Annotated in this window: 114 protein-coding genes (2 of these 114 only partly in view); 67 read left to right on the top strand and 47 right to left on the bottom strand. The window is 70.6% G+C overall.

Annotated features, from left to right (window positions below; genetic code table 11):
* The 6 genes from GN153_RS06830 to GN153_RS06855 form a co-directional block, all read left to right on the top strand.
* Positions 1-279: the end of a DUF4129 domain-containing protein gene (locus GN153_RS06830; protein ID WP_159901092.1), read on the top strand. The gene continues 1,836 nt to the left of window position 1, outside the view; only the last 279 of its 2,115 coding nucleotides appear in the window; its start codon lies off the left edge, out of view; the stop codon is at positions 277-279.
* A complete protein-coding gene (locus GN153_RS17670) occupies positions 276-2,585 on the top strand; it encodes a DUF58 domain-containing protein (RefSeq protein ID WP_236544764.1) in 2,310 nt (769 codons plus the stop codon). Before GN153_RS06830 ends, GN153_RS17670 begins: the two co-directional genes overlap by 4 nt.
* On the top strand, positions 2,585-4,036 hold the full coding sequence (locus GN153_RS06840) for a DUF7519 family protein (RefSeq protein WP_159901094.1): 1,452 nt from the start codon (positions 2,585-2,587) through the stop codon (positions 4,034-4,036). Before GN153_RS17670 ends, GN153_RS06840 begins: the two co-directional genes overlap by 1 nt.
* 91 nt (positions 4,037-4,127) lie before the next feature.
* Positions 4,128-5,165, top strand: a complete 1,038-nt coding sequence (locus GN153_RS06845; protein ID WP_159901096.1) for an AAA family ATPase — start codon at positions 4,128-4,130, stop codon at positions 5,163-5,165.
* 53 nt (positions 5,166-5,218) lie between these two features.
* The gene (locus tag GN153_RS06850; protein WP_159901098.1) at positions 5,219-7,906 is read left to right on the top strand and encodes an AAA domain-containing protein; all 2,688 of its coding nucleotides are present in this window, start codon (positions 5,219-5,221) and stop codon (positions 7,904-7,906) included.
* Positions 7,907-8,104: 198 nt separating this feature from the next.
* Positions 8,105-9,325, top strand: coding sequence for a lactate racemase domain-containing protein (locus GN153_RS06855; RefSeq protein ID WP_159901100.1), 1,221 nt, complete (start codon positions 8,105-8,107; stop codon positions 9,323-9,325).
* A gap of 27 nt (positions 9,326-9,352) precedes the next feature.
* Here GN153_RS06855 and GN153_RS06860 read toward each other — a convergent pair whose 3' ends face one another.
* Complete coding sequence (locus GN153_RS06860; protein WP_159901102.1) at positions 9,353-9,979, bottom strand: beta-class carbonic anhydrase; 627 nt, start codon at positions 9,977-9,979, stop codon at positions 9,353-9,355.
* A gap of 81 nt (positions 9,980-10,060) precedes the next feature.
* Positions 10,061-12,802: an ATP-dependent helicase gene (locus GN153_RS06865; RefSeq protein ID WP_159901104.1), complete on the bottom strand. Its 2,742-nt coding sequence runs from the start codon at positions 12,800-12,802 to the stop codon at positions 10,061-10,063.
* Between the two features lie 122 nt (positions 12,803-12,924).
* Between GN153_RS06865 and GN153_RS06870 the strand changes: the two genes are divergently transcribed.
* The 3 genes from GN153_RS06870 to GN153_RS06880 are packed head-to-tail and all read left to right on the top strand — an operon-like array spanning position 12,925 to position 14,112.
* On the top strand, positions 12,925-13,473 hold the full coding sequence (locus tag GN153_RS06870) for a hypothetical protein (RefSeq protein WP_159901106.1): 549 nt from the start codon (positions 12,925-12,927) through the stop codon (positions 13,471-13,473).
* Positions 13,474-13,477: 4 nt separating this feature from the next.
* Positions 13,478-13,873 (top strand): DUF3225 domain-containing protein, encoded by a 396-nt coding sequence (locus tag GN153_RS06875; RefSeq protein WP_159901108.1) that lies wholly within the window; start codon positions 13,478-13,480, stop codon positions 13,871-13,873.
* Positions 13,873-14,112, top strand: a complete 240-nt coding sequence (locus tag GN153_RS06880; protein WP_159901110.1) for a hypothetical protein — start codon at positions 13,873-13,875, stop codon at positions 14,110-14,112. The genes GN153_RS06875 and GN153_RS06880 overlap by 1 nt, the downstream gene beginning before the upstream one ends.
* Positions 14,113-14,167: 55 nt before the next feature.
* On the opposite strand, the gene GN153_RS06885 is transcribed toward GN153_RS06880, so the two are convergent.
* Entirely contained in the window at positions 14,168-14,644 is a 477-nt protein-coding gene (locus tag GN153_RS06885) for a hypothetical protein (protein WP_159901112.1), read from the bottom strand.
* A gap of 283 nt (positions 14,645-14,927) precedes the next feature.
* Here GN153_RS06885 and GN153_RS06890 point away from each other — a divergent pair, with 283 nt between their 5' ends.
* Positions 14,928-16,850, top strand: coding sequence for a beta-CASP ribonuclease aCPSF1 (locus GN153_RS06890; protein WP_159901114.1), 1,923 nt, complete (start codon positions 14,928-14,930; stop codon positions 16,848-16,850).
* A gap of 167 nt (positions 16,851-17,017) precedes the next feature.
* On the opposite strand, the gene GN153_RS06895 is transcribed toward GN153_RS06890, so the two are convergent.
* On the bottom strand, positions 17,018-17,434 hold the full coding sequence (locus tag GN153_RS06895; RefSeq protein WP_159901116.1) for an ester cyclase: 417 nt from the start codon (positions 17,432-17,434) through the stop codon (positions 17,018-17,020).
* Between the two features lie 135 nt (positions 17,435-17,569).
* On the opposite strand from GN153_RS06895, the gene GN153_RS06900 reads away from it, so the two are divergent.
* Positions 17,570-18,457 (top strand): SDR family oxidoreductase, encoded by an 888-nt coding sequence (locus GN153_RS06900; protein WP_159901118.1) that lies wholly within the window; start codon positions 17,570-17,572, stop codon positions 18,455-18,457.
* Positions 18,454-18,876 carry a DUF6069 family protein gene (locus tag GN153_RS06905; RefSeq protein ID WP_201287818.1) on the top strand — a complete coding sequence of 141 codons (423 nt, stop codon included), beginning with the start codon at positions 18,454-18,456 and terminating at the stop codon, positions 18,874-18,876. Before GN153_RS06900 ends, GN153_RS06905 begins: the two co-directional genes overlap by 4 nt.
* A 1-nt stretch (position 18,877) precedes the next feature.
* On the opposite strand, the gene GN153_RS06910 is transcribed toward GN153_RS06905, so the two are convergent.
* Both GN153_RS06910 and GN153_RS06915 read right to left on the bottom strand, forming a co-directional pair.
* A complete protein-coding gene (locus GN153_RS06910; protein ID WP_159901120.1) occupies positions 18,878-19,978 on the bottom strand; it encodes a phosphotransferase family protein in 1,101 nt (366 codons plus the stop codon).
* Positions 19,975-20,865 (bottom strand): endonuclease III domain-containing protein, encoded by an 891-nt coding sequence (locus GN153_RS06915; RefSeq protein ID WP_236544765.1) that lies wholly within the window; start codon positions 20,863-20,865, stop codon positions 19,975-19,977. The genes GN153_RS06910 and GN153_RS06915 overlap by 4 nt, the downstream gene beginning before the upstream one ends.
* Before the next feature lie 166 nt (positions 20,866-21,031).
* Here GN153_RS06915 and GN153_RS06920 point away from each other — a divergent pair, with 166 nt between their 5' ends.
* Both GN153_RS06920 and GN153_RS06925 read left to right on the top strand, forming a co-directional pair.
* On the top strand, positions 21,032-22,000 hold the full coding sequence (locus tag GN153_RS06920) for a polymer-forming cytoskeletal protein (protein WP_394350915.1): 969 nt from the start codon (positions 21,032-21,034) through the stop codon (positions 21,998-22,000).
* Positions 22,001-22,105: 105 nt separating this feature from the next.
* Positions 22,106-23,284 carry a redox-regulated ATPase YchF gene (locus GN153_RS06925; protein WP_159901124.1) on the top strand — a complete coding sequence of 393 codons (1,179 nt, stop codon included), beginning with the start codon at positions 22,106-22,108 and terminating at the stop codon, positions 23,282-23,284.
* Between the two features lie 30 nt (positions 23,285-23,314).
* On the opposite strand, the gene GN153_RS06930 is transcribed toward GN153_RS06925, so the two are convergent.
* Positions 23,315-23,776: a DUF7313 family protein gene (locus GN153_RS06930; protein WP_159901126.1), complete on the bottom strand. Its 462-nt coding sequence runs from the start codon at positions 23,774-23,776 to the stop codon at positions 23,315-23,317.
* 186 nt (positions 23,777-23,962) lie between these two features.
* On the opposite strand from GN153_RS06930, the gene GN153_RS06935 reads away from it, so the two are divergent.
* From GN153_RS06935 to GN153_RS06945, 3 genes are read left to right on the top strand one after another with little or no spacing between them, the layout of a single operon-like run.
* Positions 23,963-25,027: a polyprenyl synthetase family protein gene (locus GN153_RS06935; RefSeq protein WP_159901128.1), complete on the top strand. Its 1,065-nt coding sequence runs from the start codon at positions 23,963-23,965 to the stop codon at positions 25,025-25,027.
* Between the two features lie 42 nt (positions 25,028-25,069).
* On the top strand, positions 25,070-25,741 hold the full coding sequence (locus GN153_RS06940) for a DUF7504 family protein (protein WP_159901130.1): 672 nt from the start codon (positions 25,070-25,072) through the stop codon (positions 25,739-25,741).
* On the top strand, positions 25,738-26,463 hold the full coding sequence (locus GN153_RS06945) for a hypothetical protein (RefSeq protein WP_159901132.1): 726 nt from the start codon (positions 25,738-25,740) through the stop codon (positions 26,461-26,463). Before GN153_RS06940 ends, GN153_RS06945 begins: the two co-directional genes overlap by 4 nt.
* A 78-nt stretch (positions 26,464-26,541) precedes the next feature.
* Here the strand turns inward: GN153_RS06945 and GN153_RS06950 are convergent, their stop codons facing one another.
* Positions 26,542-27,750 (bottom strand): RNA-guided endonuclease InsQ/TnpB family protein, encoded by a 1,209-nt coding sequence (locus tag GN153_RS06950; protein ID WP_159901134.1) that lies wholly within the window; start codon positions 27,748-27,750, stop codon positions 26,542-26,544.
* A gap of 384 nt (positions 27,751-28,134) precedes the next feature.
* Between GN153_RS06950 and GN153_RS06955 the strand changes: the two genes are divergently transcribed.
* The 3 genes from GN153_RS06955 to GN153_RS06965 are packed head-to-tail and all read left to right on the top strand — an operon-like array spanning position 28,135 to position 30,624.
* Entirely contained in the window at positions 28,135-28,746 is a 612-nt protein-coding gene (locus GN153_RS06955) for an NfeD family protein (protein ID WP_159901136.1), read from the top strand.
* 51 nt (positions 28,747-28,797) lie between these two features.
* The gene (locus GN153_RS06960) at positions 28,798-29,955 is read left to right on the top strand and encodes an SPFH domain-containing protein (RefSeq protein WP_159901138.1); all 1,158 of its coding nucleotides are present in this window, start codon (positions 28,798-28,800) and stop codon (positions 29,953-29,955) included.
* A gap of 48 nt (positions 29,956-30,003) precedes the next feature.
* Positions 30,004-30,624, top strand: a complete 621-nt coding sequence (locus tag GN153_RS06965; protein ID WP_159901140.1) for a winged helix-turn-helix transcriptional regulator — start codon at positions 30,004-30,006, stop codon at positions 30,622-30,624.
* Here GN153_RS06965 and GN153_RS06970 read toward each other — a convergent pair whose 3' ends face one another.
* From GN153_RS06970 to GN153_RS06980, 3 genes are all read right to left on the bottom strand, one after another.
* On the bottom strand, positions 30,625-30,873 hold the full coding sequence (locus tag GN153_RS06970; protein ID WP_159901142.1) for a DUF7123 family protein: 249 nt from the start codon (positions 30,871-30,873) through the stop codon (positions 30,625-30,627).
* A gap of 178 nt (positions 30,874-31,051) precedes the next feature.
* Positions 31,052-31,453, bottom strand: coding sequence for a TRAM domain-containing protein (locus GN153_RS06975; protein ID WP_159901144.1), 402 nt, complete (start codon positions 31,451-31,453; stop codon positions 31,052-31,054).
* A 63-nt stretch (positions 31,454-31,516) separates the two neighbouring features.
* Positions 31,517-32,266, bottom strand: a complete 750-nt coding sequence (locus tag GN153_RS06980; RefSeq protein ID WP_159901146.1) for a YkgJ family cysteine cluster protein — start codon at positions 32,264-32,266, stop codon at positions 31,517-31,519.
* Between the two features lie 138 nt (positions 32,267-32,404).
* Between GN153_RS06980 and leuS the strand changes: the two genes are divergently transcribed.
* A complete protein-coding gene (gene leuS / locus GN153_RS06985) occupies positions 32,405-35,014 on the top strand; it encodes a leucine--tRNA ligase (RefSeq protein ID WP_159901148.1) in 2,610 nt (869 codons plus the stop codon).
* Positions 35,015-35,048: 34 nt separating this feature from the next.
* On the opposite strand, the gene lysA is transcribed toward leuS, so the two are convergent.
* Genes lysA through dapA form a run of 4 tightly spaced genes read right to left on the bottom strand, consistent with a single transcriptional unit; the run spans position 35,049 to position 38,806 of the window.
* A complete protein-coding gene (gene lysA / locus GN153_RS06990; RefSeq protein WP_159901150.1) occupies positions 35,049-36,281 on the bottom strand; it encodes a diaminopimelate decarboxylase in 1,233 nt (410 codons plus the stop codon).
* A gap of 1 nt (position 36,282) precedes the next feature.
* Complete coding sequence (locus GN153_RS06995; RefSeq protein WP_159901152.1) at positions 36,283-37,113, bottom strand: 2,3,4,5-tetrahydropyridine-2,6-dicarboxylate N-succinyltransferase; 831 nt, start codon at positions 37,111-37,113, stop codon at positions 36,283-36,285.
* A complete protein-coding gene (gene dapB / locus GN153_RS07000) occupies positions 37,110-37,871 on the bottom strand; it encodes a 4-hydroxy-tetrahydrodipicolinate reductase (RefSeq protein ID WP_159901154.1) in 762 nt (253 codons plus the stop codon). Before dapB ends, GN153_RS06995 begins: the two co-directional genes overlap by 4 nt.
* Positions 37,868-38,806 carry a 4-hydroxy-tetrahydrodipicolinate synthase gene (gene dapA, locus GN153_RS07005; RefSeq protein WP_159901156.1) on the bottom strand — a complete coding sequence of 313 codons (939 nt, stop codon included), beginning with the start codon at positions 38,804-38,806 and terminating at the stop codon, positions 37,868-37,870. The genes dapB and dapA overlap by 4 nt, the downstream gene beginning before the upstream one ends.
* A gap of 306 nt (positions 38,807-39,112) precedes the next feature.
* On the opposite strand from dapA, the gene GN153_RS07010 reads away from it, so the two are divergent.
* Together GN153_RS07010 and GN153_RS07015 are read left to right on the top strand one after the other, a co-directional pair.
* On the top strand, positions 39,113-40,000 hold the full coding sequence (locus tag GN153_RS07010) for a M48 family metallopeptidase (RefSeq protein ID WP_159902216.1): 888 nt from the start codon (positions 39,113-39,115) through the stop codon (positions 39,998-40,000).
* 88 nt (positions 40,001-40,088) lie between these two features.
* Entirely contained in the window at positions 40,089-40,586 is a 498-nt protein-coding gene (locus tag GN153_RS07015; protein ID WP_159901158.1) for a LabA-like NYN domain-containing protein, read from the top strand.
* On the opposite strand, the gene GN153_RS07020 is transcribed toward GN153_RS07015, so the two are convergent.
* Positions 40,583-40,774: a hypothetical protein gene (locus tag GN153_RS07020; RefSeq protein WP_159901160.1), complete on the bottom strand. Its 192-nt coding sequence runs from the start codon at positions 40,772-40,774 to the stop codon at positions 40,583-40,585. The genes GN153_RS07015 and GN153_RS07020 overlap by 4 nt on opposite strands.
* A 138-nt stretch (positions 40,775-40,912) precedes the next feature.
* Between GN153_RS07020 and GN153_RS07025 the strand changes: the two genes are divergently transcribed.
* From GN153_RS07025 to GN153_RS07035, 3 genes are read left to right on the top strand one after another with little or no spacing between them, the layout of a single operon-like run.
* The gene (locus GN153_RS07025) at positions 40,913-41,392 is read left to right on the top strand and encodes a PUA domain-containing protein (protein ID WP_159901162.1); all 480 of its coding nucleotides are present in this window, start codon (positions 40,913-40,915) and stop codon (positions 41,390-41,392) included.
* A gap of 37 nt (positions 41,393-41,429) precedes the next feature.
* Positions 41,430-41,822 carry a nascent polypeptide-associated complex protein gene (locus tag GN153_RS07030; RefSeq protein WP_159901164.1) on the top strand — a complete coding sequence of 131 codons (393 nt, stop codon included), beginning with the start codon at positions 41,430-41,432 and terminating at the stop codon, positions 41,820-41,822.
* 1 nt (position 41,823) lies between these two features.
* Positions 41,824-42,546 carry a methyltransferase domain-containing protein gene (locus GN153_RS07035; RefSeq protein ID WP_159901166.1) on the top strand — a complete coding sequence of 241 codons (723 nt, stop codon included), beginning with the start codon at positions 41,824-41,826 and terminating at the stop codon, positions 42,544-42,546.
* Positions 42,547-42,570: 24 nt separating this feature from the next.
* Here the strand turns inward: GN153_RS07035 and GN153_RS07040 are convergent, their stop codons facing one another.
* The 3 genes from GN153_RS07040 to GN153_RS07050 are packed head-to-tail and all read right to left on the bottom strand — an operon-like array spanning position 42,571 to position 44,329.
* A complete protein-coding gene (locus GN153_RS07040; RefSeq protein WP_159901168.1) occupies positions 42,571-43,167 on the bottom strand; it encodes a hypothetical protein in 597 nt (198 codons plus the stop codon).
* Positions 43,168-43,491 carry a transcription factor S gene (locus tag GN153_RS07045; protein ID WP_159901170.1) on the bottom strand — a complete coding sequence of 108 codons (324 nt, stop codon included), beginning with the start codon at positions 43,489-43,491 and terminating at the stop codon, positions 43,168-43,170.
* Between the two features lie 31 nt (positions 43,492-43,522).
* Positions 43,523-44,329: a DUF7139 domain-containing protein gene (locus GN153_RS07050; protein ID WP_159901172.1), complete on the bottom strand. Its 807-nt coding sequence runs from the start codon at positions 44,327-44,329 to the stop codon at positions 43,523-43,525.
* A 107-nt stretch (positions 44,330-44,436) separates the two neighbouring features.
* On the opposite strand from GN153_RS07050, the gene GN153_RS07055 reads away from it, so the two are divergent.
* The gene (locus GN153_RS07055) at positions 44,437-44,730 is read left to right on the top strand and encodes a DUF5789 family protein (RefSeq protein WP_159901174.1); all 294 of its coding nucleotides are present in this window, start codon (positions 44,437-44,439) and stop codon (positions 44,728-44,730) included.
* An 8-nt stretch (positions 44,731-44,738) separates the two neighbouring features.
* On the opposite strand, the gene nreA is transcribed toward GN153_RS07055, so the two are convergent.
* Positions 44,739-45,992, bottom strand: coding sequence for a DNA repair protein NreA (gene nreA / locus GN153_RS07060; protein ID WP_159901176.1), 1,254 nt, complete (start codon positions 45,990-45,992; stop codon positions 44,739-44,741).
* Positions 45,993-46,194: 202 nt separating this feature from the next.
* Complete coding sequence (locus tag GN153_RS07065; RefSeq protein WP_159901178.1) at positions 46,195-47,160, bottom strand: transcription initiation factor IIB; 966 nt, start codon at positions 47,158-47,160, stop codon at positions 46,195-46,197.
* Between the two features lie 120 nt (positions 47,161-47,280).
* On the opposite strand from GN153_RS07065, the gene rnhA reads away from it, so the two are divergent.
* Positions 47,281-47,877 (top strand): ribonuclease HI, encoded by a 597-nt coding sequence (gene rnhA / locus GN153_RS07070; protein ID WP_159901180.1) that lies wholly within the window; start codon positions 47,281-47,283, stop codon positions 47,875-47,877.
* Positions 47,867-48,421 carry a DUF7108 family protein gene (locus GN153_RS07075; RefSeq protein WP_159901182.1) on the top strand — a complete coding sequence of 185 codons (555 nt, stop codon included), beginning with the start codon at positions 47,867-47,869 and terminating at the stop codon, positions 48,419-48,421. The genes rnhA and GN153_RS07075 overlap by 11 nt, the downstream gene beginning before the upstream one ends.
* Here GN153_RS07075 and GN153_RS07080 read toward each other — a convergent pair.
* Positions 48,402-48,761 (bottom strand): PadR family transcriptional regulator, encoded by a 360-nt coding sequence (locus GN153_RS07080; RefSeq protein WP_159901184.1) that lies wholly within the window; start codon positions 48,759-48,761, stop codon positions 48,402-48,404. The genes GN153_RS07075 and GN153_RS07080 overlap by 20 nt on opposite strands.
* Positions 48,762-48,944: 183 nt before the next feature.
* On the opposite strand from GN153_RS07080, the gene GN153_RS07085 reads away from it, so the two are divergent.
* On the top strand, positions 48,945-49,475 hold the full coding sequence (locus GN153_RS07085; RefSeq protein WP_159901186.1) for an inorganic diphosphatase: 531 nt from the start codon (positions 48,945-48,947) through the stop codon (positions 49,473-49,475).
* Positions 49,476-49,499: 24 nt separating this feature from the next.
* Here GN153_RS07085 and GN153_RS07090 read toward each other — a convergent pair whose 3' ends face one another.
* Positions 49,500-49,721, bottom strand: coding sequence for a YgaP-like transmembrane domain (locus tag GN153_RS07090; protein ID WP_159901188.1), 222 nt, complete (start codon positions 49,719-49,721; stop codon positions 49,500-49,502).
* Between the two features lie 200 nt (positions 49,722-49,921).
* Here GN153_RS07090 and GN153_RS17790 point away from each other — a divergent pair, with 200 nt between their 5' ends.
* Positions 49,922-50,044, top strand: a complete 123-nt coding sequence (locus tag GN153_RS17790) for a hypothetical protein (protein WP_268893120.1) — start codon at positions 49,922-49,924, stop codon at positions 50,042-50,044.
* A 79-nt stretch (positions 50,045-50,123) separates the two neighbouring features.
* Positions 50,124-51,467 carry an alkaline phosphatase family protein gene (locus tag GN153_RS07095; protein WP_159901189.1) on the top strand — a complete coding sequence of 448 codons (1,344 nt, stop codon included), beginning with the start codon at positions 50,124-50,126 and terminating at the stop codon, positions 51,465-51,467.
* 28 nt (positions 51,468-51,495) lie between these two features.
* On the opposite strand, the gene GN153_RS07100 is transcribed toward GN153_RS07095, so the two are convergent.
* A complete protein-coding gene (locus tag GN153_RS07100; protein ID WP_159901190.1) occupies positions 51,496-52,572 on the bottom strand; it encodes a tubulin/FtsZ family protein in 1,077 nt (358 codons plus the stop codon).
* Between the two features lie 73 nt (positions 52,573-52,645).
* On the opposite strand from GN153_RS07100, the gene GN153_RS07105 reads away from it, so the two are divergent.
* The 12 genes from GN153_RS07105 (at position 52,646) to GN153_RS07160 (ending at position 65,716) form a co-directional block, all read left to right on the top strand.
* The gene (locus GN153_RS07105; protein ID WP_201287819.1) at positions 52,646-53,284 is read left to right on the top strand and encodes a DUF7310 family coiled-coil domain-containing protein; all 639 of its coding nucleotides are present in this window, start codon (positions 52,646-52,648) and stop codon (positions 53,282-53,284) included.
* Positions 53,281-53,781 carry a DUF7311 family protein gene (locus GN153_RS07110; protein ID WP_159901191.1) on the top strand — a complete coding sequence of 167 codons (501 nt, stop codon included), beginning with the start codon at positions 53,281-53,283 and terminating at the stop codon, positions 53,779-53,781. The genes GN153_RS07105 and GN153_RS07110 overlap by 4 nt, the downstream gene beginning before the upstream one ends.
* Positions 53,747-55,573, top strand: coding sequence for a type II/IV secretion system ATPase subunit (locus tag GN153_RS07115; protein ID WP_159901192.1), 1,827 nt, complete (start codon positions 53,747-53,749; stop codon positions 55,571-55,573). The genes GN153_RS07110 and GN153_RS07115 overlap by 35 nt, the downstream gene beginning before the upstream one ends.
* A complete protein-coding gene (locus tag GN153_RS07120; RefSeq protein WP_159901193.1) occupies positions 55,564-57,258 on the top strand; it encodes a type II secretion system F family protein in 1,695 nt (564 codons plus the stop codon). Before GN153_RS07115 ends, GN153_RS07120 begins: the two co-directional genes overlap by 10 nt.
* Positions 57,259-57,290: 32 nt before the next feature.
* Positions 57,291-57,752 carry a DUF7283 family protein gene (locus GN153_RS07125; RefSeq protein ID WP_159901194.1) on the top strand — a complete coding sequence of 154 codons (462 nt, stop codon included), beginning with the start codon at positions 57,291-57,293 and terminating at the stop codon, positions 57,750-57,752.
* Positions 57,733-58,137 carry a DUF7285 family protein gene (locus tag GN153_RS07130; protein WP_159901195.1) on the top strand — a complete coding sequence of 135 codons (405 nt, stop codon included), beginning with the start codon at positions 57,733-57,735 and terminating at the stop codon, positions 58,135-58,137. The genes GN153_RS07125 and GN153_RS07130 overlap by 20 nt, the downstream gene beginning before the upstream one ends.
* Positions 58,134-58,931 carry a DUF7284 family protein gene (locus tag GN153_RS07135; protein WP_159901196.1) on the top strand — a complete coding sequence of 266 codons (798 nt, stop codon included), beginning with the start codon at positions 58,134-58,136 and terminating at the stop codon, positions 58,929-58,931. The genes GN153_RS07130 and GN153_RS07135 overlap by 4 nt, the downstream gene beginning before the upstream one ends.
* Positions 58,928-61,987 carry a DUF7286 family protein gene (locus tag GN153_RS07140; protein WP_159901198.1) on the top strand — a complete coding sequence of 1,020 codons (3,060 nt, stop codon included), beginning with the start codon at positions 58,928-58,930 and terminating at the stop codon, positions 61,985-61,987. The genes GN153_RS07135 and GN153_RS07140 overlap by 4 nt, the downstream gene beginning before the upstream one ends.
* 33 nt (positions 61,988-62,020) lie before the next feature.
* The gene (locus tag GN153_RS07145; RefSeq protein ID WP_159901200.1) at positions 62,021-62,449 is read left to right on the top strand and encodes a DUF5791 family protein; all 429 of its coding nucleotides are present in this window, start codon (positions 62,021-62,023) and stop codon (positions 62,447-62,449) included.
* Complete coding sequence (locus tag GN153_RS07150) at positions 62,446-63,330, top strand: NAD-dependent epimerase/dehydratase family protein (RefSeq protein ID WP_159901202.1); 885 nt, start codon at positions 62,446-62,448, stop codon at positions 63,328-63,330. Before GN153_RS07145 ends, GN153_RS07150 begins: the two co-directional genes overlap by 4 nt.
* A gap of 75 nt (positions 63,331-63,405) precedes the next feature.
* Complete coding sequence (locus GN153_RS07155; protein WP_394350907.1) at positions 63,406-64,584, top strand: DHH family phosphoesterase; 1,179 nt, start codon at positions 63,406-63,408, stop codon at positions 64,582-64,584.
* 46 nt (positions 64,585-64,630) lie between these two features.
* A complete protein-coding gene (locus GN153_RS07160; protein ID WP_159901204.1) occupies positions 64,631-65,716 on the top strand; it encodes an aldo/keto reductase in 1,086 nt (361 codons plus the stop codon).
* Here the strand turns inward: GN153_RS07160 and GN153_RS17465 are convergent, their stop codons facing one another.
* Positions 65,717-65,887, bottom strand: a complete 171-nt coding sequence (locus GN153_RS17465) for an HVO_0758 family zinc finger protein (RefSeq protein ID WP_201287820.1) — start codon at positions 65,885-65,887, stop codon at positions 65,717-65,719.
* A gap of 108 nt (positions 65,888-65,995) precedes the next feature.
* Between GN153_RS17465 and GN153_RS07165 the strand changes: the two genes are divergently transcribed.
* From GN153_RS07165 to GN153_RS07175, 3 genes are read left to right on the top strand one after another with little or no spacing between them, the layout of a single operon-like run.
* Positions 65,996-67,093: a glycosyl transferase family 2 gene (locus GN153_RS07165; RefSeq protein ID WP_159901206.1), complete on the top strand. Its 1,098-nt coding sequence runs from the start codon at positions 65,996-65,998 to the stop codon at positions 67,091-67,093.
* A gap of 39 nt (positions 67,094-67,132) precedes the next feature.
* On the top strand, positions 67,133-67,636 hold the full coding sequence (locus tag GN153_RS07170; RefSeq protein ID WP_159901208.1) for a DUF7109 family protein: 504 nt from the start codon (positions 67,133-67,135) through the stop codon (positions 67,634-67,636).
* A 25-nt stretch (positions 67,637-67,661) separates the two neighbouring features.
* The gene (locus tag GN153_RS07175) at positions 67,662-68,261 is read left to right on the top strand and encodes an NUDIX hydrolase (RefSeq protein WP_159901210.1); all 600 of its coding nucleotides are present in this window, start codon (positions 67,662-67,664) and stop codon (positions 68,259-68,261) included.
* Between the two features lie 80 nt (positions 68,262-68,341).
* On the opposite strand, the gene GN153_RS07180 is transcribed toward GN153_RS07175, so the two are convergent.
* Both GN153_RS07180 and GN153_RS17915 read right to left on the bottom strand, forming a co-directional pair.
* The gene (locus GN153_RS07180) at positions 68,342-68,824 is read right to left on the bottom strand and encodes an Hsp20/alpha crystallin family protein (RefSeq protein WP_159901212.1); all 483 of its coding nucleotides are present in this window, start codon (positions 68,822-68,824) and stop codon (positions 68,342-68,344) included.
* Positions 68,821-68,979: a DUF7559 family protein gene (locus tag GN153_RS17915; protein WP_449329031.1), complete on the bottom strand. Its 159-nt coding sequence runs from the start codon at positions 68,977-68,979 to the stop codon at positions 68,821-68,823. The genes GN153_RS07180 and GN153_RS17915 overlap by 4 nt, the downstream gene beginning before the upstream one ends.
* Positions 68,980-69,080: 101 nt before the next feature.
* On the opposite strand from GN153_RS17915, the gene GN153_RS07185 reads away from it, so the two are divergent.
* From GN153_RS07185 to GN153_RS07205, 5 genes are all read left to right on the top strand, one after another.
* Positions 69,081-70,799: a radical SAM protein gene (locus GN153_RS07185; RefSeq protein ID WP_159901214.1), complete on the top strand. Its 1,719-nt coding sequence runs from the start codon at positions 69,081-69,083 to the stop codon at positions 70,797-70,799.
* 94 nt (positions 70,800-70,893) lie between these two features.
* A complete protein-coding gene (locus GN153_RS07190; RefSeq protein WP_159901216.1) occupies positions 70,894-72,702 on the top strand; it encodes a flippase-like domain-containing protein in 1,809 nt (602 codons plus the stop codon).
* 168 nt (positions 72,703-72,870) lie between these two features.
* Positions 72,871-73,821, top strand: coding sequence for a transcription initiation factor IIB (locus GN153_RS07195; RefSeq protein ID WP_159901218.1), 951 nt, complete (start codon positions 72,871-72,873; stop codon positions 73,819-73,821).
* Between the two features lie 91 nt (positions 73,822-73,912).
* Positions 73,913-74,626: a type I 3-dehydroquinate dehydratase gene (locus tag GN153_RS07200; RefSeq protein ID WP_159901220.1), complete on the top strand. Its 714-nt coding sequence runs from the start codon at positions 73,913-73,915 to the stop codon at positions 74,624-74,626.
* A gap of 28 nt (positions 74,627-74,654) precedes the next feature.
* Entirely contained in the window at positions 74,655-75,080 is a 426-nt protein-coding gene (locus tag GN153_RS07205) for a zinc ribbon domain-containing protein (RefSeq protein ID WP_159901222.1), read from the top strand.
* Positions 75,081-75,110: 30 nt separating this feature from the next.
* Here GN153_RS07205 and GN153_RS07210 read toward each other — a convergent pair whose 3' ends face one another.
* Positions 75,111-76,271 (bottom strand): 3-dehydroquinate synthase II, encoded by a 1,161-nt coding sequence (locus tag GN153_RS07210; RefSeq protein WP_159901224.1) that lies wholly within the window; start codon positions 76,269-76,271, stop codon positions 75,111-75,113.
* 138 nt (positions 76,272-76,409) lie between these two features.
* Between GN153_RS07210 and GN153_RS07215 the strand changes: the two genes are divergently transcribed.
* From GN153_RS07215 to GN153_RS07225, 3 genes are all read left to right on the top strand, one after another.
* Positions 76,410-77,066, top strand: a complete 657-nt coding sequence (locus GN153_RS07215; RefSeq protein WP_159901226.1) for an ArsR/SmtB family transcription factor — start codon at positions 76,410-76,412, stop codon at positions 77,064-77,066.
* Positions 77,067-77,154: 88 nt separating this feature from the next.
* The gene (locus GN153_RS07220; protein WP_159901228.1) at positions 77,155-77,745 is read left to right on the top strand and encodes a hypothetical protein; all 591 of its coding nucleotides are present in this window, start codon (positions 77,155-77,157) and stop codon (positions 77,743-77,745) included.
* Positions 77,746-77,803: 58 nt separating this feature from the next.
* A complete protein-coding gene (locus GN153_RS07225) occupies positions 77,804-78,649 on the top strand; it encodes an aldo/keto reductase (protein ID WP_159901230.1) in 846 nt (281 codons plus the stop codon).
* Between the two features lie 42 nt (positions 78,650-78,691).
* On the opposite strand, the gene GN153_RS07230 is transcribed toward GN153_RS07225, so the two are convergent.
* The 5 genes from GN153_RS07230 to trpC form a co-directional block, all read right to left on the bottom strand.
* The gene (locus GN153_RS07230) at positions 78,692-79,498 is read right to left on the bottom strand and encodes a 2-amino-3,7-dideoxy-D-threo-hept-6-ulosonate synthase (protein ID WP_159901232.1); all 807 of its coding nucleotides are present in this window, start codon (positions 79,496-79,498) and stop codon (positions 78,692-78,694) included.
* Positions 79,499-79,665: 167 nt separating this feature from the next.
* Positions 79,666-79,944: a HalOD1 output domain-containing protein gene (locus GN153_RS07235; RefSeq protein WP_159901234.1), complete on the bottom strand. Its 279-nt coding sequence runs from the start codon at positions 79,942-79,944 to the stop codon at positions 79,666-79,668.
* Between the two features lie 59 nt (positions 79,945-80,003).
* The gene (gene trpA / locus GN153_RS07240; protein WP_159901236.1) at positions 80,004-80,828 is read right to left on the bottom strand and encodes a tryptophan synthase subunit alpha; all 825 of its coding nucleotides are present in this window, start codon (positions 80,826-80,828) and stop codon (positions 80,004-80,006) included.
* Positions 80,825-82,075 (bottom strand): tryptophan synthase subunit beta, encoded by a 1,251-nt coding sequence (trpB, locus tag GN153_RS07245; RefSeq protein ID WP_159901238.1) that lies wholly within the window; start codon positions 82,073-82,075, stop codon positions 80,825-80,827. Before trpB ends, trpA begins: the two co-directional genes overlap by 4 nt.
* Positions 82,076-82,142: 67 nt before the next feature.
* Entirely contained in the window at positions 82,143-82,901 is a 759-nt protein-coding gene (trpC, locus tag GN153_RS07250) for an indole-3-glycerol phosphate synthase (protein ID WP_159901240.1), read from the bottom strand.
* Positions 82,902-83,255: 354 nt separating this feature from the next.
* Here trpC and GN153_RS07255 point away from each other — a divergent pair, with 354 nt between their 5' ends.
* Positions 83,256-83,723 carry an MGMT family protein gene (locus tag GN153_RS07255; RefSeq protein WP_394350916.1) on the top strand — a complete coding sequence of 156 codons (468 nt, stop codon included), beginning with the start codon at positions 83,256-83,258 and terminating at the stop codon, positions 83,721-83,723.
* Between the two features lie 23 nt (positions 83,724-83,746).
* Here the strand turns inward: GN153_RS07255 and GN153_RS07260 are convergent, their stop codons facing one another.
* Entirely contained in the window at positions 83,747-84,643 is an 897-nt protein-coding gene (locus GN153_RS07260; protein ID WP_159901244.1) for a CPBP family intramembrane glutamic endopeptidase, read from the bottom strand.
* 1 nt (position 84,644) lies between these two features.
* Positions 84,645-86,714: an ATP-dependent protease LonB gene (lonB, locus tag GN153_RS07265; RefSeq protein ID WP_159901246.1), complete on the bottom strand. Its 2,070-nt coding sequence runs from the start codon at positions 86,712-86,714 to the stop codon at positions 84,645-84,647.
* Positions 86,715-86,881: 167 nt separating this feature from the next.
* Here lonB and GN153_RS07270 point away from each other — a divergent pair, with 167 nt between their 5' ends.
* Both GN153_RS07270 and GN153_RS07275 read left to right on the top strand, forming a co-directional pair.
* Positions 86,882-87,427, top strand: coding sequence for a nicotinamide-nucleotide adenylyltransferase (locus GN153_RS07270; protein WP_159901248.1), 546 nt, complete (start codon positions 86,882-86,884; stop codon positions 87,425-87,427).
* Between the two features lie 54 nt (positions 87,428-87,481).
* The gene (locus tag GN153_RS07275; protein WP_159901250.1) at positions 87,482-88,264 is read left to right on the top strand and encodes an SAM hydrolase/SAM-dependent halogenase family protein; all 783 of its coding nucleotides are present in this window, start codon (positions 87,482-87,484) and stop codon (positions 88,262-88,264) included.
* A 143-nt stretch (positions 88,265-88,407) separates the two neighbouring features.
* Here the strand turns inward: GN153_RS07275 and thsA are convergent, their stop codons facing one another.
* The gene (thsA, locus tag GN153_RS07280) at positions 88,408-89,964 is read right to left on the bottom strand and encodes a thermosome subunit alpha (protein ID WP_159901252.1); all 1,557 of its coding nucleotides are present in this window, start codon (positions 89,962-89,964) and stop codon (positions 88,408-88,410) included.
* A 133-nt stretch (positions 89,965-90,097) separates the two neighbouring features.
* Here thsA and GN153_RS07285 point away from each other — a divergent pair, with 133 nt between their 5' ends.
* The gene (locus tag GN153_RS07285; protein ID WP_159901254.1) at positions 90,098-90,904 is read left to right on the top strand and encodes an amidohydrolase family protein; all 807 of its coding nucleotides are present in this window, start codon (positions 90,098-90,100) and stop codon (positions 90,902-90,904) included.
* Positions 90,905-90,945: 41 nt separating this feature from the next.
* On the opposite strand, the gene GN153_RS07290 is transcribed toward GN153_RS07285, so the two are convergent.
* Together GN153_RS07290 and GN153_RS07295 are read right to left on the bottom strand one after the other, a co-directional pair.
* The gene (locus GN153_RS07290) at positions 90,946-91,845 is read right to left on the bottom strand and encodes a glycosyltransferase family 2 protein (RefSeq protein ID WP_159901256.1); all 900 of its coding nucleotides are present in this window, start codon (positions 91,843-91,845) and stop codon (positions 90,946-90,948) included.
* Between the two features lie 41 nt (positions 91,846-91,886).
* A complete protein-coding gene (locus GN153_RS07295) occupies positions 91,887-92,591 on the bottom strand; it encodes a class I SAM-dependent methyltransferase (RefSeq protein ID WP_159901258.1) in 705 nt (234 codons plus the stop codon).
* Positions 92,592-92,752: 161 nt separating this feature from the next.
* Between GN153_RS07295 and GN153_RS07300 the strand changes: the two genes are divergently transcribed.
* On the top strand, positions 92,753-93,019 hold the full coding sequence (locus tag GN153_RS07300; RefSeq protein ID WP_159901260.1) for an ArsR family transcriptional regulator: 267 nt from the start codon (positions 92,753-92,755) through the stop codon (positions 93,017-93,019).
* Positions 93,020-93,098: 79 nt separating this feature from the next.
* The gene (locus tag GN153_RS07305) at positions 93,099-93,884 is read left to right on the top strand and encodes an MBL fold metallo-hydrolase (RefSeq protein ID WP_159901262.1); all 786 of its coding nucleotides are present in this window, start codon (positions 93,099-93,101) and stop codon (positions 93,882-93,884) included.
* Between the two features lie 26 nt (positions 93,885-93,910).
* Here GN153_RS07305 and GN153_RS07310 read toward each other — a convergent pair whose 3' ends face one another.
* Positions 93,911-94,627, bottom strand: a complete 717-nt coding sequence (locus tag GN153_RS07310) for a class I SAM-dependent methyltransferase (protein ID WP_159901264.1) — start codon at positions 94,625-94,627, stop codon at positions 93,911-93,913.
* 95 nt (positions 94,628-94,722) lie between these two features.
* Between GN153_RS07310 and GN153_RS07315 the strand changes: the two genes are divergently transcribed.
* Positions 94,723-95,481 (top strand): MBL fold metallo-hydrolase, encoded by a 759-nt coding sequence (locus tag GN153_RS07315; RefSeq protein ID WP_159901266.1) that lies wholly within the window; start codon positions 94,723-94,725, stop codon positions 95,479-95,481.
* A gap of 25 nt (positions 95,482-95,506) precedes the next feature.
* Here the strand turns inward: GN153_RS07315 and GN153_RS07320 are convergent, their stop codons facing one another.
* Entirely contained in the window at positions 95,507-96,574 is a 1,068-nt protein-coding gene (locus GN153_RS07320; RefSeq protein WP_159901268.1) for an mRNA surveillance protein pelota, read from the bottom strand.
* A 258-nt stretch (positions 96,575-96,832) separates the two neighbouring features.
* Between GN153_RS07320 and GN153_RS07325 the strand changes: the two genes are divergently transcribed.
* Entirely contained in the window at positions 96,833-97,411 is a 579-nt protein-coding gene (locus GN153_RS07325; protein WP_159901270.1) for a DNA-3-methyladenine glycosylase family protein, read from the top strand.
* A gap of 97 nt (positions 97,412-97,508) precedes the next feature.
* Entirely contained in the window at positions 97,509-97,856 is a 348-nt protein-coding gene (locus GN153_RS07330) for a hypothetical protein (RefSeq protein WP_159901272.1), read from the top strand.
* Between the two features lie 36 nt (positions 97,857-97,892).
* Here GN153_RS07330 and GN153_RS07335 read toward each other — a convergent pair whose 3' ends face one another.
* Entirely contained in the window at positions 97,893-99,164 is a 1,272-nt protein-coding gene (locus GN153_RS07335) for a DNA polymerase Y family protein (protein ID WP_159901274.1), read from the bottom strand.
* Between the two features lie 30 nt (positions 99,165-99,194).
* Positions 99,195-99,368 (bottom strand): hypothetical protein, encoded by a 174-nt coding sequence (locus GN153_RS17470; RefSeq protein ID WP_201287821.1) that lies wholly within the window; start codon positions 99,366-99,368, stop codon positions 99,195-99,197.
* Positions 99,369-99,705: 337 nt separating this feature from the next.
* On the opposite strand from GN153_RS17470, the gene GN153_RS07340 reads away from it, so the two are divergent.
* Positions 99,706-100,593, top strand: coding sequence for a J domain-containing protein (locus tag GN153_RS07340; protein WP_159901276.1), 888 nt, complete (start codon positions 99,706-99,708; stop codon positions 100,591-100,593).
* Between the two features lie 24 nt (positions 100,594-100,617).
* On the opposite strand, the gene menD is transcribed toward GN153_RS07340, so the two are convergent.
* Both menD and GN153_RS07350 read right to left on the bottom strand, forming a co-directional pair.
* On the bottom strand, positions 100,618-102,369 hold the full coding sequence (gene menD, locus GN153_RS07345; protein ID WP_159901278.1) for a 2-succinyl-5-enolpyruvyl-6-hydroxy-3-cyclohexene-1-carboxylic-acid synthase: 1,752 nt from the start codon (positions 102,367-102,369) through the stop codon (positions 100,618-100,620).
* 3 nt (positions 102,370-102,372) lie between these two features.
* Complete coding sequence (locus GN153_RS07350) at positions 102,373-103,716, bottom strand: isochorismate synthase (protein WP_159901280.1); 1,344 nt, start codon at positions 103,714-103,716, stop codon at positions 102,373-102,375.
* Positions 103,717-103,987: 271 nt separating this feature from the next.
* Here GN153_RS07350 and GN153_RS07355 point away from each other — a divergent pair, with 271 nt between their 5' ends.
* The gene (locus tag GN153_RS07355; RefSeq protein WP_159901282.1) at positions 103,988-104,203 is read left to right on the top strand and encodes a ribbon-helix-helix domain-containing protein; all 216 of its coding nucleotides are present in this window, start codon (positions 103,988-103,990) and stop codon (positions 104,201-104,203) included.
* Positions 104,204-104,264: 61 nt separating this feature from the next.
* Complete coding sequence (locus GN153_RS07360) at positions 104,265-104,543, top strand: UPF0058 family protein (protein ID WP_159901284.1); 279 nt, start codon at positions 104,265-104,267, stop codon at positions 104,541-104,543.
* Here the strand turns inward: GN153_RS07360 and idsA3 are convergent, their stop codons facing one another.
* The 3 genes from idsA3 to GN153_RS07375 all read right to left on the bottom strand — a co-directional run.
* The gene (gene idsA3, locus GN153_RS07365) at positions 104,544-105,575 is read right to left on the bottom strand and encodes a geranylfarnesyl diphosphate synthase (RefSeq protein ID WP_159901286.1); all 1,032 of its coding nucleotides are present in this window, start codon (positions 105,573-105,575) and stop codon (positions 104,544-104,546) included. It abuts the gene before it with no gap.
* The gene (locus tag GN153_RS07370; RefSeq protein WP_159901288.1) at positions 105,576-106,925 is read right to left on the bottom strand and encodes a ribonuclease J; all 1,350 of its coding nucleotides are present in this window, start codon (positions 106,923-106,925) and stop codon (positions 105,576-105,578) included.
* A gap of 340 nt (positions 106,926-107,265) precedes the next feature.
* Positions 107,266-108,593: the 3' portion of a hypothetical protein gene (locus GN153_RS07375; protein WP_159901290.1), read on the bottom strand. The gene runs 1 nt beyond the window's last position; the window shows 1,328 of its 1,329 coding nt (coding positions 2-1,329); only part of the start codon is in view: it crosses the right edge, with 2 bases visible at positions 108,592-108,593; the stop codon is at positions 107,266-107,268.

Raw genomic sequence — 108,593 nt, forward strand, 5'->3', positions numbered from 1 at the left:
GCCGAGCAGGGGCCGGAGACGCTCCGCGAACTCTGGCGACAGGTCGCACGCCGCGTGGCTCCCCGACGGTGGCGATCCTCGACGCCCGCGGAGGTGGAACGGGCCGCGACCGACCGCGGGCTCCCGGCCGAGCCCGTCGAACGGATCGCGGAGGTGTTCCGCGAGGTGGAGTACGGCGACCGCCCGCTCTCGGACCGGCGGTGGCACCGCGCCCGCGCGGCCTACGACCGGCTCCGGGAGACCTGGGACGAGCGCGACCGGGGAGGGCGCGAAGAGTGAACCGGACTGCCGTCCGCGCCCTCGCGGGGCTGGGCGCGCTGGCCGTGCTCGCCGCGCTCGCGGTCGCGCTCGTCGGCGCCGACCTCCCGGCGGAGGACGTCGACCGCGCGGTCCGGCTCGCCGGCGTGCTGGCGTTTCTCGCCGGGCTCTATCACCTCTGGCGGCTGGCAACCGGCACCGAAGGGTACGCGCTCGCGCCGTGGTCGGTCGGTGGCAGCATCGTCTCCGGCCGGCCGGAGGAGACGCCCTCGGCGCACCCGCTGTCCGGCGAGCGCCTCGCAGGGACCCTGGAGGAGGCCGAACGGGCCGCCCACCGCGACCGGCGCGTCGAGGACGGGCTGGACGTCGTCCGGCCGGCCTTGCGCGAGAGCCTGCTCGCCGCGCTCGTCCAGGGCGGACGGGACCGCGAGGCCGCGGAGGAGGCGCTGGCGGCAGGCACCTGGACCGATGACCCGGTCGCGGCGGCGACCCTCGACCGCCGGGCCGGCAGCCCCGAGCGCTCGGTCCGGCGGCGGGTCCGGTCCTGGCTGTTCCCCGCTCGCGAGGTCCGGACCCGGGTCCGCCGTGCGGTCGGCGCCATCGCCGAGGCCGCCGGCGGGGCGCTCCCGGCGGTCGTCGGTCAGCGGGCACCGCGAACGAACCCCGTCGTCCAGCCGCGGCTGGAGCGGCTCCGTCGCGGCGTCGACGGCCGGCTCGACCCGGCTGCCAACCCCGACAGCCTGGCGCGCGGGCCCGAGCCCGCCGACCCGGGCGGTCCTGCTGACCCGGGCGACGGAGACGGCGGGCCCGCGGCCGACGGCCCGCCCGACCCGGCGTCGGCACTGGCCGACGACGGCCAGGAGGAGGGCCTCGGATCCGACGGCGACGGAGGTGACGGCACGGCACCCGGTGTGTCGGTCGAGAGCGCGCTCGACGCACTCGAGGGGGAAGACGCGGACGGTCCGTCCGCGGGCCGGAGCGTCGAAACGAGGGACAGTCAGCGGACGGCCCGCTGGCAGGGCGGGGTCGCGGCCGCCGTCGCGCTCGCGACGGCCGGGCTCGTCACCCGCCAGCCGGCGCTCGTGCTCGCCGCGGTCGTCCCGCTGGGCTACGTCGCCTACGGGTCCGCGGGGACCGCGGCGATGCCCGGTGGACTCGTAGCGGTCCGGGAGGTGGCGCCGACGCCAGCCCCACCAGGGCGGTCGGTCCGGGTCCGGCTGACCGTCGCGAACCGGGGCGACGAGACCGTCTCGGACCTGCGGGTCGTCGACGGGGTTCCGGAGCGGCTAGCGGTCGTCTCCGGCACCCCCAGGGCCGGCGCGACGCTGGCCCCGGGCGAGGAGCACACCGTCGAGTACGTCGTGGTCGCTCGCCGGGGCGAGCACGACTTCGACCGGCCGACGGTCAGGGTGCGCGACGCCAGCGCGGCGAGCATGGCCACCGGGGCGCTGGCGGCCGGCGGCGACGACCGGCTGGTCTGCCGGCTCGACGCCGATGTCCCGCCCCTCGAGGAGTACGGCACGGGCTACGCCGGACAGCTCTCCTCGGACGAGCCGGGGCAGGGCGTGGAGTTTCACTCCGTCCGGAAGCACCGGCCCGAGGACCCCGCCGACCGGATCGACTGGCGCCACTACGCCAAACGGGGAGAGCTGGCAACGGTCGACTACCGCCACACCACGTCGGCGACGGTCGTGCTCGTCCTCGACGCGCGGTCGGTGAACCGGGTCGTTTCGGGCCCCGGGAGGCCGACCGCCGTCGAGCTGTGTGGCTACGCGGCGACGCGGGCGCTGGCGGCACTACTCGGGAGCGGTCACGACGTGGCAGTCGCAGTAGTGGGACTCGACGGCCCCGGTCCGGCGGGGCTTCACTGGCTCGCGCCGGGCGGCGGCCGCGAGCAGCAGGCGGCCGCCCGGCAGCTGGTCGAGCGGGCCGTCGAGGGCGGGTCGGTCGCCCGGAGCGCCCGCACGCAGGTCCGCAAGCTCGTCGAGCTCGCCCCGCCCGGCGCGCAGTTCGCGTGGGTGTCGCCGCTTCTGGACCGCGAGGCCGCCGACGCCGTCGAGGCCTGGCACGCCCACGGTGTCCCGGTGACGGTGCTGTCGCCGGACGTGCTGCCCGGAAACACGGTCAGCGGCCAGCTCGAGGCGGTCCGCCGGCGGACCGCGCTGGCGCGGTGTCAGGCTACCGGCGCACAGACGGTCGACTGGCGCCGGGGGACGCCGCTGCCGCTGGCCCTCGAGTACGCCTTCGCCGCCGGCGAACGCCTCGGGGGCCGCGGCGGCCAGGCAGGGCGCGGAAGGGGCGGGGGACGCCCGGAGGTGAGCCGCTGATGGCGCTTGCCGGCCCGCGGCTGGACCGGCCGTCGGCTGTCGGCGACGAGGGGCGCCCCCGGGCGACGAGTCTCACCATCGCCGCCGCAGTGGTGGTCGGGCTGTTCCTGGCCGCCGCGGCGCGGCTGAGCGGGGACCTGGGGCCGCTCGTCGGCTCGGGCGGGCCCTTCCAGCCGGTCGTCCTCGTGAGCCAGGTCGCGCTGCCGGCCGGGCTCACGGTCACCGGCGTCGCCCTGCTCGGCCGCGAGCGGGTCGCCACCCGCGTGGTCGGCCACCTCGTCTTCCTGTTCGGCGGGAGCCTGTTGGTCGCGCTGACGGCCGCCGCCGTCGTGTTGCCCGCCGGCCCCCTGCTCGGCGGCTTCCTGCTCGCGTGTCTCGGGATCGGGCTGACCTGGACGGACACCGCACGCGCCGACGCCGTCTCGCGGGCGATGGTCCGGGGAGCCGCGTCCTACATCGCGATCCTGTTCGGGCTCACGGGACTGCTCCTCCTCGCCTCCTTCCTCGCGACCGGGGTCGCGTTCCTGGAGCGGGCCGCCGCCACCTCCGACCCCGGGACGGCGCTCGCCGGATTCGGCGGCGCGCTGGCTGCCCTCGGGCTCTCGGCACTCCTCGCCCTGCGCTGGCTCCCGCTGCTCCAGTGGGCCCCGCCGGCGACCCGCCAGAGCGTCTGGCGCGGCCGACGGTGGGCGCGGCGGTCGGCTGCCGCCGTCGCCGTCCTGGGGCTGGCGACGCTCGTCGCGAGCCCCATTCTGGCGGCGCCGCTGGACCGGGTCGCGGCGACGACGCCCTCGGTCGTCACCCTCCTCGAGGTGCTCTCCGCTCCCGTCGTGCTGCTGCCGCTGCTGGCGCTGGCGGGGCTCGCGCTCCTGGCTGCCGCGGGCGTCAGAGTGCTGGACGCGGTCGTCGACCGCTCCGGTGCGGCGCTCGACACCGCGCTCGCGGCCGGGACCGCCGGGGGACTCCTGGCGGTCGTCGTCGCGCCGGTCTTTCTCGGTGCCGGCGGGAGTATCGTCGCGCTGGTCGTCGTCGCTCCCCTGGGCCTGCTCGCCCTGGGGGCAGTCTTCGTCGGCGCGGTGCGACTCGGCCTGTTGCCGGACCGCGCGGCGGGGCCGGCGCTCGGCGCTGTCGGGCTGCTCGTGGCGGCCGCCGGCGCCGTCCAGGCCGGCCTGTCGGGGGTGCTCGTCTTCGGGCTCGCGACCGGAGCGCTCGTGGTCTGGGACGTCTCCGCGTTCGGCCTGGGACTGACCGCGGAACTCGGCCACCAGCCCGAAACCCGGCGTCTGGAACTCTACCACGGCGCCCTCTCGGTCGGGGTCGGGGTCGTCGCCGTGGGCGCCCTGACGGGGCTGGACTGGCTGGTCCGGACGGTCTCGACCGGGGGGGCCGTCGTCGCGGCGGCCGTCGCCGTCCTCGGGGTCGCCGTCCTGACGGTGCCGCTGGCGCGCTGAGCGAGGTCGCGCGCCCGTGACGGCCGACTGGCGAGGTCAGCCTGTCGGCCGCGAGGGGTGGATTCTTGTCGGTGGGGGCACACGCCCGCGTATGGACGGAACGCCGGACGGGCCCGGGGAGGCGCGGGCAGTCTGCGAGGAGGTCTTCGAGCGCATCGAGTCCGCCGCGGTCGTCGACCGGGAGGTACTGGAGGCGGTGCTCTCGGCCGTCATCGCGAAGGGCCACGTCCTGCTCGAGGACGTCCCCGGCACCGGGAAGACCGTCACGGCGCGGGTCCTCGCCGAGGCGCTCGGACTCTCCTTCACACGGGTCCAGTTCACCCCCGACCTGCTGCCCGCAGACGTCACGGGGTCGACGGTCTACGACGAGCACGAAGGGACCTTCGAGTTCTCCGAGGGGCCGATATTCGCGAACGTCGTCCTGGCCGACGAGATCAACCGCGCCCCGCCGAAGACCCAGGCCGCGCTGCTGGAGGCGATGGAGGAGAGGCAGGTCAGCGTCGACGGCACGACCCACCCGCTTCCCGAGCCCTTCGTGGTCGTCGCGACCCAGAACCCCATCGAGCAGGAGGGGACCTTCAGGCTGCCCGAGGCCCAGCGCGACCGCTTCAGCGTGAAGACGACGCTGGGCTACCCCGGCGTCGACGGCGAGATGGGGCTGCTGGAGCGGCGGGCGAGTCGCCGGACGCTGGCGCCGTCCGTCGAGCCGGTCGTCGGCCCCGGGACCGTGCTGGCGCTGCAGGAGCGCGCCGAGGAGGTACGCGTCGACGAGAAGGTCCGCCGCTACATCGTCGACATCGCGCGGGCCACCCGCGCCGACGCCCACGCCGAGGTGGGTATCTCGCCCCGGGCCGTCCAGCGGGTCTTCGAGGCCGCCCGCGCCCGGGCCGTGGTCGCGGGGCGGGACTACGTGACGCCCGACGACGTGAAACGGCTCGCCCGACCGACGATGGCCCACCGGGTGGTACTCACGACCGAGGCGACCGTCGAGGGCATCGACGCCGCCGAGGTGATCGCGGACGCGCTCGAGGCCGTCGACGTACCCGCGGTCTCGCCGGCCGCCGGCGATTCCGACGCCGGCCCCGCTCCCGAGCCCGAGGCGGAAGACGAGGCGCCGGCGGACGGGTAGCCGGCAGGGGCCGCCACCGACACCGTTTTGCGCGGCGCACCCCTGCGGCCTCCGTGAACATCCGCGGGGTCGTCACCGAGGTCGGCGAGGAGAGGGCAGTCGACACCCAGTACGGCGAGCGCGACCTGCTCGAGGTGGCGCTCCGGCCCGACCGGGGCCGCGGCGAGCCGACGACGGTGACGCTGTGGGGTGACTGGGCGGAGACCGGCGAGTACCTGGAGGCCGGGATGGAGCTTGCAGTCTACGACGCCCAGGAGCGCGAGTACCGCGGCGAGACGCAGTACACCACCGGCGGGGAGACGCGGGTGGTCGTCGAACCCGACTTCCTGGTGGACGTGACCGACATCCGCTCGTGGGTCCAGTGCCCGCGGATGTACTACCTGAACAAGCTCGGCGGGACGCCGCTGGCCGAGCCGGTCGTGACGGGGACGGTCGTCCACGAGGTCTTCGGCGACCTGCTGCGGGGGCGGGACCTCGAGGAGAGTGTCGACGCCCGGGTGGAGGAGGCGGGACTGGACCTCGGACTGCTGGGGGCGAGCCGGGAGGCGACCGCGGAGACGGTCCGCCAGCACGCCGGCGCCATCCAGGCCTGGCTCCAGCAGGGCCGGCTCGGGGGCGGCGACGAGTGGCGCTCCGAGCAGACGCTGGTCAGCGAGCGCTACGGACTCAAAGGGCGGGCCGACGCCGTCCGCAACGGCGCGCCCGTCGAACTCAAGACCGGGAAGAACACCCGTCGGGACCCCCGCTTCCAGGACAAGGTCCAGGCCGCGTGTTACGCGCTCGTGCTGGAGGAACGCCGCGGCGAGGCTCCCGACACCGGGACGCTCCTCTACACGAAGAACGCGGCGCTGGACGGCGAGGAGACCGACGGCGGCGACCTCTCGCCGGCCAAGGACTTCTCCATCGGGTCGGGGCTGCTGGACTTCGTCCTCCGGGAGCGCAACCACCTCGCCGCGATGGAGTACGACAGCTCGGTCCCGACGGGTTACGAGGCCGACGCCAAGTGCGAGTACTGCTTCGAACAGGACACCTGTATGGCGGTCTCCGGCCGGCTCGACCAGGAGTCCAAGGCCGGCCAGGTCGGCACCGCCATCCCCGCCGAGGAGCAGGCGTACTTCGAGGCCTTCTACCGGGCCATCGAGCGCGAGCGGGCGGCCGTCCACCGGGAGTACGCCAAGCTCTGGGAGCAGAAGCCCGGCGAGCGCGCCGACGACGACCGGGCGCTCGTCGGGCTGGAGCCGACAGGACGAAAACAGCTCGAGGGCGGCCGCTGGGAGTTGCGCGCCCGCGGGACCGGGGCCGTCTCGAAGATCCGGGAGGGGGACGTGGTGCTCGCGAGCGACGGCGACCCTATCGGCGGGACCGCGGAACTCGCCCGCGTCGAGCGGCTCGGTGGTCCGGACGGCGAGGTGGTCGTGACGGCCGACGAACCTGTCGAACTGCGGCGGCTCGACGTCTACCCCTCGGAGCTGAGTGCGGACCGGATGCTGACGGCGCTGCACGACGCCCTCCTGACACAGCCCGCCGAGCGGAAGGACGTCCTCTTCGACCGTCGTGAGCCCGCCTTCTCGGAGCCCGGCGAGACGTTCATCGACAACAACGACGCCCAGGACCGGGCGGTCCGGAGAGCCGTCGGCGCCGAGGATTTCGCATTAGTCCACGGGCCGCCGGGGACCGGCAAGACCTACACCCTGGCGCGGATGGTCCGGGCGATGGTCGAGCGCGGCGAGCGGGTGCTCCTGTCGGCTTTTACCAACCGCGCGGTCGACAACGCGGTCGAGGCCCTGGAGGAGCAGGGTTTTACAGACATCGTCCGCGTCGGCACCGAGAGCGGCGTCCGCGAGGACATGCAGTCCTACCGGCTGCAGACCGCGGGCGACCCCGACGAGTGCGCGAGCCGGCTGCAGGAGGCGGGTGTGGTGGCAGCCACCACCGCCTCGTGTGGCTCGCGAGTGATGCGCGAGCAGTCCTTCGACGCCGCCGTGGTCGACGAGGCCGGCCAGCTCACCGAGCCCGGGACGCTCGCCGCGACGACGCTGGCCGGGCGGTTCGTCCTCGTCGGCGACCACCACCAGCTCCCGCCGGTCGTCCAGGCCGAGGACGGGGGGACCGACGAGTACGCCCTCTCGGAGAGCCTGTTCGCGCGGCTGACCGACCTCCATCCGGAGGCGTCGGTCATGCTCGACCGCCAGTACCGGATGGCCCAGCGGATCCAGGCCTTCGCCTCCCGGGAGTTCTACGAGGGCAAACTCCGGCCGGCGACCGCCGAGGTCGCGGCCCAGCACGTCGGCGACCTCCCTGACGTGCGCGTCGACGACCTGCCGTCCCACCTCCAGGACCGCGTGGCCTTCGTCGACCCCGACGGGGAGAGCGACGGGAACACGAACCCGGCGGAGGCGGAGGCGGTCGCGGAAACCGTCGCTGCCTACCGCCAGGCCGGCGTCGACCCCGGCGACATCGGTGTCATCGCACCGTACCGGGCCCAGGTCGCGGAGGTCGGCAAGCGCGTCGGCGAGGCGGTGGCGGTCGACACCGTCGACCGGTTCCAGGGCTCCAGCAAGCAGGTGGTCGTCGTCTCCTTCGTCGCCACCGACGACCTGGAGAGTCCGATATTCGAGGACTACCGCCGGGTCAACGTCGCGCTCACCCGGGCGAAGAAGGCGCTGGTGCTGGTCGGCGACGCCGAGGCGCTGGGGACCGACGACACCTACGCCCGGATGGTCGAGTGGGCGCGCGGGTGACCGTCGAGGCGCGAAACCCCGGTGACTCCCCCGGCTCCTTTTGAAGACCCGAACATGCGGGGCAGGACGGCGATGCCGCTCCGGCCCCGATAGCTATTCGCGGCACGCCGCAATCCACTGGCATGGGCACGTCGACCCGTTCGGGTCGAGACTCCCCCCGATCCGAACACCTTTTCGCCGACGTGTCGAACACCGGGCATGGTCGAAGTCCCTCTCGGGGAGCGGACGGTGTCGGTGGAGCTGCCGGACTCGGCGGTGACGGTCGCCGAGCCGGCGGGCGGCGACCCCGTCGACGTGCCCGCAGCCGCCGAGCGCGCGGTCGCGGACCCGCACGGTCCGCGGCTGTCCGAGCGCGTCGCCCCCGGCGACGACGTCGCGGTGGTCGTGACGGACGTCACCCGAGCCACGCCCGACGACGTCCTGCTGGACGCGCTGCTCGCCGAACTGGAGCGCGGCGGTGTCGACCGCGAGACGGTTCGGGTCGTCCTCGGACTCGGCCTCCACCGCCCGATGACCGACGCCGAAATCCGGGAGGCGCTGGGCGAACACGCCGACATCGCGGAGAACCACGACCCCGAGCGGACGGTAGTGGTCGGCGAGATAGAGGGTTGCCCCATCGAGATATACGAACCGGTCGCCGCGGCCGACACGGTCGTCTCGACGGGGATGGTCGAGCCCCACCAGTACGCCGGTTTCTCCGGCGGAGCGAAGACGGCCGTCATCGGCGCCGGCGGCGAGTCGGGGATCGGGTACACCCACGGCCCGGAGATGCTCTCGCGGCCGGGCGTCCGCCTTGGACGGATCGACGACAACCCCTTCCGGGACTTTGTCGACCGGGCGGGCGACCTCGTCGGCGTCGACTTCTGTCTCAACGTCACCCACGGGCCGGCGGGGATGCTCGGCGCGAGCGCGGGCGACTCCCGGGCCGTGGTGGCGGATCTGGCCGGCATCGCACAGGACGCGCTGGCCGTCGAGGTCGAGGAGGGCTACGACGCCGTCCTCGCGGGCGTGGGTGCGCCCAAGGACGCCAACCTCTACCAGACGACCCGCGGGGCGACCTACGTCGTTCTCGGGGCACACAACCCGCTGCGGGAGGGCGGCCGGGTTATCACCCCGGCCCGGCTGACCGAGGGGGCCGGCGAGGGGACCGGCGAGCAGCGCTTCCACGAGTGGCTCTCGACGGCCGACTCCGCGGAGGCGCTCTACGAGGAGATGCGGCAGGGCTACGAACCGGGCTCACAGCGCGCGTTCGTCGTCGCGCAGGTGCTGCGCGACCACGAGCTGTGGGTCACGAACAGCCAGGCGCCCGGCGTGGTCGAGGACTGTCTGATGCACGCCGCCGACAGCGTCGAGGCTGCCGTCGACCCCGGCAGCGACGTGCTCGTCGTCCCGGACGCGCTGAACACGCTGCTGGTCTGACCGGCAAGTCGCCGGCCCGGACTCCCGCTACTCCTCCACGCGCGTGTTGACGGTCTCGGCGACCCGCTCGCCGGGCCGGCGGAGGTGGCCGCTCTCGACCTCGTAGACGTAGCCGTGGACCGCCGTCTCCTCGGGGATCAGGGGGTGCTCCTCCAGCAGTTCGACCTGCCGGGCGCAGGCCACGTCGATGTCGTCGGTCATCCGCACCCACTCCGCGAGGTCGGCGTCGCCGATGTTCAGCTCCGGGAGCGCGGGGTCGAGGTCGACATCCGAGAGGTCGCCCCCGGCGGCCTCGGTCAGGCCGTCGACGACCGCCTCGTCGGAGGCGCTCATCATCCCGCAGTCGGTGTGATTGACGACGACGATCTCGGTGGTGTCGAAAAACTGCGTCGTGAGCGCGGCCGACCGGACCACGTCGTCGGTCACCTTCCCGCCGGCGTTGCGGAAGACCTGTGCGTCGCCCAGCTCGATGCCCAGCGCCTCCTCGACGGGGATGCGCTCGTCCATGCAGGCGACGACCAGCAGTTGCTTGTCCGTCGGGATCCCCTCGCGTCGCCGCCGCGCCCAGTCGCTTCTGGCGTCGACGTTCTCGTCGACGCTACGGTGGACCTGACCCGCGTCCGGCTCCTCGTGGCTGTGACCGTGGTGTGGCATGAGTACATCGAGGGGTTCGAGGACAAGGGGGGTTCCCCTCGCGGCGAGATTCCCCCGTATCTCTGACGCGGCCGGAGCCGGTCACTCCGTCGCCAGGGCGCCCTCGTTTCCGTCCTCGATCTCCTCGAGAACCCGCCGGTGGAACTCCCGGAGGACCTCCGACTCGTCTTCCGCGAGGACGACGTCGGAAGCCATCAGCGTCGCCAGTCCGAACGCTCGTGGGGAGGGCGAGTCGACCCGTTCGGTGGTGACGGTCACGTCGCCGGCCTGGATAGCGGCGAGCACCCCCTGGATGCCCGCGAGGTTGAGTTTGTCCTCAAGTATCTCGCGGTAGGTCTCCTTGATGACGGCAAAGGACTCCAGTTCCTCGGCGAAGCCCAGCAGCATCTCGGCGTTGACCTGCTGCTGGCTCGCAGACTTCTCGTGGCCCTTGTACCGCTTGAGGATCATCAGCGCCCGCGTGGCGTTGATCCTGAAGTACCGCTCCAGCAGGTCCGTCCCCTCGAGGCTGGCACGCAGGTCACCGCGGGCGTCCCCGGGGTCGATGTCCTCGAGGACCCCGACCAGGTCGACCTTCCGGTTCAGGGGCATCGACAGCGTGAAGCCGTTGTCGGCGACCGCGACCTGGACGTTGGCGTTGGTCTCCTGGGCGACCCGGTAGGCCAGCAGCCGGGAGAAGCCGTCGTTGAACCGCCGGCCGTAGTTGGAGTGGACGTAGTAGCGCCGTTCGTAGGCCTCCCGGTCCAGTTCCTCCTCGACGACCAGTCGGCCGTCCGTGCTCACCCCCTCCGGGCCGAGATACCGGACCTGCTCGTCGAACATCCGCGTGAGCGCGCGGACGCTGTGCTCGTCGAGCGGGAACTCCCGGAGCCACACCCGTACCTCGGACTTGCCCCCGTGCTTGAGGCGGGCGAGCAGCTCGCGCTGGAAGCGCAGGATCTCGCGGCCGAGGTCGTAGGAGAGAGGTAACCGCTCGGAGAACCAGGAGGGGACCGTCGGGCGCGCGCTCGTCGGGTCGACGTACACCTTCGACCCGCGGCGGTACCGGTACTCGTAGCGGCTCCCGCCGAGCACGAACACGTCGCCCGATTCCAGCGTGTCGAGGTACGCCTCGTCCAGTTGCCCGACCCACTCGTCGCCCCCGCGGGTGAACACGTCGCAGGTGAACGAGTCGGGGATGGTGCCGATGTTGGTCATGTAGATGACCCGGGCCATCCGGCCGCGCTTGCCTATCAGCCGCTGTCCCACGTCGTACTCCGGGTAGTGGTGCTCGCCGCCCGGCGGGTCGTTTCTGTCCCGCCAGACTTTCGCGTAGACGTTTTTCTCCTCCATGCCCGGGTAGTCCGCGGTGAGATACCGCATCAGCTGCTCGTAGGCGGCGTCGTCGTACTCGCGGTAGGGGTAGGCACGCCGGAGAACCCCCCTGACCTCGGCCTCGGGCCGGGGGCCGTTGATCGCCATGCCGTAGACCTGCTGGGCGGCGACGTCCTGAGCGTTCTCCGGGATGAAGACGCGGTCGACGAAACCCTCCTCGGCCTTCTTGAGCATGACCGCACACTCCACGAGTTCGTCCCGGTCCAGTGCGACGACCCGGCCGGTGACCGTCTCGCCGAGCTGGTGGCCCGCCCGACCCACCCGCTGGAGCAAGGCGGCGACGGACTTTGGCGAGCCGACCTGGACAACCAGGTCGATGTGTGGCATGTCGATCCCCAGTTCGAGGGAGGTGGAGGTCGTCACCACGTCCAGGTCGCCCTCCTTGAGCTGCTGTTCGACCGCCTGTCGGCGGTCCTTCGAGAGGCTGCCGTGGTGGCAGGCGGAGTTGTCCTCGTCGTAGTCCGGATACCGCTCGCGGAGGTTGTGGAGGACTCGCTCGGCACCCGAGCGGGTGTTGGTGAAGACGAGCGTCTGGGTGTGCTCGGCGACCAGGTCGTCCAGGTGGTCGTAGAAGCGACCGTTGACAACCTCCCGGGGCGTGTCGATGAGGTCGTCGGTCGGACAGGTGAGCTCGATGTCGAACTCCCGGACGAACCGGGTGTCGACCACCTCGTACTCCCGTGGCGGCCCGCCGGGCTCCTCGCGCCCGACGAGAAACTCCGCCACGGTGTCCAGCGGTTCGACCGTCGCCGAGCACCCGACCCGGGTCGGCGACTCCTCACAGAGGTGTTCGAGTCGCTCCAGCGAGACCGCCAGGTGGGTGCCCCGCTTGTTCTCCGCGAGGCTGTGGATCTCGTCGACGATCACGTACTCGACGGTCTCGAGTTTCTGCTTGAACTTCGGGGAGTTCAGCAGGATAGCGAGCGTCTCTGGGGTGGTGTTGAGGATGTGGGGGGTCGTCTCCAGCATCGCCTGGCGGTCGCTGCTGCTGGTGTCGCCGTGGCGGATCGCGTGGCGGATCTCGACGTCCTCGCCGCGCTCGTCGAGCTTCCCGGTGATCCCCTTCAGAGGGACCTCCAGGTTCCGGTGGATGTCGTTCGCCAGCGACTTCAGCGGCGAGACGTACAGGCAGTAGACGCTGTTTTCAAGCCCATCCGCGCGGTCGCGGGCGAACAGTTCGTTGATGATCCCGGTGAAGGAGGCGAGCGTCTTCCCGCTGCCCGTCGGTGCACAGACCAGCGCGTTCTCTCCCTCGTGGATCAGCGGGATGGCCTCCTTCTGGGGCGGGGTGAAGAAGCCGCCGTTTCCGGGGACGTACGCGCCGAACTGCTCGACCCACCACTCCTGGACGACCGGGTCGAGCAGGTCGAGCACGTCGGCGTCGTCGACCGCGACGGACCCAGGGTCGAAGTCCACGTCCTGCTCGGCGAGCAGCGCGCGTCCTCGCATCTACTCTCCCCCTGGGGCTGGGCAGGCTTGTGCGTTTGGCCCCGGACGGGGCGAAGGGCGCGGAGCCCCGGAAGGTACGTGGAACCGGTGGCTATTTTCGCTCCCGCCACGTACCGCGGGGTATGCAGGTCCGGGACTGGCAGGACATCATGGAGGAGGTCGTCGACAGCGGCGCGGACCCCAAGGGGTGGCGCGCCGTCGGCGGCGACCGCTCGAGCGGGATCGGCGAAGACCTCTATATCGGGCATCCGGACACCGGCGTCTTCCAGGTGAAGACCTACGCGCGCAACCCCTTCGAGGTCCAGGGCGTCGGGGCCCGGGTCGCCCGCCAGGTCGACGACGAACTCGCGCCGCTGTTCCCCGAGCGCGGCGAGGCTCCCGGCCATTTCGGCGTCCAGGAGCCCGTCGACGAGGAGAAAGCCGAGGACGTGGCGACGAAGCTGGAGACGGTCGTCGAGACCCACGCGGAGGCACCCACCTCCCCGGAGGCGCTGTTCGACGACATCATGGACGCGATGGACAGCCCGGCCTACGGTCCGATGGAGTTCGAGAACCACGACCGCCCCGAGGCGATGGGCGACCTCACCGACACTTTCGAGGAGGCCGAGCAGTTGCTCGAGGCGGAGTTCGAGGACGTGGTCGACGACGAGGTCGACCGGGGGTTCTACTGACCGCATGCCATCCGCCACGCCCGTCGAGGAGCTCGTCCGCGAGTACTACGGCGCGCTCCGGGCCGGTGACCCCCTCTACCCCTACTTCCGGGAGTCGCCAGCTACAGTGAAGTACGGGCTCTCGGAGACCCTGCGCGGCTACGAGGCCGTCGCCGCGGGGTTGCGCGAGCAGACCCGGACCACGGCCGGCTGGACCGTCGACTCCCGGAACCTGACCGCGGGCACTCGCGACGGAACGGAGGGACAGTCCGCCCCGTGTGGCTGGTTCGCCGACGACGTCTTCATGTCCTGGACGGACACCGACCGGCAGGTCAGATACGAGTTCGAGACCCGCTGGAGCGGGACCGTCGTCGACGGCGAGTTCGCCGCCATGCACGTCAGCACGGCGGAGGCGCTGTGATGGTCGACCCGGTGGACAACACCGAGCGGGTCGCCTTCCTCCGGAAGCTGAAGATCGGCTTCGCACTGCTCGTCGGGCTCTCCGCCGGCCTGATGGGGCTCCAGACCGGCGCGGGGCCGGTCGTGCTCGCCGGTGCCTTCGGGGCCGGGAGCCTCGTCGGGGCGTTTCTCGCCTGGCTCGCACTCCCGAACGGGGACGACCTCAACACCCGCAGCGGGCGGGGACCGCGGCGGCGGTAGCCGGCGTGAGGTGTCGGGACCGGCCGGGTCCCGGGACTCCACAGCGCGACCCCGTTCACTCCGGGTCGACGCCGAACGGGTCGGTCTCGCGCCAGTCCCAGCCGGGCACTCGCGTCTGGAATCCGGCCGCCAGCGCCGCGTCGAGGTCGTCGCCGCCGGCCGCCGCGCTGTCCGCCCGGACGTCCGCGTAGTGGAAGGTCGCCTCGGCGAGCAGCCGGAGCGGCTGCCGGCCGGCGAGCATCGCCGCCAGCTCCCGACCGAGCAACTCGTCGACGACGAAGCCCGGGTAGTCGTCGGTCACGTCCAGCTCGCGCAACAGGGCCGCGAGGGCGGCGACGTTCACTGCCAGAGCCCCGTCGGCGAACACCTCGTCGAGGGCCCGTTCGTACTGCCGCTCGGTCACCTCGTCCACGTCGACGCCGAAGGCGCCACCGAGGTCGTCGCGGACGTCGTTGGCGAGGGCGACGACCTGCGGGCCGCGTTCGCGCAGCCGCTCGCGCTCGCGGACGACCGCGTCCGGGGAGAGCTCCATGTCATCCCTCCCGGTGCCGGCGGCTTAATTCCGCCGCCAGGGTCGCTCGTCCGGCGCGGGTGCTCCGTGACTGGTCGGTCCGCTCCACGGCGCCACCGTATTGCGAAGCCTTTTATAACAGGGGACGAATAGGCGGATACAGACAGTTTTCCGGGCCGTTCGCGGTCCCCGGAGGAGACCCCATCGGGGGGAAAGACGCACCTACAATGACGCCTACTGCCACGTCCTGTCACCCGTCCACCCCGTGCCGTCTTGCCGGGTGTGACGGACGGTTCACCGACACATGAGTACGGTAGACAAACGACTCGAGGAGATGCGAAGCGAGGTCGAACAGGAAGTCCCCGGCGACATCACGATAACGGAGGTGACCTACGAGGGGCCGGAACTCGTCATCTACACCCGCGACCCGAAGAAATTCGCCCAGGACGGCGACCTGGTCCGGCGGCTCGCCTCCAAGTTACGGAAGCGGATCACGGTCCGGCCGGACCCCTCATCGCTGGCGCCGCCCGAGAGCGCCCGCGAGGAGATCGAACGGATCATCCCCGAAGAGGCGGGCGTCGCGGACCTTGACTTCCACGCCGACACCGGCGAGGTCGTCATCGAGGCCGAGAAACCCGGGATGGTCATCGGCCGCCACGGCTCCACGCTCCGGGAGATCACCCAGACGGTCGGGTGGACCCCCGAAGTGGTCAGGACCCCGCCCATCGAGTCCTCGACGGTCTCGAACGTCCGGAACTTCCTCAAACAGGAACGCGACGAGCGCCGGGACATCCTCGAACGGATCGGCCGCCAGATCCACCGCGAGGAGATGTCCGACGACGAGTGGGTCCGGATCACGACCCTGGGCTGTTGCCGGGAGGTCGGCCGGGCCGCCTTCATCCTCTCGACGCCCGAGACCCGCATCCTCATCGACTGCGGGGACAAGCCCGGCGCGCCCGACGACGTCCCCTACCTCCAGGTGCCCGAGGCGCTGGGTGCCGGCGCGAGCACGCTCGACGCCGTCGTCCTGACCCACGCCCACCTCGACCACTCCGCGCTCATCCCCCTCCTCTTCAAGTACGGCTACGACGGGCCGATCTACACCACCGAACCCACGCGGGACCTGATGGGCCTGCTGCAGCTGGATTACCTGGACGTCGCCGCCAAGGAGGGGCGAGCCCCGCCCTACGAGTCCGAGATGGTCCGGGAGGCGATCAAACACACCGTCCCGCTGGAGTACGGCGACGTTACCGACATCGCGCCGGACATCAAGCTCACGCTGCACAACGCCGGCCACATCCTCGGGTCCTCTATCTGTCACTTCCACGTCGGCGACGGGCTCTACAACGTCGCCTTCTCCGGGGACATCCACTACGAGGACACCCGCCTGTTCAATGGCGCGGTCAACGAGTTCCCCCGCGTGGAGACGCTCGTTCTGGAGTCCACCTACGGCGGGCGCAACGACTACCAGACCGACCAGGAGGACTCCGAGCGCAAGCTCAAACACATCATCCGCAACACCATCGAGCGCGACGGGAAGGTCCTCATCCCCGCGTTCGCGGTCGGCCGCTCCCAGGAGATCATGCTGGTGCTGGAGGAGGCGATGCGTGAGGGGGAGATCCCGACCGTGCCGGTCCACCTCGACGGGATGATCTGGGAGGCGACGGCCATCCACTCGACGTACCCGGAGTACCTCCGGGACGACCTCCGGGACCGGATCTTCCACGAGGACGAGAACCCCTTTTTGGCTGATCAGTTCAACCACATCGACGAGGGGGAGGACGAGCGCCGGGACGTCGCCGACGGCGGTCCCAGCGTCGTGCTCTCGACCTCGGGGATGGTCGAGGGCGGCCCGATCATGTCCTGGCTCGAACACCTCGGGAAGGACAGCGACTCCACGCTCACCTTCGTCGGCTACCAGGCCCAGGGGACGCTGGGGCGGGCCATCCAGAGCGGTCGCGAGGAGATCCCCTTCGGCAACGACCGGACCGGCCGCAGCAAGACCCTCACGCTGCGGATGGACGTCGAGACCGTCGACGGCTTCTCCGGTCACGCCGACCGGCAGGGCCTGGAGAACTTCGTCCGGACGATGAACCCGCGCCCGGAGAAGGTGCTCTGTGTCCACGGCGACGAATCGAGTACGCAGGACCTCTCCTCGGCGCTGTACCACGACTACAACATGCGCACCTTCGCGCCCAAAAACCTGGAGACGTTTCGGTTTCTCTGAGACTACTTTTTACTGCGTCGAGTGCGCTCCCTCCGGTCGCGCACCGCTCCTTGTAAAAACATAGTGAAAAACGACCTCCGAACTCGGTCGCTTCGCTCCCTCGTTCGGAGTGAACCGCGCGCCGCTGGCGCGCGGATGCTGGCTTTCCCGCCGCCCTACGCTGGTCGCTACTCCTCCGTTACCTGCTGTCTCAGCCCGAGCATATCGCTCTGGGTCCAGGTCTCCGCGAGCAGGCCGTCCTCGAAGCGGTTGATCTCGACCGCCGGCAACTGGACTTCCCGGCCGGTCGGTTCCTCGCCGAACAGTGACCCCTCGTGTGTCCCGGTCATCGTCCAGCGAGCCGCGACCCGGTCGCCGGCGCCGAACACGTCCTCGACGGTCAGGCGCATGTCGGGGAACACCTCGCGGGTCCCGTCGGCGAGGGCCCTGTAGAGGTCCGGGCCCCGAAGCTGTGCGGCGAGGTCGCGGTCGTGGATGAGGTAGTCGGGAGCGACCAGCTCGTCAGCGACATCCGGGTCCGCACCGTTCCAGACGCCCTCGTAGAGGGTTTCGAGCCGTCGTTCGTGCTCTTCCGGTGTCGGCATGCGAGCGGCTACACTTCCCGAGAATAAATCGTTCGGGGCGAGCCCCCTCGGCACCGGGGTCCACTACGCGCTCCGATAGTAGCTACGGCGCCGCGAACTCGACTGTATATATTCGTAGCCACCGATACGTTCCGTATGACACCTCCGACTGTCCTCGTCACCGGCGCCACCGGCACCGTCGGCTCTCTCGTCTGCGAGGCACTGGCCGACCGCGACTGCGAGGCCCGAGCGCTCGCCCGCGACCCCGCGGACGCGCCCGCCGGAGCGGACGGGGTCGCCTTCGACTTCGAGAAACCCGAGACGTGGGGACGGGCCTTCGACGGCGGCGACAGCCTCTTTCTGGTCCGGCCGCCCGCCATCAGCCGCGTCGGCGAATCCCTCCTGCCCGCCGTCGACGCCGCCCTCCGGTGTGGCGTCGAACACGTCACGCTGCTGTCGGTGCTGGGCGCGGAGCGGAACCCCCTGTTGCCCCACCGCCGGATCGAGAAACACCTCCTCGACGCCGACTGTACCCATACGTTCCTGCGGGCCTCCTTCTTCATGCAGAACCTCGACGAGGTCCACGCCGTCGACGTCCGCGAGCACAGCGAGATATTCGTCCCCGCGGGGGGCGGGGAAACCAGCTTCGTCGACGCCCGCGACATCGCCGACGTGGCCGCGGTGACGCTACTCGAACCGGGCCACGAGAACGCGGCCTACGACATCACGGGTGCCGAGGCGCTCACCTACGAGGAGGTCGCCGCCGTGTTCACCGAGGTGCTGGGACGGGAGGTCACCTACCCCGACCCGTCGGTGCTTGCTTTCGCCCGACGGATGCGCGGCCGCGGCGAGAGTCCGGGGTTCGTCGCCGCGATGCTCGTCATCTACACGACCGCGAGGTTCGGGCTGGCGGGACGCGTCACCGACGACACCGCGCGGCTGCTCGGCCGGGAGCCGCGCTCGCTCCGGGAGTACGTCGGGGACTACGCCCCGGCGTTCGAGCCGGCCGCCGCGGCGTCCGAGCGGGAGGTGGCGGCGCGATGAGCGCCGTCGCCGACCGGTCGACGGAGCCACCGAGCGACACGGCGCTCGCGTCGCGGGCGGCCGTCGCGGCCGTCCTCGCGGGTGCGGTCAACGCCGCGCTGGTCGCCGGGGCCACCGCCGCCGGCGTGGGCGAGGGGTTCCGGGCGGTGTCCTACCCGCCGGTGCTCTTCCTGACTGTGGTCGGGGTCGTCGGCGCGACGCTAGTCTACGCACTCCTGCTGAGGCGGAGTCGGGCCCCCAGACGGACGTTCGTTCGGGTGGCCGCCGCCGTGCTGGTGCTGTCGTTTCTCCCCGACCTCGCGCTCCTCGCGCTCGACCCCGCCGCAACCGTCGGCGGTGTGGTCGTGCTGATGCTCATGCACGTCGTGGTCGCGGCAGCGAGCGTGGGTGTTCTGACCCGCAGGGTCGGACTCCGCTGAGCTACAGCGGCTCCTCGCCGTCGATGACGCGCCCGGCGCGCTCGACCAGCGCAGGCACCGCGGTCTCCAGGTCCCCGAACCCGGCCCGGTCGGAGGCGTCGGTCAGATTCCGCAGGTAGTAGCCCTCGAAGACAGTCGCGGCCTCGAACATCGCGAGCGCGCGGTAGAAGCGGTCGTGGGTGAACGTCCGACCCGTCGCAGCCTCGTAGCGTTCGACGAGACCCGACCTGGAGTGGTACCCCTCCCTGGTCGTAAAGCGGGGCGCGAACTCCCAGGGCAGCCCGCAGGCTTCGGCCTCGGTTTCGAACCAGAAGGCGAGGAGCCGCCCCAGGTCCGCCAGCGGGTCGCCGAGGCCGCCCCGCTCCCAGTCGAGCACGCCCACCAGTTCGGGCGGTGTCTCGGGGGTGAACTTCAGGTTGTCCAGCGTGTAGTCGCCGTGGACGAGTGTCCGGCCGCGGTCGTCGGGAACGTTCGCCGCCAGCCACTCGCCGACCGTCCCGGCCCCGGGAACCGCGCGGTCCGTCTGCTCGCGATAGGCCCCAAAGCGCTCGCGCCACTCCCGAATACGGGTCTCGAGCCCGCGGTCGAGGGCCGGCGACGCCGCGGTGTCGCCCCCGGTGCCCGCGTCGGCAAGCCCCGTTTCCGCGACGTCGACCGCGTGGACGTCCGCCAGCAGATCGACCAGTCCTTCGCCGAATCGCCGGCGGTGCTCACCCTCCACGTAGGCCATCGGCTCGCCGTGGCGCAACACCTTCCCGTCCAGCCGTTCGACGACGGTAAAGGGGGCACGGGCGACGCGTTCGTCCTCGACGGCCAGGACGGGGTGGGGGGTCGGGAGGTCCGTCCACTCCAGCGCCTCCAGCAGGCGGAACTCCCGGAAGACGTCGTGTGCGTCGGCGGGCGCGCCGGCCAGTGGCGGCCGCCGGACGACGAAGCGCCGGTCGCCCCACACCAGAAAGAGGGTCTCGTTGCCCAGGCCGGGCTCGTGGGGCGACAGCGCCCAGAAACCCGGCTCGCCGAGCGTCTCCGCGAGCGCGGCGTAGAGCCCCTCGGTGTCGAGATACCGGCTCGCGCCGCCGGGCTCGGTCTCGGTACCGGTCATCGGTCCGCCCCTGTCCTGCCGGCAACGCCCTCTGCGGGGTCGACGACCTCGCCACGCTCCGGAAAGACGCCGACCTGGTCACAGAGCCCCGCCAGCGGGCAGGCTTCGGGGTCGTCCAGGCAGGCCGGCTTGCGGGCCGAGCAGTACTCCCGACCGAACTGGATCATCGCGGTGTGGCCGAAGCCGCACTTCTCCGGAGGGACGTCCCGTTCGAGGGCCTCCCGGACGCCCTCGTGGTCGGCGTCGGCCGGCGCCAGCCCCATCCGCCGGGCGATCCGGTGGACGTGGGTGTCGACGGGAAAGACGCCGCCCCGGCCGCCAGCAAAGAGGAGGACGCAGTCGGCCGTCTTGGGGCCGACGCCGTCGACCGACAGCAGCGTCTCCCGCACCTCCCCGGGGTCGCCGCCGGTGACGAACTCGTCGAAGGCGGCCTCGGAGCCGAACTCCTCGAGCACCCACTCGGCGGCCCCGATGATCTTCTCTGCCTTCTGGTTGTACAGTCCAGCGGAGCGGACCGTCTCGGCGAGTTCCGCGTGGTCGGCGTCGGCCAGCGCGGCCGCGAGGTCGTCGTGGGGAGCGCGGGACTCGGTCGCGTCCGTCCCGTAGGAGGAGCCGCGGTCGGCGTAGCGGTCCATCAGCGCGTCGTGGGCGGGCTGGCTGGCCGTGTCGGAGGTGTTCTGACTCAGGATCGTCCGCACCAGACACTCGAAGGCCGGCCGGCCGCCGTAGGTGTCCGCCCAGTCGCTCACCTCGTCGTCGGCCTCGATGGTCGGCGTCTCCCCCTCCGGGAAGAGCATGAACTCCTCCGGGTCAAGGTCGTCGTGGTAGAGCAGTCCCAGCGCGTCCACGACCGCCTCGGCGCGCGTGTCGGCGTGCAACTCCGGCATACCCGAGAGTAGGGCTGATTCCTCTTGGCCCTTCGGCCTCGCGGGGTGGTGTTGGCCGTCGAACGGCTCCCGGCAGTACCATCCGCGGCGTCACGCGTGCGTCAGACGTCCGTCAGACGGAGCCTCAGGCTTTAAGACCGCCGAACACGCCTACTAGAGCGTGCCGATATTCCGCTCGGACCCCCTCGACGAACTGGTCATCCCGGACGGGACCCACGTCGAGGAACACGACCTCGTGACCGACGGCGACGTGCTCGTCGGCGGGCAGAGCCACGTGGAGTTCGGGGTCCGCGGGGGCAACGTCATCGCGGGCGAGCGCGTCGGCTTCGGCGGCAACATCGAGGCCGCCGGCGACTGCCGGCTGGACATGTGGTGTGAGGTCGACGGCGACGTTCTGGTCGGGGAGGACGCCTACCTCGGCGAGCGCGTCCACGTCGGCGGCCAGCTCAAGGTCGCCGGCGATCTGGACATCGGCGACGACGTCGACATCGACGACGGCTTCGAGGCCGCGGGCTGGATCGTCATCCGCAACCCGATGCCCACCATCACCTTTCTGTTCGTCTACCTCTCGCAGCTGTTGCGGATCGGCGAGGAGGAGGCCGCCGAGGAGATGCTGGAGGCGCTGATGAGCGACGAGCGCGAACACCAGCCGGTCGTGATCCCCCGCTCGGCCCGCGTGGGCGACGACGCCTGGCGGGTCTCGACCCCCGGCCGGATCGGCAACGACTGTCGGCTCCACGGCAACGTCCGCGCGGAGTCGCTGGTCGTCGGCCGGGACAACGAGATATTCGGCAGCCTCCGCGCGAAGGAGGGTGTGACCGTCGGGGCCGGCACCGAAGTGACGGGCAACGTCACCACCCGCTCGGGGACGGTCCGTATCGGCCCGGGCGCGGAGGTCCGCGGCGACGTCTCCGGGGACTACGTCGAGGTTCACCACGAGGCGGCCGTCGAGGGTGCCATCCGCGCCCGCGACGAGATGTCGATGGTCTCCGAGCCCGTTCTGGACGACGAGGTGGTCACTGGGGAGCGGCCGACGGCCGAACCGGAGTCGGTTCCGGACCCGGACCCGACCCCGGCGATCACCCGGGTCGACGGCGAGAGTGGGGCGGAGCCCGAAGCCGAAGCGCCGGAATGAGCCGGGCGTCCGGGCCGGCCGGTGACAGCCGGCCCGTCAGTTCCACGCACCCGCAGGCAGGCCGGTAACCGAAAGGCGCTTTCCGCTCTCGGGAGTACCCCGGGTATGATCTCCCTCGCGCTGGCCGGCAAACCGAACGCCGGCAAGTCCACCTTCTACCGGGCGGCCACGATGGCCGACGTGGAGGTGGGTAACTACCCCTTCACGACGATCGACCCCAACCGCGGCGTCAGCCACGTCCGGACGGAGTGTCCCTGCCTGGACCGCGACCGGCGGTGTGACAGCGACGATTGCCGCGAGGGCAAGCGGTACGTCCCCGTCGAGTTGCTCGACGTGGCGGGACTGGTGCCGGGCGCCCACGAGGGGCGGGGGCTGGGCAACCAGTTCCTGGACGAACTCACCACGGCCGACGCGATCCTCCACGTCGTCGACGCCTCCGGCGGGACGAACGCCGAGGGCGAACCCGTCGAGGTGGGCGAGCACGACCCCGTCGAGGACCTCGCCTTCATCGAGACGGAGATGGACCGCTGGCTCGCCGGGATCGTCGCCGACAACTGGGAGGGCGTCGAGCGCCAGTCCCGCTCGCCCGATTTCGACATCGACGAGGCCCTGACGGAGATGCTGACCGGCGTGGGCGCGACGGCAGCCGATGTCGGAGCGGTGTTGCGCGCGGTCGACTACCCGTCGGACCCGCGGGAGTGGGGCGAGGAGGACCGCCGGCGGCTGGCCTCGGCGGTGCGCGAGCGGACCAAACCCATCGTCGTCGTGGCGAACAAGGCCGATGTCGCGCCCGAGGGGACCATCGACCGGCTGCGCGAGCACGCCGAGCGGGTCATCCCGGCGACCGCGGAGGGCGAGCTCGCGCTCCGGCGGGCCGCGGAGGCGGGGCTGGTCGAGTACGACCCCGGCGACCACGACTTCGCGGTGGTGGGCGGGCTGAGCGACCAGCAGGAGCAGGGCCTCGAACAGGTCCGGGAGGTGATGGAGCGCTACGGCGGGACGGGCATCCAGGCGGCACTCGACACCGCCGTCTACGACCTGCTCGACAGGATCACCGTCTACCCCGTCGAGAACGAGACCCGGTGGACCGACGGCCAGGGCCGGATGCTCCCGGACGCCCACCTGCTCCCGTCGGGGGCGACCCCGCCGGACCTTGCCTACGCCGTCCACTCGGACATCGGTGAGGGGTATCTCTACGCCGTCGACGCCCGGCGGGACCGGCAGGTCGGCGAGGACCACGAACTCTCGGAAGGAGACGTGATCAAGGTCGTCAGCGCGAACTGAACGCGGGGTGTCCGGGGAGGGTGTGCCGGCTCAGATGATGGCGGCGACGTAGCCGTCGATGAGGAAAAACAGCACCTGGTAGCCAGCGTACGCGAAGACGATGAGACCGGCGCCGAGTGCTCCCTTGGGACGGTCGAGCGGGACGTCGCGGCGGGCTTCGGCCTTGCGGGCCTCGAACTCGAAGAAGTCCGCGAGGAACAGGCCCAGCACGAGCACGGACATCACCGTCCCGGCGTGGGCGTCGAGGGTCAGGTAGTACAGCGAGACGGCTATCAGCGCGACGTTGGCGACCTCGTGGGGGAGAAACCGGGAGACTGCCTCCGGGCCCTCCTCGGCCTGGCGCCGGTGGCGAGTGTGGGCGAGAAACCTCGTGACGAAGTTCCCGACCACCAGGAGGAGCAGGAGCACCTCGACGACGAGCACCTCGCCGATGCCCACCTCGGCTCCCAGCACCCCGTCCACGGGGCCGAACAGTCTGACGATTGGGGCCATACCCGAACGTCCACACTACCCGCATTAGAACTTTTCCACTCGCTCCCGACGCCGACCCGGTGCGCCGTCGGGGTCGCTCCCGGAGCCGGCCGCCGCGGCCGGCCTGCCGGCACGCCGGGGCGCCTCCTGCGAGTCCCATCGTACCGAGTGGGTGGTTTTTTCAGCCCGCACACCGAGAACTCCGGTATGCAGGACGTACTCGCCGAGTGGCGGCCGGCGGTCGACGAGGCCATCCGCGAGCTGCTGCCGCGGGAGGTCGACGACGCGTACCTGGGCGAGTTCTTCGGCGAGCCGACCCACCGCTACCACGCGGAGGCGATCCAGCGCGCGCTGGCCGACCCCATCTGGGAGCTGCTGGACCGCGGGGGCAAACGCTGGCGCGCCATCCTCTTTCTCATCACGGTCGACGCCTTCGGCGAAGACCCCGAGGCGTATCTCCCCTACGCCACCATCCCCGAGATCCTCCACAACGGGACGATCATCGTCGACGACGTGGAGGACGAGGCACGGATGCGCCGGGGCGGGCCGGCGCTGCACCACCAGCACGGGACCGACATCGCGCTCAACGCCGGCAACGCGATGTATTTCATCCCGCTGAAAGTGATCGCCCGCAACTCCCGGGACCTCTCACCGGGCCAGCAGCTCGAGGCCTACGAGATGCTCACTTACGAACTCAACCGCACCCACCTCGGCCAGGGGATGGACATCTACTGGCACAACCAGAAGGAGGTGACCGTCGACGAGTCCCAGTACTTCGAGATGTGTGCCTGCAAGACCGGCTGTCTGGCGCGCATCGTCGCGCGGCTGGCGGCCATCGTCACCGACCAGCCCGAGGACGTCCAGCGGAAAGTCGCCCGGTACGCCGAGGAGATGTCCATCGCCTTCCAGATCGGCGACGACATCCTCGACATCGAGCACACCCTCGACCAGGCCGGCGAGTTCGGCAAGGAGTTCGGCAACGACATCCGCGAGGGCAAGAAGACGCTGATGGTCATCCACACCGCGGAGGTCGCCCCGCCCGAGGACGTCGCCCGGCTGGAGGAAATCCTCTGGGCGGAGGAGAACACCGACGAGGAGATCCTGGATGCCATCGACACGATGCAGGAGGCCGGTGCCGTCGAGTACGCCCGCAAACAGGCCCGCGAGCTGGCGGAGAGCGCCCGCTCGCATCTCGACGACCTCGACCTGGAGCCGGGTCCGGAGGAGCAACTGCGGGAGTTCACCCGCTTTGTCGTCCAGCGGGAAGCCTGACCTTTTTGTCGACCGGTGGCGATAGCCCGGTAGTGACAGGTCGTGGCGACTGACCACACCGAGGTCGTCGAAGACGTCACCTCGGTCACCGAGCGGGTCCCGCCGACCGATGCCGGTGACGTCCTCGTCTGTGGGCCGGCGATGAGCGGCAAGACCCGCATGGCCCTCGAGCTGCTGGTCGCGGCCGTCGTCGAGACCGAAGGGCGGCCCTTCTACATCACGACGGCGGGCTCGGCGACCGACGCGCGCGCCCGGCTGGACGCGCGAACGCCCGAGGGGGCCTCCCTTCCGAGACCCGCGGTCATCGCCTGCGACGGCGGCCCGGCGGGAGACGAGTTCACCCGGTCGGTCGACACGCCGGGCAACCTCACCGGGATCGCGAGCGCGCTCACGGAGATGTACGACGCCAGCCGGCGGAGCCGCCGGCTCGGCTCGCGCGTGCTCGTCGACAACGTCACCGCGCTGCTGGTCGCGACCGACCTGGAGCCGGTCTACCGGTTCATGCACGCCCTGACGGCCCGCGTCGCGGACGCCGGGGGGCAGACGATCGCCACCCTCGACACGGACGGGCTCGCCGGCGGGGAGCGGCCGGCGCTGACCGGCCTGTTCGACACCGTCGTCGAGGTGCGCCACCCCGACGGCTCGGACCCGGAGTACCGACTTCACGACGGCGACGGCTGGCACGGCTACCTGCCGCGGGAGGAAAGACAATGAAAGCGCTGCTGGAACACCTCAGAGACCGGGCGCGGACGCTGACCATCTACGACTACGACGGCACCCAGGAGCGCCTGGAGACGCTCGCGGGACACCTCGCCGGCTACGGGGTCGCGGTCCGGACGGCGGTCACCGACCGCGGGAAACCGACGAACGTCCCCGTCTTCCACCACGGCGACGAGGTACTCGGGACCGTCGACCTCGACACGCTGCTCCCCGAGGACGGCATCGAGCGGGCCTTCGCCGGCGAGGAGCCGTTCGACCCGGACGTCCTGCCGTTCGACCCCGACGCGGACGTGACGGTCTCGCCGGGGACCAGCCACGGCCAGATGGTCGACGTCTCCCGGCAGTTCGAGCGGCAGGCACTCGCCAGGGGCGAGGGGTGGCTCCGGGTCGGCTTCCAGCAGCTCTCGGCGATCGCCGAATCCTCCCGGACGCGGTCGGTCTACCGCCGGCTTGCCGAGGCCGGCGTGGACGTGGCGGTCGTCGGCTACCCCGACGTCGACCTCTCGGGTCAGTCCTACGAGGTCGTCCCCGACGAGGAGGGGACCTTCCGGGACTTCTGGTTCCTGCTGTACGACGGTGGCGGGCCGGAGGCGAAGGCGGCGCTCGTCGCGAAACACCGCGACCCGTCGCTGTACGAAGCCTTCTGGACGGTCGACCCCGAGACCGTCGACGAACTGGTCGGGATGGCACGCGAGCGCTACCCCGTGCTCGGGTAAACTACCCTACCCTACTTCGCTCGGGGGCAATGGCCCCGCTCGCTCGTTGAGGGGAGGGCTTTCGCGTGGACTCCTGTTCTACGCCTCGGATGAGGCGGGAAGGTTGTACTCTCCACTCACGTTCAGCGTCCCGCGATTCAAGCGCACGTCTACGGGTGCGCCTCCGTCGTTTGCGTTTTGCCGACGACGGAGATACTGCAAACCGATATTCTTACTGGCGTTGTAGTCCGCGTGGTTCTGGTAGCCGCAATCCAGACACTCGAAGTCCTCTCCGTGGCGGTTGCCGTCGTGGGTAAACCCACAGGTCGAACATCGCTTCGAGGTGTTCCGTGGGTCTACTTGCACGGCTTTGACGCCCTGTTCTCTGGCTTTGTATGCGACGTTCTCGTAGAGGCGACGGAACGCCCATAGATGGTGCCACGACGCCTGTGGCACGTTCTCACGGATGTGGGTCAGGTCCTCGAACACGATGTGCGAACAGTCGTGAGAGAGGGCTTCGGCGACGATTTCGTTGGCGACACGATGCAGGAATATCTCAAAGCGCCCGTCTTCTTTGCGCTCAACACCTGCAATCGCGTCGTGTGCTTCTCGCGTTCCACACTGTTGGAGGTCGCCAACCCGCTTCTCGTACTCTCGTTTCCAGTGGTTAAACTCGTCTGCCGACCAGAACCGTCCGGTCGAAGCGACCGCGAGTTGATTCACACCGAGGTCCACCCCGAGGACTGTTCTGTGCCCGGTGGTGGTGTCGGTGTCGTCGTCCTCTTTGAGCATCGACGCATGGAGATACCAGTCGCCGTCACGTCGATGGAGTGTCGCCCGCCGAAACTCGTAGTCCTCGTCGGCGACGTACTTTGTCGGCGGGACGTCGGTATCGTCGGGAAGAATATAGTCACACTCGATACGCCCATCCGGTGTCGAGAGCGACACGTGGTCGCGGTGGAAGGTGGCACTTCGCTTGTCGTAGACGGCGGTATCAGCCGTGAACGTCGGACGAGACGTATTTTGGTCATTCTTGAGCCGCTCGACGCCGCTCTTGACTGATTCGACGGCTTGGCGAATCCCCTTCTGGACGAGATTTGCGGTCAACTCCGTCTCCTCACGTAGCTGGTCGTACAGTGCATCCTCGGCCTTCGCTTTCGATGTGACGTGGTAGCCGTCATCGCCGTGCCAGCACCACTCGCTCGCGGTGTTGGCGCAGTAGTTGAATTGCTCGACAGTCTCCCGCAGGCGTGCATCCGCGCCTTCGGGTGTTTCGAGCTTGATAACGGCGGTTCGACGGCAGTCCACGATGTTTTCACATATGTAGTTGTAGTTACTTAATTATTGGGAGTTAGCAGGCAACAATCTGGTGGCCGGTCAGTACCGTGTCGGCTTCTGCGCGCGGGCTTCGCCCGCTCGCGCGGCCCGCGGAACTTCGTTCCGCGCTGTCCTCCCCACCCTACTCGCTCGCCACAGCAGTGGCTCGCTCCTTGAGGGTGGGGCCTCCGCCTCGAATTATAGTAGGTCTTGAAAGTCATTGCACACTCGACCGCACGACTGCAGTGTGGTCGATGTGTAAATCGTTTCAAGACCTACTATAGGTGAGGCCGCCGGCGGTTCCCCCGAGAGCCGGGAAGAGCCGGCGACGACAGTCCCCGAAGGATTATTCGTCGCGCGACACCAAGGAGTGGTATGGCTGTCTTCCCGGACCTGCTGCAGGTGGGTCTTCCGACGCTCCTGTTGCTCATCGGCACGGGGCTCATCGTAGCAGAGGCCTTCGCCCCTGGCGCACACTTTTTCGTCGCCGGCGTCTCGCTGTTCGCCGCCGGGCTCGTCGGGTTCGTCCTCCCGCCGGCGCTGGGTATCTTCAACGTCCTGATCCTCGCGGCGGTCGTCCTGGCGACCGGCGGCGCGACGCTGTACGCGTACCGCCAGTTCGACATCTACACCGGTGCGGGCGTCGACCAGACCTCGGATTCGGACTCGCTGCGCGGGCAGACCGGCCGGGTGACCGAGCGCGTCAGCCCGAGGGAGGGCGAGGTGAAACTGGAGGACGGCGGCTTCAACCCCTTCTACCGGGCCCGCAGCATCGACGGCGAGATCCCGGAGGGCACGGAGGTGATCGTCCTCGACCCCGGCGGCGGGAACGTCCTGACCGTCGAGGCCGTCGAGAACATCACCGACGACATCGACCGGGAGCTGGCCCGGGGGCGGCGGGCCGCGGACACCGAGGCAGCAGCCGAGACCGGTCAGAGCGGCGAACGCGACCGGGAACCGGAGCGGGAATCGGGCTCTCACGCCTGAGCGGCGCCCGCGGGGAAGGCTTTTGGGTGAACGCACCGAAGAGAGAGTGTTATGTCCCCGGTGTTACAGCTGCTGAGCCCGCTCTCGCTGGTGGCAGTAGTGGTCCTGCTGCTCGCCATCGTGACGGTCTACAACAGCATCGTCATCGTCGACGCGACCGAGAAGCGGGCGTACACACGGTTCGGGAAGTACCAGGGACTGCTCGAGCCCGGCCCCCGATTCGTGTTGCCCTTCGTCACCAAGACCTACCGCTTCGATATGCGGACACAGACCTTGGACGTGCCCCGCCAGGAGGCGATCACGCGGGACAACTCCCCGGTCACCGCGGACGCCGTCGTCTACATCAAGGTGATGGACGCCGAGAAGGCCTACCTCCAGGTCGACGACTACAAGCGGGCGGTCTCCAACCTCGCCCAGACCACCCTTCGGGCGGTGCTGGGCGACATGGAACTCGACGACACGCTGAACAAGCGCCAGGAGATCAACGCCAAGATCCGCAAAGAGCTGGACGAGCCCACCGACGAGTGGGGGATCCGCGTCGAGAGTGTGGAGGTCAGGGAGGTCAACCCCAGCCAGGACGTCCAGCAGGCAATGGAGCAACAGACCTCCGCGGAGCGTCGCCGGCGTGCGATGATCCTCGAAGCTCAGGGGGAACGCCGCTCGGCCATCGAGGAAGCCCAGGGTGAGAAACAGTCCAACATCATCCGCGCCCAGGGTGAGAAGCAGAGCCAGATCCTCGAAGCCCAGGGTGACGCCATCTCGACGGTCCTGCGGGCGAAATCCGCCGAAGCGATGGGCGAGCGCGCGGTCATCGAGCGCGGGATGGAAACTTTAGAGGAGATCGGGAAAGGCGAGTCGACGAAGTTCGTCCTGCCCCAGGAGCTCACCTCGCTGGTGGGTCGGTACGGCAAGCACCTCCAGGGGTCGGACGTCAAGGAGAACGGTCACGTCCTGGAGGGGCTTGACTTCGACGACGAGGCCCGGGAGATGCTCGGGCTGGACGACATCGAGGAGATCCTCGGCCAGATCGACCAGGACGCCGAGGCGGACATCGAGGAGATGGAGGCCCAGGCCCAGGCCGTCAAGGAGGGCTCTGCCGGCGCGGACATCCGGGACCCCGACGAAGTGATCGAGGAGATGGACCAGGAGATGGAGAGTGCGGAGGGCGCCGAGTTCAACCCCGAGGACGGCGACAGCGGGTCGAATTAGGCGTCGGCGGAACCAAGCCTTTTAGCCACGGGCGACGTACGGCCGACGATGAGTCGCGACGGGGAGGGGGACGTCGACCCCGAGAAGCGGGCGACGTTACGTCGCTTCGCAGCCCTCGGCGCAGCGACGCCGCTGTCCCGCTTTGCCGGGACCGCATCCGCCGACGGGGAGAGCGACACCCGCGACGCGCTGGTCGGCTACGTGGGGGCGACACCCGGGGCGCACTTCTCGCGGGTCCGGGACGACCTGAAGCTCGGGACCGGGGAGACCCAGTACCACCTCCGGGAACTGGAGAAGGCCGGAACCGTCGAGAGCCGCAAGGACGGCGACTACCGGCGGTACTTCCTTGCCGGTCGGTTCGGCGAGTTCCAGCAGGTCGCGCTGGGGTATCTCCGCCGCGAGACCCCGCGCCGGATGGTCATCGAGTTGCTGCGTGACCCCGAGGCCAGCGCCGCAGCGATCGCGGACCGGCTCGGCGTCTCGCGGCCGACTGTCAGCAGCCACGCCGCCGACCTGGAACGCGCCGGCATCCTCTCCCGGGAGGACGGCTACGCGCTGGCCGAACCGGAGGCGCTTCTGGTCCTGCTCGTGCGCTACGCCGACTCCTTCGGCCGGGACGCCGCCGCCCTCGCGAGCGAGGCGCCCGACCTGGTCAGTCACGACGCGTGATCAGTCCGCGCGCGTGACCATCCACGTCGTCGAGGAGGAGTACCCCCACTTCTCGACGTCGAGTTCGACATCCCCGCCCTGGATCGCGGGCATGTTCGTCCCGACCTCCTTGGCGGAGAGCCCGACAGCCTCGCCGATGAGCCGCGATTTGAAGTAGGTCTGCTCGTCGGCGTGCTCGCGGAGGTGTTCGAGGATGCGGCGCTGTTTCTCCGAGAGACCGAGGCCGCTGGTGTCGGCAGTCGCGCTCATGTCTCTGGATAACGGGGACGCACCTAAACCGGGTTTGGTACGGACGGTTAACAGGCCGCTGTCTGGCGGTTCTGCGCCGCCCGTCCGCAGGCCGGGCGTGGAGCGGTCCGCAGCGCCACGCGCTGGAGACGCAAGCCGGCGTGTGAGCGTCGACCCCGGCCGCGGTTGGTAGGAAACCCTACACCGACTCTTCGATGACCTCGCCGACCGCGAAGTTGGACTTGACTTCCGTCACCTCGACCTTGACGCGCTCGCCGACCTCCGCGCCGGGGACGATGATGACGTACCCCCGCTCGACGCGCGCGATGCCGTCGCCCTGTTTGCCGAGGTCCTCGATCTCCACGTAGCGTATCTCGCCGGGCTCGACCGGCGGCTGGGGTTCGCCCGTGGGCGTCTCCTCCGTCTCCTCGGTGTCCGTCGGTTCGCGGGCGCCGGTCTCGATGAGCGCGACCCGGTACGTCCGTCCCGCCTCGACCGAGCCGGTCTCGACCTCGCGTTTCGGTACCTCGACGACGTAGCGGTCACCGTCGTCCGAGACGTCCGCACTGAACAGACACAGCAACTCATTCGAGATTTCCAAGGGTAGCTAGACCTCCAGCCACGTATAGGCGGTCATCATCCATAGTAGTTGCCGTCTCTCCGATCACTCGTAGGGGCTCCCGTCCGGGCGCTTGGGCCCCTCGGAATCGTGGACGACCACGCCGTCTGCGTCGACCGGGCGGTACGCCTCGCGGACGGCGATGGCCTCCTCCAGTTCGCGGACCGCCCGCTCCTTCAGGGTCGTTGCCAGCTCTTCCGCCTCGTCGCGGGAGATGTCCCGGCCGAGCCCCTCGCACTCGTGGGCACGGACCAGCCCCTCGCTGTCGACGGAACCGTCCGCAGCGGTTCCGTCTGCTCGCGGGACCTCGGGTCCCGCGCTGTCGACGGCCTCGCCCATCGGCTGGCTGGTCCCGCCCAGCGCGACACTGAACGGATAGGTCCGGCAGATCAGCGGCCGGTCGTCGTGGACGGTGCAGGTGCCAGGACCCTCACCGCTCCCCTCGCTCGCGCCCTCGTCTCCCTCGGACTCCTCGTAGAAGACACAGTCCCCACAGCCGTCGGTCTGGAGCGCCCACTCGAAGGTCTCCCCCTCGGGACCCTCGGCCCCGTCGCTCAGTCCGAACGGCATCGGCCGGGCGACGTCGCGCCAGTCGTAGTCGCCGGTCTCCTGGAGCCGGCGCACCTCGTCGGGAAAGACCGTCGCGGTGTGCTCCTCGGCCCCCTCCTCGGTCTCGACGGCCTTGCAACAGCCGCCACACCGGGTGCACTCGAAGCCGATCGACTCGATGGCGTCGGCCACCTCGTCGACATCGAGTTCGCGCGCCCGCTCCAGTTCCGTTTCCAGGGAGTCCACACCGGGAGTTCGTCCGGCGGGATAAAAACGGCTCGTCGGGGCCGGACGGCACACGACGCCCCGCGGCGTCCGTGGCTATCCCGGAACGCCGGACCGTCGGGCGAACAATCAAATACGCGGGCCCCGCATACCGGGCAAATGCCACAGGGGTACGACCACGCGCGGGTCCAGGAGTTCTGGCAACACGCCTGGGACCGCGAGAACGTCTACGAGCTGGGCGAGGCCGCCGACCCGACCTACGTGCTGGGGATGTTCCCCTACACCTCCGGCAGCCTCCACATGGGCCACGTCCGCAACTACGCCATCACGGACGCTTACGCCCGCTACCGGCGGATGCGCGGGGATGACGTCCTCCACCCGATGGGATGGGACGCCTTCGGCCTGCCCGCCGAAAACGCCGCCTACGAGCGCTACACCGACCCCCAGTCCTGGACCGAGGCCTGCATCGAGCGGATGCGCGAGGAGATGGAGTCGCTGGGCTTTGGCTACGACTGGTCCCGCGAGGTCACCACCTGCGAGCCCGAATACTACCGGTGGAACCAGTACTTCTTCCGCCGGTTCTACGAGGAGAATCTGGTCGAGTACACCTCCGCGGCGGTGAACTGGTGTCCTGACTGCGAGACGGTGCTCGCTGACGCCCAGGTCGACGAGCACGACGGCGAGGAGGTCTGCTGGCGCTGTGAGACGCCAGTCGGCCGCCGCGAGCTCGACCAGTGGTTCTTTACGATCACCGACTACGCCGACGAACTCCTGGAGGGGCTCGAGGACCTGGAGGGGTGGCCCGACAGCGTCCGGGAGATCCAGCGCAACTGGATCGGCAGACAGGAGGGCGACGCGGTGACCTTCGAGGTGCCCGGCCACGGCGAGGTCGACGTCTTCACCTCGCGGCTGGATACTGTCTGTGGCGCGACCTACGTGGCCGTGTCGCCGGGCCACGACCTGGCGGTCTCGCTGGCCGAGGACGACGAGGACGTGGCCGCCTACCTCGAGCGGACCCGCGGAGACGGGGGGATGACCGGCGTCGAAACCGACGCGGTCGCGGTCAACCCGGTCACCGGCGCGGAAGTCCCGGTCTACGTCGCCGCCTACGTGCTCGACGACGTCGGGACCGGCGCCGTGATGGGCGTGCCGGCACACAACGACCGCGACCACGCCTTCGCGCTGGAGCACGACCTCCCGATCCGGCAGGTGGTCGAGCCGGTCGAGGGACCGGACCCCTTGCCCGGCGAGCCCTACACCGGCGAGGGGATGCTCACCGACAGCGGGGCGTACGACGGCCTCGCGAGCGCCCCCGCCCGCGAGCGCATCCGCGAGGACTTCACCGAGGTCGAGCCCGAAACCACCTACCGGCTGCGGGACTGGCTCATCTCCCGCCAGCGGTACTGGGGGACGCCGATCCCCGTCGTCCACTGCGAGGAGTGTGGCCCGGTGCTCGTCCCCGAGGAGGACCTGCCCGTCGAACTGCCCGAGTTCGTCCAGACGACCGGCAACCCGATCGAAGCGATCGACAGCTTCGTCGAGACGGAGTGTCCCGACTGCGGCCGGCCGGCGGAGCGCGAGACCGACACGATGGACACCTTCGTCGACTCCTCGTGGTACTTCCTGCGGTACCTCTCGCCGGACCTGGAGGAGGCGCCCTTCGATGCCGAACTGGCCAACGAGTGGCTCCCCGTCGACGCCTACGTCGGCGGCGAGGAACACGCGGTGCTCCACCTGCTGTACATCCGGTTTTTCGCCCGGGCGCTCGCGGACCTGGAGCTGCTCGAGCACCGCGAGCCCGTCCAGCGGCTGATCAACCAGGGGACAGTGCTCCACGGCGGCGAGAAGATGTCGAAGACGGGAGGCAACGTCGTCGCACCCCACGAGTACGGCCCCGAAACGACGAGACTGTTCGTGCTCTCGGCGGCCCACCCCGAACAGGACTTCGAGTGGACCGCCAAGGACGTCTCCACGGCCTACGACCTCCAGCAGCAGGTCCACGGGCTGGCCCAGGATTTCGTCGAGCGCGATGACGTCAGGGAAGAGCGCCGGTCCCACGACGAGTACGTCGCCCGCGAGGTCGACCGGACGGTGCTCGCGGCCGCGGAGGACTACGACCGCTTTCGCTTCCACCAGGCCGTGACGGAGGTCCGGCGGCTCGCGGACCTCCTGGGCCAGTACCGCGCCTACGACACGCCACATGAGGCAGTCTACCGGCGCGGGCTCCTGGTGCTGGCCCGCCTTATCGCCCCCATCACCCCCTATCTGGGCGAGGAGGTCTGGAACATGCTCCGGGGCGGCGGGCTGGCCGTCGAGGCCGACTGGCCGGCCGTCGAGCACGAGGTCGACTCCTTCGCCGCCGAACGGGATCTGGTGGGCACGCTGCGTGCGGACGTCCGGGACATCGTGGACGTCGCGGGCCTGGAGGACCCCGGACACATCGAGGTGGCGCTGGCCCCCGAGTGGAAGTACCGCGCCCACCGGCTGGCCCGGGAGGCCGACCCCGACGCCGCCGTCGTCGGCCTTCTGATGAACGACGAGGCCGTCGGGCGACACGGCGAGGCCGCCCAGGCCTACGCCGAGGACCTGCAGGCGAGGGCTCGCGAACTGGAGCCGGCGCTGGACGCCGACACCGAGCGCGAGGTGCTGGAGCGGGCGGCGTGGCTGCTCGACGACGAGTTCGGAGCCGACGTGACCGTCCGGCGCGCCGAGGACGGCGAGATGGCCCGGAAGGCCGAGCCCGGGAAGCCGGCGATCCACATCTCCTGAGCACGGCGCCGGCGAGCCACGACCGCTGCCGCCGCTACTGCTCCAGCCGGGTCACGTCCGCCAGCGTCTCGCGGCGCCGCACCACCCGCTCTTCCTCGCCCTCGATGGCCACCTCGGCCGGCCGGGGCTGTGAGTGGAACTGGTTTGCGAGCTCGTAGCCGTAGGCGCCGGCGTTGCCGATGGCGAGCACGTCCCCACGTTCGGGGCGCGCAATCGGTCGGTCCGTGCAGAAAACGTCGGCGCTGGTACAGCAGGGCCCGCCGACCGAGACCGGCTCGTCGGGGCGGTCGGGCGCCGAGACGTTCCGGATGTGGTGGTAGGAGTCGAACATCGCCGGCCGGATCAGCGTCGCCAGCGAGGCGTCGACGCCGACGACCGTCGTCCCGGGCGCCTCCTTGACCGTGTTGACGCGGGTCAGGATGCACTCGGCGTCCGCGACCACGTACCGGCCGGGCTCGAGTTTGAGTCGACCCGGGAGGTCGCCGACGGCCTCCCTGACCCGGCTGGCGACCTCGTCCATGTCCAGGGGCTCCTCCTCCGGGCGGTACGGGACGCCGAAGCCGCCGCCGACGTCGACGAACTCGAGGTCCGTCCCGGCGGCCGCTGCGGCCTCGCGTGCCAGGTCGGCGATGCGGGCGATAGCCTCCACGTGGTCGTCAAGGTCCTCGCGGAGGACGCCGCTGCCGACGTGGGCGTGGACACCGACAAAGTCGAACCGGTCATCGAGGTCAGCGGCCACTTCGGACACTCGGCCGGCCGGGACCCCGAACTTGGCGTCCTTGCCGGTGGCGACCTTCTCGTGGTGGCCCGTGCCGATACCCGGATTCACGCGCAGCGCGACCCGGCCGTCGTAGCCCCGCTCGGCCAGCCGGTCGAACGTATCTTCGGCGCCGCCGGTGACCGTCAGCCCGGGGTGTTCGGCCGCGAGGTCGACGGCGTAGTCCAGGTCCCGACCCGGAGGGTTGACCGCCGTGTACTGGAGCGTGTTCGGGTCCGCGCCGGCCTCGACGGCCCGCTGGAGCTCCCCGGCGGCGGCACACTCGATGTCCGCGCCCGCCTCCAGCAGCGTCTCCAGCACGGCTCGGCCGGTGTGTGCCTTCGCGGCGTACATCACGTGGGCGTCGGGGAAGGCGTCGGCGAAGCGGCGGTAGTTCGCCCGCACGCGGTCGAGGTCGAGCACGTACAGTGGCGTGGCGTGGTCCCCGGCCAGCCGGCACAGGCGCTCCTCGTCCCAGTCGGCCAGCCGGTAGGCGGGTGTCCCGGTCATCTCACTCCCGGAGCGCGTCCTCCCGTTCGGTCGCCTCCAGGGTCTCCTCCTCGACGCCCGTCGCGACGACGGCGGGCTTGTAGGCGCCGCCCTCGAAGAGGTCGTGGTCGCCGACCGAGGACTCGACGTACCGGATGAACGCGCGGCGCTCGGGCGGCAGGTGGCCGTAGACGACCTCCTCCTCGACGAGGTCGTAGACCGGGATGCGGGGGGTCAGCAGCGTGTTCTCGCCGACGACGCTGTTCTCCCCGACGACGAACCCGGAGGTGACCCGGGTCCCCGCGCCCAGCGAGACGCCGTCCTCGATGACCACGGGCGCGTCTTCGACCGGTTCGAGCACGCCGCCGATGAGCGTGTTCGCGCCGAGTTTCACGTCGGCGCCGATCTGGGCGCAGGAGCCCACCGTATCGCAGGAGTCGACGAGCGTGCCGTCGCCGACCCGCGCGCCGATGTTGACGAAGGAGGGGCTCATCATGATGACGTCCTCCCCGAGGTTCGCCCCGCGCCTGATCACGGTGCCGTCGGGCGTGTTGCGCGAGCCGCGCCCGCCCAGGTCGGCGGTGTCCGCGAGCGGGAGCACGTCGTTGTAGGTGACGCCGCCGTGCTCCCGGGCCTGGGTCTCCCGGAGCCCGAAGTTGAGCAGGATGCCCTGCTTGACCCACTCGTTCGCCTCCCACTCGCCGCCGGACTTCTCGGCGGCCCGGACGTCGCCCATCTCGAGGGCGTCGAGAAACGCATCCAGTGTCGCGTACTCGTCGCCACCGGCGTCGGCCGCCGTCAGCCCGTCCTGGTAGCGCTCCCAGAGCGTCTCGACCTCGGATTGCAGGCTCATTGGTCGTCGATCACGTCCCCGAAGGTATACCAGCCCGGATCTCTGCCGGCGAGCCAGACTGCGGCGTCGAGGGCCCCCTCGGCGAAGACCGCACGGTCCTCCGCCCGGTGGGTCAGGGTGAGCACCTCGTCGTTGTCGGCCAGCATGACCTCGTGCTCCCCGCGGACGTTCCCGGCGCGGCGGACCATCACGCCGACCTCCCCTTCGCCTTCCTCGCGGGGCTGGATCCCCTCGCGGCCGTAGACCGTCTCGAAGTCGCGGTGCTCGGCGACGGCCTCCAGGATGGTCTTTGCGGTCCCGCTGGGGGCGTCGCGTTTGCCGTTGTGGTGGGTCTCCATCAGCTCGAGGTCGTAGCCCGGCAGCGCCTCAAGCGCGGGCCCGAGCGCGCGCAGGAACGCCTGGACGCCCCGCGAGAAGTTCGTCGCCTTCAGCACCGGCGTCGCGCCGCTGGCCTCCTGGACGACCGAGAGGTGACTCTCCTCCAGCCCCGTGGTCCCGACGACGAGCGCCACGCCCTCGGCGGCACAGACCTCGGCGAGGTCCGCCGTCGATTCGGGTACGGTGAAGTCCACGACGGCGGCGGGGTCGTGCTCCCGGACAGCGCCGGCGACCTCGTCCGGTGTAACGAGCGGGACGTCGGCGTCCGTGTCCGTGTCGACGTCGACGCCGAAGGCGACCTCGACGTCGTCGCGGTCGGCGGCAGTCTCGATGACGGTCCGCCCCATCCGGCCGGCGGCTCCGCTGACCCCGACCTTCATCGGCCGGCCTCCACGACCTCGTCCGTCCCGCTGTCGCTATCCGCGGCGTCGAACGCCTCGTACTCGGCGAGCAGGGCCTCGAGGCGCTCGCGGTTTTCCTCGGTCAGGTCGGTCAGCGGCGAGCGCAGGCGCCCGGACATGTGTCCGCGGATCTCCAGAGCGGCCTTCACCGGGATGGGGTTTGTCTCCCAGAACATCGCCCGGAACAGCGGGCCGAGTTCGTGGTGGCGCTCGCGGGCCCGGTCGTAGTCGCCGGCCAGCGCGGCGTCCACGAGCGCGCTCATCCGCTCGGGTTCGACGTTCGCGGCGACGCTGATGCAGCCGGTGCCACCGACCGAGAGCACGGGGAGGGTCATCCCGTCGTCGCCCGAGAGAACGTCGAACTCCTCCGTGCGCGTGCGCTCGACGACCTCGCTGATCTGGCCGAGGTCGCCGCTCGCGGCCTTGTAGCCCGCGATGTTCTCGTGAGTGGCCAGTTCCGCGACGGTCCCGGGTTCGATGTTCTGTCCCGTCCGTCCGGGGACATTGTAGACGATCTGGGGGACGTCGACGGCGTCGGCGATGGCCCGGTAGTGGTCGAGAAAGCCCTGCTGTTCGGGCTTGTTGTAGTACGGCGAGATCAGAAGCAGGCCGTCGGCGCCGGCCTCGACCGAGCGCCGGGACAGCGAGAGGGCCTCGTCGGTGTTGTTCGAGCCGCTGCCGGCGATGACGGGGACGTCCTCCGCGGCGTCGACGACTGCCTCGACGACCTCGACGTGTTCGTCGTGGGAGAGAGTCGCGGACTCGCCGGTCGACCCCACTGGAACGAGGCCGTCGACGCCCGCCGTCTCCAGGCGGCGGACGTCGTCGCGGAGCGTCTGGAAGTCGATACTGCCGTCGTCGTGGAAGGGCGTGCACATCGCGGGGTACACGCCGCCGAAGGTGTCGTAGTCCATGTTGCTGGGGTGGAACGGTAGCGTTGAGTCAGTTGCGGTCGGTGCCGGAACGGGCCCGCGACGGGGGCGCCACGCCTGCCGCGAGCCTACCGTGACCGGCGTTTCCGTTTCGAGAAGGAGACCACGGCACGCCCGACGCTGTTCGCGCCGGTAGCGAGAACAGGGACGACGCCGTGGTGCATACGTCGGAGATCCGCGCGGAGGCGTTTATACGTTGTGTGTTGCGCCTGTCAGGAGCCGTTCACCTTTTCAACACCCGTCCCCTACCGTGGGGTGATGGTACGACACATCGGTCTGAAACTCAGGATGCTCCTCTCCGGGACCATCCTGTTTGCCCTCTACGCCGGTGCGGCGGGGCTGGCGTACCTGGCCTTCGGCCAGAGCACGTCGATACTCGCCCTGTTCGCGGTGGGGAGTGTCCTGCTGGTCGGCTTCCAGTACAAGTTCGGGAAGTGGGCCGCGCTGCGCAGCGTCGGCGCGGAAGACATGCCCGAGGAGGGACGGTATCAGGAGATCCACCACGCCGTCGAGCAGCTCAGCCGCGACATGGGCATCGACAAGCCACGGCTGATGGTCGCCGAGATGGGGATGCCGAACGCCTTCGCGGTCGGCCGGAAAGGCGCGGGCGTCGTGGTCGTCTCCCAGGAGATCATCGACCTGCTCGAGCGCGACGAGCTCGAGGGGGTGCTCGCCCACGAACTGGCCCACATCAACAACCGCGACGTGGTGATGATGCTCCTTGGACAGAGCATCGCCTCCATGGTCGGTATCGTCGTCCAGTACGTCGTCATCTTCGCGGGCGACAACCGCGGGCTGGCGGACTTCTTCATCGGGATGATCGCGGGGACCATCGCGCAGTTCCTCGTGATGATCTTCGTGTTCGCGATCTCCCGGTACCGGGAGTACGTCGCCGACAGCGACGCCGCCGAGTACACGGGCAACCCCGATGCCATGGCCCGCGCCCTGGAGAAGATCCAGCAGGGCGCCAAGGCCAAACAGGAGGCCCGCGCCGAGGCCAGGGCCAGCCGCGGTCGCGGCCGTGGCCGGGGTCGCCAGCAGCGCCAGCAAAACGACGGACTCTCCGACGAGGTCGCCGCCCTCTGTATCTTCGGCGGCGAGCGGGGGATCCTGGCGACGATCTTCGCGACCCACCCGCCGGTCGAGAAGCGCATCCAGAAGCTCCGCAGCCGCTGAGCGCCGTCCGCGGACTTCCCGCCCCCGCAACCCGCGGCCGTCGACCGCCCGACCCAAGAGGTTTGTTCGCCCCGCCAGTAGCGGGCGCATGTCCACGACACACCCCGGCCAGCGGGTCGCGGTTCTCGCCGACTCGCAGAACCTCTATCACACTGCACAGAGCCTCTACTCCAGGAATATCGACTACGCGTCACTCCTGGAGGCGGCCACGGACGGACGGACGCTGACCCGCGCCATCGCCTACGTCATCAGAGCCGACGCCCCCGAAGAGGAGTCCTTCTTCGAGGCCCTGGAGGACATCGGCTTCGAGACCCGGATCAAGGAGATCCGCACTTTCGGCGACGGCTCGAAGAAGGCTGACTGGGACGTGGGGATGAGCCTGGACGCCGTTTCGCTGGCCCCCCACGTCGACACCGTCGCGCTGTGTACCGGCGACGGCGACTTCGCCCGCCTGTGCCGGTATCTCAGACACGAGGGCGTCCGCGTCGAGGTGTTCAGCTTCGAGGAGTCGACCGCAGAGTCCCTGCGGGAAGCGGCCGGCTTCTTCACGGACATGAGCGCGGATACCTCCCGCTTTCTGCTCTAAACCGGGCGCCCGTCTTCGCCGGAGATACCGGCCAGCAGTGCGCCGGCTGCCATGACGAACATTGCCACTGCCAGGGATACCGGCGGGAGGGGCGGAACGACCCCCCCCAGGACCCCGAGCATCACGACTGACCCGGCGGCGATGAGGAAGACGCCGGCCGTCATCTGTGCCGTTCCATTGTCTGGCATGGCTCACCGTTTTTTCGGGGCGAGAATAAGTATTACCGAATCCGACGGGCTGTGGTACGATGTGACATTGTAACTCGACTGAACCTTTCCGTATTGGGGCGGCGACGCCGTTTAGTAGGGTCGGCGGGAACGGGAGGCATGACCGACGAACTGTCGACGCTCCGGACGGTCGCGACCTACCAGTTCGGACCGGGCGCGGGGGCGGCACTGGTCCCCCCGGGAGTGTCGGTGACGCACACCAGCTCCGGCCGGCCACGCCAGCTTCACACCGAGGCCGGCCGGCTGGCGACCTACGGGACGGACGGCCGGTTCACGCTCGGCGCGACCGGTGGCAGGCGGCTCCAGGCGGCCCTCGGCCGGCCCCGATACCGTGTGGTGGTCGGCGACGAGAGCCGCCCGTACGTCGCCGACGGGCGCAACGCCTTCGCGAAATTCGTTCGCGAGGTAGACCCCGGAATCCGTCCGGGCGACGAGGTACTGGTTGAGCACGAGGACGGCGACCTGGTCGCCGTGGGGCGTGCGCGGCTGTCCGGGCCGGGGATGGAGTCGTTCGGCACTGGCGTGGCCGTGGCCGTCCGCGAGGGGGTCGGGGACGGGTCGGCGGCGGACCGCGCGTAACACAGCCCTTTTTGTCGGGGCCACCCGAAGCGAGTGTATGTTCGGTGGAGGCGGCGGGGGGCTCAACTCCCGCAAAATGAAGCAGATGATGGAACAGATGGGCATCGACATCGAGGAGATCGACGCCCAGGAGGTCGTTATCACGACCCCCGACGGGAAACTGGTGTTCACCGATGCGGAAGTCCAGAAGATGGACGCCCAGGGTCAGGAGACCTACCAGGTGGTCGGCTCCCCGGAACGCCGGGATGCCGACGCTCTCGAAGCGGGCGACGGCGAAGACCCCGACAGCGAAGCGGCCGACGACGCCGGGATTCCCGACGGGGACGTCGAACTCGTCGCCCAGCGGACCGGGGCGAGCGAGGACGCTGCCCGCGAGGCGCTGGAGGCGACCGACGGCGACCTGGCGGCCGCCGTGGAGCGGCTGGAGTAGCGTGGCGCTGCTTTTCGTCCACGAGGACCGCGAGTACCTGCTGGACCCCGGCGAGACGCTGGAGACCGACCTGGGCGTGCTGGAGGTGCCAGAGGACGTCGCGGCCGGCGACACGGTCGAGACCCACCTCGGCGAGCAGTTCCGCGCCCGCGAGCTACGGGGACCGGACCTGTTTCACCACCTGGAGCGGACCGGTGCACCGATGTTGCCCCGCGACATCGGGCTCGTACTCGGGCACACCGGGGTCGGCGCCGGCGACCGCGTGCTGGATGCCGGCACCGGAACCGGGGTGCTCGCGGCCTCGCTGGGCCGCGCGGGCGCTGAGGTCGTCACCTACGAGCGCGACCCCGACTTCGCCGAGGTCGCCCGCGAGAACATGGAACTGGCGGGCGTGGCCGACCGGGTCGACGTACGGACCGGCGACGTGGCGGCCCACCTGCCCGACCTCGGCAGGTTCGAGACGGTGACACTCGACACCGCGGACGCGCCGGCGGTCGTCGAGCGGAGTCCGTCGCTACTGGTCGACGGCGGCTTCGTGGCGGTCTACTCCCCGTTCGTCGAGGCCACCCGGGAGGCCGTTGAGGCCGCGCGGCGGGCGGGGCTGGCCGAGGTCGAGACCCTGGAGACGATCCAGCGGGAGATGGAGTTCGAGGAGCGGGGCACCAGACCCTCGACGACGGGCGTCGGGCACACGGGGTACCTGACCTTCGCACGGCACGTGTAGCCGGATTCACGGGCCCCGGTCCGCTCAGCGGACGCTCCGCAGGAAGTCGAAGAAATCGTCCCGGTAGACTCGCGGCGGGGTGGAGAGGAGTTCCCCGGCACCCTCGAGCCCGAAGACGTCCGCCAGCCGTTCGGCCGGGTAGCCGCCGGTGACCACGAAGAAGTCCTCGTCGTGCCAGGCGGCGAGCCACCCCTCGACGGGGAGAGCGTACCCGCCGGAAGTGTCGACAGTGCCGGTGTAGCTGCGGGCGCGGACCCGCGAACCGTCGACCCGCAGCCGTTCCGACCGGTCACGGGAGACGCGGGAGACCCCGCGGTCCCGGAGACGCTGTTTGAAGCGCTGTCGCGCTTGCTGTCTGACCGACGGGAGCACGCTCGCGGGGAGCGTCCCGGGCGGGAGACCGGGCTCGAAGGTCAGCCGCGTCGCCGCGAAAAAGCGCAGCGTCTCGTCGTGGGGTGGGTCGGTCGCCGCGGCGAGGCCGTCACGCCCCGCGCGGTCCTCGTACCGGCGGCTCGCTCCGCGGACCGACATCGTCGGGAGCTCGAACAGCGTCTCGACGCCCTCTTCAGTCAGCTCCCAGCCGTCCGAAACCTCGACGATGGGGTACCGCGGGTCGGCCATTCAGTGGTCGTCCTCGCGCCACTTGTGGCCACACTCTGTGCAGGTGAAAAACCGGGTCTCGGACTCGTCGGCGGCGCGGATCTGCTTCATCTCGTAGCGAGCCCGGTCGTGGCCACACTCCGGACACCGGGCGCCGGTCGTCGGGCCGATGGCTTCCTCGTCAGTCTCGCTCATGTCCACGAGTTCCGTCTCCTCTTGGCCCTGGGTGGTCGTCATCGCCGCCTCCTGCTCGGTGTCGCGGGACTTCTCGAAGCCACAGCTCCCACAGACCCACCGGCCGTCCTCCGTTTTCATCATCGAGCCGCACTCGTCGCAGAATTCCATGTCCGTCCCTACCCGCCGGCCGTGTTTAATTTCACGGTTGGTCGTTTGGCTGCCACTGCTCGCAGGCGTCCATGTCGTCCATGAGTTCGTCGTGGCGGCCACAGTAGGGCGCGAGGTCACCGTCGGCGCGGACGTACTCGAAGTGGGCGCAGTTCCCGCAGTACGGGTCAGGCTGGCCGCGAGCGGTGGCCGCCTCGACCGTGTCGGGTTCGGCAGCAGGGTCGGCCACGCTTCCGCCGTCGCCCGCCGGCCGGCGGTTCGTCTGAGTCTCGACCCCGCCGTCTGGTGTCCCCGAGAGGCCGACGCCGCTCAGTCCCGGCCCAGTGTCGTCGCTCACGATACGGACCGTCCCCGCTTCGGTGACGTCGAGCCGCGCGGTCCCGCCGGGGTCGTTGCGCGTTTTGAACGTCGCGAGCCCGACGAACAGACACCAGAACGTCGCGAGCGTCCCCAGCGAGTAGACGAGGACGGTGACGACCGTCAGCGCCGGATCGACCGGGATCCACCGGTCGGGGTAGGTAAAGGCAAAGAGCGCGACGCCGAGCAGCGCGACGCTGGCGCCGATAGCCGCGAGCGCGCGGACCGTCTTCGGGGCGGGCAACACCGTGAAGATGCCGACGAACACCGCCGGGAGTCCGACGCCGGCGAGGATACCGGCCAGCTCGCGGGCCTCGTAGGTACCGAGACCGAGCAGGTCGGCAAGCCCCGTCGTGGCCACCGGGATGGCCGCGACGACCATGGCCGCGCCGAGGACGAACACGCTCGCGCCGAGCGCGCGCCGGCGGCGGTCGACGACGGCCCCGACGCCGCCGTCGTAGACGTCGGTCAGGCTGGTCATGCCATCCGGTCGGGTGCGAACCGTCAAAACTCCCCGTCAGACGGGCGTCCGACATCGCCGGGCCGCGAGTCGTAAACACTAATCGCCGCCGCCGAGAAGCCGGCGGTATGGCAGACGAGGACAGCGACGAGGAGGACGAGCCGGCCGTCGCGCTCGGCGAGGGCGAACCCGTCGAGGGCGCTCCGCTGGCCCGGATTTCCGCCCGGCTGATGTACGGCATCGAGCGAAGCACCGTCATCGAGCGGGAGGGCGAGACGACGGTCCGAACGCCCGACGGGCCACGGGAGCTTGCAGACGTGCTGGAGGACGTGGAGGAACCCTATTTCTCGACCAGACAGGAGTTCGAACACGCTGTGCAGGAGGCGGTCGGCACGGGCCCGGTCCCGACCACAGAGGAGTAGCAACCGGGTCAGAAGTCGGTCAGCTGTGACTGGACGCCAGCCACGAGTTCGGATTTTCGCCGGAGCGCGTCCAGGGAGACCGGTAGCTGCGGCGCGAGCTGTCTGACCGCGGCGTGGAAGGATTCGGCGACCGCGGGCTCGCCCTCGAAGGCGTCCCGGATCCCCTCGCGGATCTGCCAGACGCCAACCGGCGCCCAGTACTCCTCGGTGGCGTGCCGGACCACCAGACAGGTCGCCTGGCGGCCGACCGATGCCAGGTGTTCGAGCACGCCCAGCCGGGTGGCGTAGTACGCCCCTGCGGTCTCGTCGACGTAGTCGGTCCGGCCCTCGTAGGACTCGCTGTCGGCAGCCATGTAGTAGGCGCCGTCGGGCTCGGGATTCCAGACACTTCCCGGCGCCTTGAGTTCGACGAGCTCGAACTCCCAGTTGCCCGGTGCCAGGACCACCCAGTAGTCGTTGCCGAGGTAGGCGTTGTGCCAGACCTGGACCTCGTCGACCGAGGGCGACGACCGGACCTGCCCGCGGAGGTACTGACCGACGGTGTCGTCGACGGCAGTGATCGACCACCGGGTTGGAACGAGCCGTCGATTCCGGCCCTGCCCGAGCGCACCCGCCGAGAGGATGGTGTTGATGTCGTAGACGTCGAAGTCCCGCCGGTAGAGGTAGGTGATGGCGCCCTCGGCCTGCCAGTCGTCGTCCTCCAGGGTCTTCTCGACCGGCCGGGGGACGTGAGGATTCTCCGCCAGGTCAGCGGAGGTCGCGCGGGCCCGGGGTCCGGTCGGGGTCTGGATGTCGTCGAGCGTCAGGTCCAGGTCGGGCTCGTCGCTCAGTCCGACTTCCACGTCCACGGGGTGGTCGGCAATGGCGACTTCGCGCTGGACGCCGACGAACCCGTCCCACACGTCGGTGACATCGACGCCAGTCGAGCGGGTGGAGTTCAACAGTCCCGTCCGGCGCTGGAGGACGTCGTTGATGTCGAGTCCCTCCCGGTACCAGTGGCCGCCGGTCGCGTAGCTTCCGGGGTCGGCCTCCCGGTCCATCGGGGAAAGGAGTCCGGTCGAGACGTTCGGGTAGTCCGACCGGCCGACGAAGATCTCGGGGGCCGTCGCGCCGAACAGCGAGTCACCCTGAACGGTTTCCTGAAACTGCCGTTCGACCTCGTCGAGGTAGTCCGTGATCTCGTAGGATTTCTCCCGGGCCAGTCGCCGGCGCTCGGCGGCCTCGTCGCGCTCGAAATCCTCGATGAACTCCCCGAGTCGCATCTACCAGGGCTACGGGGGAGTGGATGATGAATCTAACCCAGTGGACGCAGGCGTCGACGCCGGTCGGGCGGGTAGAGCGAACAGGCGACACGGCTGCCTGCGAGGCGGTGTGTCGCACGACCGCGTGCCGCCCCGCAGCGACGGTCACATGTGCGGGGCTGGTCGCGGTATCGCCGATAAATGTGGGGGCGAGGAGACGTCCTCAGCTGTGGATGCCCATCGCCTCGATCTGCTCCTGGTACCGGTTCCGGATGGTGACTTCCGTCACCTGGGCGACATCGGCGACTTCGCGCTGTGTCTTCTTCTCGTTACAGAGCAGCGAGGCAGCGTAGATCGCGGCCGCGGCGTAGCCGGTCGGTGATTTCCCCGACAGCAGTCCCTCCTCGGCGGTCGTCTCGATGATCTCGTTTGCCTTGGTCTGGACTTCCTCTGAGAGTTCGAGTTCTGAGCAAAAGCGCGGGACGTACTTCTTGGGGTCGACCGGCTCCATCTCCAGACCCAGCTCCTGGGAGATGTAGCGGTAGGTGCGTCCGATCTCCTTGCGCTCCACCCGCGAAACGTCGGAGATCTCTTCGAGGCTTCGGGGGATCCCCTCCTTCCGGCAGGCGGCGTACAGCGCGGAGGTGGCGACGCCCTCGATCGAGCGACCCCGGATGAGGTCCTCGTCGAGCGCGCGCCGGTAGATGACGGAGGCGACCTCCCGGACCGACCGCGGGACGCCGAGCGCGGAGGCCATCCGGTCGATCTCAGAGAGGGCAAACTGGAGATTCCGTTCGCCCGCGTCCTTCGTCCGGATCCGTTCCTGCCACTTCCGGAGGCGGTGCATCTGGCTTCGCTTTTTCGAGGAGATAGACCGGCCGTAGGCGTCCTTGTCCTTCCAGTCGATGGTCGTCGTCAGCCCCTTGTCGTGCATCGTCTGGGTCGTCGGTGCCCCCACCCTCGATTTCTCCTGTCGTTCCTGGTGGTTGAAGGCTCGCCACTCCGGCCCCGGGTCGATGTTCTCCTCCTCGACGACGAGGCCACAGTCGTCGCAGACGAGCTCACCCCGGTCGGAGCTCTTGATGATGTTGTCCGACCCACACTCCGGACAGTCGCGGACACCCTCGGTCTCGTCCTGGTCGGTCTCGGACTCGCGCTCGCGCTCCCGCTGGCGGCTGGACCGTGTCATCGCTCTTTTATAGTAGTATTTCCGAGCCACTTAAACCCTCGGTCAAATATCTTTCGGCTTCCGTCGTCGTCGTGAGGACACAACGACAGCCCCTTTGCGGTTCCGGCCGGACTGAGCGGCGTGCCAGTCATCGACTGCGACCCCGAGACCGCTCGCCAGCGTCTCCGCGAGGCGGGCGTCGAGGTCCAGCCCGGAAACACCGACCACGAACGGTGGCGCGCGGCCTACGCCGGGGCGACCGCCGTCGCGTACGACGGCAAGGTCGTCGTTCAGGGCGGCGACACCGCGCGCCTGGAGGGGCTGGTCCGGCCCACCTCGAACGGGCGCGCGCACGTCTACTTTGACGGCGCCGCCCGCGGGAATCCCGGCCCGGCGGCCGTCGGGTACGTCGTCGTGACCGACGGCGGCATCGTCGCGGAAGGCGGCGAGACCATCGGCCGGGCCACGAACAACCAGGCGGAGTACGAGGCGCTGGTTCGGGCGCTGTCGGTCGCCGCCGACCACGGCTTCGACGAGGTGGTCGTGCGCGGGGATTCGGAGCTCATCGTGAAACAGGTGCGCGGGGAGTACGACGTCAACGACCCCGAACTCCGTGAGTATCGGATACAGGCGCGGGAACTGCTGGCGGAGTTTTCGGAGTGGTCGATTTCGCACGTACCGCGGGAGATAAACGACCGGGCGGACCAACTGGCAAACGAAGCACTCGATGACGCCTGATACGGTCCCGGAAGAGACGGAAACGAGAGTGGAGCAACTCACGCGGCGAGCCCGCGCGGCGGCCGACGAGCGCGAGGCGGCGGCGTACCGCGAGGAGCGCGAGGAGCTGCTGGCCGAGCACGGCTACACCGCGCGGGTCCGCGAAGAGGAGCGGGCCGTGCTCGTCCTCCACCCGGCGGAGTGGGTCGAAGACGGGACAGTCCACCCCGACCGGATAGACGACATCGACCGCGGGATAGAGATCCCCCTGGAGGGACCCGGCGAGGATGCGGAGTGGGAGGTGGTCGCGGAACACAACCGCGAGGTTGTCGAGGCCGTGCGGGAGGAACACGGGGCCGTCCACGGGGCCAACGCGGAGGCGCTCGCGGAGTTCTGCAACAACCACTACGCGAAGCCGGTCGAGAAGCTCTCTGCCGACGAGCGCGAGGAGTTCCTGACGGAGTACTACCGGCGGAACGTCTGGCCGACCGACGAGCAGAAAGCGGTGGTCGAGGAGTCGGTGTCGCTGGCAGTCGAGGCGGCGTCTACCGGGCAGCCTCGATGAGGTCTTCCAGGTCGGCCGCGCGCTCCTCGTCGGTGACGACCTTCGAGAACGTCCAGGAAAGCTGGTCGAGAAGCGCCTGGTAGCCCTCCTCGGTCAGCGCGTACTGGTTGGTCCGCTTGTCGAGTTCGCTCTTCTCGACCAGCCCCATCTCCACGAGGTCGTCGAGGTTCGGGTAGAGGCGGCCGTGGTTTACCTCCGAGTCGTAGTAGGTCTCGAGTTCGCGCTTGATCGCGAGCCCGTACCGGGCCTCCTCGGCCAGGATCGTCAGGATGTTCTGCTGAAACGCTGTCAGCTCGCGCGCGATGCCGGGACTGTCGGGAACTGTTTGTGCCTCTGACATAGTGAAATTCAGGTCATAATCGTATTTAACGCTTGTTAAATCTCCGAGACGTTCTCGGGGGCAGATACGGAGGTTCGGCCACTGTTCTCCCCATTGGGTGGTGATATTCACAGGTGATATCCAACCCGGCGGCGCCCGCCGAGACCGAAAGTAGTTTTTCGAGCGGCGACCGAGCGCGAGACGATGGTGAACCTCTGGGAAGACCTCGAGACCGGCCCGAACCCGCCCGAAGAGATCTACGCCGTCGTCGAGTGTCTGAAAGGCGAGCGCAACAAATACGAGTACGACAAGGACCTCCCCGGCGTCGTGCTGGACCGGGTACTCCACAGCAACGTCCACTACCCCTCCGACTACGGCTTCATCCCGCGGTCCTACTACGACGACGAGGACCCCTTCGACGTGCTCGTGCTGGTCGAGGACCAGACGTTCCCGGGCTGTGTCATCGAGGCCCGCCCGGTCGCGCTGATGAAGATGGACGACGACGGCGAGCAGGACGACAAGGTCATCGCCGTCCCGAGCGAGGACCCCCGCTGGGACCACATCGAGGATATCGACGACATCCCCCAGCAGACCCTCGACGAGATAGACGAGTTCTTCGCGACCTACAAGAACCTCGAGGAGGGCAAGGAAGTCGAGACGCTGGGGTGGGAAGACAGGGCGGCCGCGAAAGAGGCCATCGAGCACGCGATGGACCTCTACGAGGAGAACTTCTGAGCTGCTGTCGCCGCTGAACGGCACTCAGCAGGTCTCGCCGCAAGTATCGACCCCGAGCAGCCGGTTCAGCAGACACCGCTGTGTGAGCGCGTTGAACAGGAGCCCGGCAGCGCCCGCCAGTGCCACCAGGGCCACCGGCCGCCCGACCGCATCTGCAAGGAGACCAGCGAGCGCCACGGCCAACAGCACCGCCCCGGCGACGAACCGGACCTGTCTGTCCAGTCCGCCGACGTTCTTCTCGAACATACCCGGACCACGTACGCGATCCACTTCAACGCCGTCACGACCCCCGAAGCGGCTCAACGCCGTCAACCCTCCGGGCTGGAAGCCCCCCTGTGGCCCCCCGCAGCGGCCCGGAGATATGCTCCCGGGTTATACCGGCAGGCGTTGCCGATGAATTATGATTATGGGTAATTACTTGAACGTCAAGCGGGTAGTGAGGGGTGATGGCAGCGAGACACCCCCCGGTGGGTATCGCCCACCCCACGGTCGTCCCGGAGAACTTCGACCCCGAACGCCCGGAGCACGAGGGCGAAGGCGGGGGCGAGAGTCAGCCCGAAGGTAACTGAGTATTGCCGCGACCCCCGACAGACCCCCGGGCGGGGCCGCATGACGAACCTTCTTGTCCCCCACGCCAGTATGGAGGGTATGGGTCTGTTCGACCGACTCCGCGGCGACGAGGGCCCCCGAGTCGCCTTTTTTGGTATCGACGGCGTGCCGTTCAGTCTCCTCGACGACCACCCGGGCGAGTTCGAGCACCTCGCCGCGCTCGCCGAGGAGGGCAGCGCGGGAGCGATCGACAGTATCGTCCCGCCGGAGTCGAGCGCCTGCTGGCCGTCGCTGACGACCGGCGTCAATCCCGGCGAAACCGGCGTCTACGGCTTCCAGGACCGCGAGAACGGCTCCTACGACACGTACGTCCCGATGGGCCGTGACGTCCAGGCCACGCGCCTCTGGAAGCGGGTGACCGACGCCGGCCGGGACGCGACCGTGATGAACGTCCCCGTCACCTTCCCGCCCGAGGAGGACGTCCAGCGGATGGTCTCGGGCTTTCTCTCGCCGGGCATCGACCGGGCCGCCCAGCCCGAGGAACTCCGGACCCGACTGGACGGCCTCGACTACAAGATCGACGTCAACGCCAAGCTCGGCCACGCCGACGACAAGTCCGATTTCATCGAGGATGCCCACGAGACCCTGGATGCCCGCTTCGAGGCGTTCAAACACTACATCCGGGAGGACGACTGGGACCTCTTTTTCGGCGTCTTCATGACTACCGACCGGGTCAATCACTTCCTGTTCAGAGACTACGCGGAAGGCGGCGAGTACCACGATGACTTTATCGACTTCTACCGGAAGGTCGACCGGTATCTCGGCGAGTTGCGGGGGCTGCTCGACGACGACACGACGATGATGGTCGCCTCCGACCACGGCTTCACGACCCTGGAGTGGGAGGTCCACCTCAACGAGTGGCTCCGCCAGGAGGGGTGGCTCTCCTACGACGGCGACGACCACGAGGAACTGGACGACATCGCCGAGGAGACCCGCGCCTACTCGCTCATCCCCGGCCGCTTCTACATCAACCTCGAGGGTCGCGAACCACGGGGCAGCGTCCCCGAAGCCGACTACGAAGCGGTGCGGGACGAACTCAGGGCGGAACTCGAGGCCCTGGAGGGACCAGACGGTACCCCAGTCGCCGACCGCGTCGAGACCAAAGAAGAGGCCTACCGGGGCGCTCACGCGGACATCGCGCCGGACCTCACCGTGATCCCGAACCACGGCTTCGACCTCAAGGCCGGCTTCAAGGGCAGCGACGAGGTCTTCGACACCGGTCCGCGAAACGGGATGCACAGCTTCGATAACGCCTGTCTGTTCGTCGACGACCCCGAAGCGTCGGTCAGGGATGCGGACCTCTACGACGTCGCCCCGACGATCCTCTCGCTGATGGAGGTCGACTACGACCGCTCCGAGTTCGACGGCGCGAGCCTGGTCTGAATCCGGCCTACCGTGCCGTCGCCGCGGCTCAGAACAGGTCGTCGAGGTTCTCGTCGAACATCTCCTCGGTCGTCGGCCCCTCACCCTCGGCGCTCGCGCTGGCCTCGCGGGCCCGCTCCATGAACTCCTCGACCCGACGGGACCGCTCGACCCCACAGAGCAAGACGAGCGCGGCGAGACGGTCGCTATCGAGCGGAAAGTCACCGCCGCGGACCTGGAGGCTGCCGGTCTCTTCCTCGACCCACGAGCGGGCGCGCTCGACGCCCTTCCGGGAGATCCGCTCGGGCCGGCCGGCGATGACCAGAAGCGCCGCCTCCGCCTCAACGGCGTCGGGCAGGCTCATGCTCGTCAGGAGGGCGTTGCGCGTGAGGCTCGTGATGGTGTTGACGTTCTCGGCGGCGTCCTCGCTGGCTTCGGCGGTGGCGTACCCGAGGCTGGCGATCCCACCCTCCCGGAGGGTGTTGATGATCTCCGAGGAGTCGACGACGCTCTCGCCGACGCCCTCGACGGCTTCGCCGGAGGCCAGCAACACCCCGACTCGCTGGGCGATCTGGCGGTTGATCGCGTCGAACCCCTCTTGGACGCTCTCGCCGCTCTCCCGCCAGGCGTCGTTGTCGATGAGGAGGGCCGCATCCGCCTCGCGGGTCACGGTCTTCAGCGAGCGGCCGGCGTTGGCCTGGTAGATACCCCCCTCGTCGCGACCCGGCAGGACGCCGAGCACGTAGATCGGGATGTCGTAGATGCGGCCGAGTTCGCGCGCCAGCGCCGGTGCGCCGCCGCTTCCAGTGCCGCCGCCGAGACCGGCGACGACCATGACCGCCTCCGTCTGCGAGGTGATCCGGCCGTCGAGTCCGTCCATCACCTCGGTGGCCTCGCTCTGCATGATCTCGGCGCCGAGCTCGTTGTCGCCGCCGACGCCGTGGCCCTTCACGCGGTCCTGGCCGATGAGCATCGTGTCGATGTCCAGCGACTGGAGGTCCGCCTCCGCGGTGTTGACCGCGAAGGCGCTCTGGACCGCGCAGAAGTCCATCTCGTAGTCGAATTCGGCGATGGCCTGGGCCACCTTCCCGCCGGCCTGGCCCACACCGATCAGGGCGACTCTCATGACCGGGTGTTGTCACACTGGTTCATGAACGTTTGCCCCAGTACTTAAACCGGATCGGGGGGCCACCCGGCGTATGGACGACCAACTCGAAGAGCGGGTCGCCACGCTCGAACGCGCGGTCACCGACGGCGAGGGCGACCCCGCCGCGCTCGCCGACGCGGCCGTCACCGCCGAACGGCTGGATGACCTCGAGACGGCAGCCGAGGACCTGGAGGACCGGGTTGCCGAACTCGAGGCAGCGACGCAGGCGCTGCGCGGGTACGTCGGCGAGGTCCGCTCGGTGAACCGGGAGGTCGAGGAACGGGCCGACCTGGCGCTCTCCCGGGTCGAGGACCTGGCCGGCGGGTCGAACACCTCTGGCGACACCCGCGACGAACCGGCCGAACGGAGCCCGCGGAACGTCGGTGAGGGCTCACGGCGTCGCGAGCGCTGTGGCCGGTGCGGCCAGCCGACCGACGGCGAGCCGGGGACAGGTGGTGAGTCCGCAGCGGCGGCTCCCGGTCCGCGGCAGGAAGAGTCCCCGGAGCCGACCGGCGGCGACCGGCCGAACGCCGCAGCGCTCGACGGGGGGTCGTGGGACCCCGGCGCTTCCAGGAGCCCGGGAGCGTCCTGGGCCGGGAGCGGGCCCTCTGGCTCGCGGGAAGGCGGTGGGCAGGCCGGTGAGGGAAGCGGAGCGGACGGGCCCATCGCCCGGCTCCGGAAGCTGCTGTGATCCGGGCGGTACTCGCCGTCGCGCTCACCGCCGCGCTGCTCGGCGTCTCCCTCCCCGTCGTCGAGGAGGCGGGGCGGACCCACAGCGACGCGCGGGTGGCGAGTGAACTCGACCGGGTGGAGTCTGCGGCCCGGGCACTCCGTGCGGGGTCGACGGCCACGGCGCGCGGTCCGGCCGCCAGGCGGACGCTGACGCTCTCCCTGCCCGAGCGGACGTGGGCCCACCCCGGCCTGGCTCGGCTGACCGTGCCGCCTCCAGGGGGACGCGGCAGCGTGACGTGGCGCGTCGAGGGTGGGGCCGAGCGCGACCGGCGACTCCTCGGCGGCGACGTCGTCGGTCCGCCCGGCGGGCTCACGCTCCGGGAAGGTGGCAGCAGGGAGGTGGTGCTTCTGCTCCGCCCGGAGGGGGTGGTCGAGGTCCGGCGGCTGAGTTTTATCACCGAACGCGGGAGCACCGCGGCACATGGGACTCCGAGCGTTGCTGTCGGGCGCGGATGAGTCCGGCTGTGGGTGTCGACCCCGGTTCGAGGACGACCGGCTGGTCGTCGATGCCGACGGCTGCGACGGGGCGGGCCGGCTGGAGCGTGAGCCCGACTGCCGCGCGACCGCGGTCTCCGCTCTCGCCGGGCGGGACGCCGATACGGTCCTGACGCGAGCGGCCGGCGTCGAGCGCGCGTACACCGGACAGGCGGGCGCACTCCTCGTCGCCGCTGGCCGGTTCCTCGAGCGGGTCCGGATCCACGACGAACGGCTCGCCGACCGCGTTCGGCGCGACCCGCTGGGAGCCGCCCGCGAGGCGACGGGCCGGGCGGACACCACCGCCGACATCGCCGCGGAAGCCGGGCTCGCCGAGGTCGCGGCGGCCGCCGGCGGTACGGCGACTGCGCTCGCTCCCGTCGAGGGACTCGCCGTCAGCCGCTGGCGGGTCGACCGGTCGGTCCCCGGCGCCCCCCTCGAGGAGCGGAGGGACCTGGAGACCGGCGGGACCGTCCGCTGCTACCGCCGGGAAAGTACCTGGAAGTACCACCTCCAGCCGGCCGGCCAGCGGCTCGACGACGGCGAGACCGCCACGCTCGCCGCGGCGGCGGAGCGCTTTGCCGCCACGGGCAGCGAGCGGACGCCGCGGGCGGCGGTCGAGGCAGTCGCCGACGGCGTTCGGGGCGAGGCCGTCGAGCGGGTCGCTGCCGTCCTCGCGAAACACACCCGCGGATACGGGCTGTTGGAGGACCTGTTCGCCGACCCCGCGGTGAGTGACGTCTACGTGACTGCGCCGGCGACCGCGAACCCGGTCCGGGTCGTGGCGGACGGGCGGGCCATGCGGACGAACCTCCGGCTCACCGACGGCGGCATCAACGCCCTCGCCTCGCGGTTCCGTCGGGAGAGTGGCCGGGCGTTCTCGCGGGCCGCCCCGACCCTCGACGCCGCAATCGATGTCGGCGACCGGCAGGTCCGCGTCGCCGGACTCCGGCCGCCGGCCAGCGACGGGCTGGCCTTCGCGTTCCGGGCACACGACCCGGAGACCTGGCGGCTGGACGACCTGGTCGACAACGGGACCGTCCCTCCCGGAGCCGCGGCGGTGCTCTCGCTGTGCGTCGAGCGGGGCCGGTCGCTGCTTCTCGCGGGCGCCCGCGGGGCCGGGAAGACCACGATGCTCGCCGCGCTGCTGTGGGAACTCCCGGCGGACGTTCGGACGGTGACCATCGAGGACACGCCTGAGCTGCCCGTCGAGGCGTTGCAGGCGGCCGGCCGGGACGTCCAGGCGCTCCGGACGGGGGCGGATGGCGGCGAGATACCGCCCCCGGAGGCGCTCCGGACCGCGCTCCGGCTTGGCGACGGGGCGCTCGTCGTCGGCGAGGTCCGCGGCGAGGAGGCGAGTGTCCTCTACGAGGCAATGCGCGTCGGGGCGACAAGCGAGGCGGTCCTCGGCACCGTTCACGGCGACGGCGCCACGGCCGTCTACGAGCGGGTCGTCGAGGACCTCGGCGTCGCGCCCGCGGCCTTCGGGACGACCGACCTCGTCGTGACACTCGAGGCCGCTCCCGACGGACGGCGGGTCAGCCACATCGAGGAGGTGACCGGCGGCGATCGGCCGGGGTTCGAACCGCTGTACGCCGTCGGCGACGGCGGCCTCTCGTCGACCGGCCGTATCGAGCGCGGAAACAGCCGCGTCGTCGCCGCGCTCGCACGCCCCGGAGACACCTACGGGGACGTCAGAGCTCGCCTGGAGGAGCGTACCGCGCGGTTCGCGAAGCGAGCCGACACGGCAGACGGGAGCCGACCGTGGGACTGACTGGTCGCCTGGCCGGGCTGTACCCCCTGGAGGTAGACCCGGGGCCTGAGTTCCGGCGCGCTGTCCGGTTTCTCGGCGTCGGCCCCCGGCCGTCGGAGATGCTCGCGGCGGGGTACGTCCTCTCCGGACTGGTCACGCTCGCGCTTGCGGGGGTTTCCCTCCTGTTTCCCGCGGGGTTGCGTCCCGCGGGGCTGCTGGCCGCGCTGGCCTGCGGGCTGGCGGGCTCGGCCGCCGCAGGGTGGCTCCCGCGGCTGTTCGCGACCGCCCGACGGACGCGGAACCTGGGTGCGGCCCCGGACCTCGTCGCGCGTGCGGCCCTGCGGATGCACGTCACACCGGCGCCCGAGCGAGCCGCTGCCTTCGCCGCCGAGACCGGCGAGAGCGGGCTCGCGGCGAGTCTGGAACGCCACGTTCGGGCCGCCGGGCCGACCGGCGACGCTGGACTGGAGTCGTTCGCGGGCGAGTGGGAGGAGTGGTTCCCGTCGCTGGGCCGTGCGCTCGCGCTCGTCGAGGCCGCTGGCTCGGTTCCACCCGACCGCCGCGGAGACGTCCTGGACCGTGCACTGGATGCGGTCCTGGAGGGCGTCCGGACCCGGACACAGGAGTACGCGAGACGTATCACCGGCCCGGCGACCGCGCTGTACGCCTTCGGCGTGCTGTTGCCGACGGCCCTCGTCGCGCTCCTCCCCGCTGCCCGGACTGCCGGGCTGGCGGTGACGCCGCTCTCGGTGGCCGTCGTCTACGACCTCGCCGTCCCGTTAGTGGTCGTCGCGGCCGGTGCCTGGCTTCTCGCCCACCGCCCGGTTGCGTTCCCGCCGCCGCGGGTGACGCCCGCACACCCGGCGGTAGAGAACGCCATCAGCAGACGGACTGCCCTCCTGTTCGGAGGGGGCGCGGCCGTCCTCGGCTGGCTGACCGCGGCGCGGGTCGCGCCGGGCTGGGGCCCGCCGCTGGTCGCCGTGGGCTGGGGGGTCGGAGGGCCCCTCTGGCTGTATTTCCGTCCCGTGCGGGGCGTGCACGAGCGGATCCGGGCGGCCGAGCGGGAACTCCCCGACGCGCTCGCGCTGCTGGGCCGGCGGGTGGCTGCCGGGGAGAGCATCGAGCGGGCGGTCGAGGCCGCGAGCGAGGACGTCGGCGGCCCGGTTGGAGAGACGCTGGCCGACGGTGCACGCCGCCAGCGGCGCCTCCAGGTCGGGGTCGAGGGGGCGTTTCTCGGCCAGCGAGGCGTGCTCGGACACCTCCCGAGCCAGCGGCTGCGGGCGAGCTTCTCGATGGTCGCGCTCGCGGGCCGCGAGGGACGGCCTGCCGGCCGAGCGCTCCTCTCGCTGTCCGAGCACGTCGGCCAGCTCCAGCGCGTCGAGGCGGACGCCCGGGCGGAGCTCGACAGCGTCTGCAACACGCTCCGGAGCACGGGCACCACCTTCGGGCCGCTCGTGGCCGGCGCGACCGTCGCACTCGCGGCAGGGATGACCGGCGGCGGCTTCATCGGCGGGTCGGGAATGCCGTGGCTGGGCGGTGTCGTCGGCGTCTACGTCATACTCCTCGCCGCGCTGTTGCCCGCGCTCGCGGTCGGGCTCGAGCGGGGCTTCGACCCGTCGCTCGTAGGTCACGCGGTCGGGCGCGCGCTGTGTGTGGCCGTCGCGGTCTACCTCGCGAGTTACGCGTTCGTCGGCGGCCTCGCCTGACGTTTATCACCGAAGGCGTGACCACACCCCCCATGCTCGACACGGCAGCCGATACCTGGTACACGTGGCTCGGCCTCGCCGCCGCGAGCCTGGCGGTCGGGGGTGTCGTCGCCGGGCTACCGACGGCGGTGCCGCCGGACGCGGAAGCTGTCGCCGCGACCGTCGACGGCGTCGCGGCCAGCCCGTACGACGAACACGAGCGGGTCGCGGTGTCGGCGGACGCGATGCGACTCGACAGTCGCGGCCTGACACTCCGGTCCGGCGGCGGGAAGGCACACGCGGCGTTCGCGCGCCGTGCCACGCCGGTCGGGGACGGGCCCCTCGCCGAGGTCCTTCGCGGGGCACCGCCCGAGAGCGTCTACCGGACGCGGGAGTCGTTCTCCGACGCACTCCGGGAGGCCCGTGCCCGGGAGTCGGAGTGGCGGCCGGCGCCGGAGGGGTTGACGGTCAGACGCGTCGCCTGGGGGGAGGTCGATGCGACGCTCGTCGGGTAGAGCCGGGACGGAGCCCCTGGCTGCGCTCGTCGCCGTCGCAGTCGTCTGCTCGGCCCTGAGTCTGTACGCCGGCCTGTTGCCCGGTTCCCCGTCGACGGACGGGCGGGCGGCGGCGGCCGAACGCCTCCTCGACCGCGTCTACGGACGGACCGCCGAGATCGGGGTGGTGCACCCCAGTCGGCTCGACCGCGCCCTCCAGTGGCAAGGCCGGTGGCAGGGCAAGTGGCGGACGAACGTCAGCGTCGAGAGCGGGACGGCGACCTGGCAACGCGGGCCGACCCCGCCCGCGGACGCCGGGAGCGTCGCGACCGTCTCGCGTCGTGTGAGCGTGCGAGGACCGCTCGGCCGGGTCCGTCCGGGCCGGCTCAGGGTGGTGGTGTGGTGACCCGCGCGGTCAGTACCGTCGTCGACACCCTCCTGTTCCTGCTTCTGGTGTCGGCGGCGGTGTTCGTCGTGACCGGACCCACGACCGAACCGGTCGACGTCCCCGCGGACGACACCGCCGAGGTGCTGGCGACGAGCACCGCGACCGTCGAGTACGAGGTCGGCGGGAAGGGGGAGACGATCCGCCGGCGCGCCCGCGGAACCTACGCCGGGCTGCTCGGCCGGGCCGCGGTCGCGAACGCGACGTTTTCCGGACGACAGGTAGCTCCCGACGGCCCCGCGTTCGCCGCGGAGGTCCGCGGGAAAACTGCGGCGGTGCTCGGAGCGAACACGCAGGTGTCGGCGCGGTGGACGCCCTACCCCGGCGCGCCGGTGGCCGGGCAGGTCACCGTGGGGCCCGACCCGCCGCCGCGGGCTGACGTCCGCGTCGCCCGGCTCCGGGTACCGGTGGCCGTCCCCTCCGTCGACCCGGAGCGGACGTACGGCAGTGTCGCCAGCGGGGTATCCCGGGCCGTTGCCCGTGGGATGCTCCCCGGGAGTACGGCGGGTCTCCCCCTCGGCAACGGCCCACACCGGCGCGCCGTGGCCCACCGCTTCGACGTGCTGACCCGAGGTAGTGTCGCACGCACGCCCGCCGAACCGGGAGACGTGACGGCGGCCCGGGACGTCGCCGCGAGGGCGCTCGCCCCGGCGTTCGCTGCTGACCTCAGAGGTCGGTTCGACTCGCCCCGTGACGCGGCCACGGCCGTGGAAACGGGAACCGCGACGGTCGTCGTCAGGCGGTGGAAGGGATGAACGACCGCGCCAGGGTCCCGTTCGCACTGCTCGGCGTCCTGCTGCTGGTCGGGAGCGCCACGTACGCCGCGTCGCTGTCGAGCCCGGTACCGGCCGAGCCCCGAGTCGCCGAGACCATGGAGGAGTTCGGCGCCGAGACACGGACGGCAGTGAGAGAGGGGGCCCGGGACGCCGCGATGGAGGCGGCTGCCGATCCGGTGACCCGCCGGGCGGACACGCGGGCCGGCGGGGCGCTCGGGCGCGAGGCCACATTCCGGGATGCGCTCCGGCTCCGTATCTACACTCGCGTTCGGCAGGGGCTCGGCGACCTCGGGCGTCGGGACGGAACGCTCCGGCTCGCGGCCTCGCTTCCCGTTCCGGAGACCCGCGCGGAGCTACGCCGGGCGGTCAAGCGGGTCACCGTCGAGCGGGCCGGCCCCGACGGGGCCGAACTTCGCGTCACCGTCGAGAACGTGAGTCTGACCGTCCGACGGAACGGACAGACCGTGGCCCACAGGGAAGTCAACCCGACCGTCCGGGTGGCCGTCCCGACGCTCGCAGTCCACGACCGCGTCGCCCTGTTCGAGCGGCGGCTCGGTGCCGGCCCGACCGGCCCAGGTCTCGGCCGCCGGCTGACTGCCAGCCTCTACCCGCTGGCCTGGACGCGCGGCTACGCCCAGTACGCGGGCACACCGGTCGAGAACGTCATCGCCAACAGACACGTCGCGCTGGCGACAAACGGTGCGGTGCTGGACATCCAGCGGTCGGTGTTCGGGACCAGCGACCCGGTCGGCAGACGCGCGCTGCGGGAGGCGACGGCCAGGACCGCGATATCGGACGCGCTGAAGGGGTCGGGCCACGCCGGACTGAAGACGCTCGAGCGCGCCCGCGGCTACGTCGTCGACCCGTCACCGCTCCCGGACCAGAAACGGCTCGGCGACCGGGCACGGGAGCAGGGGCCTTCGCCGGAGGAGAACGTCACCGTGGGGGTGAACGAGACGGCCGACCGGGCGTTTCTCTCCGCGTTCGGCTCCGAGGCGGAGGTCCCGCTCGACGAGCGGCTCGAGCGCCACTACGAGGTGGACGTCCGGCGTCGAGTCCGCGCGACGGTGGTCTCGGACCGCCGAACCGGACCCGCCGTCCACCCGAAGGACAACTGGACGCGGGTCGGCTCCGAGCGCGAGGCGAGGACGAGCGTTCGGGAGCGAACGACCGAGCCGCCAGAGCCAGACGGCGACTGGCACGTCCTCGCGCACCACCCGCGGCGCGTCGTCAGACGGGTCACCGAGCGACACGTCTGGTCGACCCCGGCGGGGAGGCGCACCACCGAGCGCCGTCGGGTCGTCCGGGTCGACATCACGGTGTTCCTGACGGGGAACCACGCCGTCGACAGCGCGCCCCCCGGGAACGTCACCCCGGTCCACGCTCGCGGCGGGCCGCTGAACGGACCGAACCTGGCGGGCGTTCGGGACACCGCACGCGAGCGGCTCCTGGCGGACGAGGGCGGCGCGGACGGGATCGCACGGAGGGTCGCAGCCGGCGACCCCCGACACCTCGAGCGCCGGGCAGCGGCGCTGGAGACGGAGACGACCGTCGCCGGCGAGCAGCCCCCGGACCTCGACGCGTGGGTGTACGGTGACCTCGCGGACCTGCGCCGCCGGGTGGCGAACGTGTCCGTGACGACGAGCCAGGGGAGGGTCGCGACGTTCGGGGTGAACCCGCCGGCGAAACTCCGGGAGCGGCTCCGGACGCGGCGGGCGGAACTGCTCGACCGCCCGGACACGTACGACGGCGTCGCGGACCGGGCACGGGTCGCGGCGCGCGCGGCGTACCTCGAGCGAGTCTCTCGGCTGCTCGAGGCCCGCGCACAGCGCCGGGCCGACAGGGCCACCACCGTCTCGGAGGAACTCGCCGCGGAGAGCGAGGGGAGCCTGCACGCGTCCTACCGCGACCGGACGCGGCGCTCGCCCCCCGGCGGGCTGTCGCTGCCGATGGTCGTCGACGCCCGCCCCTCCTATCTGACGACCGCAGCCGTCGACGGCGAGATACTTCCGAGCCTCGGGGAGGGACACTCCGGCCACCCGCTCGCAGTCCGGAACACGAACGTCGCGTCGGTTCCGTACGCGGACGCCGTCGGGGCGGTCATGGAGGCGTTCAGCAGCCCCGGCCGTGTCTCGCTGAGTCGGGCCGCACAGGCGCTGCGGGTGTCGGGCGCCAGCCTGGTCGCCACCGGCCGGTCGAACGAGACACACCGGGAGCTGTCCGGACAGGTCGCCGACTCGGTGGAACACCTCCGGGGAGAGCTGGCCTTCACCCTGAAACAGGAGGGGCTCGGGCCCGAGTCCGTGCGGCGCTCGCTGGTCGCAAACGCCACCGCCGGGTGGGAGCGTCCCGACGAGGCCGCCCGCGCGTTCGTCAACGGCTCGGCGGCTGCTGCAGTCCACCGGGCGGCGGTCCGCGAGTGGCCGTCGCTCACCGGCCGCGAGCGCGACGTGCTCCGGCTCCGGCTCGACGCTGCAGTCAGGAACGGGCTGGAAACGCCCCGTGCCGGAGTCGGGAAGCCAGCGGTACGCGAGGTCGCCGACACGGTCAGGACGGTCGCCGAGGGGGAACTGCGACGGAAGGCAGACGACCTCTCGAAAGAGGTGAGCGAGCGGGTCGCCGACCGGCTGGAGGACGAGGTACTCTCGACCGGGACGGGCAGACGGCTCGGCGGGGAGTTCCTCGCGAAGCTCCCGACGGGCGTCCCGCTGGCGCCGGCTCCCGGGCTCTGGTACGCGACGGCCAACTTCTGGGACGTCGACGTCCGCGGGGTCTACGCGCAGTTCGTCGTCCGGGTTCCCCGGGGCGCACCCGACACGCCGGGCGGGTTCAGATACGTCCGGGACGGCGACGAGGTACGTCTCGACGTCGATGCCGACGGCGAGCGGGAGGTACTCGGGCGAGCGAGTCGGATACGCTTCGCCACCGGGACCGACATCGCCGTCGCGGTACCGGCCGGCCCGCGCGGGGTCGCAGACGTCGACGGCCAGCGGACCGAGGCGTCGGCCGGCTGGCCGCGCCCGGGCTGGAGGTGACAGCCACTTGTACCCGGACGGCCTATTCCGGGTATGCTCAGAGGGGAGTTCCCGTCGGCGGGCGAACAGTCACCGGAGACGCTCCGGGCAGCGTACGACGACCACCTGGCGACGGTCATCGGCGCGGTCGGCGTCGAAACCGTCGCGGAGCGGGCCGGGCTCGACCCGGAGCTACTCCGGGCGCTGGTCGACGGCGAGCACCCGGAACTGACGCTGTCGGAGGCGGCGGCGGTGCTGGCGACCGACCCTGACCGGCCGGACGCCGACACCATCGCCGCGGAGGCCCGGGACATCCTCCTGATGGGGATGACGACCGCGGTGCTGGACGTGGAGGCACTCGCCTCGGCGGTCGACGACGAACTCGAGCCCAAGGAGATCCAGCAGAAAGTCGAGGGGCGGTTCCCCGTCACGCTCGACGAGTACGCGCTGCTTCACAGCGCTATCGAGAGCCGGAAACGATGACGCGAGTCGCGGTGCTTGGCTGTGGCTACGTCGGGCTCGAACTCTGTCGGCAGCTCGACACCGACGTGGTCGGGGTCCGCCGGTCGGACGCGGGCATCCGGGCTATCGAAGAGACCGGCGCGACCGCCGTGCGGGCCGACGTCACCGACGCCGACGCGCTCGAGGCGGTCCCGGACGCCGACGTCGTCGTCTTCGCGGCGAGTTCGGGTGGTCGCGGCGCCGAGGCGGCCCGGGAGGTGTACGTCGAGGGTCAGCGGACGACACTCGAACACTTCGCCGGGCGCGCGGACCCGCCAGAGCGGTACGTCTACACCTCGAGCACCGGCGTCTACGGCGACCACGGCGGCGGCTGGGTGGACGAGGAGACCACGCTGTCACCGGTGACCGAGAAGACCGAGGTGCTCGCCGAGGCCGAGACGGTCGCACTCGAGGGGGCGGCCGACCGCGGCGTCGACGGGACCGTCGCCCGCTTCGGCGGCCTCTACGGGCCCGACCGCTACCGGCTGGAGCGGTACGTCGAGGGGCCGGTGACCGAAGGGTACCTGAACATGGTCCACCGTGACGACGCGGCGGGCGCCGTCCGGTTCCTCATCGAGGCGGACGCTGCCCGCGGGGAGGTCGTGGTCGTGGTCGACGACGAGCCAGTCGAGAAGTGGGCCTTCGCGGACTGGCTGGCCGGGCAGTGTGGCGCGCCCGCCCCGCCGAAGCGGACCGTCGAGGAGCGCCTGGAGGAGGGTGTCTCGGAGGCCGTCCGGCGCCGGCTCACCACGAGCAAGCGATGCTCGAACGACAAGCTCCGCGGGCTGGGGTACGACTTCCGGTATCCGACCTATCGGGAGGGGTACCGGGCGGCTATCTCGGCCTGGAGCGGGGCGGAGTAGGGCGCTCGCGGCAAAACCGACCGACTCGGTCGGGAAGGGGAATTTTCTTTTGACCCCGTGCTATCTGTAGTGCCAATGGGTGTGATGGTCGCCGTTCCGGACGTGTGGGGCGCGTTCGACGCCGCCTCGGCGCTGGCGGCCGACCGGCCGCTGGTCGTCGCCGGAGTGGCGGTAGTACTCGTGGTTCTCCTGGCGGTCGGTGCGGTCGCGCTCCGGCGGTATCTCCGGCCGACCGGCGAGCGCTTCGCGGACCTCGTCGGCGGGTTCGAGGAAGTGACGGTGCTGATGCACCCCAACCCCGACCCGGACGCGATGTCGTGTGCGCTGGCGGTCAAACACCTTGCCGAGTCGGGAGACACCGAGGCGACGCTGCAGTATCCCGGCCAGATCCGCCACCAGGAGAACCGCGCCTTCGAGACGGTGCTGGACGCCAGCTTCGAGCGCATCGACAGCGCCAGCGACCTCGACGACGGGGAGGTAGTACTGGTCGACCACAACGAGCCCCGCGGGTTCTCCGGCGCCGAGCGCGTCGACCCGGTCGCGGTCGTCGACCACCACCCCGGCGGCGGCGAGGGGCGGGAGTTCACCGACGTCCGGACCGACAACGGCTCCTGTGCGAGTATCTTCGCCGAGTACTTCCGGGAGACGGACTGGGAGCCCGCGGACCCCGAAGAGAACGGCGAAGCCGAGGAGGGGGAACTGTCCCCGGCCGTCGCGACCGGACTCCTCTACGGGATCCAGTCCGACACCAACCAGCTCACGAAGGGGTGCTCGCCGGCGGAGTTCGACGCCGCGCGATACCTCTACCCGGGGGTCGACGAGGACCACCTGGACCGGATCGCGAACCCCGAGGTCGACGCCGAAGTGCTCGAGGTCAAGGCGACGGCGATCACCGAACGGGAGGTACGCAACGCCTTCGCCGTCAGCGACGTCGGGACCGTCTCGAACGTGGACGCGATCCCCCAGGCCGCCGACGAACTCCTCCGGCTGGAGGGGGTCACGGCCGTTGTCGTCCTCGGCGACAAGGACGGCCAGATCCACCTCTCCGGGCGCTCGCGCGACGACCGCGTCCACATGGGCAAGGCCCTGAGCGCGGTCGTCGAGGACGTCCCCATGGGCGGGGCCGGCGGCCACGCCCGGATGGGCGGCGGCCAGCTCTCCATCGAGCACATGAACGGGCTCGGTCCCGGCGACGGGCTGACCCGCGAACAGTTCCACGAGCGGCTGTTCGAGGCGATGAGCGGCGAGCTGTAGCGCGCCGGAGCGGCAGGTGGAAGTGGCCGGAGCACCCACCGTCGGTATGGCGACCGCAGACGCGACCTGGGACTACCGGGACCGCCACGACGGCTTCGCGCGCACCTACTTCCGGGCCTTCGGGGATTGTGTGGTCTCGTCGGTCGGCGTGGGAACCTACCTCGGCGAGCCGACCGACGCCGCCGACGAGGCCTACCGCGAGGCGGTCGTCGAAGCCCTCGAGTCCGGCGTCAACGTCGTCGACACGGCGGTCAACTACCGGTGCCAGCGCAGCGAGCGGGCGGTCGGCGCGGCCATCGAGACAGCCGACATCGACCGCGAGGCCGTCCTGGTCGCAACGAAGGGCGGCTTTCTTCCCTTCGACGGGTCCCGGCCCGACGACCCGGGGCGGTACGTCCGCGAGGAGTACGTCGACCCCGGCCTGGTGGACCCGGCGGACCTCGTGGGGGGGCGGCACTGTCTCTCCCCCACCTTCGTCGACGACCAGGTGGACCGCTCGCTCTCGAATCTCGGCCTCGACACCCTCGACCTGTACTACGTCCACAACCCCGAAACCCAGCTCCAGGAACACTCCCGGGAGGAGGTCTACGACAAGCTCGAGGCCGCCTTCGAGGTCCTCGAGCGGCGGGTTCAGGCCGGCGACATCCGCCACTACGGCGTCGCGACCTGGGAGGCGTTCCGGGTCGAACGAGGGTCCGAGACGTATCTCTCCCTCCCGGAGGTCGTCGAGCGTGCGCGGGCCGCCGCGGAGACCGTCGGGTCGACCGCCACGAGCCTGCGCGCGATACAGCTCCCCTTCAATATCTACATGGCCGACGCCTTCACCGTCGTCGCCCACGACACCCCCGACGGCGCGAAGAGCGCGCTCTGGTTCGCCAGCGACGCCGGCCTGGACGTCTTCACGAGCGCCTCGCTCATGCAGGGGCGGCTCGCCAGCGAGATGCCCGAGAGCGTGGCGGCGAAACTCGAGGGCGAGACCCGCGCACAGCAGGCGATCAACTTCGCACGCAGCGCGCCCGGCGTGACGAGCGCGCTCGTGGGCACGGGCTCGCCGGAGCACGTCGCGGAGAACGTCGGCGCCGGCACGTACGAGCCGCTGGGTGCCGGTGCCTTCGACGCCGTCTTCGAGTGATCAGGGCATCTCGCGCCACTCGGTGCCACAGCCCGGGCAGACCCGCCGCTTCCCGACGTCCTCGGGCATGGCCTCGGTGGCCAGCTCCTCGCCGCAGTCGGCGCAGGTCAGCCGCTCGTAGGTGTCCTTCTCGATGTCCCCGGAACGGAGCCCTCGCCTGACAGATTCCATACCTGTCGGTAGCCCGCCCGCGACCAAAAAGCCAGCGCGCCCGCGAGCGTCGGAGAGACGAGGCATCGAACCGCGGGTTTTTGGACGCTGAGACCCGACAACGGCGCAATGGAGTACGTCCAGGAGGCAGTCACGACGCTCCACGACTTCGGGGACGCGTACCCCCCGGCCCCGACCGAGCGGGCGGCGGTCGTCGTCCCGATGACCGAGCGCGACCACGCCGCCCTCGCGGCCGAGCGGGTCCTCCGGACGCTCGAGGAACTGGACCTCGGGCGGGTAATCGTCCCCCTGCGTGCCGGCCCCGACGAGGTGGGTGACGTGGTCGCGTGGGTCGAGAGCTTCGACGTGCCCGCGGAGGTGGTGTGGTGTACGGCGCCGGCCGTGGAGTCGGCGCTCGCCGAGGCAGACCTCGCGGGTGCGGCAGGCAAGGGCCGGGACGTCTGGCTGGGGGTCGGCGCAGCCCTCGCCGGGGACGCCGAGTACGTCGTCGTCCACGACGCCGACGCGACGACCTACAGCCGGGCACACGTCCCCCGGCTGTTACACCCCGTGGCGAACGGCTTCGCCTTCGCGAAGGGGTACTACGCCCGCGTCGAGAACGACCGCATCTACGGCCGGCTCTGCCGGCTGTTCTACGAGCCGCTGGTCCGGGCGCTCGCCGAGGCCCACGACGACCCGGTCGTCGAGTACCTCGGCGCCTTCCGGTACGCGCTCGCCGGGGAGTTCGCCGCCACCGCCGAGGTCGCCGAGCAGTTGCGCGCCCAGCGCGGGTGGGGACTCGAGGTCGGGACGCTCGGCGAGGCCTTCGCCGTCGCGGGTCCCGAGGGAACCGCGCAGGTCGACCTGGGCGTCCACGAGCACGACCACCGCTCGGTCGGCGGGCCAGACGGGCTCGGTGACATGTGCACCGAGGTCGGGGCCGCGCTCTTCCGTGCCCTCGCGGACAACGGCGTCGGGCCCGATTACGAGTCGCTCCGGGAGCGCTACCGCGAGCACGCCTACCGGCTGGTCGACCAGTACGCCGCCGACGCCGGCTTCAACGGGCTGGACTACGACCCGGCCGCCGAGCGCGAGCAGGTCGACACCTACGTCGCGGGGGTCCGGGCACCGCCCGCGGACGACCGGCTCCCAGCCTGGGAGGACGCGCCGCTCGACCCGGCGGTCGTGCGCGAGCAGTCGGCGGCGGCCATCGCGGAGGAGGGCTGACGCGGAAACGCTGAAGGCGTCCGCGCCCGCGGGTCCGGTATGGACCCCGGCCCCGACGACATGGCGGGCGTGGTCGACCTGTTCGGCGCGCTCGCGCGGGCGGAACTCCGGCAGGCGCTCTCGGAACTCGCCTTCCGGCAGGGCGAGCAACGCGAGCCAGCGGCCTTCGAGGACAGCGTCGAGGGGGCCGTCGACTCCTATCACCTGGTGGCGGTCCCGGCCGACGCCCTCGGGGAGAGTGTCGAGCGCGAGGGAGGAGCCGACCTGCTCGTCGCCGGCCCGGTCGCGTTCCCGAGGCTGCCGGAGGGCGGCGAGGACCTACCCCACATCATGGATGTCCCCGACCGGGAAGTCGACCGCGAGGCGGCCGCGGCGGCCGCCGAAGAGCAGTTCCGGGCCGACGCCGCGGCGGCCGTCGGCGCCGGCGACACCGAGCGCGTCGGGACGCTGCTCGACGTCAGCTACGAGCTGGAGGCGTGGGGCCCGGTCGACCTCGCGGACGTCCGCCGGCGGCTCGACGCCGCGAGGGATGGGACGAATTAAGAGCGTGGACCACGTCGTGGCGGGTATGGACCTGGAGGGGGTGCGCCGACACGAGCCGTCGACGGTGACCGGTCAGGAGCGGGAGGCGGCGGTCGTCGTCCCCGTCATCGACCGGCCGGACGGCCCGGCACTCCTCTTCACCAAGCGCGCCGACCACCTCTCGGACCACCCCGGACAGATGAGTTTCCCCGGAGGTGGCCGCGAGCCCGAGGACGCAGACCTCAAGGCGACCGCCTGCCGCGAGGCAGAGGAGGAGGTCGGGATGCGCCGCGAGGAACTGGACTTCGTCGGCCGGCTGGACGACATCGAGACCGTCACCCGCTACTCCGTGCGCCCGTTCGTCGCCCGCGCCCCGGACCGGGAGTACGTCCCCGGCGACCAGGAGGTCGCCGAGGTGGCGGTCCTCTCGCTGGCGGACCTGACCGACCTCGACAACTACGAGAGCGAGCGCCGGGACCACCCCTACTACGGCGACATCCGCCTGCACTTCTTCTACGTGGACGGCTACACCGTCTGGGGAGCGACCGCCCGCATCTTCGTCCAGTTCCTCGAACTCACGACGGACTGGGAGATGCCCCCCGAGCCGGACCGCCGCGTCGAGCGGGACGCCGACTACCCCACCTGAGGCCGGTCGCGCCGCTGCGTGAGGCTGACGTCGGCCGGGTCGTGGTCTGCCCGCCCCGCGGGCTCGCCGCGCTCCGTGAGTTACTCCCCGTCGGTAGCGGCATCGTCGCCGTCGTCCTGGGTACTCGTGTCCCCCGCGTCGGCCTCGTCGACCTCCTCCTCGACAGTGACCCGCGTGTCCTCGCCGGTCTCTCCGTCCACCTTTGGGACGCGGACCTGGAGCGTGCCGTTGTCCGACAGCGTCGCCGTGGCGCCGCCGGGGTCGACGGACGCCTCCGGGAGTTCGACGTGCCCGTCGAGCGCGAGCCCGCGGCCGGGGAAACGCATCTCGAAGCCCTCGTGGAAGTCCCGGAAGCGGTCGACCCGGACCTGGATCTCGCCGTCCTCGAACCGGACCTGGACGTCGCTGGCCGTCGCGCCGGGAGCGTCGAAGACCGCGAGGTAGGCGTCGTCGCTCTCGAGCAGGTCGACGGGGAGCGGGCGGGTCTCCTGTGCGCGCCCGACCGCCCGGCCGACCGTCTCGACGACCGTGTTCCCGATGGACTCGCCGAGTTCGCGTATCATAGCTCGATGGCTTCCAGCGACTCCGTCCCCTGGCAGTACGGGCAGACGAAGTCGGCCACGCCAACGTCGTCGGGCATATCGTAGGTGTAGTGGAGCTCGAACATATCCATCTCGCAGTCAGCGTCGTTGCACACGACTTCGAGGGTGGCAGGCATACCCGCTCGTAGGGGCGGGGCACGTATCAAAGTCGCGGCTCCGGCGGTGTGTCGGACGCCGAGCAGACACGCTCTTTTGCGTCGAGGCGATAGGGGCGGCAATGACCGACCCAGCCGACATCGACGCCACCATCGTGGACGGCTACGTCGACGAGCCGGCCCACTTCGGTGTCCCTCCATACATCTCCACCTACCCGCGGTACGTCGCGGGGGCGCTCGTCGACGCCGGCCTCGACCGCGAGCAGGTCACCTACCACACCATCGACGAACTCCGCGACCACCCCCGCCGGTGGCGCGACGTCGAGGAGGCGGATCTTTTGGTCTACGTCGGCGGCATGACCGTCCCCGGGAAGTACGTCGGCGGGACGCCCGCCGAGCCCGACGAGGTCCGCAAGCTGGCCTGGACGGCCGACGGCGTCAGCGTGATGGGCGGGCCGGTCCGCTTCGGCGTCGGCGAGCAAAACGAGGGGGCGACCGAGACCGAACGCGACGACCTGGACTTCGACTTCCTCGCGATGGCCGACGTCGAGGCCGCCGTGTTCGACCTCGTCGAGAGCGGCCTGGGGGGGTTCAACGACCGGTATCGCGAGGTCGAGGAGGTCACCCGGTGGGCGCAAAAGGGCGCGTACGTCATCGAGGACCACCCCAACCATCCCGACTACCTGATCTGCGAACTCGAGACCTCGCGGGGGTGTCCCTACCGGTGTTCGTTCTGCACGGAGCCGCTGTACGGCGACCCGGACTTCCGGCCGCCGGAAAGCGTCGTCGGCGAGGTCGACGCCCTCAGCGAGCGAGGGGCGCGCCACTTCCGGCTCGGCCGGCAGGCAGACATCCTCGCCTACGGCGGCGACGGCGAGGCCCCCAATCCCGACGCGCTCCGCGAGCTGTACGGCGGGATCCGCGAGGTCGCGCCCGACCTGGAGACGCTGCATCTGGACAACATGAACCCCATCACGGTCGTGAAGTGGCCGGAGAAGGCCCGCGAGGGGATCCGGGTCATCGCCGAGCACAACACGCCCGGCGACACCGCAGCGTTCGGGCTGGAGTCGGCGGACCCCGTGGTGCAGGAGCAAAACCAGCTGAACGTCACCGCCGAGGAGTGCTTCGAGGCCGTCCGGGTCGTCAACGAGGTGGCCGGGTGGCGTCCGGGCGGGGACCGGGAAAACGCGCCGACCTTCGGCGACAGTGCGACCCGCCGGCTGCCGAAGCTGCTCCCGGGGATCAACCTCGTCCACGGGCTTCAGGGCGAGCGCCAAGAGACCTTCGAGCACAACAAGCAGTTCCTCGAGCGGGTCTACGACGCCGGCCTGCTGCTCCGGCGGGTGAACATCCGGCAGGTGATGGCCTTCGAGGGGACGGAGATGGCCGACACCGGCGCGGAGATCGCCCGCGACCACAAAAAGCAGTTCAAGCGGTACAAGCGGGAGGTTCGCGAGGAGATCGACAACCCGATGCTCCAGCGGGTCGCCCCGCCCGGAACGGTCCTCCCGGACGTCCACCTGGAGTACCACCAGGACGGGACGACCTTCGGCCGACAGCTGGGGACGTACCCCCTCCTCGTGGGGATCCCCGGCGAGCGCGAACTCGGGCGGACGGTCGACGTGGCGGTCACCGACCACGGCTACCGCTCGGTGTCGGGCATTCCCTACCCGCTGGACGTCAACGCGGCGTCGATGGACGAGCTCGCGGCGATCCCGGGCGTGGGCCGCCAGACCGCGGGCAACATCGTGGTCGACCGACCCTACACCTCGGTGAGCGAGGTCGGCGTCGAATCCATCGACGCCTTCGCGACCGCCGGGTCGCCGGAAAGCGCCGACTGAGTACGAGGGCGCCGGTGCGCGCGACGCGGTTCGCCCTCGACCGCGGTGTCGGCAAGCAGAAGGTACTTGCCCGTTCTCGCGGAACCCAGGACCAATGAGCGACGTCGAGGTGAGCGTCGTCCTCCCGGCCTACAACGAGGAGGAGACCATCGAGGGGACCGTCGGAGTGACCCTCGAGGCGCTCGCCTCCTTCCTGCCTCCCGAAAGCTACGAGGTCATCGTCGCCGAGGACGGCTGCGAGGACCGCACCCCAGAGATCGCCGACCGACTCGCCCGCGAGCACGAGGCCGTGCGACACGTCCACAGCGACGAGCGGCTGGGCCGGGGCGGCGCGCTCGAACACGCCTTCCGGGAGAGCCGGGGGGAGACCCTGGTCTACTTCGACACCGACCTCGCGACGGACATGGCCCACCTCGAAGAGCTGGTCGAGAGCGTCCGCTCGGGGGAGTACGACCTCGCGACGGGGTCGCGGTGGCTGCCCGACAGCGAGGCCGACCGGCCGGCGAAACGGGGCGTCCCGAGCCTGGGGTACAACAGGCTCGTCAGGCTGGTCCTCCGCTCGGAGGTCCGGGACCACCAGTGCGGGTTCAAGGCCTTCGACCGCGAGGCGCTGTTCGACCTCCTGGCGGACGTCGAGGACGAGCACTGGTTCTGGGACACCGAAGTACTGGTCCGGGCCCAGCGGGCGGGCTACCGGGTGAAGGAGTTCCCCGTCGCGTGGGACCCCCAGACCGACTCGAAGGTGAACATCGTCCGGGACGTCCTCGGGATGGGAAGCCAGGTCGTCCGGACCTGGTGGCAGCTCAGCGTCAGCCCGCGGGTCACCCGCCGGGTGAGTCTTGCCGCCGGGACGCTGCTCGTCCTGTTGGCGCTCGCGCTGATGACGCTGTATCTCGACCCCTCCGCCGTTCTGGCACGGCTCGGCAGCGCCGACCCCGCGCTGGTCGCGGCCAGCGCGCTGGTCTACCTGCTCTCGTGGCCGCTCCGGGGGATCCGGTACCGGGACATCCTGGCGGCCATCGGCTACCGCGAGCGGTGGACGTTCCTGACCGGCGCGGTCTTCATCAGCCAGACCGGTAACCTCGTCTTCCCGGCCCGGGCGGGGGACGGCGTCCGCGCATACGTCGTCAAGGCGCGCCGCGGCATTCCCTACCCCTCCGGGTTCGCCTCGCTGGCGGTCGAGCGCGTGTTCGACCTGCTGACGATCGCCGTCCTCGCGGGGACAGTGGTCGGAGGGCTCGTCGTGACCGGTGAGGCGGGCACGCTGGCGACGGCACTGGTGGGGGGAGTGGGTGGTGACACCGCAGCAGCCGGCCGGACCGCCCTCGTCGTCGCCGCGGCCGTCGGGGTCGCCGCGGTGCTTGCCACCCTGCTGATCGTCGCCAGCGCCCGCTCGGAGCGCAACTACGCCCGGCGGCTGGTCACCCGCGTCAGCTCCGACGCCTACGCCGACTACGTGGCCGGCGTGCTCGAGCAGTTCGCCGGCGACGTCCAGACCGTCGCCCGGGACCGCGGCGCCTTCGCCCGCGTGAGCGCGACCAGCCTGCTGGTCTGGTCGCTGGACGTCGCAGTCGCGGTCGTCGTGATGTTCGCTTTCGACGTCGCGCTCGCGCCCGGCGTACTCGTGGCGGTCACCTTCCTCGCGGTCAGCGTCGGCAATCTCGCGAAGGTCCTGCCGCTCTCGCCGGGCGGCGTCGGTCTCTACGAGGGGGCTTTCACCCTGCTGGTGGCCGCGCTGACGCCGGTGGGGGCGGTCACGGCCCTGTCGGTGGCGGTGGTCGACCACGCTGTCAAGAACGTGGTCACCATCGCCGGCGGACTGGTCTCGATGGCGCTTCTGAACGTCTCGCTGACGACGGCCGTCGAGGAGAGCCGCGACGTCGAGGCCAGCCCGCAGGACTGAGCTATTTGAACCGATTAATCATGTCCGAAGATGTACGGGAAGCGCCCGTGAACGACTCGCTTACGTCGCGGTAACGTAATCTTTAAGTATATTTCGGTTGAATCCAGCTTTACCGAAACAGGTCCGGGAGACAGGGGCCCGAGAGCCCCGCCCGGCGGATTCGATACGATGACTCAACGGACACAGACCCAGGAGACCGAAGAGGAAACGGCGGACCAGGATCTGGCCTGCCCGGAGTGTGGCGGGAACGTCGTCGCCGACGAGGAGCGCGGCGAGACGGTGTGTACCGAGTGTGGCCTGGTCGTCGAGGAGGGCGAGATCGACCGCGGGCCCGAGTGGCGCGCCTTCGACTCCCAGGAGAAAGACGAGAAGTCCCGCGTCGGCGCCCCGACCACCAACATGATGCACGACAAAGGGCTGTCGACCAACATCGACTGGCGCGACAAGGACGCCTACGGCAACTCGCTGGACGCCAAACAGCGCCAGAAGATGCAGCGGCTCCGGAAGTGGAACGAGCGGTTCCGCACGCGGGACTCGAAAGAACGGAACCTCAAGCAGGCACTCGGCGAGATCGACCGGATGGCCTCCGCGCTCGGCCTCCCCGAGAACGTCCGCGAGACCGCCTCGGTCATCTACCGCCGCGCGCTCGACGAAAACCTCCTGCCCGGTCGCTCCATCGAGGGCGTCTCCACGGCGTCGGTCTACGCGGCCGCCCGCCAGGCCGGCGTCCCGCGCTCGCTCGACGAGATCACCGACGTCTCCCGCGTCGAGAAGTCGGAGATCGCCCGCACCTACCGCTACGTCGTTCGCGAACTCGGCCTCGAGGTCAAGCCCGCGGACCCGGAGAGCTACGTGCCCCGGTTCGCCTCGGATCTCGACCTCTCGGAGGAGTCCGAGCGCCGCGCCCGCCAGCTGCTCCAGAACGCCAAAGAACAGGGCGTCCACTCCGGCAAGTCACCGGTCGGGCTCGCGGCTGCCGCGGTGTATGCCGCCTCGCTTCTCACCAACGAGAAGACCACGCAGGCCGCCGTCAGCGACGTCGCGGACATCTCCGAGGTCACCATTCGCAACCGCTACCACGAGCTACTCGAGGCCGAGCAGGACCTGCCCGCAGCCTGAGTCGCCGCCGCGACCCCGTCCCCCGCGCCATCGCGCCCTCCGCGTCGCTGTGGACCCGGATGCTTTTGTCGACGCCCGTCGACCGGCAGGTATGGACTTCGGGGACTTCCGGCTCGCCGCCTCGACCGCGGACCTCGCCGACGAGCCGGCAGCCCGCGAGCACGCCGACGTCGTCGAGTTCCGGCTGGACCTGGCGGCGGAGCCGATGGCACAGCTGCGCGCCTACGACGGCGACCTCCCGCTGCTGGTCACCAACCGCGCCGCGTGGGAGGGCGGCGAGGCCGCCGACACCACCCGGCGACTGGACCGGCTGGCGACCGCCGTCGAGCATCCCCGCGTCGAGGCGGTCGACCTCGAACTCGCGGCGCTGGCAGACGCGGTCGACGACGCGAAGGCCGCTCACTCCGCGACCCGCGTCCGCGAGGCAGCACGCGAGCACGGGGTGGCGGTCCTCGCCTCCGTCCACGACTTCGAGGGGACGCCCGACCGGAAGCGGATGGCGGAGTTGCTCGCGCGGGCCGGGCGGGAGGGTGACGTCGCAAAGCTCGCGGTGACCGCCGCGTCGCCGGACGACGTACTGGACCTGCTGGCGGTCACCCGGGCAGCGAGCCGCGAGGGGCGGCAGGTGGCGACGATGGCGATGGGCGAGGCGGGTCGGCACTCGCGGGCGGTCGCGCCGCTGTACGGCTCGCGGGTCGGCTACGCGCCCGTCGACCCCGCGGAGGCGACCGCGCCGGGGCAGTACGACCTCGCGACGCTGGCGGGGCTGGTCGAGCAACTGGGCGTCGAGCGGGCGGAAGATTAAACAGGCGGTGACCACGGAGCCTCCAGTAGTGGAAACAGACTCGGCGGACCCGGCCGACTCGCCGGACTCGACGGGCAAGCGGCCGTGGTTAGCCGCGCTGCTCTCGGTGCTCTATCCCGGCCTCGGTCACGTCTACCTCCGGCTGTGGGGGCGTGCCCTGCTGTGGTTTCTCTCGATCGTCACCGCGACCGCGCTGCTCGTCCCGCCGGAGGTCTACCCCTCGACGCTGTCGGTGAGCGCGGCGATGGAGGCCGCGCGGGCGCTGCCGCTGACGGTCAGCCTCACCATCCTGTTGATGACGCTTTTGAACGTCCTCGATGCGTACATGATGGCAAAACAGGGCAAAACGAGCGGCGCTGAGGGGCCGGAGGGGGAGGCGACCTGTCCGAACTGCGGCAAGGAGGTCGACGAGGAACTCGACTTCTGTCAGTGGTGTACGACCGAACTCGAGTAGCTCCGGGGGACGCCCCGCCGGCCGTCCCGGTCACTTCTCGATGATCGACTCCTCGACGGCCTCGCCGAAGTGGCGGGCGGTGTCCTCGTAGTAGACCAGCAGTTCGTCGCCGGGTTCGAGGTCGGTGACGGCGGTGCGGCCCTCGCGCGTGTGGACCTTGATCGTCTCGGCGTTCTGCAGTAACGTCTCGATCCTGTCGCCGTCCTCGGTCTCGGCCTGGACCCGGAACATCGGGCGCTTCTCGATCTTCGCGCGCCCGACGACGGCCTCGCGGGTGTTGCCGTCCGTGTCGACGATCTGGACCTCGGTGCCGCTACCGACCTCGGAGAGGTAGGTCGTCTCGCCGCCCGGTACCCGGAGGTAGGCGTGGACCGCGCCGGCGTTGACCCGGAAGGGTCGGGAGGCGACGTAGGGGGACTCGGCGGTCTCGGCGTGGACGAAAAAGAGCCCGCGGGACATCGAGCCGACGAGCATCCCCTCGTCGTGGTCCATCATGTTCGCGGTGTCGATACAGACCCGGTCGGCCGAGCCGGTCTGCTCGATTTCGGTCACCTCGGCGTACTCCAGGTCCAGCGTCTCCCGCTCGACGGCGTCGCGGGCCTCGACGGTCCGGCGGATCTCGCCGGGGTCGTCCGTATCGAGCAGGACGGCGTCGGCACCGATCTCCAGGGTCTCGTAGGCGGTCGCGGCCTCTTCGGCAGTCCGGACGCCGGCCACGAGCGTCGTCTCCTCGCCGATCCGCGCGATCAGGTTCTCCAGGGGGATGATCTGCCAGTCCTCGCCGACGACGAGGGTGTACTCGGCCTCCTCCGCGACTGCCTCCGCGAAGGCCTCGTAGCTCTCGTCGAAGATCCGGACGTACCCCCCCTGTGCGCCGTCGGCCCGCAGCGCCGAGAGGTCCGCAGAGCCCGAGAAATCGGAGGGGAGGTCGACCGTCCCGTCGCCCTCGCCGTCCTTGCCGACGACGGTGGCATCCGGGCTCGGCCCCTCCTCTTCAGCCTCCATGACGTGGACATCGCCGCCGCCGAAGGCTGCGACGTCGACCTCGCCGAGTTCCCGGACCCGCTCGACGTCGCTCCGGTCGACCAGCACCCAGTCGACGCCGGCCTCCAGCCCGGCGGTGATCCGTCGCTTGCGGGCCTCCCAGTCGCCGACCTCGTCGTCCGCCTTCAGCCAGACCGAGCGTGTCATGTCACAAGGCTGGCGGGCGGGTGGCTTCAACGTGGCGGATCCGGGGACCGGGCGGCCGCGAGCCGCCCCGCAGCCGAGACTCAAACGGCCGTTTGAGCCTACGGCACGGCTATACTCTCCCCCACCGCAGGGACAGTCATGAGTCAGGTCTTCCCGCTGCGGTCGACGGTCGAGCTCGGGGACCGCGAGCCCCGGCTGGTCGACATGGACGACGAGCGAGCCGACGAGGTGTTCGAGGCGCTGGCGTCGGGCACCACGCGGCGGGTGCTCTCGGCGCTGCACGAGGAACCGCGAACGGCGTCGGACCTGGCGGAAGTCACCGATACCTCGGTCCAGAACGCCCAGTACCACCTCGGGAAGCTCCAGGACGTCGAGCTGATAGAGCCCGTCGACACCTGGTACTCCGAGCGGGGGACCGAGATGACCGTGTACGCGCCCGCCGACGAGGCGCTTGTGCTCTTCGCCGGCGAGGACCGCTCGCGGTCGCTGCGGTCGCTGTTCAAGCGCGTCGTGGGCTCGGTCGGGCTGGTCGCGCTCGCCAGCCTGCTGGTCGGCGCGGTGACCGGACAGGTCGTCGAGGCGCCCGCGCCGGCTCCGGAACCCACGGACGGTCCGGGAGCCATGACGGCCGAGCGGGTCCAGGACGCCGCGTCCGGTGCTGCGGAGGCCGCCGGCGCCGTCGACCCGGCCCTGCTGGCTGGGCTGGCTTGCTTCGTCGGCGGCCTGGTCGTGCTCGCCGCCGTTGCCGGGGTCCGGTACCGGAGACGGCGGGCGCGGGAGACGGTCGCTGCGTGAGGTCACGAGCCCTGCCGGTGGCACCCCTGGCTGTGTGTCCGGTGTGACCGGGCAGAAAACATTCGCCTCTCGATAAAGGACCCCCTCTATGCGACGGCGCTCGTTCCTCTCGACGGTCGCGGGCTGTGGCGCGGTCGGTACTGCAGGGTGTGCCAGTATCGGCGGTTCGAGCGGCGAGGTCCGTCCGGACCGGACTCCCCGGAACGTGCCCGCCGAGTTCGTCTGCGAGGCCGACGGCTTCGACCGCCACCCGTCGGGCTACTCCGAGGATGCACTCCGGTGGGGTGACGCCGCCGGGTTCTCGTTGCGCGTCGACGAGGTCGCGTTCGAGTACGGAGAGACCGCCGAGATCCAGCTGGAGGGGGACGGGGAGCGAGGCAACCGACACAAGTTCAACGTCGAGCTGTACACCGAAACCGGGTGGAGGGAGGTGCGAGGGACGACCGAGGATGCGGTGCTCGCGTACACCGACGAGGCCGTCTCGGGAGGGTTCACCACAGAGGTCGAACTGACGGAGGCGGGTATCGTCGAGGCGAGCCATCACGACGACGTGCTCGACGTCTGTCCGGACCTGGTCCCCGGCCGCTACCGGTTCGTCTTCTGGGGACTGATCGGTGACCCCGCCGTTGCAGTCGCGTTCGACCTGGCGTCTGCCGGACACAGCAAAACGACGCGGTAGCAGTACGGACCGGGCGCGGACGGGGCCTTTTTGCGTCTTCCGTCCGAGGAGCCAGTGGATGAACGCAAGCGACACGTTCGACATCGGCGGCAGCACGACGGTCCACCGGATGGGCTACGGCGCGATGCGGATCACCGGCGAGGGGATCATCGGCCCGCCCGAGGACGAGGCGGCCGCGAAAGAGGTTCTGCGACACGCGGTCGAACTGGGCGTCGACTTCGTCGACACCGCGGACTCCTACGGCCCCGGCGTCAGCGAGCGGCTCATCGGCGAAGCGCTGGAGCCCGACGATGCAGTCGTCGCGACCAAGGCCGGCCTGCTTCGCGATACGAGTACCGAGTGGAAGCCACACGGTCACCCGGACTACATCAGAAACCAGGTGCTCGTGAGCCGCGACCGGCTGGGCGTCGACCAGATCGACCTCTACCAGTTCCACCGCCCGGACCCGGACACCGACTTCGAGGCCTCGGTCCAGGCCTTCGCTGAACTGAAAGACGAGGGGCTGGTCAAGCACGTCGGGCTCTCGAACGTGAGCGTCGAGCAACTCGAGACCGCCCGCGACCACGTCGAGGTCGCCACGGTCCAGAACCACTACAACATCGGCGAGCGCAGCTCCGAGGACGTCCTCGAGGCCTGTGAAGAGTACGGGGTCGGCTTCATCCCGTGGTTCCCGATCGCCGCCGGCGAGATGGACGACCTCGGCGAGACCGTCGACGAGGTGGCCGAGTCCCACGGCGCGACCCGCGCACAGGTCGCCCTCGCGTGGCTGCTCGAACACTCCGACGTGATGCTGCCGATCCCCGGAACCTCGAGCATCGAGCACCTCGAGGAGAACGTCGCGGCGAGCGGGATCGACCTGACGGAGGCCGAATACGCGCGGCTGACCGAGGCAGGCGCGGAGTAGCGGCAGGCGGGCGCGGAGTACGCGGGGCTCCGGTACGCGAGGCTACGCTTCGACGGCCAGGCCGGCGCGCTCCAGCGCGTCCGCGGCGGCGTCGTCGTCGTGGACGACCGCGGCGACGGCCTCGGTTATCTTCTCGGGCTCGTCGTGCTGGAAGATGGAGCGGCCCATCGAGACCCCGGCAGCGCCGGCGTCCATCGCCCCCCGAACCATCGACAGCGTCTCCTCGTCGGTCCCCTTCGACCCGCCGGCGATCAGCACCGGCAGCCGGGTCGACTCGACGACGTGCTCGAAGGTCTCGGGCGTGCCGCTGTAGCCCGTCTTGATGACGTCCGCACCGAGCTCCTCCCCCAGTCGGACGGCGTGGCCCAGGTCCTCGGCGAAGGCTTCCGGGTCGTCGGTCCGGACGTCGTGACCCCTGGCGTAGGTCATCGCGAGCACCGGCATCCCGTACTCGGCGGCGTCGCTGGTCAGCTCCGCGAGCCCCTCGATCTGGCCGGGTTCGTACTCGCTGCCGACGTTGATGTGAAAGGAGACGGCGTCGGCGCCCGCCCGGATGGCATCCTCGACGGTGCCGGAGGGGCGTTTGTCCCGCTCGTCCGGGCCGATGCTGGTGGAGGCGTTGAGGTGGACGATGTAGCCGGCGTCGTTCTTGTTGGGGTGGACCCGCGGTGCGACCCCGCGCTGGGCGAGGACGGCGTCGGCGCCGCCGCGGGTGACCGCGTCTATCGTGGATTCGATGTTCTTGAGGCCTTTGACGGCCCCGAGTGTGATCCCGTGGTCCATCGGGACGACGAGGTAGCGCCCGCCTGTCCGGATGCGCGCGAGCCGTGCGGATTTCCCTGCAGTCATGGTGTGCGGGACTGTGTCAAGTACGGACATAAGGGTTGCGAGAGGGGCAGCCTGTTGGGTCATCGGGGACGGTGGGACCGCGGAACCGGGCCTGGACAGACCGCAGGTCAACGGACCAGCGCCGGACGGGTCCGGACGCCCCGTAGCGCGAGCGACGCGGCGTCGGGTTACCGGACGGCGATCGTGCCTGCGTCGTCGACCCGGACCTCGTACCCCTCGTACTCGAACCGGACCTCGCTGACGCCGCGCTCGGAGCCTGGACCGAACGCTTCGCGGACCGCCTCCACGTCGACGCACTCGTAGAGGTAGACCTCGTCGGAGACGCCCTCGAGAGCGTGGAACACACGGCAGAGCGACGTCTCCAGCGCAGTCGAGTCGGTCCAGTCGTGGTTCGCGAGAACGCGCCAGTCGGGCTGGGAGTCGCCGGACTCCGAATCTACCGCCATTATCCTAAAGAGCTGCCGGAAGTAGAAAAACGGGACGCTCCGGTTATCGATTCTGAGAATTACTCCGCCCGTGGCACTCCGGCACCGCGGACCGCCCCGCGTTTCAGTTCTCGGGCTTTCTCCTCCAGGCGCGCCGCGACGTCGGCGGTCGACTCGTCGACACCCTCCGCCACGATGTCGACGAGGGCGGACCCGACGATGATCCCGTCCGCGCCGGCGGCGACGATCCGCTCGGCGTGGTCGCCGGTCTTGATGCCAAAGCCCACGGCTTTCGGGACGTCCCAGTCCGCCAGCCGGGAAAGCGAGCGTTCGGTGTAGTCACTGACCTCGTCGCGGGCGCCCGTCGTCCCCAGCCGGGACTGGACGTAGACATAGCCCGAGACGCGCTCGCGCATGCGCTCGAGGCGCTCGCCTTCTGTGGTCGGTGCGACGATGAAAATCAGGTCCAGCCCGAACTCGTCACAGGCCTCCCGGAGCGGCCCCGCCTCCTCGGCAGGCAGGTCCACCACGACGAACCCCTCGATCCCCGCCTCTGCGGCCCGCTCGACGAACGGGCGGGGGCCCTTCTCCGCCTCGCTCGCGCCGTACTGGTAGACCAGGTTGTAGTAGGTCATGCAGACCAGCGGCACGTCCACGTCCAGGTCCTCGACGAACTCGAAGTAGCGGTCGGGGGTCATCCCGGCCTCCAGCGCCCGGACGACCGCCTCCTGGATCGTCGAGCCCTCCGCGATGGGCTCGGAGAAGGGCAGGCCGAGTTCGATGACGTCGGCGCCGCCGCGCTCAAGCGCCTCGACGTACTCGAGTGAGGCCTCGTAGCTGGGGTCGCCCGCCGCGAGGTACGGGATGAAGGCCGGCCCGTCGGCGAAGGCCTCCTCCAGGCTCACAGCCGACCACCGCCGACCTCGCGGAAGACCCCCATGTCGGGCGCGATGTCCAGGTCACGGTCCATCGTCTCCTCGATGACCGTCTCCAGGTCCTTGTCGCCCCGGCCGGAGACGTTGACGACGACCGTCTCGCCGATGTCGTCGTGGTACTTTTCCAAATACCCAAAGGCGTGGGCAGTCTCCAGGGCGGGGATGATCCCCTCGTCCTGGGAGAGCCGGTGGAAGGCCTCCAGCGCAGCGTCGTCGTCGACGTTGACCGCCCGGACGCGGCCCTCGTCGACGAGGTGGGCGAGTTCGGGGCCGACGCCGGCGTAATCGAGGCCGGCGGAGACCGAGTGTGACTCCATGACCTGGCCGTCCGTGTCCTGGAGCACCTTCGTCCGGGCGCCGTGGAGTACCGCTTCCTCGCCGGTCGACAGCGACGCCGAGTTGGGGGCGACGCCCTCGGCCTCGTCGACGGACAGCGAGGAGCCGCCGGCCTCCACCGCGTACAGGTCGACGTCCTCGTCGTCGACAAAGTGGTGGAAGGCGCCCATGGTGTTCGACCCGCCGCCCGCGCACGCGAGGACGGCGTCGGGCAGACCGCCGGTCCGCTCGCGGGTCTGTTCGCGGGCCTCCTCGGAGATGACCGCCTGGAAGGTCCTGACCATCTCGGGGAAGGGGTGAGGGCCGACGACGCTCCCGATGACGTAGTGGGTGTCCTCGACGGTCGTCGCCCAGTCCCGCATCGTCTCGCTGATGGCCTCTTTCAGGGTGCCACGGCCCGTGGTGACGGGAGTCACCTCGGCGCCGTTGGTGCGCATCCGGAAGACGTTGGGGCGCTGGCGGGCGATGTCGGTCTCGCCCATGTACACCTCACAGGGCATATCCAGGTGGGCCGCGGCCATCGCCGTCGCGGTGCCGTGCTGGCCGGCGCCGGTCTCGGCGACGATCCGCTCTTTGCCCATGTACTTCGCGAGCAACACCTGCCCGAGCGCGTTGTTCAGCTTGTGGGCGCCGCCGTGAAGCAGGTCCTCGCGTTTGAGGTAGACCTCCCGGTCGTAGCGGGCCGAGAGCTGGTCCGCGCGCTGGAGCGGGATGGGCCGGCCGCCGAAGTCGCGCAGCCGGGCGCGGAACTCGTCCATGAAGCCGTCCTCGTTTTCCAGGACGTACCGCTCGTAGGCGTCGGCCAGCTCCTCGATCGCCGGCATCAGCACCTCAGGCACGTACTGTCCGCCGTAGTCGCCGAATTTGCCTTGGCTACTCATCGTGTCTCGGTTCGTGTAGTCGGTTCCGTCGTGTCTCGGCCGGTCGTTCGCGTCTCATTGTGGTCTCTCACTGCCGCTCCGCCGTGGTGAACTCGTGAACTGTTTTCCGGGGGTGGCCCGCCATCAGCGCCGACCCGACGAGCAGGGCGTCGGCCCCCGCCGCCCGCATCCGCCGAACGTCCTCGACGGTCCCTATGCCGCTTTCGGCAATCAACGTGGCGCTCCCCTCGACGGCCGGCGCGACCCGCTCGAAGGTACCCAGGTCGACCTCCAGGCGGGCGAGGTCGCGGTTGTTCACGCCGACGACCTGCGCGCCCGCCGCGAGGGCGCGCTCGGCCTCGGTCTCGGTGTGGACCTCGACGAGGGGCTGAAAGCCCCGGTCGCGGGCCGCCGCGACCATCCCCTCCAGGTCGTCGAGAAACCGGGCGATCAGGAGGACCAGGTCCGCGGCGACGGTGTCGAGTTGCTCCTCGCGGAGGAGGAAATCCTTGCGCAACACGGGGACGTCGACCGCCTCGCGGACCCGCCGGAGGTCCTCCGGCGTCCCCCCGAAGTGCTCGGGCTCGGTCAGCACGGACAGGGCTGTGGCCCCGCCCTCGACCATCGCCTCCGCCGTCTCCACCGGGTCGAGGTCGTGCTCGCCGTCGGTCGTCGGCGAGGTCGGCTTGACCTCCGCGACCAGCGGGACCCGCCCCTCGCGTTCGGCGCGCTCGAGCGCCGCGGGAAACGAGCGGGCGTCGACCGAGACACGCTCGCCGCCGCCGCGCTCGCGGGCCGTCGCCAGGATCGACTGTACCGCCGGCGCGAGCTCCTCGTCATGGCCCATTATTGAACACTAATGGACAGAGATGTTCATAAGACTTGCGCACCTCCCGCGGGTGTCGACGCAGGCTCTCGGTTTGAAATACACGATACGATACCGGAATATGGTTAGGGAGTGTGTTTCGATACGCAAAATACCTGCCCAATACTTACATTTATATGGGAGAGGGAGCCAATACGTTGTATAACACATGAGCGTGGCACGACAGCTGTTCGAGCGAATCAGGGAGGTAGGCGGGCCGGCATACGAGTGTGGGTTCTGTGGACTGACGTTCGACCGGGAGCCGCACAACTGTCCAGCCTGCGGGAGTGAGGTCTACCGGCGCGGGAAAGCATGAAGGTCGCGGCCGCCGAGGGAGTGGGTATGGACGACGTCGCCGGTATCTTCGCCCGCGAGTTCCCCGCAGTCGACGGCTACATTCAGGTGGGAGTCGCGCAGGGGCGGGTCATCTCCGTCGACTTCCCCGCCCGTCCACAGGACGACGCCACCCCCGACCACGACCTCCTCGACCGCGTCGGGGCGTACCTGAACGGCGACCCCGACGACTTCCGGGACGTGACCGTCGCGCTAACGCTCCCGACCGACGAGCGCCGCGTGCTCGAGGCCCTCCGGGAGGTCCCCTACGGCGAGGCCGTGACCGCCGAGCAGCTCGCCCGGATGACCGCCGGCCTCGACGACGAGGACGAGGCCGACCTCCGGACCGTCCGCGACGCGCTGACCGGGAATCCCGCCCCGATTCTCATCGGCGACCACCGCGTCCGCGACGCCCCGGGCGCGACTCCCGCCGACGTCGCCGCGCTCTGTCGCCGGGTCGAGGGGCTGTAGGGGCGCTCGTCTCGCGGAAGCGGTCAGGACGACCACAGCCGCGGCCTGTCGAGCAGTTCGTGAACGGCGAATTCGAGCGCGTTCACCAGGTAGTGAGCCACGACGACGACCAGCAGGCTCCCGGTGGCTGCGTATGCGCCCGCGAGAACGAGCCCCAGCCCGCCGGTCACGGCGACGCCGACCCGACCCTGCGCGCCGTGCCCGAGCGCGAACGCGCCCGCGGAGACGGGCACGAGCGCCCAGACCGGCGTGCCAAAGCCCGCTGCCGGCACACCGATGACCGCCGCACGGAAGACGAATTCCTCGACCAGTGCCACGACGGGGAGGACGACCCCGAACAGTACCGCCCACCCGGTGCCGGAGTCGGGCGAGAGCATCTCCCGGAGGGTCTCGTCGTAGCCCGCCCCGACGGCGTCCGCGAGGACCGCGGCCAGTTCGTTGCCGGCCCAGAGCACGGCACCGAGCCCGACGCCGACGGCCAGGAGTGCGAGGTCCTCCCCACCCAGCCCGAGCGCCGAGGCCGGGATTTCGAAGTAGAAGGCCCCGACGGCGAGGACCCCGCCGAACAGCCCCTGGGTGACCGCAACGTTCGCCAGCAACGCACCCGCCGAGAGCGACGGCGTCCCGTCGGCGACGCCGGGCGGGTCCTCCCAAGGGTCGGAGTCCGCCCGACGGCCGGACGGCTCGGGATCTTCGGCCCCGGACGGGGGACCCGACACCGGGTCCGGTCCAGAGTCGACGGCTGCGTCGGGACCCGTGGCTGGGCCGTCGTCGACAGTGTCGCTGGCGTTATCCGGGTCCCCGTCGGACAGTTCCTCCGCCGGAGGGTCACGGACCGCGCCCTGTGAGAGGCGCGCGAGACCGAGAAAGAGGGTCAAAACGACGCCGGTGAGCCCGAGGAAAGCCGCCCACCGCGCCACGCTAGTTGGGGCTCGGGCTGCTGGAGCCCCGGCCGACGTCGTGTTCCAGGGCCTGTCCGGTGATGGACTTCAGCCGCGAGACCAGCGAGTCCTTCTCCGGTTCGCCCGCCAGCGCGACCTCCAGGACCTCGCTGATGTGGGAGACGGGGATGATCTCCACCATCTCCTTGTACTCGTCCTCGATCATCACGTCCTGCTCGTTGGCCTTCGGGATGATCACCTTGTCGAGGCCGGACTTGGCGGCGGCCTCGATCTTGTGGGTGACCCCGCCGACCGGCAGGACGTCGCCACGGACCGACAGCGAGCCGGTCATGGCGATGTTCTGCTCGACGGGGACGTCCTCCAGCGCGGAGATGACCGCGGTTGCGACGGTGATGGAAGCGGAGTCGCCGTCGACGCCGCCCTCCCCGACCTGGACGAACTGGATGTGGACGTCCTTCTCCGAGATGTCCTCGTCGGAGAACTTCTTGATGATGGCGGAGACGTTCTGGACCGCCTCCTCGGCCATCTCCTGGAGTTGCCCCGTCGCGATCACTTCGCCGGGCCCCTGTGAGGGCGTGACCTCGGCCATCACGGGCAGGACGATACCGGAGTCCTCGCCCATCACGGCAAGGCCGTTGACCCGGCCGACCACGTCGCCCTCCGAGACGGTGAGCTCGTAGTCCTTGCGGCGCTCGATGTAGTTGTCCGCGAGCTGTTGCTCGATCGAACGGGAGCGCTTCTTGGCCTGGAGGACGTCGCTGCGCTCGGTGAACTCCTTGTCCTCCGCGCGGGCGATGTCGCCGGCGACCCGGACCAGCCCACCGAGGTCCCGCAGCTTCAGCGTGAGGTGTTCCTTCCGGCCCGACCGGCGCTGGGCCTCGAGGATGACCTCCTCGATGGCGTCCCGCGTGAAGTGGGGCAGGCGGCCGTCCTTCTCGACCTCCTGGGCCACGAAGCGGGCGTACTTCCGGCGCATCTCGGGGGTGTCGTCGATGGTGTCGTCCATGTACACCTCGTAGCCGTACCCCTTGATCCGGGAGCGCAGCGCCGGGTGCATGTTCTCCATGGCGTCGAGGTTCCCGGCTGCGACCATCACGAAGTCACAGGGGACGGGCTCGGTCTGGACCATCGCGCCCGAGGAGCGCTCGGACTGGCCGGTGATCGAGAACTCGCCCTCCTGGATCGCGGTCATCAGCTTCTGCTGGCTGCGGATGTCGAGGGTGTTGATCTCGTCGACGAACAGCACACCCTTGTTGGCCTTGTGGATGGCCCCGGGCTCGACGCGGTCGTGGCTGGGCGTCTCCATGCCGCCGGACTGGAACGGGTCGTGGCGGACGTCGCCCAGCAGCGCGCCGGCGTGGGCGCCGGTGGCGTCCTCGAAGGGCGCCTGCTGCTGGTCGGCGTTGTTGACCAGCAGGTTCGGGATCATCGAGTCGTTGCCCCGCGAGCCGTAGCGGAAGGCGAGGTAGATGACCCCTGCCGCGAGCACGCCCAGCAGGATCTGCCGGGCGATGATCAGCGAGTAGCCGATCACGATGGCGATGATGATCCACATCAGGAAGGTCCGCATCTGGTTGCGCTTGCGGGCCTCCTCCTTGTGGGCCTCGACGATCTGTTCACCCTTCCCGGCCGGGACGGTCCGGACCTTCGGCTCGTTGCCGTCGTCGGGGTTGTGGTACACCAGGACGTCCTGCAGTTCTTCGTTGGGAAGCAGCTGGCTCATCGCCTTCGCGAGCATCGACTTGCCCGTCCCGGGCGAGCCGATCATCATCACGTGGCGGCGCTGTTTGGCCGCCTTGAGGACGATGTCGCGGGCGTGGTCCTGCCCGATGACCTGGTCGACCAGCCGGTCGGGGACCTCGATCCCGTCGGAGCTGTCGACCTGGAGTCCACCCAGCGGGTCCTCGTCGGCGATCTCCTCGTCGACCTCCATCTCCTCGTCGACGTCAACTCCAACTTCGCTCCCCAGGTCGTCCAGCCCCGGGGAGTCGTCGGAGCCTGGGTCTTCGACCGGCTCCTCGACGGCCTCGTCGGCGTCGACCTCCCGGGCGATGCCGGGGGCTTCCTCGGTGTCTCTATCGTTACTCATACAAGCGTTTCTAACAGGGGGAGAAAGGGGCTGTCTACTGATATACTTTCTCCCCCTGGCCGGTATTACCGTGCCACTAACCGCAGGACAGCGCCACGACACCCGGACCCGGTCTCGTCGTCACCGGACCCGGTTGGTTTATGAAACGGGGACCCCACGCCACCACCATGGCTACCACGCGGGGCTTTCTCGTCGGCCGGTTCCAGCCGTTTCACCACGGCCACAGGCAGCTGGTCGAGGAGGTCGCGACCGAGGTGGACGAGCTGGTCGTCGGGATCGGGAGCGCCGACGCCTCCCACACCGTCCGGAACCCGTTCACCGCCGGCGAGCGGACGATGATGATCACCGGCGTACTGGCGGACATCGACGTCCGGCACTACGTCGTCCCCCTGGAGGACATCGACCGCAACGCCGTCTGGGTGAGCCACGTCGAGAGCATGTGCCCGCCCTTCGACGTCGTCTACTCGAACAACCCGCTCGTGATCCGGCTGTTCGAGGAAGCGAACTACGAGGTCCGTGACCCACAGCTGATCGACCGCGGGCGCCTGCGCGGGACGACGATCCGCGAACGCATCGTCGCGAGCGAGCCCTGGCAGGACCGCGTCCCGGACGCCGTCATCGAGACGATCCGGGAGGTCGACGGTCTGAACCGGCTGCGGAAGGTCGCCACGACCGACGCCGGTGGGGGCGACGACGGCGACAGTGACGGCTGACACGGCGGCTGACGGCCGGAAACGTACAAGTCAGTCACCGTCGTACCCGGAGCCGTGATCACGCTCAGCTCCGACTTCGGCTCGCCGTACCCCGCAGCGATGAAAGGTGTCATCGCGGACCGGACCGAGGCCCGGTTGGTCGACGTCGCCCACGACCTCCCACGCCAGAACGTCCAGGCCGGCGCCTTCTGGCTCCGGGAGGTCCTGCCGTACTTCCCGCCGGCGGTCCACCTGGCCGTCGTCGACCCCGGCGTCGGGACCGACCGCGGCGCGGTCGTCGTCCGGGCCGGCGAGCACGCGGTCGTCGCCCCGGATAACGGCCTCGCTCTCCCGGCTGCCCGCCGGCTCGCTGACGACCTCGACATCTTCGGGCTCGACTACCGGGGCGGGGCCGGCGACTGGCTGCCCGACCCCGCGAGTTCGACCTTCCACGGCCGGGACGTCTTCGCCCCCGCGGCCGCCCGCGTCCACGAAACCGGCGTCGACGCCGTCGCGTCCGTTCCCGGCATCGAGCCCACCGGGGAGTACGTCGACCTTCGCCTCCCGGAGCCGGAGGTCGGCGAGGACGGAGCCGTCGGCGAGGCGCTGGCCGTCGACGGCTTCGGTAACGTCATCACGAACATCCCGGGCGAGGCCCTCGAGGGACACTTCGAGGAACACGTCAAGGCAAACGGCGTCTGGGCGAGCACCCGGCGTACCTACGCAGCCGTCGATGAGGGTCACCGGGTCATCACTGTCGGCAGCCACGGCAACGTCGAGCTCGCGGTCAACCAGGGCCGGGGCGACGAGACCTTCGGCGTCTACGCCGGCGGCCGGGTCTCCCTGCAGTGGTCCTGACCGCTCTCCGGACAGCCTGATTACAGTCGACTGACACGGCGGCAGAAAACGCGACGGGCCGAAAACACAGGCGGGTCGCGACGTCGGTCACTCAGCACGCCAATCAGCACCGACCACGACCTCGCGATGAAACGCTCGGCCGGTCACTCGGCGCTGATGACGTCGTCGATCCGGACGATCATCGTGCCCGCCTCGGTGGCGGACTCGATGGCCTCGTGCTTCACGGCGGCGGGGTCGAGCACGCCGTACTCCACGGGGTCCTCGATGGAGCCGTCCTCGCCCTCGGCGATGATGCCGGCGCGCTCGCCGCTCTCGTTTGCGGCCCGGAGGTCGACCAGCGCGTCGATGGGGTCGAGGCCGGTGTTCTCCGCGATGGTGCGGGGCAGCACGTCGACGGCGTCGGCGAAGGCCTCGACAGCGAGCTGCTGGCGGCCCTCGATACTCGCGGCCTCCTCGCGGATGTGGTCGGCGATGACGATCTCCGTCGAGCCCGCGCCGGGGACGACGCCGCCGGCGTCGAGCGCGGCAGTGACGACGTCCAGCGCGTCGTTCAGCGCCCGCTCGAGCTCGTCGACGACGTGCTCGGTGCCGCCGCGGGCGAGGATGGTGACCGACTCCGTGGCCGCGCCACCCTCGACGAAGGCCATCTCGTCGTCGCCGAACTTCTCGACGCGGACGGTCTCGGCGTGGCCCAGGTCCTCCGCCTCGAGGGTGTCGACCGAGCCCGAGCGGGAGGCGCCCGTGGCCGAGCCGACCGCCTGGCCCTCGTCCTTGTCGAGGTCGTTGAACGCGAGGATCCCGCGCTCGGCGAGGTAGGTCTTGACGCGGCTGTCGATCTCGCCTTCGGTGAAGACGACGTCCGCGCCGGTGGCGTCGACCTTCTCGGCGAACTCCCGAAGCTCCTCGGTCTCGGACTCGATGGCGGCGTTGAGCTGGTCGACGCTGGAGACGTCGTACTCGGCGTCGATGTTGGTCTCCCGCACCTCGAAGTCCTCGGTGACGATGGCGATGTCGGCGTCCTCGACCCGCCGGGGCATGTTCTCGTGGGCGGGGTCCTGGTCGACGATGACCCCCTCGACCAGCTCGGTCGCGCTGGAGGAGCCGCCGGCCTGGGTCTGGATGCTGATGTTGTCGCGGTTGACCCCGCCGTTGCGGACCTGCTGGACCGCCTTGACGACCGTCTCGGCCAGGTCGGCGGCGGTCACGTCGCCGGTTCCCTTCCCGGTCATACTCGACTCGGCGACCTGCCGGAGCCGCTCCTCGTCGAGTTCCTCGTCCAGGGTCGCCTCGTCGATGGCCTCGTGGGCCAGCGCGGCGGCCTCGTGGTAGCCCTCGACGATCGTCGTCGGGTGGACGTCGTCCTCGAGCAGCCCCTCGGCTTTGCCGAGGAGTTCGCCCGCCAGGACGGCGGCGGTGGTGGTGCCGTCACCGACCTCCTCCTCCTGGGCCTGGGCGACCTCGGTCAGCATCTGTGCCGCGGGGTGCTCGATGTCCATCTCGTCGAGGATGGTCGCGCCGTCGTTCGTGATGACGACGTCGCCGCTGTCCGAGACGAGCATCTTGTCCATCCCGCGGGGCCCGAGTGTGGTGCGTACGGTCTCGCTGACCGCCTTGCCGGCCGTGATGTTGGCCGACTGGGCGTCCTCGCCGCTGGTTCGCTCGCTGTCCTCGCTGAGAATGAAGAGGGGCTGTCCCCCCATGCGTCGCTGTCCAGATGCCATGGTAGTCAATAGTTCATCGTTAGCGGTTCTATATAAACATACCGGACTCGGGAGCGACGGGGGCGGGTACCGGCGGCGGGATTTAAGCCCCGCGACCGCAAACGCCCGGTCGATGCTCGAACTGGAGCACGGCTTCCGCGTCGTCGACGTCCACATCGAGCTCGAGCCCGACGAAAAGCGTCGGGCGGGCAGCGTCGGCGACCCGGAGGAGATCGAACGCGAGCTCCACCAGGCCGGGGTCGTCCGCGGAGTCGTCTTCCCCGCCGACCGGGAGGGCGGGTACCTCAAGGCCAACAACGCCGTGGCCCGCATGAGCGTCGGCCGGCCCTTCATCGCCTTCGCCCGGGTCAACGGTCCCCGCGACCCCGGCAGCGGCCCGGGGTCGCGGCTGCGGAACATCGCCAACTCGCGCTCGGAGGAGCACACCTCCCCCGAGGACGTCGAGCAGTTCGCCTACGACGACCGCTTCTCGGGATTCAGACTCAACCCCGCCGTCGACGGGCTCCCCGACCGCGACGTGCTGGAGGAGATGGAGGCCGCCGGGCTGCCCGTCCTGACCTACGGCGGCCGCGGGTTCGGCCCGCAGGCGGTCGCCGACCACCTGCTCGAGTTCGACTTTCCGGTCGTCGTCTCTCACTTCGGCGGCTACCCGCTCGACGAGGCGATGGCCGAGCGGACCGTCGACCTGCTCGACGACCACGACGGCCTCTACCTGGACACCAGCGCCGTCCACACGCGCGAGCCGGTCGAGCGGGCCGTCATGGAACACCCCGACCGGGTGCTGTTCGGCAGCGGCGCACCGACCGTCCACCCGAACGTCGGTGTCATGGAGGTACTGACCCTCGACGTCCCGGAGGACGCGATGCGGAAAGTGTTCTCGAAAAACGCCACCCGCGTGGTCGAGGACCTGGCGCCCTGACCCCGGCCGGGAGCCGCTGTCGGCCCCGGCCGCTACGGCAGTCACCGCCAGTCGTAGACCGTCACCGCGCGGTCGGACCGGGCCGACCGGCCCCGGGGGTTTCGCCGCGGACCCGCGTCCCGTCGCCGGGCCACCAGCCCGTCTTTCAGCCCGACGGCGAGATTGACCGTGACGTCCTTGCCCGCCCCGAGCCAGGTCGACGGCTTGCTGTCACCGCGTGCGACCCGGCGGAGTTCCCCGCCGGCGTCCCGCCCGGCGTGAGTCAGGAGCCGCCGGACGACCGTCGGCCGGAACCCGTAGTTCTTCACGAGCCGGTAGGACAGCGAGCGGTACTTCCAGTCCCAGTCGGTCTCGCGGCCGCCGTCGGCACCGAGCTCCTGACGGACGTGCATGGCGTCGTCCCAGCGCACCTCGAACCCGCCCAGCGCGAGCCGGTGGGCGGCGTCCCGCGCACCCCCGACCTCCAGGTACTCGTCGAACCCGTCCAGTTCTTCCAGGGTTTCCCGGCGGAAGGCGACGTTTCCGGGGTTGAAGTATGTGACCGTGGTGCCGGCGATCTCTCGGGACTCCTTGCGCTCGGTCTCGACGCCGGCCCGCAGCTGGGTACGGGTCGGCCCGGTGACGGCGTGGCTGTCGACCAGCCCGTCGGTCACGGCCTCGCACCAGGTGTCACACACTGAGAGCGTGTGGTTGACGAAGGCGACGGTCTCGCCGGTGGCGTGGTCGAGCCCGGCGTTGCGGGCGCAGTTGATACTCCGGTCCGCGAGCTCGACCAGCACGTCCACGTCCGCCCGGTCCTGGACCATCCCCGTGGTGCCGTCGGCCGAGGGGCCGTTGACGACGACCACCTCGGCGTCGGGAGCGTGCTCGGCGAGTGCGTCCAGACAGTCCGCGAGTTCGTCGCGGGCGTTGAGTGTCGGGACGACCACCGAGAGGGACATACTCAGGGGTAGTCATCCCGAGCCCTAAAAACGTCGCGGGCTCAGACTGTTGCCGACCAGTAGGAGACGGAGGCCAGCCACCGCCCGACCGGCGTCGCCCCGACGGCGTTGTCGGCCCACCGGAACCCGGAGGCGACGCTGTTGGGGACTTTCCGGTAGAAGCCGTAGGGGAACACCCAGTCGTGGTCCGCCCGGTCGAGTTCGAGCCCTGTGTCGCTGAGCAGCCGGTCGACCTCCCGGCTGGAGTAGAGCCGCGACCCCATCGGAAGCGCCCAGGTGTACAGCGAGCGCGTCGAGAACCGGTTGAACGTGTCGAAGAACACCCGGTTCCGCGAGACCCGGGCCATCTCCTCCAGGAAGGAGGCGGGCGTATCGGCGAGGTGGAAAAACCGCATCGCGAAGACGATGTCGAAGTGGTCGTCGGGGAAGGGGAGGCGCGCGGCGTCACCGCGCATCCACTCCAGGCGGTCGGTGACGCCGGCCGACCGTGCCTTCTCCCGCCCCTGCTGGAGCATGGGCTCGGAGACGTCAAGTCCGACGATGTCCGCCCCCCGCTCCGCGAGCATCACGGTGAAGCGGCCGGTCCCACAGGCGATCTCCAGAACGTCCTTGTCCTCGACCGGCCCCAGCGCGTCCAGGACTGCCTGCTTCTCGCGGCGGTCGATGATCCGGCCGCCACGCGAGAAGCGCTTGTCCTCGTAGGACTCGGCCACGTCGTCGGCCTGGTACCACTCCTCTCCTTTCACGTTCCCCCCATGTCAACCGGGGCCTAAAACGGTACTGAAACCGCCGCCCGCCCCCCGCTGGTGCCCGAGGGGACTAGGAATATAAGGACATGGATGCAATGGATACACGTTCCCCGGATATATGGCCAAGGTTTACAGTTGCGAGCCGATTGTCGACACGTATGAGCACAAAAACGGACGGGAGCGTTGGAGATGTAACAAAAGAAGACCGTCGCGAGCGCCTCCGGGACCTGCCCCCGAGCGCGAAGCTCGTGGCGAAGGTGCTCCAGGTGGAGGGGACGATGTCCCTGGAGGAGGTCGCCGAGGAGTCACTGCTCCCGGACCGGACCGCCAGGTACGCGCTGAACCGGCTGACCGACGCGGACGTCGTCTCGGTCAGACACGACCCCTACGACGCCCGCCGGCGGCTGTACACCCTGGCCGACTGACTCGCAGAGCACGGCGCCGCCGGCCGGGCGCCCGGTCGATGCGCGGGAGACGGTCGACCCGCGGAGCGCGGGGGCCGAGATGGTAGCCCGACCCGGCGTCGAGGGGGTCAGCGTCGACGTCAGCACCCGGGCGCCCTCGGGCGCGACGACCGCCTACGTTCTCGGGGACAGCGACGCGCTCCTCGTCGACCCCGCCGGCCGGACCGACGCGCTCGACGGGGCCGTCGAGGAGCGCAACGTTTCCCACCTGGCGCTCACCCACCACCACCGCGACCACACCGGCGGGGTCGCCGCCTACGCCGACGCCTACGACCTCACGGTCTGGGCCCGGGCCGGCCGGGAGGGCGCCTTCGAGGCGGCGACCGGCGTCGAACCCGACCGGACCTTCCGGGAGGGGACGGTCCTTCCCGCGGGCGGTGGGGTCGAGGTTATCGAAACGCCCGGTCACGCCCCGGAACACGTCGCCTTCAGCGCCGAGAGCGGTCTGGTGACCGGCGACCTCGCGGTGGCGGAGGGCAGCGTCGTCGTCGGCGCCCCGGAAGGCGACATGCGTGCGTACGTCACCTCCCTTCGGCGGGTCCACGCCCGGAACCCGAATGTCCTCTACCCGGGCCACGGTCCAGTGGTCGAGGACCCGCGGGCGACCTGCCGGCGGCTCGTCGACCACCGACGACAGCGCGAGCGGCGCGTCCTCGCGGCCGTCGACGGCGGCGCCGAGACGCTCGCGGAGGTGGTCGACGCCGCCTACGAGAAGGACGTCTCGGACGTGCGCGACCTCGCGATGGCGACCGCCCGCGCCCACCTGGAGAAACTGGCCGTCGAGGGTCGGGTCCGCTGGGACGGCGAGCGCGCCCGGCCGGCCTGACGGCGCCGGACGGCCGCGCTCCTCCCTCACTCCGGCTCCGCCGGCAGCGAGAGCGCGAGGCTGTACATCTCGCCGACTGACGTGTCCCGCGCGGCGTCGGCCCGCCGGCGGGCCTCGGCGAGCAACTCGTCGGTCAGCCCGTCCTCGAGGTCCGCGACCGTCTCCCGGACGACCGAGAGGTGTGCGTCGACCAGGTCGGCGTGCCAGGGCACCGGGTCGAGCAGCGTCCGCGTCCGGTCGCGTCGCCAGCCGTGCCCGGCGAACAGCCGCCGGAGTCCGGCGGCGGGGTAGAAGGTCAGCGCCGGCTCCCCGCCGGCCAGCTCGGCGGCGGCGTTCTCGACGGCGAACAGGCGCCGGACCGGCGCCGACGCGGGGACGGGCGCGTAGTCGTCGACGACCAGGTCCGCGCCGGGCCGGACGACCCGGGTCAACTCAGCGGCCACCGCAGTCGCCGCAGCGGGCGGGAGGACGTTGAACAGCGCGTGGGCGGTGACGAGGTCGACGCTGTCGGCCGGCAGCGGCGTGGTCCGCACGTCCCCGCGAAGCACCGTCAGGCGGCGGTCGTCGAAGCGCTCGCGGACGGCCGCGGCGTGGTCGGGGTCGTCGGTCACCGCGTAGACGGCGGCCGCGCCGGCCTCGAGCAGGGCGGCGCTCATCCGACCGGTGCCGGCGCCAGCTTCCAGACAGACCGCGCCCTCGACGGGCCGGTCGGCGACCGCCTCGCGGACGGTGTCGGCGGGCATCACCCGAGGGGAGGGGCGGGCCGCCGAAACCCCTTCGGCCGCGGTACTGCGGGACGAGCCCAAACGCCCTTGCCGTCCCCGGACGTTCCGCCGGTATGCGCCTGACCTTCCTGGGCACCGGAAGTGCGATGCCCACCGGCGAGCGGTTCCAGACGGGACTGTTGCTCTCGGCGGGCGAGGACCGGCTGCTGGTCGACTGCGGCAGCGGCGCGCTCCACGGGCTGGCCCGCACGGAGGCGGGCTACGAGGGGGTCGGGACCGTCCTGCTGACCCACCACCACCTGGACCACGTCTCCGACCTGCTTCCGCTGATGAAGGCACGGTGGCTCGCTGGCGAGGAGTCGCTGACCGTCGCCGGCCCGCCCGAAACCCCGGCCCTCGTCGAGGACCTCCTGGACGTCCACGGGTACATGCAGGACCGGCTAGACCTGACGCTGCGGACCGTCGAACCCGGCAGCGAGGCGGCGGTGGCCGGCTTCGAGGTCGACTCGATGGAGACCCGACACTCCATGGACTGTCTGGCCTACCGCTTTGCCCATCCGGACGAGCCGGGCGACGTGGCCTTCAGCGGCGACAGCGAGGCCTTCCCGGAGCTCGCAGCCTTCGCCGACGGCGCCGCCGTCTGCGTCCACGACTGCTCGTTCCCGGACGACGTCGACGTCTCGAACCACCCGACGCCGGGCGCGCTCGGCCGGGCATTCGCCGATGCGGGCGCGGAGGTTGGCCGGCTCTACCTGACCCATCTCTACCCTCACACCGACGGCCGCCACGAGGAGATGCTCGAGTCCGTGGGCGAGCGCTACGAGGGCGCCGTCCGGGTCGCCCGCGACGGGCTCAGCGTCGAGGTGAGCTGACGGGAAGCGACCGAAACCGGTCGCTTCACTCCAGCCGGTACCGGAGCAGGGCGGCGATCCCGCCGAGGTTAGCCAGCTGCCGGCCGGGGTCGAACTCCCCGGAGAAGACGGTCACGTCACCGCCCTTCTGCTCGACGGTCTCGATGACCCGGTCGACGTCGACATCCCACTCGCCCTCGCCGCGGCGTTCCCGGCGCAGGTGGTCGTCGAGCACGAGCAGCGTCTCGACGGCGCCGTACTCGGCGGCCTCGGCGACCGATGCCGGCCCGTAGGCCACCTTCGCCCCCTCGGCGATCCGTCCGGTGAGCTCGTCGACCAGCTCCGACTCCTCGGCGATCCGCGTTTGCTGCTGGACGTCCTCGACGGCGCCGCGCTTGAGCACCTCGTGGACACCCCGGTCGCCGACGGCGCTCGTGTCGACGGTCGTGACCAGTTCCGCGAGTTCGGGGGCGTTCTCCTCGATGTAGTCCATTGCGTCCTGCTTGGTGAACCCCGGCCCGGCGAGGATGACCGCGTCGACATCCAGTCGGGAGAGCACGTCGGTCAGGTCGGCGAACAGTTCCTCCCGGGAGCGAGCGTACTCGCCCTTCCCGGTGGTTCCCGAAAGGGAAGCTCGCTCCTCGGTGCCGTACTGGGCGACGGTGTGGACGTAGGCCTGGCCCTCCTCGACGGTGGCGACCGCGACGTCGGGGTTGTCGGTGGCCTCGACGGCCTCCTCGACCCGCTCGCGCTGGTCGGGCTTCCAGACCTTCTCGACCTCGACCTCGGTCTGGGTCTCGACGTTGATGGTGTGGTGGTGGCCGAGCTGGTCCTCCCGCGAGCAGTCGACGATCTCGCCGCCGACCCGCAGCCGGTTGGCGAACTTGGCGAACTCGACGTCCTCGACGGCGAGCTCGACCCAGAGGTGTTCGCGCTCGCCACCCGTGTCCCGGAGCTGCTCGTCGTCGCGCTGGATCCGGCGGGTGGTGTCGCCGGCCACACGGTCGCCGGGCTCGACGACGTGAGAGAGGTGCCAGAGGTCGTCCAGGCTCTCGGGGACCAGCGTCAGCCGCTCGCGACCGCCCTCCCGCTGCTGTCGGTCGGCGACGCGCATACGCCCCGCTCCGTCCCGCCCCGGTAAGTGGGTGCCGGTCCGGAACTCGTATAAAAATCTGTCCCTCGGTCGACGGGTCTGAAACAGGTCGACGCCTCTCTTTATCCCGGGGTATCTACACTGGAGTGCGGTGGCACCGAACCCGTCCCCTGACCCCTGACACTGTGCCCTTCTGCCCTGCCACCGCTTTGGCCCTCCAGGCCACACCGAACGGCAACCGGTCGATACAGTCAACTGTCCGGACGCGTAGCTCCGGATGTGCCACGCGAGCCGACAGCCCATCTCCGGACCGACCCTGCACTGACCCCGCTCGTCGAGGAACACGGTCCGCTCGATCTGGACCCGGCTGCGGACCCGTTCCGCCGGCTGGTGGTCTCGCTGACCCGTCAGCAGGTGTCGATGGCCGCCGCCGACGCCATCGAGAAGCGTCTGTTCGATGCCGTCGAAGTGTCTCCCGAGGGGCTGCTGACTGCCGAGGAGTCCACGCTCCGGGAGGTCGGCCTCTCCCGGCAGAAAGTCGAGTACGTCCGCGCGGTCGCGCGGGCCTGGCGCGAGCGCGGCTACGGCCGCACGTCCTTCGAGGGGATGGACGACGACGCCGTCGTGGCCGAACTGACCGACATCCACGGCGTCGGCGACTGGACCGCGAAGATGTTTCTGCTGTTCGCGCTCGGCCGCGAGGACGTCTTCCCCGTCGAGGACCTGGGCGTGCGCCGGGGGATGGAGCAGGTCTGTGGCCGGGAGATGACTCGCGGGGAGATGCGCGAGCGGGCCGAGGCGTGGCGGCCGTACCGCTCCTACGCCAGCCGGTACCTCTGGCGTGCCTACGAGGGGTGACCGGCGCGAACCCCCGAGCGTGCCGGGCTCGGCGGGCCGAACACATCCGGACCGTTTTGTGGGCGGCCGGCGAAGGGAGGGTATCGACATCCGCGCCATGACTCGCTACGAGACAGTCGTCGAGGGCGACACGATCTACGTCGGCACCGACGACGGCGCGCTCGAGGTCGGTTCGGTCGAGGACGTCCTGCAGGTGGTGGGGGGGCCCTCCTGGACGATCCGCTACTCCGAGGAGGAGAAGGAGCGCCACCCGGGGATGGACACCTCCGACGAGGGGCTGACCGTCGACGTCGTCGACATGATGCAGGCGATGACTCACTCCGAACGGTTCGTGGAGACGCTCGCGGCCCAGCCCGCCGAGCCGACCGGCGGGGACGAGGTCTCGCCCCGCCTGGGGCTGTTCGTCGGGAAGCTGCTGGAGAACCTCGAGGGCGGGCTCTCCTGACTCTCGAGGGAGGCTGTCCGCCCGGCCGCCTGTCCCTCAAAACTCCCACAGTGACCGCTGCCCCGACCGGCTGGCAGACGAGTCGGACTCGTCGGCTCCCTCGGATCCGGACCCAGTCCCGGCATCCGCATCGGCCTCCGCGTAGGAGTCAAGGCTGGCCTGGTCGCGGTCGGCGAAGGAGAGCTTCGAGACCCGGACGCCGACCTTCCGGACCGGGTCGCCGGCGAACTCCTCGAACAGCGAGAGGGCGGTCTCCTCGACGAGGTCGGCGTCGGCGACCGGCCCCGGCAGCGACTCCGTGCGGGTGTTGACCTCGAAGGGCGGCTCAACGGCCTTGATCCCGATCGTCCGGTAGAGGACGTCCTTCCGCTCGGCGCGGGCGGCGACGGCCGCCGCGAGCGTCCGCACGCGCTCGCGCTGGCGGTCGGGCTCGGCAGTCGCCTCCGGGAAGGCCGACTCCCGGGAGAGGCTCTTGGGCCGCCCCGTCGGCTCGACGCTCCGGTCGTCCTCCCCGCGGGCGTATCGGCGGACCGCCAGCCCGCGCTCGCCGAAGCGGTCGGCCAGCCGGTCCGGGTCGGTCGCCGCCAGGTCGCCGGCGGTCTCGACGCCCATCTCCCGGAGTTCGCTGGCGGTGACGGGGCCGACGCCGTGGACCGCCTCGACGTCGAGGGGCGCGAAAAACTCCCGGACCTCGCCGGGCTCGACGACGACTAGCCCGTCGGGCTTGTCGCGGTCGCTGGCGACCTTCGCTGCGCTCATCGTCGGCGCGACGCCGACGCTGGCGGTGACGCCGACCTCGCGCTCGATGTCCGTTTTCAGGTCGCGGGCGAACGCCTCGACCCCCTCCCAGCTCACGTTGCTCGCGTTCAGGTACGCCTCGTCGATGCTCACCTCGCGGACAGTCCCGGCCCGCTCGTGGAGCAGCGCCTTCACCTCCGCCGCGACCGACTCGTAGAAGTCCATGTCGACCGGCCGGTAGAAGCCGGCGTCCTCGACGGCCAGGTCGGGGTCGGTCGCCGCCTCGATCTTGCGGGGGAGCGCCTCGAGTGCCGTCGAGATGGCCTGTGCGCTCTCGACGCCGTACGTCCGGGCCTCGTAGCTCGCGGTCGCGACGGCGCCGTGGGTCTCCCCGGGCTCGTACCCCATCCCCACGACCACGGGTTCGCCGCGCAACCCGGGCTCGCGCAGCCGCTCGCAGGCCGCGTAGAAGCAGTCCATGTCGACGTGACAGACCACCTGCGTGGCGCCGTCGTCACCGTCGCTGGCGCCGAACCACGACCCGTCGTCCGCGGCAGGTGGTCCTTCCATCGGTCGGTGAGCGGCGCCCCCGTCGGCGCGTCACTTGCCGCTGAAGCGGGAGCTGAACAGCCCCGACAGGAACGCCGAGACCGCGACCGCCAGCGCGACGTCGGTCAGGTCGTACTCCTCGCCGTCCTCCGCGAGGTAGACGGTGATCCCCACGCTGATCGCGACCGAGACGATGCCGTTCAGGAGGTCCTTTCCCAGTCCCATAGGTGTGTCTGGGGCCGCGACGCGAATGTGCTTTTCGGCGCGGCCGGGGCTCGCGGAGCGGCGGCCGAAAACCGCGGGGTGGTGTTGCCGGCCGGCAATCACCTGGTCCGTTGCCTGGAAAGCGGTGCCAATCACCGGAACTGTCGGCGGTGGTTCCCGCCGAGAGCCCCACGCCCCAGGGCTCCATGTGTATGTTTGCCACACCCACACTTAATCCTGTCGGCGAGCGGGTCCGGGAGACCGCCGGAGCAGGTGTCGCGGCGGCGACGGCACGGGCCCCGCTTTACCGGGCGCCACGGGAGGTTTTTTACCGGCGGCAGCGATCTCCGGGTAAGCAGTGACCCGGACGTACTACGACCTGCTCGGGGTGTCCCCGGAGGCCTCCGCCGAGGCGGTCGAGCGGGCCTACCGCGAGCGGCTGAAGGAAACCCACCCCGACGTGAGCGACGCAGCCGACGCTCGCGACCGGACCCGGCGGCTCATCGAGGCCCGGGACGTGCTCACCGACGCGAGCGAGCGGGCCCGTTACGACCGCCTCGGCCACGAGGCCTACGTCGGGCTCAAGGACACCGACGCGCAGTGGGCCGGCCGGACGGCCGGGCAACCGACCGCGGACGCCCGCGAAACGACCGACGCGAGCGAGTCCCGAACCGGGCGCGGGAGGGGCGGCCGTAGCCATCAGGAGACCACAGCAGCCGACCGGGAAGGGCCCGGCGACGACAGCAGCACGGGGAGCGGGCGCGGCGAACGCGGTGCGAGCTGGAGTGAGGGGCGGAGGGCCCGCGAGCACGTCGGCACGCCGTCGTGGTCGGGACACCGGGAGGCGCGGGCGGGGGCCGCCCGGGCCTGGAACCCGGACTCGCCGTACGCGGTTCACCGCACTGAGGGCGGGTTACACGGTAGCCGGCTCTCCCCTGTCGGCCCGTCGCTGGTGTTGTTGGGTGCCGCGTTTCTGACGTATCCGGTGCTCGTCGCGGGCGTGCTCTTCCCGGGCTTTCCGCTGCTCGCGCGGGTGCTCGTCGGCGGCTGCGCGCTCGGACTCGTCGCCTACCTCCAGTCGGTCCCGGAGGTCGGGATGGCTGTCTTCGGGACCTGGTTCGTCCTCGGGCCGGCCGCCCTCGTGGCACTCGGCGTCCCGCTGGTGTCGGCTCGCGGTGCGGTCGTCGCGGTCGCGACGGGCGTGCCGCTCGGCCTCTCGGCGCTGGTCCGGGTCGCCCTCCGGTGACCGGGCGGCACCGCGGACGCGGTATCAAATGGCGTCACAGACCCGGTCGTGAAGTTGCTCGCGAAAGCGGTGGCTGGCCTCGCCGTCGGTCTCCACCTCGAGGACCTGCGTCCCCTCGCGGCCGAGGCTGTCCTCGAACCGCTCGACGAAGTCCTCGCGGCTCCCGGCGGTGGCGAACTCCAGGTCGTAGAGCTCGCCCGTCCCCTCGAAGTCCAGCCCGTGGGGCGTCTTGAACTGCTCGGTAAAGGGCGGGTCGAAGTCCTCGACCGGGAGTTTGTGGAAGATGCCGCCGCCGTCGTTGTTGACGAGGACGACCGTCGCGTCGACGCCACACCGCTCCAGCGCCAGCAGCCCGTTCATGTCGTGGTAGTACGCCAGGTCACCCGTGACGAGCACCAGCGGGTCGTCGGTCGCGCTGCCGGCACCCAGCGCCGTCGAGGTGACCCCGTCGATGCCGCTGACGCCGCGGTTCCCGAACGCCCGGACGTCGGCGGCCCGGGGCCGGCCGAAGCGGTCCAGGTCCCGGACGGGCATGCTGTTCGAGACGAACAGCGTCGCCGGGTCCGGCAGGCGGCGGGCCACCTCGCGGAGGAGTGCCCCCTCGAAGAGCCGCTCCTCGCAGGCCTCGGCCACCAGCGGCCAGTAGTCGGCCTCGGCGCCGGCGAAGCGGCCGTGCCAGTCGGGGCTCCCGCCGTCCTCGACCGCGGCGGCGAGCTCGTCGGCCAGCGGCGACGGGTCCGCCACGACCAGGTCCGTGGCAGTGAACTCCGCCTCCCGCCATCCTCCGGCGGGGTCGACGACGACCTGCCGGGCATCGGCGGCTGCGAGATACTTCCGGAGCGTCTTCGAGGTGGGCGAGGCGCCAAAGCGGAGCACGAACTCGGGGTCGGCCCACGCCGCCGCGCCGTCGAGGTAGGAGTCGTACCCGCCACAGACGGTCGTCCGCTCGACGTGTGGGCCAAAGCGCAGCCCCGAGAGCGGGTCCGCGAGCACGGGGAACCCGGTCGCCTCGGCGAGCCGGGACAGCGCCGGCCGGGCCGGCGTCGGCCGGTCGGCCGGGCCACAGACCACCAGCCCCCGGTCGACGTCCTCGACCGCCCCCGCCAGCGCCTCGACGTCCGCACGCCGGAGCCGGGTCTTCCCGCGGGTCCTGGTGACGAAGGGGCCGACCCGCCCGGTCGCCGCCTCGGGGTGCTCGCGCTCGAACCCCTCGGGGACGTCGCCGGGCACCTCGACCGGCTCCAGCGGCTTGCGGAAGGGGACGTTCAGGTGGACCGGGCCGGGTGGGGTTCCGGTCGTCTCGGCGACCGCCCGGTCGACGGTCGTCCGCAGCGAGCGCAGCTTCCGGGCCTCGGGCTCTGGCTCGGGGAGCGTCCGGTGGTACCGGACCGCGTCGCCGTAGAGGTCCGTCTGGTCTGTGGTCTGATTGGCGCCGCTGTCCCGCAACTCGGGCGGGCGGTCGGCTGTCAGCGCCAGCAGCGGTACCCGGGACTCGCTCGCCTCCAGGACCGCCGGGTGGAAGTTGGCCGTCGCCGTCCCGGAGGTACAGACGAGCGCGGTCGGTACCCCCGTCCGGCGGCCACGCCCCAGCGCGAAGAAGGCCGCCGACCGCTCGTCGAGATGCGAGAAGACCTCGAGCTGGGGGTGCTCGGAGACGGCGACGGTCAGCGGCGTCGACCGGCTGCCCGGCGCGACACAGACCGCCTCGACGCCGGTCGCTGCGAGCTCCTCGGCGATAGCCCGTCCCCACAGCGTGTTCCGGTTCGGTGCGCTCATCGGTCACTCCAGTTCGTCCATCACGGGCCGGTACTTCAGCTGCAGTTCGTCCCACTCGCTGTCGGGGTCGCTGTCGGCGACGATGCCCGCGCCGGCAAACAGCGTCGCAGCGTCCCGGCGGGCCAGCGCCGACCGGATGGCGACGCCGAAGGTCCCGTCGCCCGCGGCGTCGAACCACCCCACAGGGGCGGCGTACCACCCGCGGTCGAAGGCCTCCGTCTCGCGGATCGTCCGCAGGGCTTCGTCCGGTGGCAGTCCCCCGACCGCCGGCGTGGGGTGCAACGCCTCGACCAGCGTGAGGACGTGCTCGTCGCGGGTGAGCGTCGCCTGCATCGGCGTCCGGAGGTGCTGGACGGTCGCGAGCCGCCGGACCGTCCGGGTCCCCGTCCGGATCGAGGCCGCCAGCGGGGCGAGCTGGTCGCGGACCGCGTCGGCCACGAGCTCGTGCTCGTGGACGTCCTTCTCGGAGTCCCGCAGCTCGGAGGCGAGCCACTCGTCCTCGGCCGGCGTATCCCCGCGGCCGGTCGAGCCGGCGAGCGCCTCGGTCTGGACAGTTCGCCCCTCCAGCGAGACCAGCCGCTCGGGGGTCGCGCCGAAGAAGGCCCCGCCGCGTTCGGGCTCGACCAGGAAGCGAAAGCAGCCGGGGTAGGTGTCGCTGAGCCGGTCGAGCGTGTCCACGACGTCGAGTTCATCCGCAAGGTCGACCTCCAGAGACTGGGCGAGTACGACCTTCCGGAGGTCCCCGCGGCGCACGCTCGCGGTGGCGTCGGTCACCTGCCGGCGCCACCCCGCGAGCGAGGGCGTGGGCCGGCTGTCGGCCACCCCGGGCGGCCCGACCGCCCCCAGGTCGGGCAGGGCTGCGAGCCGGTCGCGCCAGCGTTCGAGCCGGCGTTCGGCGCGGGCGGCCGCGTCGGGTCCGGTGGCGGCCGTCGTCAGCCAGCCGTGACCGTTCGCCAGCGACAGCTGCACGGCCGGCAACACGAACAGCGCGCCGGGGTACCCCTCCCAGGTCGCGCCCGGTCCGGGGTCGGCGTGCCCCTCGTGAAAGGCGAACCCGCCGTAGAGCCGCGGCCGCGCGGCCTCGGGAAGGTCAAGCGGGACCTCGAGCCCGGCAAACACCGCCTCGGCGCGCTCGCGGACGTGCTCGAACCGGTCGGGGCCCTCCGCGGAGACGGTCGCCGCTACCCCGCCGGCGACGAGCGTCGTCGTGGCGTCGGCCCACGCGACCCGGGGGCGGCCGGCCGCCCGCAGCAGCGGTTTGACGGGGCTGCCCTCGATGCGGCACCAGCGGACGGCCCCGTCGACTGCTCGCCGGCCGGCGCGCTCCTCACCGCGCGGTCGTTCCATCCTCTCGGGGTACGGGATCCGGACATTTGGACCTAACTATAGTGCCCGAGTGGCCACCGCGACCGGAGACCGGCAGGCCGCCGCTCCCGCTGCCGGAGCGGGAGCTTCGCGCTCCGGAGCGACGCCGCCCGACGGACGGACGATACGGTCATCTGAAAGTTCGCATCTTCCTCTCCAAAGTTCGCTTTTTCTTCCGACAGGACGTTTTTCGAGTTCGGGAACATTCCCCGTCAGGTTTAAATACACCTCCATGCAAGCGGGACATGTTGCGATGCCAAAGGTAGAGATAACCATCCCTGAGCATCTCGAGATGCAGATCGCTCAGCTGGTCGAGCGGGGCGAGTTCCTCAACCGCGAGGAGGCGATCGAGGATCTGCTCTCCACTGGACTGAAAGCCTACAAGACGAGTGGCCCGACGAACGAGGAGGAGGAGCCGGGGTACGAGGACGACGGCATGATGGGCCACGACGACGAGTACGTCTTCTGAGGACCCGTTCTGGTATCGGCTCCCAAGCAAGGTTTAACCGCGCGTCCGTCGTATTCCGCCCATGCACAAAGACGAGCTGCTCGAGCTCCACGAGCAGATGGTGACGATCAAGGAGTACTTCGCGGGACTGGAGCAGGTCGACCCCGCGCTGTTCGAGCCGTACGAGGAGCTGGACGTGACCCCCGACGACGTCCACATGTCCAAAAGCGAACACAAACACGCCGTGTTCGTGCTGGGTAACGCCCTGGCCAACGCCATGAGCGAGGACGAGTTCTCCGACGCCGGCCGCGTCGGCAAGCGGATGCGCGAGCTCGCAGAGGACGCCGAGCGCAAGCTGTAGTCAGTACTCGCGTTCGATGAGGTAGTCCGCAACGGAGGCCAGCAGGTCGCTGGCCTCGTTGTCCGGGAGCGCGTCGAGGTGGTTCTTCCCGCTTCGCACGAGCCCGCGGGCTCGCTCGCGAGCGAACTCGATGCTGCCGGCCGCCTCGAGTTCGTCGAGCGCGGCGTCGATCTCCGTCTCGGTGACTGCCTCGACCGAGCCCGCGTCGACCAGGTCGTCGACGTCGACCCCCTGGTTGCGGGCGTGAACCGTGATCAGGGTCTGTTTGCCCTCGACGAGGTCGCTGCCGCGCTGTTTGCCCAGCTTCTCCGTCGGCGTCGTCAGGTCGAGCAGGTCGTCCTGGATCTGGAAGGCGCGTCCGATGTCGAGGCCGTAGCTGTGGAGGGGTTCGACGGCGTCGTCGTGACCGAGGATGACCGCCGGGATCGAGGCCGCGGCGGCGTACAGCACTGCAGTCTTGAGCTCGACCATCCGCAGGTACTCGTCGGGCGTGACCGCCGCTCTGCCCTCGAAGTCGATGTCCAGTGACTGTCCCTCGCAGATCTCGGTGCAGGTGGTGGCGAGTTCGGACAGGGCCCGGACCGACCGCTCGGCCGGTGCGCCCGTCTCCAGCATGTTCTCGAAGGCCTTCGAGTAGAGGGTGTCGCCGGCGAGGATCGCCGTCGAGAGGTCGAACTCCCGGTGGACCGCCGGCACCCCGCGGCGGACGTCGTCGTCGTCCATGATGTCGTCGTGGATCAGGGTAAAGGACTGGATGATCTCCACGCTGACCGCCGCCCGCATGACGTCGACCTCGCCGTCGACGGCGGGAAAGGACCGGTAGTCCGCGGCCAGGGGGGAGACGTCCGCGAGCGACTCGGCCGCGAGCAACAGCACCGTCGGCCGGAGCCGCTTGCCGCCGGCCTGCAGGAGGTAGCGGGAGGCCTCGTAGAGGCGTTCGGGCTCGGCGAGCGGGAGGTCCTCGTCGATGGCCTCGTTGACCCGCTCCCGGCGGCTGGCGACCGCCCGCTCGACCGCCTGCTGCCCCGCCATCTACTCCTCGACGAGGGTGATCATGTTGCCGTTGCGCGTGACGTGCAGGTCGCGCCCGAGCTGGTACCCCTGGTTCTCCGCGAGGTCGACGTAGGGGGCGAACCCGCCCATGTCCTGATGGGCGGGGATCACGTGCTGGGGCTGGAGGGTATCCAGCATCTCGTAGTGGCCCTCCGAGCGGAGGTGGCCCGAGACGTGGATGTCGTCGTAGATCCGGGCGCCCTGCATGCCGAGCAGGCGCTCGGACTGGTAGCGCTGCCCCTCGTTCGTGGGCTCGGGGATGACCCGTGCGCTGAAGATGACCTTGTCGCCGTTATCCAGCTCGTATGGGGTCTCCCCGCGGCCCATCCGGGTCAACATCGCGCGGGGCTCGCCCTGGTGACCGGTCACGATCGGCAGGAAGTTCTCCTTGCCCTCGTTCATGATCCGCTTGAACGTCCGGTCCACCGACTTCCGGTGGCCGTACATCCCCAGGTCGTCGGGGAACTCGACGAAGTCCAGCCGCTCGGCCGTCCCGGAGTACTTCTCCATCGACCGCCCGAGCAGGACGGGCTGGCGCCCGATGTCGTCGGCGAACTCCACGAGGCTCTTGACGCGGGCGATGTGGCTGGAGAACGTGGTGGCGACGATCCCGCCGTCGTAGTCTTCGATGCTGTGGATGACGTCCCTGAGGTGGCGGCGCGCGACGGACTCGCTGGGCGTGCGGCCCTTGCTGCCCGCGTTCGTGCAGTCCTCGATGTAACAGAGGACGCCGCCGTCCTCCCGGGCGATCTCCCGGAACCGCTTCATGTCGATGGGGTCGCCGATGACCGGCGTGTGGTCCATCCGCTTGTCGAGCCCGTAGACGATCGAGCCCTCCGGCGTGTGCAGGACGGGGTTGATCGCGTCGATGATCGAGTGGGTGACGTTGACGAACTCGAGTTCGTTGTCGTCGCCGATCCGCATCGTCCCGCCGGCCTCCATCTTCACGAGGTCGTTCTGGACGCCGAACTTCTCCTCGCTCTGGATCTGCTGTTTGACCAGTTCGATGGTGTAGGGCGTGGCGACGATTGGCGCGTCGTACCGGTGGGCCAGCTTCGAGATGGCGCCGATGTGGTCGAGGTGGCCGTGGGTCGGCACGATGGCCTTCACGTCCCCCTCCAGGTCGGACATGATCCGGTCGTCGGGGATCGCACCCATGTCGATGAGGTCGAGCGAGTGCATCCGCTCGGTCTCGACGTTGTCGTGGATCAGCACCTTCGAGAGGTTCAGCCCCATGTCGAAGACGACGACGTCGTCGCCCGCACGTACCGCAGTCATCTGCCGCCCGACCTCCTCGTAACCGCCGATTGTCGCGATTTCGATCTCCATTGTATCACTCCGAGATGCCGTCCTGGCGGCCCGCCGGCGGGAGAGCCCGCGTGGCCGGCAACACCCGCGTCTTGCGGGGTCGCCGGCGTCGCGTGGTCCCGGACACACCTCGTGGGCCGGCACCCGACTGGGGTGCCGACCGCGTGTGCCCGCCGGCCGTCGCACCGTCCTCGGACGGCCTGACACTCGGTTAGGGGCGCCTACGACGGGCGACGGTAAAAACTGTGGGGATTCCCCGGGAGAGCTTATAAACCGGACACGGATGCTGGGAGACCCACCGCGGACGACCCGCGGTACCTCGGGGGACGAGCGAGGGCGAACCCGGGGAATAGCCCGGACGCTACCCGTCCTCGTTGGGGTCAGCGAGCGGGTCCGACGGCGCCGTCGACCCTGCCGGTTCGAACCCGCCCTGTGACCCCTCGGCCTCCGTCGGCTCGAACTCCCCATCCTCCGCGGATCCCCCCGTGTCCACCGGCTCGTCGTCCGGCTCCCCGTCGAAACCCTCCTCGAACCAGTCCTCCCGTTCGGTCACGCCGCTGCCCGCCCCGGTGTCGTCGTCCGGACCGGACTCTCGGTCGGGGCCGGGCTCCGAGGTCGCGCCCGAGGTGCCGAAGGCGATCTCCTCTGGGGACGGTTCGCGTGGCCCGGCCGGCTCGCCGTCGTCAGCGTCGGCGGCGGGGGCGGAACCGGTGGCGGAACCGGGATCGGAATCGGAGCCGGAACCGGCGTCGGGGTCGACCGGCTCCGTCTCCAGCTCCCCGACCGGTCGGCCCGCCTCCGCGGTGTCGTCATCCCCGAAATCCGCCCCGGCGGGGCCGGCGTCGGCGCTCCCCGCGTCGCCGGCATCGGACTCCTCGACCTCGGCGTCTGACTCCGGCCCCGTCGTGACCGAGCCGGTCCCCGACGGCTCCGGTGTGTCGGCCCCGCCGACGTCGACTGTCACCGTGTCGGACTCGCCGGCGGTACCGGCGTCCGCCTCCGCCGCCGCGGCGTCGGGGTCGCTCCCGCCGGACGGCCCGCTGGCGCCGGTCTCCGCGGCCTCCTGCCCGGACCCCTCCCCGCCGTTCCCCCCGGCTGCGGGCGGTTCGACGCCTCCGGACTCCGTCGACCGGTCGGCCGACCCGGCCGGTTGTTCGCTCCGGTCGGCCGCCACCCCGCTCTCGGTCCCGGCCTCGGCTCCGGTCCTGGCCCCGGTTCCGGCTTCGGCCCCGGCCGCGGACGCCGGCGACTGCGACCGGGCACCGCCCGGCGTCGGGTCCCGGTCCGGCTCCGGAGACGGGGGTGTCGTGTCGCGTCCCCCCTCGTTGCTGGCCTCCTGACCCTCCGTTTCGGCGTCGCTTCCAGTTGCCGACGGCGCTGCCCGTTCGCCGGCGACCGACAATTCGGCTCCGGCGACCCCCATCGCGACGCTGTCGGCGACGAGTTTGTTCAGGGTCGCCAGCAGCCCCGCACCGAGCACGTAGAAACCGAGAAAAGCGAGGACCGCGCCGGCGGCGACGGTCGCCGGCTCCTCGACCGGTGGCGGCCCGGGGGTGATTGCGGCCAGCCCCGGCCACGCGAGGCTGTACCCCAGGCCGAACAGGGCACCGCCGACGGCGACGACCAGAAGCACGTACGCGAACAGCTTGGCGCCGTACCTCGTGCTCCGGACACTTCGAACGGCTGTCA

The sequence above is a fragment of the Salinirussus salinus genome (assembly GCF_009831455.1).
Lineage (GTDB): Archaea > Halobacteriota > Halobacteria > Halobacteriales > Haloarculaceae > Salinirussus > Salinirussus salinus.

Coding starts and splice junctions, on each gene's coding strand:
- GN153_RS17465 (WP_201287820.1), bottom strand. CDS start 65,887: ATGGAATCTGTCAGGCGAGGGCTCCGTTCCGGGGACATCGAGAAGGAC.
- GN153_RS06865 (WP_159901104.1), bottom strand. CDS start 12,802: ATGCGAGGACGCGCGCTGCTCGCCGAGCAGGACGTGGACTTCGACCCT.
- idsA3 (WP_159901286.1), bottom strand. CDS start 105,575: ATGGCGGGGCAGCAGGCGGTCGAGCGGGCGGTCGCCAGCCGCCGGGAG.
- GN153_RS07300 (WP_159901260.1), top strand. CDS start 92,753: ATGAGCACAAAAACGGACGGGAGCGTTGGAGATGTAACAAAAGAAGAC.
- GN153_RS07220 (WP_159901228.1), top strand. CDS start 77,155: ATGCGACGGCGCTCGTTCCTCTCGACGGTCGCGGGCTGTGGCGCGGTC.
- GN153_RS06905 (WP_201287818.1), top strand. CDS start 18,454: ATGAGCGCCGTCGCCGACCGGTCGACGGAGCCACCGAGCGACACGGCG.
- GN153_RS06965 (WP_159901140.1), top strand. CDS start 30,004: ATGAGTCGCGACGGGGAGGGGGACGTCGACCCCGAGAAGCGGGCGACG.
- GN153_RS07030 (WP_159901164.1), top strand. CDS start 41,430: ATGTTCGGTGGAGGCGGCGGGGGGCTCAACTCCCGCAAAATGAAGCAG.
- GN153_RS06895 (WP_159901116.1), bottom strand. CDS start 17,434: ATGCCGACACCGGAAGAGCACGAACGACGGCTCGAAACCCTCTACGAG.
- GN153_RS07230 (WP_159901232.1), bottom strand. CDS start 79,498: ATGACTGCAGGGAAATCCGCACGGCTCGCGCGCATCCGGACAGGCGGG.
- leuS (WP_159901148.1), top strand. CDS start 32,405: ATGCCACAGGGGTACGACCACGCGCGGGTCCAGGAGTTCTGGCAACAC.
- GN153_RS07095 (WP_159901189.1), top strand. CDS start 50,124: ATGGGTCTGTTCGACCGACTCCGCGGCGACGAGGGCCCCCGAGTCGCC.
- GN153_RS06875 (WP_159901108.1), top strand. CDS start 13,478: ATGCCATCCGCCACGCCCGTCGAGGAGCTCGTCCGCGAGTACTACGGC.
- GN153_RS07165 (WP_159901206.1), top strand. CDS start 65,996: ATGGAGTACGTCCAGGAGGCAGTCACGACGCTCCACGACTTCGGGGAC.
- GN153_RS06945 (WP_159901132.1), top strand. CDS start 25,738: ATGAAAGCGCTGCTGGAACACCTCAGAGACCGGGCGCGGACGCTGACC.
- GN153_RS06960 (WP_159901138.1), top strand. CDS start 28,798: ATGTCCCCGGTGTTACAGCTGCTGAGCCCGCTCTCGCTGGTGGCAGTA.
- GN153_RS17915 (WP_449329031.1), bottom strand. CDS start 68,979: ATGCCTGCCACCCTCGAAGTCGTGTGCAACGACGCTGACTGCGAGATG.
- GN153_RS06860 (WP_159901102.1), bottom strand. CDS start 9,979: ATGCCACACCACGGTCACAGCCACGAGGAGCCGGACGCGGGTCAGGTC.
- GN153_RS07270 (WP_159901248.1), top strand. CDS start 86,882: ATGGCTACCACGCGGGGCTTTCTCGTCGGCCGGTTCCAGCCGTTTCAC.
- GN153_RS07105 (WP_201287819.1), top strand. CDS start 52,646: ATGGACGACCAACTCGAAGAGCGGGTCGCCACGCTCGAACGCGCGGTC.
- nreA (WP_159901176.1), bottom strand. CDS start 45,992: ATGCGACTCGGGGAGTTCATCGAGGATTTCGAGCGCGACGAGGCCGCC.
- GN153_RS07335 (WP_159901274.1), bottom strand. CDS start 99,164: ATGGAAGGACCACCTGCCGCGGACGACGGGTCGTGGTTCGGCGCCAGC.
- GN153_RS06870 (WP_159901106.1), top strand. CDS start 12,925: ATGCAGGTCCGGGACTGGCAGGACATCATGGAGGAGGTCGTCGACAGC.
- GN153_RS07360 (WP_159901284.1), top strand. CDS start 104,265: ATGCACAAAGACGAGCTGCTCGAGCTCCACGAGCAGATGGTGACGATC.
- GN153_RS06915 (WP_236544765.1), bottom strand. CDS start 20,865: ATGCCGGAGTTGCACGCCGACACGCGCGCCGAGGCGGTCGTGGACGCG.
- GN153_RS07140 (WP_159901198.1), top strand. CDS start 58,928: ATGAACGACCGCGCCAGGGTCCCGTTCGCACTGCTCGGCGTCCTGCTG.
- GN153_RS07100 (WP_159901190.1), bottom strand. CDS start 52,572: ATGAGAGTCGCCCTGATCGGTGTGGGCCAGGCCGGCGGGAAGGTGGCC.
- trpC (WP_159901240.1), bottom strand. CDS start 82,901: ATGGGCCATGACGAGGAGCTCGCGCCGGCGGTACAGTCGATCCTGGCG.
- GN153_RS06845 (WP_159901096.1), top strand. CDS start 4,128: ATGGACGGAACGCCGGACGGGCCCGGGGAGGCGCGGGCAGTCTGCGAG.
- GN153_RS07330 (WP_159901272.1), top strand. CDS start 97,509: ATGACTCGCTACGAGACAGTCGTCGAGGGCGACACGATCTACGTCGGC.
- GN153_RS07015 (WP_159901158.1), top strand. CDS start 40,089: ATGTCCACGACACACCCCGGCCAGCGGGTCGCGGTTCTCGCCGACTCG.
- GN153_RS06955 (WP_159901136.1), top strand. CDS start 28,135: ATGGCTGTCTTCCCGGACCTGCTGCAGGTGGGTCTTCCGACGCTCCTG.
- GN153_RS07130 (WP_159901195.1), top strand. CDS start 57,733: ATGCGACGCTCGTCGGGTAGAGCCGGGACGGAGCCCCTGGCTGCGCTC.
- GN153_RS07010 (WP_159902216.1), top strand. CDS start 39,113: ATGCTCCTCTCCGGGACCATCCTGTTTGCCCTCTACGCCGGTGCGGCG.
- GN153_RS07075 (WP_159901182.1), top strand. CDS start 47,867: ATGACGCCTGATACGGTCCCGGAAGAGACGGAAACGAGAGTGGAGCAA.
- GN153_RS07195 (WP_159901218.1), top strand. CDS start 72,871: ATGACTCAACGGACACAGACCCAGGAGACCGAAGAGGAAACGGCGGAC.
- GN153_RS06925 (WP_159901124.1), top strand. CDS start 22,106: ATGATCTCCCTCGCGCTGGCCGGCAAACCGAACGCCGGCAAGTCCACC.
- GN153_RS07160 (WP_159901204.1), top strand. CDS start 64,631: ATGGCGACCGCAGACGCGACCTGGGACTACCGGGACCGCCACGACGGC.
- GN153_RS07155 (WP_394350907.1), top strand. CDS start 63,406: ATGGGTGTGATGGTCGCCGTTCCGGACGTGTGGGGCGCGTTCGACGCC.
- GN153_RS06855 (WP_159901100.1), top strand. CDS start 8,105: ATGGTCGAAGTCCCTCTCGGGGAGCGGACGGTGTCGGTGGAGCTGCCG.
- GN153_RS17790 (WP_268893120.1), top strand. CDS start 49,922: ATGGCAGCGAGACACCCCCCGGTGGGTATCGCCCACCCCACGGTCGTC.
- GN153_RS06910 (WP_159901120.1), bottom strand. CDS start 19,978: ATGACCGGTACCGAGACCGAGCCCGGCGGCGCGAGCCGGTATCTCGAC.
- GN153_RS07305 (WP_159901262.1), top strand. CDS start 93,099: ATGGTAGCCCGACCCGGCGTCGAGGGGGTCAGCGTCGACGTCAGCACC.
- GN153_RS07125 (WP_159901194.1), top strand. CDS start 57,291: ATGCTCGACACGGCAGCCGATACCTGGTACACGTGGCTCGGCCTCGCC.
- GN153_RS07355 (WP_159901282.1), top strand. CDS start 103,988: ATGCCAAAGGTAGAGATAACCATCCCTGAGCATCTCGAGATGCAGATC.
- GN153_RS07055 (WP_159901174.1), top strand. CDS start 44,437: ATGGCAGACGAGGACAGCGACGAGGAGGACGAGCCGGCCGTCGCGCTC.
- GN153_RS07210 (WP_159901224.1), bottom strand. CDS start 76,271: ATGACACGCTCGGTCTGGCTGAAGGCGGACGACGAGGTCGGCGACTGG.
- GN153_RS06885 (WP_159901112.1), bottom strand. CDS start 14,644: ATGGAGCTCTCCCCGGACGCGGTCGTCCGCGAGCGCGAGCGGCTGCGC.
- GN153_RS17470 (WP_201287821.1), bottom strand. CDS start 99,368: ATGGGACTGGGAAAGGACCTCCTGAACGGCATCGTCTCGGTCGCGATC.
- GN153_RS07185 (WP_159901214.1), top strand. CDS start 69,081: ATGACCGACCCAGCCGACATCGACGCCACCATCGTGGACGGCTACGTC.
- GN153_RS07170 (WP_159901208.1), top strand. CDS start 67,133: ATGGACCCCGGCCCCGACGACATGGCGGGCGTGGTCGACCTGTTCGGC.
- GN153_RS06935 (WP_159901128.1), top strand. CDS start 23,963: ATGCAGGACGTACTCGCCGAGTGGCGGCCGGCGGTCGACGAGGCCATC.
- GN153_RS06880 (WP_159901110.1), top strand. CDS start 13,873: ATGGTCGACCCGGTGGACAACACCGAGCGGGTCGCCTTCCTCCGGAAG.
- GN153_RS07315 (WP_159901266.1), top strand. CDS start 94,723: ATGCGCCTGACCTTCCTGGGCACCGGAAGTGCGATGCCCACCGGCGAG.
- GN153_RS07065 (WP_159901178.1), bottom strand. CDS start 47,160: ATGACACGGTCCAGCCGCCAGCGGGAGCGCGAGCGCGAGTCCGAGACC.
- lonB (WP_159901246.1), bottom strand. CDS start 86,714: ATGAGTAACGATAGAGACACCGAGGAAGCCCCCGGCATCGCCCGGGAG.
- GN153_RS07050 (WP_159901172.1), bottom strand. CDS start 44,329: ATGACCAGCCTGACCGACGTCTACGACGGCGGCGTCGGGGCCGTCGTC.
- GN153_RS07190 (WP_159901216.1), top strand. CDS start 70,894: ATGAGCGACGTCGAGGTGAGCGTCGTCCTCCCGGCCTACAACGAGGAG.
- GN153_RS07225 (WP_159901230.1), top strand. CDS start 77,804: ATGAACGCAAGCGACACGTTCGACATCGGCGGCAGCACGACGGTCCAC.
- GN153_RS07350 (WP_159901280.1), bottom strand. CDS start 103,716: ATGGAACGACCGCGCGGTGAGGAGCGCGCCGGCCGGCGAGCAGTCGAC.
- thsA (WP_159901252.1), bottom strand. CDS start 89,964: ATGGGGGGACAGCCCCTCTTCATTCTCAGCGAGGACAGCGAGCGAACC.
- GN153_RS07215 (WP_159901226.1), top strand. CDS start 76,410: ATGAGTCAGGTCTTCCCGCTGCGGTCGACGGTCGAGCTCGGGGACCGC.
- lysA (WP_159901150.1), bottom strand. CDS start 36,281: ATGACCGGGACACCCGCCTACCGGCTGGCCGACTGGGACGAGGAGCGC.
- GN153_RS07080 (WP_159901184.1), bottom strand. CDS start 48,761: ATGTCAGAGGCACAAACAGTTCCCGACAGTCCCGGCATCGCGCGCGAG.
- GN153_RS07090 (WP_159901188.1), bottom strand. CDS start 49,721: ATGTTCGAGAAGAACGTCGGCGGACTGGACAGACAGGTCCGGTTCGTC.
- GN153_RS07235 (WP_159901234.1), bottom strand. CDS start 79,944: ATGGCGGTAGATTCGGAGTCCGGCGACTCCCAGCCCGACTGGCGCGTT.
- GN153_RS07020 (WP_159901160.1), bottom strand. CDS start 40,774: ATGCCAGACAATGGAACGGCACAGATGACGGCCGGCGTCTTCCTCATC.
- GN153_RS06840 (WP_159901094.1), top strand. CDS start 2,585: ATGGCGCTTGCCGGCCCGCGGCTGGACCGGCCGTCGGCTGTCGGCGAC.
- GN153_RS06970 (WP_159901142.1), bottom strand. CDS start 30,873: ATGAGCGCGACTGCCGACACCAGCGGCCTCGGTCTCTCGGAGAAACAG.
- GN153_RS07085 (WP_159901186.1), top strand. CDS start 48,945: ATGGTGAACCTCTGGGAAGACCTCGAGACCGGCCCGAACCCGCCCGAA.
- GN153_RS07025 (WP_159901162.1), top strand. CDS start 40,913: ATGACCGACGAACTGTCGACGCTCCGGACGGTCGCGACCTACCAGTTC.
- menD (WP_159901278.1), bottom strand. CDS start 102,369: ATGAGCGCACCGAACCGGAACACGCTGTGGGGACGGGCTATCGCCGAG.
- GN153_RS07285 (WP_159901254.1), top strand. CDS start 90,098: ATGCTCGAACTGGAGCACGGCTTCCGCGTCGTCGACGTCCACATCGAG.
- GN153_RS07370 (WP_159901288.1), bottom strand. CDS start 106,925: ATGGAGATCGAAATCGCGACAATCGGCGGTTACGAGGAGGTCGGGCGG.
- GN153_RS07040 (WP_159901168.1), bottom strand. CDS start 43,167: ATGGCCGACCCGCGGTACCCCATCGTCGAGGTTTCGGACGGCTGGGAG.
- GN153_RS07175 (WP_159901210.1), top strand. CDS start 67,662: ATGGACCTGGAGGGGGTGCGCCGACACGAGCCGTCGACGGTGACCGGT.
- trpB (WP_159901238.1), bottom strand. CDS start 82,075: ATGAGTAGCCAAGGCAAATTCGGCGACTACGGCGGACAGTACGTGCCT.
- GN153_RS07310 (WP_159901264.1), bottom strand. CDS start 94,627: ATGCCCGCCGACACCGTCCGCGAGGCGGTCGCCGACCGGCCCGTCGAG.
- GN153_RS07290 (WP_159901256.1), bottom strand. CDS start 91,845: ATGTCCCTCTCGGTGGTCGTCCCGACACTCAACGCCCGCGACGAACTC.
- GN153_RS07115 (WP_159901192.1), top strand. CDS start 53,747: ATGGGACTCCGAGCGTTGCTGTCGGGCGCGGATGAGTCCGGCTGTGGG.
- GN153_RS06900 (WP_159901118.1), top strand. CDS start 17,570: ATGACACCTCCGACTGTCCTCGTCACCGGCGCCACCGGCACCGTCGGC.
- GN153_RS07180 (WP_159901212.1), bottom strand. CDS start 68,824: ATGATACGCGAACTCGGCGAGTCCATCGGGAACACGGTCGTCGAGACG.
- GN153_RS07320 (WP_159901268.1), bottom strand. CDS start 96,574: ATGCGCGTCGCCGACCGACAGCAGCGGGAGGGCGGTCGCGAGCGGCTG.
- GN153_RS07145 (WP_159901200.1), top strand. CDS start 62,021: ATGCTCAGAGGGGAGTTCCCGTCGGCGGGCGAACAGTCACCGGAGACG.
- GN153_RS06995 (WP_159901152.1), bottom strand. CDS start 37,113: ATGAGCCTGCAATCCGAGGTCGAGACGCTCTGGGAGCGCTACCAGGAC.
- GN153_RS07200 (WP_159901220.1), top strand. CDS start 73,913: ATGGACTTCGGGGACTTCCGGCTCGCCGCCTCGACCGCGGACCTCGCC.
- GN153_RS06890 (WP_159901114.1), top strand. CDS start 14,928: ATGAGTACGGTAGACAAACGACTCGAGGAGATGCGAAGCGAGGTCGAA.
- GN153_RS06930 (WP_159901126.1), bottom strand. CDS start 23,776: ATGGCCCCAATCGTCAGACTGTTCGGCCCCGTGGACGGGGTGCTGGGA.
- GN153_RS07150 (WP_159901202.1), top strand. CDS start 62,446: ATGACGCGAGTCGCGGTGCTTGGCTGTGGCTACGTCGGGCTCGAACTC.
- dapB (WP_159901154.1), bottom strand. CDS start 37,871: ATGAAGGTCGGGGTCAGCGGAGCCGCCGGCCGGATGGGGCGGACCGTC.
- GN153_RS07045 (WP_159901170.1), bottom strand. CDS start 43,491: ATGGAATTCTGCGACGAGTGCGGCTCGATGATGAAAACGGAGGACGGC.
- dapA (WP_159901156.1), bottom strand. CDS start 38,806: ATGGACTACGACACCTTCGGCGGCGTGTACCCCGCGATGTGCACGCCC.